The organism is Dokdonella sp. GW821-FHT11D02 (assembly GCF_058808595.1).
In genome coordinates, this window is sequence record NZ_CM179520.1 from 4,754,363 (window position 1) to 4,868,146 (window position 113,784).

The 113,784-nt window shown below is 67.6% G+C and carries 100 protein-coding genes and 2 tRNA genes (2 of these 102 only partly in view); 57 read left to right on the forward strand and 45 right to left on the reverse strand.

Annotated elements, in window-relative coordinates:
• The 7 genes from AC3QL3_RS20100 to AC3QL3_RS20130 form a co-directional block, all read left to right on the forward strand.
• Positions 1-1,483: the 3' portion of a tetratricopeptide repeat protein gene (locus AC3QL3_RS20100; protein ID WP_492895890.1), read on the forward strand. It extends 599 nt beyond the left edge of the window; the window shows 1,483 of its 2,082 coding nt (coding positions 600-2,082); its start codon lies beyond the left edge, outside the window; it ends in the stop codon at positions 1,481-1,483.
• Positions 1,484-1,491: 8 nt separating this feature from the next.
• Positions 1,492-2,595 carry a PQQ-dependent sugar dehydrogenase gene (locus AC3QL3_RS20105; RefSeq protein WP_492895891.1) on the forward strand — a complete coding sequence of 368 codons (1,104 nt, stop codon included), beginning with the start codon at positions 1,492-1,494 and terminating at the stop codon, positions 2,593-2,595.
• 3 nt (positions 2,596-2,598) lie between these two features.
• On the forward strand, positions 2,599-3,231 hold the full coding sequence (locus AC3QL3_RS20110) for a YbhB/YbcL family Raf kinase inhibitor-like protein (protein ID WP_492895892.1): 633 nt from the start codon (positions 2,599-2,601) through the stop codon (positions 3,229-3,231).
• A gap of 28 nt (positions 3,232-3,259) precedes the next feature.
• On the forward strand, positions 3,260-4,558 hold the full coding sequence (locus tag AC3QL3_RS20115; RefSeq protein WP_492895893.1) for an aspartyl/asparaginyl beta-hydroxylase domain-containing protein: 1,299 nt from the start codon (positions 3,260-3,262) through the stop codon (positions 4,556-4,558).
• Positions 4,559-4,706: 148 nt separating this feature from the next.
• Entirely contained in the window at positions 4,707-5,687 is a 981-nt protein-coding gene (locus tag AC3QL3_RS20120; protein WP_492895894.1) for a WD40/YVTN/BNR-like repeat-containing protein, read from the forward strand.
• 106 nt (positions 5,688-5,793) lie between these two features.
• Positions 5,794-6,273, forward strand: coding sequence for a YiiD C-terminal domain-containing protein (locus AC3QL3_RS20125; RefSeq protein WP_492895895.1), 480 nt, complete (start codon positions 5,794-5,796; stop codon positions 6,271-6,273).
• A gap of 46 nt (positions 6,274-6,319) precedes the next feature.
• Positions 6,320-6,751 (forward strand): hypothetical protein, encoded by a 432-nt coding sequence (locus AC3QL3_RS20130; RefSeq protein WP_492895896.1) that lies wholly within the window; start codon positions 6,320-6,322, stop codon positions 6,749-6,751.
• A 32-nt stretch (positions 6,752-6,783) separates the two neighbouring features.
• On the opposite strand, the gene AC3QL3_RS20135 is transcribed toward AC3QL3_RS20130, so the two are convergent.
• From AC3QL3_RS20135 to AC3QL3_RS20145, 3 genes are all read right to left on the reverse strand, one after another.
• Positions 6,784-7,164 (reverse strand): VOC family protein, encoded by a 381-nt coding sequence (locus AC3QL3_RS20135; protein ID WP_492895897.1) that lies wholly within the window; start codon positions 7,162-7,164, stop codon positions 6,784-6,786.
• Between the two features lie 42 nt (positions 7,165-7,206).
• Positions 7,207-7,743, reverse strand: coding sequence for a DUF4199 domain-containing protein (locus AC3QL3_RS20140; protein WP_492895898.1), 537 nt, complete (start codon positions 7,741-7,743; stop codon positions 7,207-7,209).
• Positions 7,744-7,857: 114 nt separating this feature from the next.
• Positions 7,858-8,313 carry a helix-turn-helix transcriptional regulator gene (locus tag AC3QL3_RS20145; RefSeq protein WP_492895899.1) on the reverse strand — a complete coding sequence of 152 codons (456 nt, stop codon included), beginning with the start codon at positions 8,311-8,313 and terminating at the stop codon, positions 7,858-7,860.
• A gap of 106 nt (positions 8,314-8,419) precedes the next feature.
• Here AC3QL3_RS20145 and AC3QL3_RS20150 point away from each other — a divergent pair, with 106 nt between their 5' ends.
• From AC3QL3_RS20150 to AC3QL3_RS20170, 5 genes are all read left to right on the forward strand, one after another.
• A complete protein-coding gene (locus AC3QL3_RS20150) occupies positions 8,420-8,863 on the forward strand; it encodes a rhodanese-like domain-containing protein (RefSeq protein WP_492895900.1) in 444 nt (147 codons plus the stop codon).
• Positions 8,864-8,934: 71 nt separating this feature from the next.
• Complete coding sequence (locus tag AC3QL3_RS20155; protein ID WP_492895901.1) at positions 8,935-10,743, forward strand: peptide-N4-asparagine amidase; 1,809 nt, start codon at positions 8,935-8,937, stop codon at positions 10,741-10,743.
• A gap of 100 nt (positions 10,744-10,843) precedes the next feature.
• Positions 10,844-11,347, forward strand: a complete 504-nt coding sequence (gene secB, locus AC3QL3_RS20160; protein WP_492895902.1) for a protein-export chaperone SecB — start codon at positions 10,844-10,846, stop codon at positions 11,345-11,347.
• Between the two features lie 191 nt (positions 11,348-11,538).
• Positions 11,539-12,540, forward strand: a complete 1,002-nt coding sequence (locus AC3QL3_RS20165; RefSeq protein ID WP_492895903.1) for an NAD(P)H-dependent glycerol-3-phosphate dehydrogenase — start codon at positions 11,539-11,541, stop codon at positions 12,538-12,540.
• A gap of 17 nt (positions 12,541-12,557) precedes the next feature.
• Positions 12,558-12,878, forward strand: coding sequence for a hypothetical protein (locus tag AC3QL3_RS20170; protein ID WP_492895904.1), 321 nt, complete (start codon positions 12,558-12,560; stop codon positions 12,876-12,878).
• A gap of 27 nt (positions 12,879-12,905) precedes the next feature.
• Here AC3QL3_RS20170 and trmL read toward each other — a convergent pair whose 3' ends face one another.
• The 6 genes from trmL to AC3QL3_RS20200 form a co-directional block, all read right to left on the reverse strand.
• Positions 12,906-13,373, reverse strand: coding sequence for a tRNA (uridine(34)/cytosine(34)/5-carboxymethylaminomethyluridine(34)-2'-O)-methyltransferase TrmL (gene trmL, locus AC3QL3_RS20175; RefSeq protein WP_492895905.1), 468 nt, complete (start codon positions 13,371-13,373; stop codon positions 12,906-12,908).
• Between the two features lie 64 nt (positions 13,374-13,437).
• The gene (locus tag AC3QL3_RS20180) at positions 13,438-13,845 is read right to left on the reverse strand and encodes a hypothetical protein (protein WP_492895906.1); all 408 of its coding nucleotides are present in this window, start codon (positions 13,843-13,845) and stop codon (positions 13,438-13,440) included.
• A gap of 209 nt (positions 13,846-14,054) precedes the next feature.
• On the reverse strand, positions 14,055-14,798 hold the full coding sequence (locus AC3QL3_RS20185) for a copper homeostasis protein CutC (RefSeq protein WP_492895907.1): 744 nt from the start codon (positions 14,796-14,798) through the stop codon (positions 14,055-14,057).
• Positions 14,799-14,813: 15 nt separating this feature from the next.
• Positions 14,814-15,824 (reverse strand): glycosylasparaginase, encoded by a 1,011-nt coding sequence (locus AC3QL3_RS20190; RefSeq protein ID WP_492895908.1) that lies wholly within the window; start codon positions 15,822-15,824, stop codon positions 14,814-14,816.
• Positions 15,825-15,872: 48 nt separating this feature from the next.
• Positions 15,873-16,616 carry a hypothetical protein gene (locus AC3QL3_RS20195; protein ID WP_492895909.1) on the reverse strand — a complete coding sequence of 248 codons (744 nt, stop codon included), beginning with the start codon at positions 16,614-16,616 and terminating at the stop codon, positions 15,873-15,875.
• Positions 16,617-16,853: 237 nt separating this feature from the next.
• Entirely contained in the window at positions 16,854-17,546 is a 693-nt protein-coding gene (locus AC3QL3_RS20200) for an SDR family oxidoreductase (RefSeq protein ID WP_492895910.1), read from the reverse strand.
• 319 nt (positions 17,547-17,865) lie between these two features.
• On the opposite strand from AC3QL3_RS20200, the gene AC3QL3_RS20205 reads away from it, so the two are divergent.
• Positions 17,866-21,174, forward strand: coding sequence for an SNF2-related protein (locus tag AC3QL3_RS20205; protein ID WP_492895911.1), 3,309 nt, complete (start codon positions 17,866-17,868; stop codon positions 21,172-21,174).
• A gap of 234 nt (positions 21,175-21,408) precedes the next feature.
• On the opposite strand, the gene AC3QL3_RS20210 is transcribed toward AC3QL3_RS20205, so the two are convergent.
• From AC3QL3_RS20210 to AC3QL3_RS20225, 4 genes are read right to left on the reverse strand one after another with little or no spacing between them, the layout of a single operon-like run.
• A complete protein-coding gene (locus tag AC3QL3_RS20210; RefSeq protein WP_492895912.1) occupies positions 21,409-22,092 on the reverse strand; it encodes a Dph6-related ATP pyrophosphatase in 684 nt (227 codons plus the stop codon).
• The gene (locus tag AC3QL3_RS20215; RefSeq protein ID WP_492895913.1) at positions 22,089-22,685 is read right to left on the reverse strand and encodes a DUF938 domain-containing protein; all 597 of its coding nucleotides are present in this window, start codon (positions 22,683-22,685) and stop codon (positions 22,089-22,091) included. Before AC3QL3_RS20215 ends, AC3QL3_RS20210 begins: the two co-directional genes overlap by 4 nt.
• A gap of 4 nt (positions 22,686-22,689) precedes the next feature.
• Positions 22,690-23,334, reverse strand: coding sequence for a hypothetical protein (locus AC3QL3_RS20220; protein WP_492895914.1), 645 nt, complete (start codon positions 23,332-23,334; stop codon positions 22,690-22,692).
• A gap of 25 nt (positions 23,335-23,359) precedes the next feature.
• A complete protein-coding gene (locus tag AC3QL3_RS20225; RefSeq protein ID WP_492895915.1) occupies positions 23,360-24,889 on the reverse strand; it encodes a M91 family zinc metallopeptidase in 1,530 nt (509 codons plus the stop codon).
• 229 nt (positions 24,890-25,118) lie between these two features.
• Here AC3QL3_RS20225 and AC3QL3_RS20230 point away from each other — a divergent pair, with 229 nt between their 5' ends.
• Entirely contained in the window at positions 25,119-26,348 is a 1,230-nt protein-coding gene (locus AC3QL3_RS20230; protein ID WP_492895916.1) for a nucleoside recognition domain-containing protein, read from the forward strand.
• 10 nt (positions 26,349-26,358) lie between these two features.
• On the opposite strand, the gene AC3QL3_RS20235 is transcribed toward AC3QL3_RS20230, so the two are convergent.
• Genes AC3QL3_RS20235 through AC3QL3_RS20245 form a run of 3 tightly spaced genes read right to left on the reverse strand, consistent with a single transcriptional unit; the run spans position 26,359 to position 27,576 of the window.
• Positions 26,359-26,721, reverse strand: a complete 363-nt coding sequence (locus AC3QL3_RS20235) for a hypothetical protein (RefSeq protein ID WP_492895917.1) — start codon at positions 26,719-26,721, stop codon at positions 26,359-26,361.
• A gap of 25 nt (positions 26,722-26,746) precedes the next feature.
• Positions 26,747-27,361, reverse strand: coding sequence for a DUF924 family protein (locus AC3QL3_RS20240; protein WP_492895918.1), 615 nt, complete (start codon positions 27,359-27,361; stop codon positions 26,747-26,749).
• A gap of 11 nt (positions 27,362-27,372) precedes the next feature.
• Entirely contained in the window at positions 27,373-27,576 is a 204-nt protein-coding gene (locus AC3QL3_RS20245; protein ID WP_492895919.1) for a hypothetical protein, read from the reverse strand.
• Positions 27,577-27,733: 157 nt separating this feature from the next.
• On the opposite strand from AC3QL3_RS20245, the gene AC3QL3_RS20250 reads away from it, so the two are divergent.
• Positions 27,734-28,573 (forward strand): protein-disulfide reductase DsbD domain-containing protein, encoded by an 840-nt coding sequence (locus tag AC3QL3_RS20250; protein ID WP_492895920.1) that lies wholly within the window; start codon positions 27,734-27,736, stop codon positions 28,571-28,573.
• Positions 28,574-28,598: 25 nt separating this feature from the next.
• On the forward strand, positions 28,599-29,207 hold the full coding sequence (locus tag AC3QL3_RS20255; RefSeq protein ID WP_492895921.1) for a thioredoxin family protein: 609 nt from the start codon (positions 28,599-28,601) through the stop codon (positions 29,205-29,207).
• 10 nt (positions 29,208-29,217) lie between these two features.
• Here the strand turns inward: AC3QL3_RS20255 and AC3QL3_RS20260 are convergent, their stop codons facing one another.
• The 5 genes from AC3QL3_RS20260 to AC3QL3_RS20280 form a co-directional block, all read right to left on the reverse strand.
• Positions 29,218-30,501, reverse strand: coding sequence for an MFS transporter (locus AC3QL3_RS20260; protein ID WP_492895922.1), 1,284 nt, complete (start codon positions 30,499-30,501; stop codon positions 29,218-29,220).
• 16 nt (positions 30,502-30,517) lie between these two features.
• Positions 30,518-31,051 (reverse strand): PadR family transcriptional regulator, encoded by a 534-nt coding sequence (locus tag AC3QL3_RS20265; protein ID WP_492895923.1) that lies wholly within the window; start codon positions 31,049-31,051, stop codon positions 30,518-30,520.
• A gap of 165 nt (positions 31,052-31,216) precedes the next feature.
• On the reverse strand, positions 31,217-32,344 hold the full coding sequence (locus tag AC3QL3_RS20270) for a slipin family protein (RefSeq protein WP_492895924.1): 1,128 nt from the start codon (positions 32,342-32,344) through the stop codon (positions 31,217-31,219).
• A 417-nt stretch (positions 32,345-32,761) separates the two neighbouring features.
• A tRNA-His gene (locus AC3QL3_RS20275) sits at positions 32,762-32,835 on the reverse strand.
• Positions 32,836-33,328: 493 nt separating this feature from the next.
• Complete coding sequence (locus AC3QL3_RS20280) at positions 33,329-34,666, reverse strand: TCR/Tet family MFS transporter (RefSeq protein WP_492899001.1); 1,338 nt, start codon at positions 34,664-34,666, stop codon at positions 33,329-33,331.
• A 222-nt stretch (positions 34,667-34,888) separates the two neighbouring features.
• On the opposite strand from AC3QL3_RS20280, the gene AC3QL3_RS20285 reads away from it, so the two are divergent.
• The gene (locus AC3QL3_RS20285) at positions 34,889-35,992 is read left to right on the forward strand and encodes a helix-turn-helix domain-containing protein (protein WP_492895925.1); all 1,104 of its coding nucleotides are present in this window, start codon (positions 34,889-34,891) and stop codon (positions 35,990-35,992) included.
• Between the two features lie 81 nt (positions 35,993-36,073).
• Positions 36,074-37,948, forward strand: coding sequence for a retropepsin-like aspartic protease (locus AC3QL3_RS20290; RefSeq protein ID WP_492895926.1), 1,875 nt, complete (start codon positions 36,074-36,076; stop codon positions 37,946-37,948).
• Positions 37,949-38,019: 71 nt separating this feature from the next.
• Here AC3QL3_RS20290 and folE read toward each other — a convergent pair whose 3' ends face one another.
• Both folE and AC3QL3_RS20300 read right to left on the reverse strand, forming a co-directional pair.
• Positions 38,020-38,634, reverse strand: a complete 615-nt coding sequence (gene folE / locus AC3QL3_RS20295) for a GTP cyclohydrolase I FolE (protein WP_492895927.1) — start codon at positions 38,632-38,634, stop codon at positions 38,020-38,022.
• Between the two features lie 50 nt (positions 38,635-38,684).
• The gene (locus tag AC3QL3_RS20300; RefSeq protein WP_492895928.1) at positions 38,685-39,296 is read right to left on the reverse strand and encodes a helix-turn-helix domain-containing protein; all 612 of its coding nucleotides are present in this window, start codon (positions 39,294-39,296) and stop codon (positions 38,685-38,687) included.
• Between the two features lie 90 nt (positions 39,297-39,386).
• Here AC3QL3_RS20300 and AC3QL3_RS20305 point away from each other — a divergent pair, with 90 nt between their 5' ends.
• A complete protein-coding gene (locus AC3QL3_RS20305; RefSeq protein WP_492895929.1) occupies positions 39,387-41,255 on the forward strand; it encodes an aspartyl protease family protein in 1,869 nt (622 codons plus the stop codon).
• A gap of 37 nt (positions 41,256-41,292) precedes the next feature.
• Here AC3QL3_RS20305 and AC3QL3_RS20310 read toward each other — a convergent pair whose 3' ends face one another.
• Positions 41,293-42,468 carry a class I SAM-dependent rRNA methyltransferase gene (locus AC3QL3_RS20310; RefSeq protein ID WP_492895930.1) on the reverse strand — a complete coding sequence of 392 codons (1,176 nt, stop codon included), beginning with the start codon at positions 42,466-42,468 and terminating at the stop codon, positions 41,293-41,295.
• A 220-nt stretch (positions 42,469-42,688) separates the two neighbouring features.
• Here AC3QL3_RS20310 and AC3QL3_RS20315 point away from each other — a divergent pair, with 220 nt between their 5' ends.
• From AC3QL3_RS20315 to phhA, 5 genes are all read left to right on the forward strand, one after another.
• Positions 42,689-43,897 (forward strand): hypothetical protein, encoded by a 1,209-nt coding sequence (locus tag AC3QL3_RS20315; RefSeq protein WP_492895931.1) that lies wholly within the window; start codon positions 42,689-42,691, stop codon positions 43,895-43,897.
• Between the two features lie 223 nt (positions 43,898-44,120).
• The gene (locus AC3QL3_RS20320; protein WP_492895932.1) at positions 44,121-45,794 is read left to right on the forward strand and encodes a hypothetical protein; all 1,674 of its coding nucleotides are present in this window, start codon (positions 44,121-44,123) and stop codon (positions 45,792-45,794) included.
• 240 nt (positions 45,795-46,034) lie between these two features.
• A complete protein-coding gene (locus tag AC3QL3_RS20325) occupies positions 46,035-46,991 on the forward strand; it encodes a TerC family protein (RefSeq protein ID WP_492895933.1) in 957 nt (318 codons plus the stop codon).
• 31 nt (positions 46,992-47,022) lie between these two features.
• Entirely contained in the window at positions 47,023-47,811 is a 789-nt protein-coding gene (locus AC3QL3_RS20330) for a rhomboid family intramembrane serine protease (RefSeq protein WP_492895934.1), read from the forward strand.
• A 117-nt stretch (positions 47,812-47,928) separates the two neighbouring features.
• Positions 47,929-48,822 (forward strand): phenylalanine 4-monooxygenase, encoded by an 894-nt coding sequence (gene phhA, locus AC3QL3_RS20335; protein WP_492895935.1) that lies wholly within the window; start codon positions 47,929-47,931, stop codon positions 48,820-48,822.
• 21 nt (positions 48,823-48,843) lie between these two features.
• On the opposite strand, the gene AC3QL3_RS20340 is transcribed toward phhA, so the two are convergent.
• Positions 48,844-49,638, reverse strand: coding sequence for an undecaprenyl-diphosphate phosphatase (locus tag AC3QL3_RS20340; protein WP_492895936.1), 795 nt, complete (start codon positions 49,636-49,638; stop codon positions 48,844-48,846).
• Between the two features lie 202 nt (positions 49,639-49,840).
• Between AC3QL3_RS20340 and glnA the strand changes: the two genes are divergently transcribed.
• The 8 genes from glnA (at position 49,841) to AC3QL3_RS20380 (ending at position 58,620) form a co-directional block, all read left to right on the forward strand.
• Complete coding sequence (gene glnA, locus AC3QL3_RS20345; RefSeq protein ID WP_492895937.1) at positions 49,841-51,250, forward strand: type I glutamate--ammonia ligase; 1,410 nt, start codon at positions 49,841-49,843, stop codon at positions 51,248-51,250.
• 372 nt (positions 51,251-51,622) lie between these two features.
• Positions 51,623-52,369 (forward strand): TorF family putative porin, encoded by a 747-nt coding sequence (locus tag AC3QL3_RS20350; protein ID WP_492895938.1) that lies wholly within the window; start codon positions 51,623-51,625, stop codon positions 52,367-52,369.
• 76 nt (positions 52,370-52,445) lie between these two features.
• The gene (locus tag AC3QL3_RS20355; RefSeq protein WP_492895939.1) at positions 52,446-52,784 is read left to right on the forward strand and encodes a P-II family nitrogen regulator; all 339 of its coding nucleotides are present in this window, start codon (positions 52,446-52,448) and stop codon (positions 52,782-52,784) included.
• Positions 52,785-52,796: 12 nt separating this feature from the next.
• The gene (locus tag AC3QL3_RS20360; RefSeq protein WP_492895940.1) at positions 52,797-54,209 is read left to right on the forward strand and encodes an ammonium transporter; all 1,413 of its coding nucleotides are present in this window, start codon (positions 52,797-52,799) and stop codon (positions 54,207-54,209) included.
• A gap of 76 nt (positions 54,210-54,285) precedes the next feature.
• On the forward strand, positions 54,286-55,890 hold the full coding sequence (locus AC3QL3_RS20365; protein ID WP_492895941.1) for a sulfotransferase: 1,605 nt from the start codon (positions 54,286-54,288) through the stop codon (positions 55,888-55,890).
• A gap of 298 nt (positions 55,891-56,188) precedes the next feature.
• Entirely contained in the window at positions 56,189-56,383 is a 195-nt protein-coding gene (locus AC3QL3_RS20370) for a PepSY domain-containing protein (RefSeq protein ID WP_492895942.1), read from the forward strand.
• Between the two features lie 105 nt (positions 56,384-56,488).
• Positions 56,489-57,220: a response regulator transcription factor gene (locus AC3QL3_RS20375; RefSeq protein WP_492895943.1), complete on the forward strand. Its 732-nt coding sequence runs from the start codon at positions 56,489-56,491 to the stop codon at positions 57,218-57,220.
• 14 nt (positions 57,221-57,234) lie between these two features.
• Entirely contained in the window at positions 57,235-58,620 is a 1,386-nt protein-coding gene (locus AC3QL3_RS20380) for an ATP-binding protein (RefSeq protein ID WP_492895944.1), read from the forward strand.
• A gap of 48 nt (positions 58,621-58,668) precedes the next feature.
• On the opposite strand, the gene AC3QL3_RS20385 is transcribed toward AC3QL3_RS20380, so the two are convergent.
• From AC3QL3_RS20385 to AC3QL3_RS20400, 4 genes are read right to left on the reverse strand one after another with little or no spacing between them, the layout of a single operon-like run.
• On the reverse strand, positions 58,669-59,844 hold the full coding sequence (locus tag AC3QL3_RS20385) for a glycosyltransferase family 4 protein (RefSeq protein ID WP_492895945.1): 1,176 nt from the start codon (positions 59,842-59,844) through the stop codon (positions 58,669-58,671).
• Positions 59,841-60,926, reverse strand: a complete 1,086-nt coding sequence (locus tag AC3QL3_RS20390) for a glycosyltransferase (RefSeq protein WP_492895946.1) — start codon at positions 60,924-60,926, stop codon at positions 59,841-59,843. The genes AC3QL3_RS20385 and AC3QL3_RS20390 overlap by 4 nt, the downstream gene beginning before the upstream one ends.
• Positions 60,923-62,005 carry a glycosyltransferase family 4 protein gene (locus AC3QL3_RS20395; RefSeq protein ID WP_492895947.1) on the reverse strand — a complete coding sequence of 361 codons (1,083 nt, stop codon included), beginning with the start codon at positions 62,003-62,005 and terminating at the stop codon, positions 60,923-60,925. The genes AC3QL3_RS20390 and AC3QL3_RS20395 overlap by 4 nt, the downstream gene beginning before the upstream one ends.
• Positions 62,002-63,411 (reverse strand): class I SAM-dependent methyltransferase, encoded by a 1,410-nt coding sequence (locus tag AC3QL3_RS20400; RefSeq protein WP_492895948.1) that lies wholly within the window; start codon positions 63,409-63,411, stop codon positions 62,002-62,004. Before AC3QL3_RS20400 ends, AC3QL3_RS20395 begins: the two co-directional genes overlap by 4 nt.
• Before the next feature lie 168 nt (positions 63,412-63,579).
• Here AC3QL3_RS20400 and AC3QL3_RS20405 point away from each other — a divergent pair, with 168 nt between their 5' ends.
• The 8 genes from AC3QL3_RS20405 to AC3QL3_RS20440 are packed head-to-tail and all read left to right on the forward strand — an operon-like array spanning position 63,580 to position 72,505.
• A complete protein-coding gene (locus AC3QL3_RS20405) occupies positions 63,580-64,113 on the forward strand; it encodes a hypothetical protein (RefSeq protein WP_492895949.1) in 534 nt (177 codons plus the stop codon).
• Between the two features lie 19 nt (positions 64,114-64,132).
• The gene (locus AC3QL3_RS20410; RefSeq protein WP_492895950.1) at positions 64,133-65,494 is read left to right on the forward strand and encodes a glycosyltransferase family 39 protein; all 1,362 of its coding nucleotides are present in this window, start codon (positions 64,133-64,135) and stop codon (positions 65,492-65,494) included.
• A 47-nt stretch (positions 65,495-65,541) separates the two neighbouring features.
• Positions 65,542-66,303 (forward strand): ABC transporter permease, encoded by a 762-nt coding sequence (locus AC3QL3_RS20415; protein WP_492895951.1) that lies wholly within the window; start codon positions 65,542-65,544, stop codon positions 66,301-66,303.
• On the forward strand, positions 66,300-67,010 hold the full coding sequence (locus AC3QL3_RS20420; RefSeq protein WP_492895952.1) for an ABC transporter ATP-binding protein: 711 nt from the start codon (positions 66,300-66,302) through the stop codon (positions 67,008-67,010). Before AC3QL3_RS20415 ends, AC3QL3_RS20420 begins: the two co-directional genes overlap by 4 nt.
• Complete coding sequence (locus AC3QL3_RS20425; protein ID WP_492895953.1) at positions 67,007-67,270, forward strand: hypothetical protein; 264 nt, start codon at positions 67,007-67,009, stop codon at positions 67,268-67,270. The genes AC3QL3_RS20420 and AC3QL3_RS20425 overlap by 4 nt, the downstream gene beginning before the upstream one ends.
• Positions 67,271-67,272: 2 nt before the next feature.
• Positions 67,273-69,906, forward strand: a complete 2,634-nt coding sequence (locus AC3QL3_RS20430; RefSeq protein WP_492895954.1) for a glycosyltransferase — start codon at positions 67,273-67,275, stop codon at positions 69,904-69,906.
• Positions 69,907-69,908: 2 nt separating this feature from the next.
• Positions 69,909-71,480, forward strand: a complete 1,572-nt coding sequence (locus tag AC3QL3_RS20435) for a glycosyltransferase family 2 protein (protein WP_492895955.1) — start codon at positions 69,909-69,911, stop codon at positions 71,478-71,480.
• Positions 71,477-72,505: a GDP-mannose 4,6-dehydratase gene (locus tag AC3QL3_RS20440; protein WP_492895956.1), complete on the forward strand. Its 1,029-nt coding sequence runs from the start codon at positions 71,477-71,479 to the stop codon at positions 72,503-72,505. Before AC3QL3_RS20435 ends, AC3QL3_RS20440 begins: the two co-directional genes overlap by 4 nt.
• A 7-nt stretch (positions 72,506-72,512) precedes the next feature.
• Here the strand turns inward: AC3QL3_RS20440 and AC3QL3_RS20445 are convergent, their stop codons facing one another.
• A complete protein-coding gene (locus AC3QL3_RS20445) occupies positions 72,513-74,603 on the reverse strand; it encodes a S9 family peptidase (RefSeq protein ID WP_492895957.1) in 2,091 nt (696 codons plus the stop codon).
• 187 nt (positions 74,604-74,790) lie between these two features.
• Between AC3QL3_RS20445 and AC3QL3_RS20450 the strand changes: the two genes are divergently transcribed.
• The 3 genes from AC3QL3_RS20450 to AC3QL3_RS20460 are packed head-to-tail and all read left to right on the forward strand — an operon-like array spanning position 74,791 to position 78,393.
• A complete protein-coding gene (locus tag AC3QL3_RS20450; RefSeq protein ID WP_492895958.1) occupies positions 74,791-75,951 on the forward strand; it encodes a glycosyltransferase family 4 protein in 1,161 nt (386 codons plus the stop codon).
• 49 nt (positions 75,952-76,000) lie between these two features.
• Positions 76,001-77,404 carry a S1 family peptidase gene (locus tag AC3QL3_RS20455; protein ID WP_492895959.1) on the forward strand — a complete coding sequence of 468 codons (1,404 nt, stop codon included), beginning with the start codon at positions 76,001-76,003 and terminating at the stop codon, positions 77,402-77,404.
• On the forward strand, positions 77,392-78,393 hold the full coding sequence (locus AC3QL3_RS20460) for an FHA domain-containing protein (RefSeq protein ID WP_492895960.1): 1,002 nt from the start codon (positions 77,392-77,394) through the stop codon (positions 78,391-78,393). Before AC3QL3_RS20455 ends, AC3QL3_RS20460 begins: the two co-directional genes overlap by 13 nt.
• A gap of 122 nt (positions 78,394-78,515) precedes the next feature.
• Here the strand turns inward: AC3QL3_RS20460 and AC3QL3_RS20465 are convergent, their stop codons facing one another.
• The 3 genes from AC3QL3_RS20465 to AC3QL3_RS20475 all read right to left on the reverse strand — a co-directional run bounded on the left by AC3QL3_RS20465 (position 78,516) and on the right by AC3QL3_RS20475 (position 82,685).
• Positions 78,516-81,302 carry a C25 family cysteine peptidase gene (locus tag AC3QL3_RS20465; RefSeq protein WP_492895961.1) on the reverse strand — a complete coding sequence of 929 codons (2,787 nt, stop codon included), beginning with the start codon at positions 81,300-81,302 and terminating at the stop codon, positions 78,516-78,518.
• A 60-nt stretch (positions 81,303-81,362) separates the two neighbouring features.
• Positions 81,363-82,157, reverse strand: a complete 795-nt coding sequence (locus tag AC3QL3_RS20470; protein ID WP_492895962.1) for a M90 family metallopeptidase — start codon at positions 82,155-82,157, stop codon at positions 81,363-81,365.
• 135 nt (positions 82,158-82,292) lie between these two features.
• Complete coding sequence (locus AC3QL3_RS20475) at positions 82,293-82,685, reverse strand: hypothetical protein (RefSeq protein ID WP_492895963.1); 393 nt, start codon at positions 82,683-82,685, stop codon at positions 82,293-82,295.
• A 256-nt stretch (positions 82,686-82,941) separates the two neighbouring features.
• On the opposite strand from AC3QL3_RS20475, the gene birA reads away from it, so the two are divergent.
• The 4 genes from birA (at position 82,942) to AC3QL3_RS20495 (ending at position 85,693) form a co-directional block, all read left to right on the forward strand.
• Entirely contained in the window at positions 82,942-83,973 is a 1,032-nt protein-coding gene (gene birA / locus AC3QL3_RS20480) for a bifunctional biotin--[acetyl-CoA-carboxylase] ligase/biotin operon repressor BirA (protein WP_492895964.1), read from the forward strand.
• Positions 83,970-84,722: a type III pantothenate kinase gene (locus AC3QL3_RS20485; RefSeq protein WP_492895965.1), complete on the forward strand. Its 753-nt coding sequence runs from the start codon at positions 83,970-83,972 to the stop codon at positions 84,720-84,722. The genes birA and AC3QL3_RS20485 overlap by 4 nt, the downstream gene beginning before the upstream one ends.
• Positions 84,723-84,851: 129 nt before the next feature.
• Positions 84,852-85,517, forward strand: coding sequence for an SPOR domain-containing protein (locus AC3QL3_RS20490; RefSeq protein WP_492895966.1), 666 nt, complete (start codon positions 84,852-84,854; stop codon positions 85,515-85,517).
• Between the two features lie 100 nt (positions 85,518-85,617).
• Positions 85,618-85,693: transfer RNA gene (locus AC3QL3_RS20495), tRNA-Thr, on the forward strand.
• A 57-nt stretch (positions 85,694-85,750) separates the two neighbouring features.
• Here AC3QL3_RS20495 and AC3QL3_RS20500 read toward each other — a convergent pair.
• From AC3QL3_RS20500 to ggt, 8 genes are all read right to left on the reverse strand, one after another.
• Positions 85,751-86,329 (reverse strand): YkvA family protein, encoded by a 579-nt coding sequence (locus AC3QL3_RS20500; protein ID WP_492895967.1) that lies wholly within the window; start codon positions 86,327-86,329, stop codon positions 85,751-85,753.
• Positions 86,330-86,409: 80 nt separating this feature from the next.
• Positions 86,410-88,245 carry a phospholipase D-like domain-containing protein gene (locus AC3QL3_RS20505; RefSeq protein WP_492895968.1) on the reverse strand — a complete coding sequence of 612 codons (1,836 nt, stop codon included), beginning with the start codon at positions 88,243-88,245 and terminating at the stop codon, positions 86,410-86,412.
• A complete protein-coding gene (locus AC3QL3_RS20510) occupies positions 88,242-88,835 on the reverse strand; it encodes a YceI family protein (protein ID WP_492895969.1) in 594 nt (197 codons plus the stop codon). The genes AC3QL3_RS20505 and AC3QL3_RS20510 overlap by 4 nt, the downstream gene beginning before the upstream one ends.
• Before the next feature lie 15 nt (positions 88,836-88,850).
• Positions 88,851-89,327 (reverse strand): SixA phosphatase family protein, encoded by a 477-nt coding sequence (locus tag AC3QL3_RS20515; RefSeq protein ID WP_492899003.1) that lies wholly within the window; start codon positions 89,325-89,327, stop codon positions 88,851-88,853.
• Between the two features lie 245 nt (positions 89,328-89,572).
• Positions 89,573-90,049: an EF-hand domain-containing protein gene (locus AC3QL3_RS20520; protein ID WP_492895970.1), complete on the reverse strand. Its 477-nt coding sequence runs from the start codon at positions 90,047-90,049 to the stop codon at positions 89,573-89,575.
• 138 nt (positions 90,050-90,187) lie between these two features.
• Positions 90,188-90,820, reverse strand: a complete 633-nt coding sequence (locus AC3QL3_RS20525) for a nucleotide-binding protein (protein ID WP_492895971.1) — start codon at positions 90,818-90,820, stop codon at positions 90,188-90,190.
• 65 nt (positions 90,821-90,885) lie between these two features.
• Complete coding sequence (locus AC3QL3_RS20530; RefSeq protein WP_492895972.1) at positions 90,886-91,902, reverse strand: hypothetical protein; 1,017 nt, start codon at positions 91,900-91,902, stop codon at positions 90,886-90,888.
• Positions 91,903-91,942: 40 nt separating this feature from the next.
• A complete protein-coding gene (ggt, locus tag AC3QL3_RS20535) occupies positions 91,943-93,640 on the reverse strand; it encodes a gamma-glutamyltransferase (protein ID WP_492895973.1) in 1,698 nt (565 codons plus the stop codon).
• Positions 93,641-93,721: 81 nt separating this feature from the next.
• On the opposite strand from ggt, the gene AC3QL3_RS20540 reads away from it, so the two are divergent.
• From AC3QL3_RS20540 to AC3QL3_RS20550, 3 genes are all read left to right on the forward strand, one after another.
• A complete protein-coding gene (locus AC3QL3_RS20540; RefSeq protein WP_492895974.1) occupies positions 93,722-94,585 on the forward strand; it encodes an ABC transporter ATP-binding protein in 864 nt (287 codons plus the stop codon).
• A 205-nt stretch (positions 94,586-94,790) separates the two neighbouring features.
• Entirely contained in the window at positions 94,791-94,937 is a 147-nt protein-coding gene (locus AC3QL3_RS20545) for a hypothetical protein (RefSeq protein WP_492899005.1), read from the forward strand.
• Positions 94,938-95,020: 83 nt separating this feature from the next.
• On the forward strand, positions 95,021-97,714 hold the full coding sequence (locus AC3QL3_RS20550) for an outer membrane protein assembly factor BamB family protein (protein ID WP_492895975.1): 2,694 nt from the start codon (positions 95,021-95,023) through the stop codon (positions 97,712-97,714).
• Positions 97,715-97,724: 10 nt separating this feature from the next.
• On the opposite strand, the gene speE is transcribed toward AC3QL3_RS20550, so the two are convergent.
• Positions 97,725-98,597 carry a polyamine aminopropyltransferase gene (speE, locus tag AC3QL3_RS20555; RefSeq protein WP_492895976.1) on the reverse strand — a complete coding sequence of 291 codons (873 nt, stop codon included), beginning with the start codon at positions 98,595-98,597 and terminating at the stop codon, positions 97,725-97,727.
• 142 nt (positions 98,598-98,739) lie between these two features.
• On the opposite strand from speE, the gene speA reads away from it, so the two are divergent.
• Complete coding sequence (gene speA / locus AC3QL3_RS20560; protein ID WP_492895977.1) at positions 98,740-100,629, forward strand: biosynthetic arginine decarboxylase; 1,890 nt, start codon at positions 98,740-98,742, stop codon at positions 100,627-100,629.
• Positions 100,630-100,672: 43 nt separating this feature from the next.
• Complete coding sequence (locus tag AC3QL3_RS20565) at positions 100,673-101,539, forward strand: NAD(P)-dependent oxidoreductase (RefSeq protein ID WP_492895978.1); 867 nt, start codon at positions 100,673-100,675, stop codon at positions 101,537-101,539.
• A 15-nt stretch (positions 101,540-101,554) separates the two neighbouring features.
• Here AC3QL3_RS20565 and AC3QL3_RS20570 read toward each other — a convergent pair whose 3' ends face one another.
• Positions 101,555-103,096 (reverse strand): outer membrane protein assembly factor BamB family protein, encoded by a 1,542-nt coding sequence (locus AC3QL3_RS20570; RefSeq protein WP_492895979.1) that lies wholly within the window; start codon positions 103,094-103,096, stop codon positions 101,555-101,557.
• Between the two features lie 61 nt (positions 103,097-103,157).
• Positions 103,158-105,161 carry an outer membrane protein assembly factor BamB family protein gene (locus AC3QL3_RS20575; RefSeq protein WP_492895980.1) on the reverse strand — a complete coding sequence of 668 codons (2,004 nt, stop codon included), beginning with the start codon at positions 105,159-105,161 and terminating at the stop codon, positions 103,158-103,160.
• Positions 105,162-105,331: 170 nt separating this feature from the next.
• Between AC3QL3_RS20575 and AC3QL3_RS20580 the strand changes: the two genes are divergently transcribed.
• From AC3QL3_RS20580 to AC3QL3_RS20590, 3 genes are all read left to right on the forward strand, one after another.
• Positions 105,332-106,669, forward strand: a complete 1,338-nt coding sequence (locus AC3QL3_RS20580; protein ID WP_492895981.1) for a PQQ-dependent sugar dehydrogenase — start codon at positions 105,332-105,334, stop codon at positions 106,667-106,669.
• 182 nt (positions 106,670-106,851) lie between these two features.
• Complete coding sequence (locus AC3QL3_RS20585) at positions 106,852-109,677, forward strand: M16 family metallopeptidase (protein WP_492895982.1); 2,826 nt, start codon at positions 106,852-106,854, stop codon at positions 109,675-109,677.
• A gap of 93 nt (positions 109,678-109,770) precedes the next feature.
• On the forward strand, positions 109,771-110,172 hold the full coding sequence (locus AC3QL3_RS20590) for a DUF4156 domain-containing protein (RefSeq protein WP_492895983.1): 402 nt from the start codon (positions 109,771-109,773) through the stop codon (positions 110,170-110,172).
• A gap of 56 nt (positions 110,173-110,228) precedes the next feature.
• Here the strand turns inward: AC3QL3_RS20590 and AC3QL3_RS20595 are convergent, their stop codons facing one another.
• Positions 110,229-111,647 carry a hypothetical protein gene (locus AC3QL3_RS20595; protein WP_492895984.1) on the reverse strand — a complete coding sequence of 473 codons (1,419 nt, stop codon included), beginning with the start codon at positions 111,645-111,647 and terminating at the stop codon, positions 110,229-110,231.
• A 95-nt stretch (positions 111,648-111,742) separates the two neighbouring features.
• Here AC3QL3_RS20595 and AC3QL3_RS20600 point away from each other — a divergent pair, with 95 nt between their 5' ends.
• Complete coding sequence (locus tag AC3QL3_RS20600) at positions 111,743-112,405, forward strand: ubiquinone biosynthesis accessory factor UbiJ (RefSeq protein WP_492895985.1); 663 nt, start codon at positions 111,743-111,745, stop codon at positions 112,403-112,405.
• Positions 112,402-113,784 carry the 5' portion of a ubiquinone biosynthesis regulatory protein kinase UbiB gene (gene ubiB / locus AC3QL3_RS20605; RefSeq protein ID WP_492895986.1) on the forward strand. Its footprint extends 294 nt past the window's final position, so the window shows 1,383 of its 1,677 coding nt (coding positions 1-1,383); its start codon is at positions 112,402-112,404; the stop codon falls past the right edge of the window. Before AC3QL3_RS20600 ends, ubiB begins: the two co-directional genes overlap by 4 nt.

Consider the following 113,784-nt stretch of genomic DNA (forward strand, 5'->3'; position numbering starts at 1 on the left):
GCATCAGGTGCGCCCGTGGCTGGCCGAGCATTTGATCCGCGAGGAGCGCGCGGCCGAAGCCGAGCCGCATTACCTGCGCCTGCGCGAAGTGCCGGGCTACGAACGCGTCGTTCAACTCGGCCTGGCCGACGTCGCGCGCGCGGACGGGCGTCTGGAAGAAGCCGTCGCCGGCTATCGCGCCGCGCTTGAGGTCGATCCGACCCTGTCGATGCCGACGCGCGCGCTGGCGATGAGCTTGGCCGAGCTCGGCCGCAACGACGAAGTGGTCGACGCGTACAGCCGCTACCTCGCGCACGTGCCCGACGACGACGACATGCGCGCGCTGCGCGCCGACATTCAGATGCTGACCGGGCAATGGCCGCAAGCCGCGCTCGACCTGCGCATCTTGAGCGACCGCAATCCGCTCGACACCGAGGCGCGCAACCGCCTGGCCATCGTCGAGGAGTATCTCGGCGTGCTCGACAGCGCGCGCGCGAACGCCGCCGCCGTGCTGCGCACGAAACCCGACGATGCCGAGATGCGCCTGATCCAGATTCGCGCGCTGCTGCAGGCGGGCGACAACGCCGGCGCGCGCAGCGCTCTCGAGCAGTTCGGCAAGCTGTCGTTGAGCGAAGGCCAGAACCGCTTGCGCCTGAATTATCTCGGGCGTGTGCACGATCGCGCCGGCGAAGCCGCCGACGCCGTGCGCTGTTTCGCCGAAGCGCAACGCGGCGGATCGGCCGCGATGCCGCCGCTGGACGCGCCACGCCCGGAACTGGCCGCCGCGCTGGAGGAAGCGCCCGGCGAACCGTGGGCGGATGCGCCGGTATTGCTGCTCGGCATGCCCGGCAGCGGCGTCGAACGCATCGCCGAATTGCTCGCCGATCAGCAGCCGGCGATCGGCGTGCTGCGCGATCGCGTCGGCACGACGATGCGCGACGACGATTTCAACCTGCCGCGGTTCCGTCACTACTGCGGCGAGCTCGACGAAGGCGAGCGCGCCGCGCTGCGCGAGCGCTACCTGGCACCGCTGCGCGCACGCGGCATCGGACCGGGGCGACTGCTGGTCGATTGGCTGCCGCGCTGGGATGCGCACCTGCTCGCGCTGGTGCGTCGCGCGATGCCGGGCACGCGCCTGATCGTGGTCGAGCGCGATCCGCGCGACGCCCTGCTGAACTGGCTCGGCATCGGCTTCACCGCCGGTTTCCCGTGCGGCGACGCGCTCGCCGCCGCGCAATGGCTGGCGCGCGCGCGCACGCACCTGCGTCACGGCGCGGAACTGGACCAACCGCAGCGGCTGGTCGTCAATGCCGACGCGGTGCTCGACGATCCGGCCGGCGCCGGCGCTGAACTCGCGCGCTTTCTCGGACTCGAACAACTGCAACCCGGCCCGCGCTTCGCTTTCAACATGCGCGGCCTGGGCGGGTTGCCGATCCGCTTCCCGGCCGGGCATTGGCAGCACTATCGCGAGGCCCTGGCCGAACCGTTCCGATTGCTCGAATAGGAGACCGAATGCGCCGCTACGCTCTGCTCGCACTCGCCTTTCTCGCGGCGCCCTGCGGCGCCGCGGTCAAGTTGGATACGCTGACCCTGCCGCCCGGCTTCAAGATCGAGCGCTACGCCGAGGACGTGCCGAACGCGCGCCAGCTCGCGCTCGGCGCCAAGGGCACGGTGTTCGCCGGCTCGCGCGACGCCGGCAAGGTCTATGCGCTGACCGATACCGACGGCGACGGCCGCGCCGACAAGGTACGTATTCTGGCAAGCGGCTTGCGCATGCCGTCGGGCGTCGCGTTCCACGGCGGTGATCTCTACATCGGCGCGGTCGACCGCATCCTCGTGCTGCGCGGCATCGAGGACAAACTCGACCAGCCGCCTAAACCCGAAATCGTCACCGACAAACTGCCCAGCGACGCGCACCACGGCTGGAAGTTCATCGCCTTCGGTCCCGACGACCGCCTGTACGTGCCGATCGGCGCGCCGTGCAACATCTGCGACAAGGGCAAGGACTACGCCAAGCTGATCAGCATGAAGGCGGACGGCAGCGACTGGCGCGACGAGGCTTACGGCATCCGCAACACGGTCGGCTTCGACTGGCAGCCCGGCACGAAACAACTTTGGTTCACCGACAACGGCCGTGACATGCTCGGCGACGATCTGCCGGCGGACGAATTGAACCGCATTAGCCGGCGCGGCGAACACTTCGGCTATCCGTATTGCCATCAAGGCGATTCGCTCGATCCGGAGTTCGGCGCCGGTAAGTCGTGCAAGGACTACATCGCGCCCGCATTCAAGCTCGGCGCGCACGTCGGCGCGATCGGCATGCGCTTCTACACCGGCTCGATGTTTCCGGCCGCCTGGCGCGGCGCGGCGATCGTCGCCGAACACGGCTCGTGGAACCGCTCGAAGAAATCCGGCTACCGCATCGTCGCGATCGCCACCGACGGCGCCAAGGCGAAGCAACAGGACGTGCTGATCGACGGCTTCCAACGCAACGAAGTCGCGCAAGGCCGGCCCGCCGACGTGCTGGTGATGCCCGACGGCGCGCTCTTGGTTTCCGACGACTACGCCGACGCGGTCTATCGCGTCAGCTATGCGGCCCCGGCCAAAGGGAAGTAAGCCATGCAACTGCGCAGCAACGATTTCAACGATCTGCAGCCGATCCCCGACGCACTCGCCTTCGGCAAGCCCGGCGCGAACGGCGAGCCGTGCGTATTCAGCGCGAATCTGAACCCGCATCTGGCCTGGTCCGAGCCGCCCGCCGGCACGCGCTCGTTCGCCCTCCTGTGCATCGACGACGACGTGCCTACCGTCGGCGACGACGTCAACCAACCCGGCCGCCGCGTGCCCGCTTCGCTGCCGCGTGCGGAGTTCGTGCACTGGCTCTTGGTCGATCTGCCGCCCGAGCTGTGCGAGCTTGCGCGCGGCAGCTGCAGCGACGGCGTCATCGAACGCGGCAAGCGTCAGCCGCGCGGGCCGGCCGGATCGCGCCAAGGCCGCAACGACTACACCGGTTGGTTCGCCGGCGACGCCGCGATGGCCGGCGACTATCTCGGCTACGACGGTCCGTGCCCGCCGTGGAACGACGATCGCCTGCATCACTACCGTTTCGTGCTGCATGCGCTCGATCTCGCCGCGCTCGATCTGCCGACGCCGTTCGGCCTCAGCGACGTGCGCGCCGCGCTGCGCGGCCACGTCCTCGCCGAGACCACGCTGACCGGCACCTACACCTTGAACCCCGCGCTGCGGCGGTGAGTCCGCGTTCCGCGCGAGCAGCCTGCGCATGAGTGCGGCCGACCTCGCCGCGCGCCGTCGCGCCGCGCGCGCCTTGGCCGAGCAAGGTCGCATCGTCGAAGCCGAACGCGAGTTCGGCCTCGTGCTGCAGGAAGCAGCGGACGACCTCGATGCGCTGAATTTCCTCGCGCTGTGCGCGCACGGCCGCGGCCGCTACGAGCAAGCACTCGGATTGCTCGAACAGGCGCGGCGTGCGCATGCGGACGACGCGGTCACGCTCGGCAATCTCGGCGTGTTGTATCGCGAGCGCGGCCGCTTGGGCGAAGCGCACGACGCGCTGTCCGACGCGCTGCGGCGACAACCGGACGCATTCGTCACACGCCTGCGTCTGGGTGAAGTGCTGCAGACGCTCGGCCGCGATGCCGACGCGTTGCCGGCGTACTTCGGCGCGATCGTGACTGCGCAACGGCACGGCGCCTGGCTCGACGAGGCGAGTACGCCGCCGCCGTTGCGCCCGCTGGTGCAGCACGCGATGCGCAGCGTCGCCGGCGGCCGCCGCGCGCTGTTCCGCGCGCTGCTCGATCCTTTGCGCGAGCGTCACGGCGGCGCCGCCTTGGCGCGCGTCGAACGCTGCCTGGCGATGTATCTCGGCGACCAGCCGCTGGTTTATGCGCAAAGCGGACAGCGGCCGAAGTTCTTGTACTTCCCCGACCTGCCCAGTCCGCGCTACTTCGAGCGCGAACGGTTTCCGTGGTACGCCGCGCTGGAAGCGCAAGCGCCGGCGATCCGCGCGGAGATGCTGGCGGTATTGGCCGAGTCGCGCGGCTTCGAGCCGTTCCTCGGCGAGATCGACGATCCGCGCCTGCTGCAAGAACAACTCCGCGGCGAGCGCGGCACGCCGGCGTGGGATGCGTATTTCTTCTATCGCCACGGCGTGCGCCACGAGGACAACGCACGGCGCTGCCCGCGCACCGCGGCAGCACTCGACGCCGCCCCGCTGTGCCGCATCCGCGAGCACGCGCCGGAAGTTTGCTACTCGGTGCTCGCGCCCGGCTCGCACATCCTGCCGCACTACGGCGTCACCAACACGCGCGTGGTCACCCATCTGCCGCTGCTGGTGCCCGACGATTGCGCCCTCGTCGTCGGCGGCGAACGGCGGCTGTGGCAGGAAGGCGTCTGCTTCAGCTTCGACGACACCTACGAGCACGAAGCCTGGAACCGCAGCGCCGACACGCGCGTGGTGATGCTGCTCGACGCCTGGAATCCCTACCTCAGCAAGGTCGAATGCGACGCGCTGACGACGCTGATCGGGGCGATCGGCGACTTCAATCGCGCCGCCGCGATCTGAATCGCACCGCATCGATACACCGGAGCCTCGAACAGCGCCGGCAAGAGCGTGCGCGCCGCCACAAAATGGAAAATTGCGAGCCCCGCGACCAAATCGGACGTACTACCGTCCTTGTTCGACCTCGCTCTTGATTGGAACCGCCAGCCCCATGAGTCCCATTTCGATTTCGCTGCTCGCCATCGCCCTCAACGCCGGCACGCCGGCAGCGCCCAGTAGCTGGGTGCTCGGCCAGGGCAGCGCCGACTGCAGCGGCACCGACGTCGATTTCTCCGACGCGCGCCACGGCTTCGCCTCTTGCGCATTCTCCCAGATCATGACCACCGACGACGGCGGTCTGAACTGGAGCGTGAGCGAGACGTCGCTGCAACAAAGCCTCTTGTTCGCACACGCAGTGAGCGCCGACGAGTTGTACAGCGCGCGGCTCGGGATGTATCACAGCACCGATCGCGGGCATACCTGGACCGAGCTCGGCAATTTGAGCGCCTCGGAGGCCGGCTCGGTGTTCGATGCGTATTTCGCCGCGAGCGGACGCATCGTCGCGATCCGCGGCGGCGACGTGCTCTACAGCGACGACAGCGGCGCGACCTGGCAGACCGGCTTCCCGGCGCAGTTCCCGATCTTCCCCGACGAGCTGCATTTCCCGAGCGACACGGTCGGCTACGCCACCGGCGGCATCACCACCGAACAGGGCAGTTCGGGCACCGTCCTGCGCAGCAGCGACGGCGGTAACAGCTGGAGCATCCTGGAGTTCACCCACGGCGAGATTCAGGCGGCGGACTTCTTCGACGAAGACCACGGCGTAGTCGCGACCCTGACCAGCGAGGTCTATACCACCGCCGACGGCGGCGCCAGCTGGCAGTTGCTGTCGACCTTGCCCGACAACGCGACCGCGATGGACCTGGTCCACCGCGACGCGAAGCATTGGTACATCGCCACGGTGCAGGGCTGCCTGCTCGAGACCTACGACGCCGGCGCCACTTGGCAGACCGGCTACTGCGATCCGGACCAGCGCGCCTTGGTGGCGATCAGCCTGCGCGGCGGCGCGGCAGTGGCGGTCGGCAACGACGGCATCGTGCTGTACGAAGACCGCATCTTCCGCGACGGGTTCGGGGCTGCCGGCGGCGGCTGAGCGGGCGGCGGCCACTGTGATGGAGCGATCGCAATCGTCGGCGTTGAGCGAGGCCGTCGATTGGGGGACACTCGCGCGCCCTGCCGAACCGAACGCACGGACGCCGATGATCGATCTCGCTCACGCCACGCACGCGCTGCACGCCGCCGCGCTCGAACGCGAACTCTTGTCCGACATTCCGCTGGCGCGCGCGATGGCGTTGACGGCGAGCGCCTACGACGGCGACTCGCTGCACTTGGCGGTGCCGCTCGCGCCGAACGTCAACGACAAGGGCTGCGCGTTCGGCGGAAGTCTGGCCAGCCTGATGACCCTGGCTGGCTGGGGCCTGATCCGTCTCGCTCTGGATGCGCGCAATCTGCACTGCGACATCTACGTGCAGGACAGCTCGATCCGCTACCTCGCGCCGGTGTGGCAGGATTTCGAAGCGGTCGCGCGGCTGGCCGAGGGCGAGCGCTTCGAGGACTTCTTCACGACGCTGGCGGCGCGCGGCAAGGCACGTCTGCGCACGCATTGCCTGGTGCCGCTGGCCGACGCGACACCGGCGGCGACACTGGAAGCGCGCTTCGTCGCGATCGCAAAGCGCTGACGGTCGTCAGCGCTTTGCGGCACAATCGAATTTCGGGAGGATCCGCATGCGCCGCTACCGTACTCACTTCCTGCTGCTCGCCGTCGCCAGCGCGCTGCTCGCGTCGTGCGCAACCGACAAGATGCGCTCGAAGGAAACCGTGCTGACCGACACGCTGCGCACCTACGCGGCGACGATCCGCTGGGGCGACGTCACCCAAGCGCAGTCCTTCATCGATCCGAAATTATTGGCCGAGCATCCGCCGAGCGCGCTCGATCTGGCGCGCTTCAAGCAGGTGCGAATCACCGGCTACAACGAGCAGCCGGCGGTACCGGTCGGCGAAGACGAAGTGCGCCAGGTGGTCGAGATCAGCCTGGTCAACGTCTACACCCAGGCCGCGCGCAGCGTGGTCGATCACCAGACCTGGCGCTATGACGAACCGACCAAACGCTGGCTGCTGATGACCGGGCTGCCCGACATCACCACGCCGTCGCAGTAAGGCGCGCCGGGCGGTTCAGCTATCGGCGCGGCTTACGATCCGGCCGGTGGCTGCCACAGTTCGACTTTGTTGCCTTCCGGGTCCATCACCCAGCCGAACTTGCCGTACTCCGACTCGTCGGTCTTATCCAGCACCTCGCAGCCTTCTTCGCGCAGGGCCTGCAGCAAGGCGTGCAGATCGTCGACGCGGTAGTTGACCATGAACCCGGCGCGGCTCGGCGCGAAGTAGGACCCATCGCCGATCGACCAGGCGGTGGTGCCGCCGACCGGCGTGCCGCTGTCGTCGGTCCAGCGGAATGCGGCGCCGCCCCATTCCTGCACGTCGATGCCGAGGTGCTTCTTGTACCAGGCGCACAGCGCAGACGGATCCTTCGCGCTGAGAAACACCCCGCCGATGCCGGTGACTCTTTTCATGTCGTCTCCCTAGATCGTTGAAATCGATGCGTCGCGGTTCGCTCAGGCGCCGGCCAGCGCGGACGCTGCGCGCCGGCGCAGGATCGCTGCGGAAATGAGGCTGATCGCCAGACCGATCAGAAATAGGGTAGCGAACATCACCGCGGCCTGGAACGCGTAGTTGAAGAACAGCGGCCGCATCTGCTCCATCTCGGCCAGCTGGCGCGCGATGCTGGCCGCATCGGCACCGCTGCCCTGGATCTGCGCGACGTAGTGGTCCCACAGCTTCTGCGGAAAGCCGTCACCCATGATCCAATAGAACGCGTACGTGGCCAGACCGAACAAGAGCGAAGCGACCGCGCTCACGCCGACGCCGATGCCCAGAGCGCGCGAGAAGCTCAAGACGCCGCCGCGCCGCTCGCGTTCGCGGCGCATCGCGAAATAGACCGTCGTCATCGTCAGCACCATCGAGCTGTAGCCGACGATCTCGCCGTAGCGGAACCAGTCCGCGCGGCCGCCGAACACGGCGATCGGTCCGAACATCAGCACGTTGACCAGCACACCGGCCAGCAGGCCGTAACGCAGCACCAGCGATTTCATGGCGGAAACCCTCCCTCGAACGGTCGGCGCACGCTAGCTGAGCCGGCGGCCGCGGCCCATCGCCCGAACGGGTGAAGATCGGGTGAGTCGCGGGCGATAACGCCGCCCACCCGCTCAGTGGCGCGCGATGACACCGCTGCGGCGCGCCGCGGCAACCGCTTCGGTGCGCCGGCGCGCGCCGAGTTTGGCGTAGACGTTGGTCAGATGGGTCTTGACCGTGTTGGCCGAGACGCCGAGTTCGCGCGCGATCTCCTTGTTGCTGTGCCCTTCGGCGAGCAGATCGAGCACGTGCCGCTCGCGCGGGCTGAGCAGGGGTGAGTCGGTCTCCGCGGCCGCCTCGCCGAGTGCTGCCGCGGCGGAAGCCGGCGGCACGACCGGTGCCGCCGCCTCGCGCGGGCGCCGCGCGAACCACAGGCCGGCGCCGACGCCGGCGAGCGCGATCGTCGCGGCGAGCAGTTCGCGGCCCCAATCGAAGCGCAGCGGCATCAGGCTGACCAGACGCAGGCAGACCAGCGCGCTCGCGGCGAGCGCGCCGTAGGCGAGGATCAGGCGGAGAGTCGGCCAACGCATGCGCGGATGATCGCCCGCGCCGCGGCGGCCGCCAAGCGCAGCGCCGCTTTGCCTCGCCGCGATCGCTCCGGGATAATGCGCGGCCGCTACGCGCCCTCGCCGCCCAATGTCCGACATCCTGCATCGCTTGCCCGAGTTCTTCGGCAACCATCCCTACCTCTCGCTCGGCTTCCTCGGCGTCCTGATCGCGCTGGTCGCCAACGAGGCGCAGCGGCTCACGCGCAGCTACAAGGCGCTCACGCCGGCCGGACTGACCCAGCTGATCAATCGCGACAACGCGCTGTTGGTCGACGTCTCCAGCCTGGCCGATTTCGAGAAAGGCCATATTCCCGGCGCCAAACACGTCGCGATGAGCCAGTTCGATCCGGAGAGCAAGGAGCTGGCCAAGGTCAAGGATCTGCCGGTGGCGATCGTGTGCAAGAGCGGCCAGACCTCGGCCAGCGCCGCGCAGCGTCTGAAGAAGGCCGGTTTCAGCAAGGTGTTCTGGCTCGAAGGCGGCCTCGGCGCCTGGACCGAGGCGCAGATGCCGCTGGCCAAGGGCCGCGCCTGAGCGATCCGCACCGGCGCCGTGCGCCGGTGCTAGGCTTCGCCTTCGCAGGGGGTCTGCGAGGGAGAAAGACCATGTTGACTCTGCCCAAGCCTTTGCTGGCGTTGGGGTTTGCGTTCGCGAGTGTCGGCGCGCCGTCATTACACGCCGACGAGTTGCCGCCGATCGGATCGCCCAACGTCGCGATCGCCGATCCGTTGATTCCGTCGCCGCTGACAGCACCGTGCACCGTCACGCTGTTCGAGAACCGTCAGTTCGCCGACTTCGACCCGAAGCTGTTCAGCTATACGCCGCCTGCCGATTGCCCCGGACCGTGGCAGAAAGTCGTGTTGAGCCTCGATTACTCGGTCACGATGGGCCGTCAGTTCGATCGCACCTCCACGCTCTGGCTCGGCGGCGCGATCCTCTACTTCGGCACCACGCAGGAACCGTCGGCGACGGTGGCGCCGAGCTGGCACATCGAGCGCGATCTGACCGACTACAGCGCCTTGTTCTCCCAAGCTCAGGAAGGCCGCGCGATCCTCGGCAACTTCGTCGGCACCTCCGACGGCGTCGACTACACCGGCATCATCGTCGGCACCGCGACGCTGCGCTTCTATCCGCTCGCGCTCGGCGTGCCCGACCATCCGCCGCGGCCCGATCGGCTGCTGCCGCTGGCCGGCAGCGCCGACGGCGGCACCGCCGACCTGGTCGGCGACGCGCGTTTGGCGGTCACCTTCGAGAGCTTGCCGACCAACGTCGAGCGCGCTTTTCTCGACGTCTACGCGCAGAGCCAGGGTGGCGGCGAGAACGGCGACGAGTTCTGGTATTTCAACCTGCCCGACGAGATCGCACCGATCTTCGCTGCCGGCAAGGGCAGCGCGTTCCGCGAAACGCAGATCGCGATCGACGACCAGCCGGCTGGTGTTGCGCCGGTGTATCCGTGGATCTACACCGGCGGCGCCGATCCGCTCTTGTGGCGGCCGATCGTCGGCGTGCAGACGCTCGCGTTCGAGCCATATCGCGTCGACCTGACACCGTTTGCGGCTTTGCTCAGCGACGGCCAGCCGCATACCGTTTCGCTCGGCGTGTTCAACGCGCACGATCATTTCTCCACCGCCGCCAATCTGCTGCTGTACCTCGATCACGGCACGACCCAAGTCACCGGTGAAGTGACCGCCAACACGCTGAGCGCCGCGCCGACACCCACCGTGGTGCAAAACATCACCACCGAAAGCGACACCAGCCAAGGCACCGTGACGGTCAGCTCGACGCGCGAGTTCACCATCGCCGGGCGTCTGCAGACCTCGCACGGCACAGTAGTGACCGAGATCGCGCAGAGCATCGCGTTCTCCAACACCGCCGATCTGCTCAGCGTCGGGCAGGGTTATCCGTACCGGCAGAACGTCGTGCAGACGACCACGATCGATTCGACCACGCGACGCACGGACGGCGCGGCGACCAGCCTGGTGCGCGAGCAGCGCAGCTATCCGCTGACCTTCAACTACAGCGACGGCCCGGGCGCGGACGGCAACGAGATCTTCGCCACCGCGGTCGACCAGGCGTTCCGTCAGCAAGTGGACATCGGCTACGTCGGCTACGGCCAGCGCACGGCGCGACGCGAGAGCCATCTCACCACCAGCGCGGCACGCTATTTCGACGCCGACGGCAACAACACCGACCTGCAAGCGGACTCGACCCACAGCTACGCCTACGACGATCCGTTCGGCGCTTGCTATCGCCGCACGATCAGCGCGAGCCGGCGCGGGCTGGCCTTGCCCGGCGCGGTCACCGCCGCCAGCGACGGCGACGGTTGCGCCAACGGCAATACGCTGGCGTGGTTCGACGTCTACTACAACTACGGCTCGTCGGTCACCGACGCGACCATCCAGTTGCTGCCCTGACGGGTGCGGCGGAGCGCGCGCAGGCGCGCTCCGCCGCGGATGCGCCGCCCGCGCGTACGTGGAATAATCCCCACCCTTTCCCTCTCAAACGAGCAGATTCATGGCAGAGAACAGCAACGGCGCGCCGAACGGCCAGACCCCTCCGCAGCAGGCCCAGGCGCAGTTGAATCTGCAGCGCATCTATCTGAAGGACGTTTCCTTCGAGGCGCCGGGCGCGCCGCAGATCTTCCAGCAGCAGGGTCAGCCGAACGTCGAGCTGAACTTGAGCCAGCGCGTCGCGCAGGTGGCCACCGACACCTTCGAAGTCGTGCTCAGCGTGACCGCGACCTGCAAGGTCGAAGACAAGACCGCCTATCTCGCCGAAGTGCACCAGGCCGGCGTGTTCGGCTTGAGCGGCTTCGACACCGCCGCGCGCGAAGCGGTGCTGTCGACCTACTGCCCGAACGTGCTGTTCCCGTACGTGCGCCAGACGGTGTCGGATCTGGTGCAGAACGGCGGCTTCCCGCCCTTCTTCCTGCAGCCGATCAACTTCGATGCGCTCTACGCCGAGCAGCTGCGTCGTCGCGCTGAAGGCGGCACCGGCGAAGTCAGCGCGAACGCCTGAGCATTCCGCAGCCGGCCGAGACGGATCGCGCGCGCAATGAGGGAGATTCGAAGGACCGCCAGCCCGGCGATTTTTCGAACCCGCGGCGGCGACGCGAATCCGAGTTCACCTGCGCGAGCGGACGCTGACGTGTCCGCTCGCGCGCTTCATCTTTCCGTGCCGCGCACGCCGCGACGCGCTTCGAGGTTCGCATGAGCGCAGTCGCGGTACTCGGCGCCGGTTCCTGGGGCACGGCGCTGGCCGTGCAACTCGCACGCAACGGCGTGCCGACGACGTTATGGGGACGCTCGCCGCAGGCGATCGTCGAGATGGCGACGACGCGCCGCAATGCGCGCTACCTGCCCGAACTCGAACTGCCCGACACGCTGCAACTGTCGGCGATGATCGAACCGCTGGCGCGCGATGCCGGCACCATACTGATCGCCGTACCGAGCCACGCCTTCGACGATCTGCTGGCGACGATCGCGCCGTGGGTTGCGCCCGGCGTCGGCATCGCCTGGGCGACCAAAGGCTTCGATCCGGCCTCGGGCCGCTTCCTGCACGAGCTGGTCGCCGAACGCTTGCCTGAGCGCCCGGCCGCCGTCGTCACCGGCCCTTCGTTCGCGCGTGAAGTCGCGCAAGGCTTGCCGACCGCGCTGACGGTGCACTCCAGCGACGCCGCTTTCGCGCAGGAACTCGCACAGAAACTGCATTCGCCGTTCTTCCGCGCCTACACCGGCAGCGACGTGGTCGGCGCCGAACTCGGCGGCGCGATGAAGAACGTGCTCGCCGTTGCCACCGGCGTCGCCGACGGCATGCAGATGGGATTGAACGCGCGCGCCGGCCTGATCACGCGCGGCCTGGCCGAGATGCTGCGCCTGGGCGCCGCGATCGGCTCGCGTCCGGAAACCTTGATGGGGCTGGCGGGACTCGGCGATCTCGTGCTGACCTGCACCGGCGACCTGTCGCGCAACCGCCGCCTCGGCCTCGCACTCGGCCGCGGCATCGGACTTGCGCAAGCCGTGGCCGAAATCGGCCAGGTGGTCGAGAGCGTGCAGACCGTCGACACCGTGATGAAGCTGGCCGACGCGCACGGCGTCGAGTTGCCGATCACGGCGCTGGTGCAGAAAGTCCTGCACGAAGAGCTGACGCCGACTGAAGGCATGCACGCGCTGCTGTCGCGCGAGCAGAAGCCGGAATATCCAGACGCATAACGCCCTGGAGTTCCACTGTGCTCCGCATCGATCGACCGTTGCTTACGGATATCGAAGATCTCATGCTGGCGATGGCGGAAGACGAGTACGTCTGTTTCAAGATCGCTCGTCCGGTGCTAGGAACGTATTGCGAGCGGAACGTCAGCTTTCGAGAGATTTCGTCCATTGTCGGAAGGCTTTCGCGGCTAGGCCTGCTTCGCTGGCGCATCCTTCGCAATGGGCGCTTCCACTTCCGCAGCAACGCTTCGCAAAGCGCGCAACGAAGCGGCACCGCCTGGTTCACTGCGAGCATCTCGGGCAAAGCTCATCTTGCGGAGCAGCCGCGTCGCGTCCGCTAAAGGAAGCGAACGTCAACCGGCACGGCCTCAAGGACCGGCGCCGTCGAACCCGAGCTGGCGCCAAGCCTCGTAGACGACGATCGCGACCGCGTTGGACAGGTTCAGGCTACGATTGCCCGGGCGCATCGGCAGGCGCAAGCGCAAGCTCGGGTCGATGCCGTCGAGTACGTCCTGCGGCAGGCCGCGCGTTTCCGGTCCGAACAACAAAGCATCGCCATCGGCGTAGTCGATCGTGTCGTAGCGCTGGCGGCCGCGCGTGGAGAGCGCGAGCAGGCGTTCGGGCGTGGCGGTGCGGATGAAGGCGGCGAGGTCGTCGTGGACGGCGACGGTCGCGAATTCGTGGTAGTCGAGTCCGGCGCGGCGCAGCTTGGCGTGGTCGAGTTCGAACCCGAGCGGCCGAATCAGATGCAGCGCGGCACCGCTGTTCGCGCAGAGGCGAATCACATTGCCGGTGTTCGGCGGAATCTCGGGTTGGAACAAGACGACGTGCAGCACACGCGCATGATCGCACGCTTCATCGGCATTGCCTGGCCGCCGCAGCGGCGGTTCGTCGAACCGCTCACTGCGGCATCAGGCTGGCGCGGAAACCCGGCGCGTGCGCGGCGGCATCGACGCGCGGCAGCGAGGTAGCGCCGTCGCCGTTGTAGGCGATCGCCGTATCCGTGGTGTCCTCAATCTGCGCGACCACGCGCACGGTCGGCAGCGTCACCGTCGCCAGCTGTTCCTGTCGGCCCGAGTTCACGCGTACGGTCGGCAGCAAGGTCACGCTGAGCGGACGGGTCGCCGCGACGCGCATGGTCGCATCGGCGTCCGGGCGCATGCTGTTGGCGACGACGGTCACCTCCGGCAGCAAGGTCGCTTGGATCGGCGAACCGGCATCGACGCTCATCGTGCTCGCATTCGCTTGCGCGGCCGCCGTGGCGGCGAACGCCAGTATCAGGCTAGTACGCAACAGTTTGTTGTTCATGGCTTTCTCCTGGTTAAGTGGGTGATCTGTCCTACGCAAGCACCGTGCCAGCCTCGGCGCGGTCTCCGTTTGCAGATCAATAGATGCAGGATCAAGCAGTTGCGTTGCTAGGCCGGAAGTCATGGGTGGCCGCGCCGAGCAGCGGTCGGACGTACGCTCGGTGTCCGCGTACGCGATCGCGATGGCTTACACGCACTCTGAACGGACGTTCAGCCGGCGGATGCGTGCTCGCCGTGCAGCGCCGCCAGGATGCGCCGGATCTGCGCCGCGTCGCTGCGCGATTCGCCCTGCTGCATGTCGAGCAGATGCGGCGAACGGTGGCGCATGTGCGAGGCGAGCGTGCGCTTGGCCGAAGCATGGAACTCGCGCGCACCGGTTTGTGCGCGTAACGCGGCGATGTTGTCGGCATCGACGCCGGCACCCGCCATCACGACGAGGCGTTGTCCGGCGAGCGCGACCAGTTCGGCGATGCGTGCGGCGCCTTCGAGCGCGCTGGCGCGGCCGCCGGAGGTCAGGATGCGTTCGCAACCGAGTGCGACGATCGCCTCGAGCGCGGCGGACGCATCGCGCGCGAGATCGAACGCGCGATGAAAGGTCACCCCCAGCGTGCCCGCCGCGGCGACCAGCGCGCGGCAGGTTTCGAGGTCGACGTCGCCGTCAGCATCGAGCGCACCGACGACGACGCCGTCGCAACCGAGACGCGCGCAGGCCTCGACGTCGCGCCGCATCGTCTCGATTTCGAGTTCGTCGTAGAGGAAATCACCAGCGCGCGGCCGGATCAGCACGTAGAGCGGAATGCGCAGCCGTTCGCGCGCGAGCGCGATCGTCGCGTACGACGGCGTCAATCCGCCCTCGCCCAGACTGGCGCAGAGTTCGATGCGCGCGGCGCCGGCCTCCTGCGCGGTCAGCGCGGAGGCGAGCGAGTTCGCGGCGATTTCGAGCAAGGCGGCCATCGTGCGAGGCCCGCTTCAGTAAGAGCTTTGCGCCGCGATCAGCGCATCGCGCCGGTCGGCATCGCAGACCGCGTACTTGAAGCCTTTCTGGATCGCCCAGGCGCCGACTTCGCCGCGCTTGTTCAAAGCGAGAAAGCCGACTTGGATCTCTTTCGCCGCCGGCTTGCGTTTGAGGATGCGCGCGACCGCCTCGCGACAAGCGTCTTGCGGCGAGCGTCCCTGCCGCATCAGCTCGACCACCAGAAAGCTGCCGGCATTGCGAATGACTTCTTCGCCGACGCCGGTCGAGGTCGCCGCGCCGATCTCGTTGTCGACGTACAAGCCGGCGCCGACGATCGGACTGTCGCCGACGCGGCCGTGCAGCTTCCACGCCATGCCGCTGGTGGTGCAGGCGCCGGAGAGATTGCCGCGCGCGTCGATCGCGAGCATGCCGATGGTGTCGTGGTCGTGCGCGTCGCCCGGCTTGCGGCCTTCGCCGTAGCTGCGCACTTCGCTGTTGGCCGCCGGCTGGTAGCGCGAGGTCTTCAGCCATTCGCGCCAGGCGCGCTCGGATTCGGGCGTCAGCAATTTTTCCTTGCTGAAGCCCTGCGCCAGCGCGAACTGCAAGGCGCCGTCGCCGACCAAGAGCACGTGCGGCGTTCGTTCCATCACGCGGCGCGCGACCGAGATCGGATGCGCGATGTGCTCGAGCGCGGCGACCGCACCGCAGTTGCCGTGCTCGTCCATGATGCTGGCGTCGAGCGTGAGACGGCCGTCGCGATCGGGATAGCCGCCGCGGCCGACGCTGTGGTTGTCGAGGTCGGCTTCCGGCACGCGCGCGCCGGCCTCGACCGCATCGAGGGCGCGCCCGTCTTTGGACAGAATCTCCCACGCGGCGCGATTGGCGGCGACGCCGAAATCCCAGGTCGACACGACGCGCGGTACGCGGCCGTCGCCACGCGCCGCCGGCTCGGCCGGCACCTGATTGGCGAGCAGCAGCGAAGACGCCGCCACGGATTGCTGCAGAAAACGACGCCGATCGATCATGCCTAGCCCATGTCTGGTGAGAGTGCCGCGTCCCGCTCGCGCCAGGCCTCAGGGCGAGGCCGGCGTCTGCCGCAGCAAGTACGTCGTATAGAGCATGTAGCCGCCTTCCGACGTGACCTGGGTCGTCATGTCGACGAAACCCGACGCCGACCACCACTCCTGATTGCGCAAGCCGGCGATCGCCTGCTGCCATTCCTGTCCGGCCTCGGCACGCGAGCCTTGGCCGCCGAGGTCGTTGTCGGCGGCGAGCACCTGGCACAGGCTGGCGCGGCATTCGACGTGGACCACGGCGATGTGATCGCCGGTGCCTTCGGGCAACTCGTCGATCCAGCCGTCGAGCGATTCCTGCAGTTTCGGCGTCGCGCTGCCCGACCAGCTGTCGTCCGGCTTTTCCTGCTCGAAGCGCTTCCACAGATCGCGCGCGGGATTGGGCAGACGGTCCTTATCCGGCTCGGCCTCCTGCTTGGCGAGCAGGTCGGCGAAGAGATCGGCGGCACGGTCCGGATCGGCCGGCGGCGTTTTCGGTGCTTCTTCGACGACCGCCTCGGCTTCGGGCGGCGGCGCCTCGTCACCGGGCGGAACCACCGGCGGCGCGATCGGCACGGTCGGCGGCAAGGTCACCGGCGCGGCCGGCGGAGGCGGCGCCGGATGCTTGGCGAGTTCGTGCGGCGCGGGCGCTTCCGCTTTCGCCGCTGCGGGATGCGGCGCCGGCGCGCGCGGCAAGGCGAGATACAGCCAGATCGACGCGGCGGCGATCAGGGCGCAAAGGATGAGCAGACGCTGATGGCGCATGGCGGGCCAGTCTTCCGGCGTGCAGAGCACACGAAGGCACCGGCGAGTGTCCCGCAGTTCGGCGGAAACGAAAAGCCCGGCGTCGCACGAACCCAACGGGGTTCACCGACGCCGCTGCCGGCATTCGATTCCAGGACGGACGAGTCGACGCGAGCGTTGCGCCGGTCGGCCGCTGCACAGACTGCCGCAGCGCGTCCTCAGCCGAACGTCATCGGTGTATCCGTGCGCCGGACACTGCTACCAGGCGATCGTCTCGCCGGTCTGCGCGAGAAAGCGCCCGTTGTCGGCCGGCTTCAAACCGTCGACGACGCGCAACATCGCGGCGATCGATTCGTCCGCGCCGAGCGGCGCATTGGCGCCGCCCATGTCGGTGCGCACCCAGCCTGGGCTCAAGGCGATCACGATCGCGCCGCGCTCGGCCAGGGCGACGGCGAGCAGCTTGCTCGCCATGTTCAACGCCGCCTTGCTGATCGCGTAGCTCGGCGTGTACATGGCGCGCGTGCCGGCGATCGAGCCGAGGCCGCTGGAGAGGTTGACGATCTTGGCGCCGTCCGCCAGTCGCGCCGCCAGCGCTTGCGTCAGCAGCAGCGGACCGGCCGCATTCGCCTCGAACGCCTGACGCAGACCGTCGAGCGCGATCGTGCCGAAGCGCTCGCCGCCGATCGAGAGACCGGCGTTGTTGATCAAGACGCCGATGCGCAGATCGAGCGTTTCCAGCTCGCGCACGAGTTCGGCGATCGAGCGCGCATCGGGCAAGCTCAGCGGCAGCACGACCAGATGTCCCGGATGCTCGCCGGCGAGGCGGTTCAGCGGCAGCGCGCGTCCGGGTTGGCGACAGGTCGCGACGACGCGCTCGCCGCGAGCGAGCAGCTGACGCACGAATTCGAGGCCGAGGCCGCGATTCGCGCCGGTGACGAGGACGTGCGCCATGTCACGCTCCTGTAGCAAGGCAGCGTCGGGCTGCCGGTCGATGCCTCGGCAGGTTAACCCAAACGCGAGCGCGCGATGTGCGGCTGCCGCTGCGGCACTCGTCGATTCACGTCCGCATGGCGTTACGCACCGCCAGTCGCACGCGCAACACGCATCGAAGAAACAGCGCGCGATGGTGCCGATCGCCTCGCCCGCAGTGCGCTACGCCGACGGCGTCGCTCGATCGCGTCGCAGCCGTCGATTTCGCGCCTTCAGGCTGGACGTCGGCGCTGCATGCGCGCAGGATCGGAGGTTTACCCAATCTCGCCGCGCCTCGCGCATGGACGAATCGACCTTCCAACAGCTGCTGTCGCACCACGCGGAATCCGCGTTGGATCGCGACGCGCTGGCGAAAGGTGCCGAGGACTTGCGCCGCGGCCGCGTGCGGCGGCTGTGGTACGACAGCGCGCGCATCGACGCCTGCACGCTGTTCGGCGCAGTGCAAGGCGAGGCGGACGAGGCCTATACCGCGAGCGTGCGCATCGTCTTCAACGGCGACGCGCGCCCGCATCTGCAAACGCAGTGCACCTGTCCGCTCGGCGGCGATTGCCAGCACGTCGCCGCGATCGTGCTGCGCGCGCTGGACGAAGCGGGCACGGCCGCACCGCCGGCGGCGAATCTGGTCGCGCCGCCGCTCGGCGCCTGGGCCAGCTGGCTGGATACGCTGGAAGCGCCGGAAGAAACCTACGCCAAGAAAACGGCCGAACCCGAACGCACGTTCGGCCTGGTGCTGCGTCTGGGTGCCGGCGCGCTGCCGGGTTTGCAGGTGCAGCCGGTTTGGCTCAGCGCGGGCAAGCGCGGCGGCTACCTCGCGCCGCGCCCGATCCAGCCGCACGTCGCCGGCGATCCCTGGGCTGGACTGAGCGCTGCGCAGTTCGAACGCGTGGCGCAACTGCGCATGCGCACGCCGGCTTATGCCGGCGCCTATCTGCTGGCCGAGGCGCGCGACGAGGATTTGCTCGAAACGCTGCTGGCCGATTACCTCTGCTTCATGGACAAGCCGTCGACGCAGCGCGTCGTGCTCGGACCGCAGCGCGATCTGGGCTGGCAATGGCAGAGCTATGAAGACGGCAGCCAGAAGCTGATGCCGGTGTTGGCCGACGCCTCGCCGAAAGCGCGCCTGCTGCGCATCGGTGGTCTTTGGTATTGGGAGCCGGCGCTGCGCGCGCTCGGCCGCATCGACGCCGATGCCGACGTCGCCGAGGCGGCGCTGCGCGCACCGGTGCTGCTGCCCGAGCAAGCCGCCTTGCTCGACGAGCGCTGGCAGCGCAGTCCGCGCCTGAAGTCGCTGCCGGCGCCGGCGACACCGGCGCGGCTGGAGACGCACAAGGTCACGCCGACGCCGGTACTGACCCTGCGCGCAGTGCCGGCGCAGGCCTTGGGCCAGCCGTATCAGGCCGGTTGCGTGCGGCTCAGTTTCGACTACGACGGCCCGCGCCTGAAGTTCGCCGCGGCGGCGACGCGCGAGCGGCGCCTGCACGAGGGCCGCCTGCTCGAAGTGGTGCGCGATCGCGCCAGCGAAATCGCCGCGGTCGAGCGCCTCGACGGCGTCGGCTTCGTCGACGCCGAGCTGTTGCCGCGCATCACCGGCATCGCGCGCGGCGCGCTGCGCGAAGGCGATTTCGTGATCGAGCACGGCCGCGGCCAGCTCGCCGCCGCCGATCAGGTGTTCGCATTCGCCTCGCGCTTGCGCGAACTCGGCTTCCGCGTCGAGTCGGAACCGGAGTTTCCGTTCGAGCTGATCGACGAGCCGGACGACTGGTACGCCGAGATCGAAGAGTCGGGCAATGCCTGGTTCGATCTGCGCCTGGGCATCGACGTCGGCGGCGAACGCGTCGATCTGCTGCCGATCCTGCATCGGCTGCTGGCCGATCCGCAGTTCCCGCTGTCGCCGCGCAAGGGCGAAGCCGAAGACGCGGTGTGGCTGGTGCCGATCGACGCGCGCCGGCGCGTGCCGCTGCCGCTGACGCGGCTGCGCGAACTGATCGCGCCGCTGCTCGAATGGCTGCAGTCGATGGGCAACGAGGTGGCGGAAGGCACGCTGCGCTTGCGCCGTTCGCAAGCCTCCGTACTGCAGGAACTCGCCCCCGACCTGCCGTGGCGCGGCGGCGAGCGCCTGCGCGCGGAACTGGAACGATTGCGCGAAGCGCGCTCGCAGCTGGCCGAACCGGAAGGGTTCCGCGCCAGCCTGCGCGCCTATCAGCGCGACGGCCTCGCCTGGCTCGGCTTCCTCGCCGACGCCGATCTCGGCGGCATCCTGGCCGACGACATGGGTCTGGGCAAGACCGTGCAGCTGCTCGCGCATCTGTTGTCGGAGAAGCAGCGCGGCCGCCTCGACGGTCCGGCGCTGATCGTCGCGCCGACCAGTCTGGTCACCAATTGGCGCGAGGAAGCGCAGCGCTTCGCGCCGGACCTGTCGGTGCTGGTGCTGCACGGTCCGGCCCGTGCGGAATCGTATGCGCGGATTCCCGAGCACGATCTGGTCATCACGACGTACCCGCTGCTCGCGCGCGACGAGGACGCGCTCGCCGCGCACGAGTACGCCCTGCTCGTGCTGGACGAGGCGCAGGCGATCAAGAACGCCAAGAGCCAGACCGCCAAATCCGTGCGCAAGCTGCCGGCGCGGCGGCGTCTGGCGATGACCGGCACGCCGCTGGAGAATCATCTGGGCGAATTGTGGGCGCAGTTCGACGCGGTCGAACCGGGATTGCTCGGCAGCGAGAAGAACTTCACCAAGTTTTATCGCACGCCGATCGAGAAGCACGGCGACGTCGAGCGCCGCGCGCGCCTGCAGCGCCGCATCGCGCCGCTGTTGCTGCGCCGGCGCAAAGAGGATGTGCTCGACGACCTGCCGCCGAAGACCGAGATCGCGCGCAAGGTCGAGCTCGACGGCGCGCAGCGCGAACTGTACGAGACGCTGCGTCTGGCGCAGCACGAACGCGTATTGGCCGAAGTGCGCAAGCGCGGCCTGGCGCAGAGCGGCATCGTCGTGCTCGATGCGCTGCTCAAGCTGCGCCAAGCGTGCTGCGATCCGCGCCTGGTCAAGCTCGAAGGCGCGCGCCGCGTCGACGAATCGGCCAAGTTGGAACTGCTGCTCGACCTGGTCGACAGCCTGGTCGACGAAGGCCGCCGCGTGCTGGTGTTCAGCCAGTTCACCGAAATGCTCGGCCTGATCGGCCAGGCGCTGAGTGCGCGCAAGCTGCGCTGGCAGATCCTGAGCGGCGACACGCCGGCGCGCGAGCGCGGCGAGTTGGTCAAGCGCTTCCAGGAAGGCCGCGTGCCGCTGTTCCTGATCAGCCTCAAGGCCGGCGGCGTCGGCCTCAACCTGACCGCCGCCGATACCGTCATCCACTACGACCCGTGGTGGAATCCGGCGGTGGAGACGCAGGCCACCGACCGCGCCCACCGCATCGGCCAGGACAAAGCGGTGTTCGTCTACAAGCTGATCTGCTCGGGCACGGTCGAAGAGAAGATCCAGGCGTTGCAGCAGCGCAAGGCGGATCTCGCCCAGGCCGTGCTCGAAGGCGGCAGCACGCAGAGCCTGCGCTTCGACGAGGAAGATCTGGCCGAGCTGTTCGCGCCGCTGTAGCGGATACGGTACTGGCCGAGCGCGCGGCCTGGGATTGCATGGCCGAGCATGGCGGGACCGAGCACGCCAGCGCGACCACGCTGACCACGATCCTGCCGAGCGAAATCTTCGGCCAGGCTCTGTCGCTCGACTATCTCGGCTCGGTCCAGCTGATCCAGCGTCAGCTGCGAAATCGTCGATTCACCGATACGAACCGCAGTCCAACTCGTGACACCGGCGAATCGAAGCGCGACGCTAACCGGAATCGCGTTCGAGCAGATCGACGTATTCGAAGCGTCCGTCGCGTCGCACGCGTTCACCGCGCGCCAGCGCGATCGGTGCGGACCATCCGGGAGCTGCGTAGACGCAGGTGTGGAACTCGCCGTTCTCGCCGCAGGGATCGACGCTCGGCGGCAATTGGTCGAGCAAGTCCGCATCGAATTCGCGGCCGCAGAAGTCGGCCGCCAGCTGCGCGGTGTCGACACAGCACAACACGGCGCGAAAGCCGCGTGCGACGAAGTCCTGTGCCAGCCGGCGGGTGTCTTCGCCCCAGAGCGGAAACAACCCGCGCCAGCCGAGGCGCGCGAGCTGCGCTTCGCGCCAGGCGCGCACGTCGGCGAGAAAGAGGTCGCCGAATGCGATCGTTTGCAAGGCTGGCTCGGCGTGGCGTGCCTGCGCGAGCGCACGCGCGAATGCGGCCTCGTACGCGTCGTTGGCGGCCGCGGCCGGAATCTCGGCGACGTAGAGCGGCAAGCGCAGCCGTTCGATCTGGCGTTGCAGGATCGAGCGGCGCACGCCGTGCATGCTGATGCGCTCGTAGTCGGCCGTCACCGTGGTCACCACGCCGACGACGCGATAGCGCGGATCGGCGCGCAGACGATCGAGCGCCATCGCGGCGTCCTTGCCGCCGCTCCAAGACAGCAAAACCGGCTCGCTCAACGCAGACGCCGCCACAAGCGCAAGCGGTTGTTGGCCGGCATCGCGAGGTCGTCGGCGAGTTCGAAGCCGGCGCCGGCGGCGAGCACGTCGACCTCGGCCGCGTCGCGCAGTCCCATGTGCGGGGCTTGCGCCTTCAGCGAGGCATCGAAGGCCGCATTGCTGTCGCTGGTGTGGCGGCCGCCGAAATTGAACGGCCCGTAGATCGCCAGCTTCGCCTCCACCGTCGTCGCCGCGACCAGGGCGGCGAAGAACATTTCGACTTCGCTCCAGCTCATGATGTGCAGCGTGTTCGCGCTGAACACCGCGTCGTAGGCCGCGCGCGGCCAGGCGCCGCCGACGTCGAGTTCGATCGGCGGCGGCGTGTTCGGCAAGTCGGCCTCGTCGAGCCAGCGGCGCAGACCGGGCAGGTTGTCGGCGCGATCGGAACTCTGCCACGACAGCTGCGGCAACGCGGCCGCGAAATGCACCGCATGCTGACCGGTACCGCTGCCGACTTCGAGCACGCGGCGGCGATCGGCGAACCAGTCGCGCAAGACCTCGAGTATCGGTTCGCGGTTGCGTTCGCTGGCGGCGGAGAACGGCTTGGCCGGCATGCGCTCAGCGCGTACGGCCGCGCGCGTCGCCCTGGACTTCGCGCGGTTGGAAATTGAGCGTGGCGACGTCGAACCACGGCGTGCACAGCGCTTTCTGTTTGCCGATCGCCTCGGCCGACGCGCGCCAAAGTTCGACCCCGTCGGCGGTTTGGCGCGCCGAAAACAGCGCCGGCTCGAATGCAGCGACGTTGAGGCAATAGCGCACGCGCGCCGCTGGCCCGACTTCGGCCAGCACGTCGCCGCCGAGTTCGCCGCCGGGCGCGACGCGCGCGACCAGCGGAATCGGCGGCACGGTCGGCGTCGGCTTGCGCAGCGGCACGGCGCGATGGTGTACGACGAGACCATCCTTGACCGTTTCGGTGGTCGGCGCAGCGACCGCGGCCGCCTTCAATCGTCCTTGCGCGACGGCCAGGCTGTCGCCGCGATCGAATAGCACGACCGCCTGCTTGCCGCCGTTGTGCAGCAGATAGCGCACGCGCAGCGCATGCGTGGCGGGGTCGAGCTTGAAGTCCGCACGCAAGCGCAGCCCGTTCTCTTCCACGGTCGCGCTCGGCACGGTGTCGTTGGCCATGGCGCCAGGTTCGGACGCCCGCTGCTGTGCGGCGCCACCGAGCGCCGCAGCCAGCAGCAGCGGAAAGGTCAGGTTCACCCCGACAGCTTAGTCGGGCCGATGTTCAAAGTGCGTAATGCAGGCGCAGATCCAGACCCAGTTCGGCGCGCAGGCCGTTCTCGCTCAGAGCGGCCGGATTGGCGGTCGTCTTCGGCGTGGCCGGATTGCGATCGAAATCGAACTTCACGCCGCTGTTTTCCAGACCCACCGCCTGACGCTCGGAGTTCGGCACGCCGGCGTTGCGGTCCTGCGCGTCGCTGCCGCGGTAATCGCCCGGCTGGAACGTGCCGGTGACCGCGTTGTAGGCGTGCGACATCTCGTGAAACAGCACGCCGACCGGCGCCGGGAAGGCGCTCATGTGGAACGAAGGGTTGTAGGCGATGACCGCGTCGTCGCCCTTGCCGGCGCGGCCGTTGACCAACTCGGTGTCGGCCCAGGTGCCGCCGGCGGCGACGTCGGGCATGGTGTAGCCGTTTTCTTCGTTGGCCAGCTCGCGGATCGTCACGCTGTTGCCGTTGGCGGCGGCGCGATCGAATTCGGCCAGCATCTGGCGGCCGACCGGCGAGGTTTGCAGGAAATCGACGTCGGCCTGCACGCGCTGCACGAACGCGGGCGAACCCTCGATCTTGAGGCCCTTGGAGCCCGGCGTGCCGGTCAGCTCGACGTTGACGATCTGGTTGCTGGCCCCCTTCGCCGCCGCGAACGTGTCGATGCCTTGCTGCGCGTAGACAACGTCCTTGCCGGCCGCGTTGTCGACCGTGTCCTTGCCCGCGCCGGTATAGACGCGGTCGTCGCCGGCGCCGCTGAGTAGCGTGTCGTCGCCGACGCCGCCCGACAGCATGTCCTGGCCCTCGCCGCCCTCGATGCGATCGTTGCCGGCGCCGCCTTCGAGGTAGTCCGCGCCGGCCGCACCGAGCAGGGTGTCATCGCCGTCGCCGCCGTAGACCACGTCGTTGCCGGCACCGGCGTCGATGCGGTCGTTGCCGCTGTTGCCGAACACGTCGTCGCTGCCGGCTCCGGTCGCGATGGTGTCGTTGCCGGCGCCGCCGTCGACGATATCGTCGCCCGCGCCGGTGGTGATGGTGTCGTCGCCCGCGCCGGCGTCGACGATCAAGTTCACTTTGACGTCGGAGGCGACGTCGATGACGTCGTTGCCGTCGCCGCTGCGCAAGGTCAGCGCCTGCGCGTTGGCCATCTCGAACTGGTAGGCCTTGCCGTTGACGTCGACCGCGAGCGAGCCGTCGGGATTGTTCTTCACCGCGATGCGATCGTCGCCGCGGCCGGTAGTGACGACGAGCTGGTCGGAACTGACGTACTGGCCGCCCTGGCCGTCGTCGGCGAGGGTGCGCTCACGCACGATCGAGACGTCGCCGTCCTGCTGCAGCGGATCGACCGCGATGGTCTTGCCGTCGACCGTCTGCCGCGTGGTGCGGCCGCCGTCGTTGGTCGCATTGCCGTCGATGCGCGTGCTGGTGTCGCCGGCCGCGCGCGTGGCGCCGAGATCGAGATCGGCCGCTTTGGCGTATTGCGCCGCACTCGGCTGCACTTCACGGAAGCCGGCATCGTTCGCACGCACGGCGGAAACAGGGGACATGGCGCACCTCGAGCATTCAGGGACGCCATCCGCTGGCGAGGGGAGGTTCACCGTACGACGGCGTACTGGTGACGTCAGCCTCGGGCGTACCCGAGTTCGGGTTTTCCCTAGGCAGCCGCGACGGCGCCGCCGCGTCCTCGCCAAGTTCCAAAGTTACGCCGCAGGTGACGCGCGCGGCGCGACGCGCTTACGATGCCGCGCGGCACCGGGCCGCGCCGTCGCCGCGCCGATGCTCAATCGCCTCTGGCTGGGTTTCTTCCTCACCGCCGCGGTCGCGGCGCTGGCGCAATGGCTGATCGGCGGCCATGCCGGCGTGTTCGCCGCCATCGTCGGCAGCTTGTTCGAGATGGCCAAGCTGTCGGTCGAGGTGATGATCCTCTTGTTCGGCACGCTGACCTTGTGGCTGGGTCTGTTGCGCATCGCCGAGCAGGCCGGCGTGGTCGACCGGCTCGCGCGCTGGCTCGGACCGCTGTTCGCGCGGCTGATGCCCGAAGTGCCGCGCGACCATCCGGCGATCGGCCTGATCACTTTGAACTTCGCCGCCAACGCGCTCGGCCTCGACAACGCGGCGACGCCGATCGGGCTGCGTGCGATGCGCGAATTGCAGACGCTGAATTCGAGCCCCGACACCGCCAGCAATGCGCAAATCCTGTTCCTGGTGCTGAACGCCTCGTCGCTGACCCTGCTGCCGGTGTCGATCTTCATGTACCGCGCGCAACAAGGCGCGGCCGATCCGACCTTGGTGTTCCTGCCGATCCTGCTCGCGACCAGCGCCTCGACCTTGACCGGCTTGTTCGCGGTCGCGTTTATGCAGCGATTGAAGCTGCACGACCCGGTCGTGCTGATCTGGCTGGCCGCCTTCGGTATTTTGCTCGGCGGCTTCATGGCGCTGTTGGCGACCTTGTCGGCGACGGCGCTGGCGGCGCTCTCTTCCCTGCTCGGCAACCTCACGCTGTTCGCGATCGTGCTCGCCTTCCTGCTCGCCGGCGCCTGGCGCAAGGTGCCGGTGTACGAGAGTTTCGTCGACGGCGCCAAGCAAGGCTTCGACGTCGCCAAGAATCTCTTGCCGTACTTGGTCGCGATGCTGTGCGCGGTCGGCGTGCTGCGCGCTTCGGGCGCGCTCGATTTCGCGCTCGACGGAATTCGCTGGCTGGTCGGCGCCTTGCAGCTCGACACGCGCTTCGTCGACGCGCTGCCGACCGCGCTGGTCAAGCCGTTCTCCGGCAGCGCCGCGCGCGCGATGCTGATCGAGACGATGAAGACGCACGGCGTCGACAGTTTTCCGGCGCTGGTCGCGGCGACCGTGCAAGGCAGCACCGAGACGACCTTCTACGTGCTCGCGGTCTACTTCGGTGCGGTCGGCATTCAACGCGCGCGCCACGCGGTCGGCTGCGCCCTGCTGGCCGATCTCGCCGGCGTGCTCGCCTCGATCGCGGTGTGCTACTGGTTCTTCGGCTAGCGACGCCGGCTCAATCGTTGAAGCGGCGCTCGCAGTAGGCGCGCTCGGGCGTCGATTCGAGGTAGCGGCAGAAGTAGAACACCGGCTTGATCTCGCCGCTGTCGTCGCGCTCGATCTTCCATTTCTTGCTCGACAGTTTGCGGCACGCATCGGCGACGTAGGCGTCGCTCGGCGTCAAGCTCAGCGCAGGTCCTTGCGGCGACGATTCGTGCACGCCGTGCAAGGTGCAGAAGCGGACCCAGCCGCCGTCGTCGGGCACCAGCTTCAATACGACCGCGTGGCTGGTGTCTTGCGGCAGCTCTTCGGCGTAGCGCGGCGCCGCCGCCGGCGCGGACGATGCGAACAAGGCGAGCAGAAAGGCCGTGCGTTTCATGCGCGCGTGCTCGGTCGGCGCGGGACTAGAACGACGAACCGGGTTGGCGCAGGAATTCGATCTCTTCGGGGGTGGATTCGCGGCCGAGGATCGCGTTGCGGTGCGGGAAGCGGCCGAAACGCACGATCACATCGCGGTGGCGCACGGCATAGCCGAGGTAGTCGTCAAATTGCGCACGCAACGCCGCCGGCGCTTCGTCGCGCAGCGCGGTGAACAGCGCCACCGAACGCTGCTGATCGGCGACCGACTCGGAATGTTCCAGCGGCAGGTAGAAGAACACGCGTTCGCAGCCGCGCAGCGCGCGATCGGCGCCGCCGTGCAAGCCTCGCTCGACCCAGCTGCGCGCCAGCGCATCGTGCGCGAACGCGCGCGCATCGCCGCGAAACACGTTGCGCGAGAACTGGTCGATCAGGATCACCAGCGCGAGCCGGCCCTGCGGCCGATCGAGCCAGCCGTCGAGGCGGCCGGCGATCGCCTCTTCGCGCAGCGCCGCGAAGCGCGTGCGGATCTCGGCGTCGACCGCTGCATTGGAGCCGAACCAGAGCGCGCCTTTCTCGGCGAATACGTCGGCATCGGCTGCAGCGGTGCCGAACCAGTAGCCGAGTACGTCGGCGGCACGCGGATCGAGGGCAGCGTCCATGCGGAGTTCCTTCAGCGCGCCGCGGGGCGTCCGCCGAGCACGCGCGCCGGCAGCAGGATGATGGCGCGCAAGAGTTCGAACACGCCTTCCAGGGTCAAACCGATCAGGCGAAACGGCAGCAGCAGCAACCATACGATCGGATACAACACCAAGGCGAGCAAGGCCAGCGGCCAGCAGAACACCAACAGCAGCAACCAGAGTACGAAGGTCAGCATCGACGGTTCCGTTCCTGCGCCCCAGGATGGCGCGCGACTAACGATGCCGTAGATGGGGACGCAGCGGGAGTGCCGAAAGGGGCAGCGACGGCGCCGTCGTTACGGAACGCTAACTTTCCATCCTCTAGGTTAGGCACACGATTTGAGGAGAGCGATGATGCGAGCGACGATCCCCCTCTTGTGCGCCTTCGCCAGCTCGGCGGTCATCGCCGCGCCGGCCAAGCCTGCGGCCGAAGCGGAGCCCGTCCAGGTCGAGTTGATCGCCGAACACACTGCGTTAGTGCCCGGCCAGCCCGAGCAGGTCGGCTTGCTGTTGCGCCATCAACCGCACTGGCACACCTATTGGATCAATCCCGGCGATTCGGGCCTGCCGACCACGCTGCAATGGAGCTTGCCGGCCGGTTATCAGGCCGATTCGATCGCTTGGCCGGTGCCGCGGCGTTTCGAGGTCGGCGGTTTGTACAACTTCGGCTACGACGGCGAAGTCGTGTTGCCGGTTTCGATCGCGGTGCCGGCCGAAGCGGCGGCCGGTTCGAACGCACGCTTGGCGGTCACGGTGAAATGGCTGGCCTGTCGCGAGGAGTGCATTCCGGGTAAGACTGAGCTGCAGCTCGAACTGCCGGTCGTGCACGAAGCGGCCAAGCCCGATCCGCGCTGGATTCGTCAGTTCTCCGATGCGCGCCTGGCGCAGCCGCAGGCCACGGCCTGGAAGGCGGCGGTACGTGAGGAAGCGCAGCGCTTCGTCGTCACCCTGAGCGGTCCGGGTCTGCCACCGGCGTCGGCCAAGCTGGATGCGTTCGTGGCGCAGAAGAAATTGTTCGATCACAAACCGCCGACGGTACGCCGCGACGGCGACACGCTGGTGGTCGAAGCGGGAAAAAGCGAGTATTTCACCAGCGCGCCCTCGGAGCTCGAGCTGTGGCTGAGCAGCGACGGTGCGAGCGGGCCGCGTGGCTGGCGCGTGCGCGTACCGTTGGCTGCCGCCGCGCCACCCTGATCCCTACCGAACCGAGGAATCGTTCATGAGATCGATGTGCTGGTTGTTGGCCGCCGCGTTGAGCACGGCGGCGGTGCCCGCGTTCGCGGCCGTCGCCGTCGGCAGCGCCGCGCCGGATTTCTCGCTGCCCGATGCCGGCGGCAAGACGCAGACGTTGTCGCAGTACAAGGGCAAGACCGTGGTGCTCGAATGGAGCAATCCCGGCTGTCCGTTCGTGAAGAAGCACTACGCGAGCGGCAACATTCCCAAACAACAAGCCGACGCGAGCAAGGACGGCGTGGTCTGGCTGACGATCAATTCGGGCGCGCCGGGCAAGCAAGGTCATCTCGACGGCGCCGGCGCGCAGGCCTTCATCGCGCAGTACCACGCGGCACCGAGCGCGTACTTGTTCGACGGCGACGGCAAGGTCGGCCGTCTGTACGGCGCGAAGACCACGCCGCACCTGTACGTGATCGACGCCACCGGCACGCTGCGCTATGTCGGCGGCATCGATTCGATCGCGAGCGCCGATCAAGACGATCTGGCCAAGGCGACGCAATACGTGCCGCAGGCGCTGGCCGAATTGAAGGCCGGCAAGCCGGTGTCGGTGGCGACGTCCGAGCCTTACGGCTGCAGCGTGAAGTACGGCCCCTGATCCGAGCCGCTCAGGACTCCGCTTCGGCAGGCACCGCGGCCGCCGCTACCGGCGGCGCGGATGCGCCGTGGCCGACGCGGGCGATCCAGAACATCGCGAACAGCGTCAGCGCGGCGGCGATCCAACCGTTGCTGCCGTAGCCGACGATGGTGTTGCCCGCGCCGGTGCCGAGCAGAAGGCCGCCGAACCACGAGCCGAGGCCGACGCCGAGTGACTGCACCGCGGTCACCACACTCATGAACGCGCCGCGCTGACGCGGCTCGGGCACCGTGGTCAACAGCGCCTGCATCGGAATGAAGCGGCCCGATGCGGCGACCATGAAGAACGGGAAGAACGCGACGATCGCCGCGAACGACAAGGCCGGCATGTGCGTGACGAACAGCAGCGGCAGGATCGAAAACGCAGCGACTCCGCGGAACACGCGCACCTTGCCGTAAAGGTCGGCGAGGCGGCCGATCGCACGCGCGGTGAACAGCGTGGCGATGCCGCCGGCGACGTAGATCCAGGCGATCTTGTCCGGCGCGATGCCGTGGTTGGCGACCAGCACCGGAGAGATGAACGGAATCACCAGCATGTTCGAGGCGACCACGCTCAAGGTCAGCGCGAACGCGCGCAGGTGCGCCGGCTTGGCGATCAGCTGCAGGAGATTGGGCACCACTTGCGACAGCGGCGGCGGCGACTTCGCCAGATGCGCGGTCAGCGACGGCACGATCCAGCTCGCCGCGAACCAGATCAGAACGCACAGCACGGTGAGCAAGACGAACGCCGCCTGCCAGCCGAAGTGCGCGCCGAGCATGACGCCGGCCGGCACGCCGGCGATCGAGGCCAGCGAGAACGAGGTCATCACCACACCCATCGCCGCGCCGCGCCGCGTTTCGGGAATCACATCGCCGATCACCGCGAGGATCATCGGTCCGAGCACGCCGCCGGTCAGTCCGGCGAACGAGCGCGCGAACAGCAGCAGATGGAAGTTCGAGGCCAGCGCGCAGCCGAGATTGGACAGCGCGAACAGCGCGAATACGACCAGCAGCAGCCGGCGGCGGTCGAAGCGGTCGACGTAGGTGGCGGCGAACAGGCCGGTCAGGCCCGAGCACCAGGCGTAGGCCGAAACCGCGGCGGCGAAGCCGGCCGGGCCGATCGAGAACGCCTGCATGATCTGCGGGCCGAGCGGCATCATCACCATGAAATCCATGATGACGGTGAATTGGATCAAGGCGAGCAACCAAAGCAGGCCGCGCTCGCGCGCAGGCGCGAGCAGGCCGGGCTGCGCGTCCGGAGAAAGGGATGAGTTCATGGGATGTGGGGTCTATTCAGAAGAGTTTGCGGATGTCGGCGGCGGCCTGTTCGAGGATCGTCACGATCTTCTTGGACTGCTCCTCGGAGACGCCGTCGGGCGCGCGTGAGCGCAGGAGATTCTTCAATTCGTGTACGGCCGCGCGGATGGCGACGATGCTGCCGCGCTCCTCGACGCCGCCGGCCTCCATGCGCTCGGACAGCGCGTCGACGAAGGCGCGGTTCTGTTTGAGGAAGGCGCGCCCCTCGGCGGTGATCTTGTGCAGCTTCTTGTTGCCGTCCGGCGTCACCTCGACGTGGCCGAGATCTTCCAGCAGCGCGAGCAGCGGGTAGATCGCGCCGGGACTCGGTGCGTAACCGCCGCCGACCTTGTCTTCGATTTCCTTGATGATCTCGTAGCCGTGGCGCGGGCGCTCGGCGATCAGCTTCAACACGATGTAACGCAGCGCGCCGGCGTCGAACATCTTCGGTCCGCGTGCGTAGCCGCCGCCACGGCGGCGATCGTGCACGGGCGCATACAGGCGATGGCAGAAGCGGCGCAGAAAAAACATGAGGTCATTAAGATGTATCGAATTAAGATATATCTTACTACGATACTCGGGAATTGCAAGCGGTTTGTGCGCGGGTTCGGCCTCGCAAAAAAAAAGCCGCCCGTTGTTCGGGCGGCCTAAGTCGTTACAAAGACCGAGTCTGCGCGTCGATCGCGAGCGCGCATCTCAATCGCTCACCTTGAGGCGAACCAATTGGTTCATGACGCCGTCGAGGCCGTCGAACACGGTGAGCTTGCCGATCTTCTCGGTCACCTTTTCCAGCGACTCGAGTTCCTTCAAACGCAACAGCATCGGGTTGTCGGCGATCAGCTTGGCGGTGTTGAGCGCCGAACGCATCGCGTTGGCCTCTTCACGACGACGGATCACGTTGGCCTGGGCCGACTTCTCCGCCTGCACCACGCCGTTCAAGATCTCGCGCATCTCGCCCGGCAGGATCACATCCTTGACCCCCACGCCGAGTACTTCGACCCCGAACTCGTCGACGCGACCACGCACGTAGGCGTAGATGTCGCCGTCGAGCGCCGCCTTGTCGCCGAGCAACTCGTCGAGCGTGCGCGCGGCGACGACCTTGCGCAGGCCGAACTGCAGCTCGCGATACAGGTACTCGCCGAACTTCGCGACCTTGGTACGCATCGCGACCGCATCGACGACGCGATAGCTCGCCGCCAAGTTGACGCGCAAGCTGACCTTGTCGCGGGTCAACATCTCCTGACCCGACACCTCCAAGCTCTGCACACGCAGGTCGACCACCTCCGCGCTCACGTTCTTGGCGAAGTTCCAGAACGCGTACGCTCCGGCCGCCAGGCTCGCGACGAGCTTGCCGTCGACGAAGACCAGGCCCACGCTTTCGACCGGCACTTCGGCCGTCACCGCATAGCGCGACAAGGTGCCGAGCTGACGCAAGCGCTTGGCCACCTCGTTCGCCAACTGCAGATCCGCACCGAGCGCGACCCGTTCGACCGCCGTCTTCAGCGCGCCGCGCCAGTACAGCTTGCGCGTACCCGGCGCGAGCACGTCGACCAGCTTGCCGTTCTGCGCGACCAGGCCGACTTCGTCGGTGCCGATATCGGCCAGCACGAAGCTGTCGCCGAGCGACGCGCCGAGACGCTCGATCAGCACGTCGACGTCCTTGCCCTCGTACTCGCCCTTGGCGGTGTCGAATACGCGCACCTCACGCTTGCCGAACGTGCCGACCCAGTACACGCCCGGCATCAGCACGCGTTCGAAACGACGGTTCTTGTAGTCGAGGCCGCGCTCGCCGTCACCGATCACGACCCTCTTCATCCACACCATGACACGACTCCTTCTGCATCGGCGGCATTGAACATCCCGCTCGCGCGCAGCCGCCGACTCGCGCGAACGATGAAAGAGGTGGAAACGCCCCTGACGGCGGCGCTGCGGAAATCGGGCGCGTGCGCGGCTTGGAGAGCGAGACGTCGAGCATTCGCCACGGCTACGTCGTGCCGGCCGTGTCTTCTGCTTTCGATCGCGCCTTCGCGCCGGCCTGGGCCGGACTTCGGCATCGTCCCCGCTGCGTTTCGCATCCCGCGACCGGCAAGCCGAGCGCTTCGATGTGGCAACGCACGGGGCGTTTCCGGGTTTGGAACTTGCGTTCCTACGACACTGCTTCAGAGGCAGTTTCAAAGAGCGGGATTCGAACCCGCGACTCGATGTACGGAGACATCTGCTCTCCCTGACTGAGCTACCTTTGTGACCGGGCAGGATTCGAACCTGCGACCTGATGGAACACATCCATCCGCTCTGCCTGGCTGAGCTACCGGCCGGAGGCGAACGACGGCGTACAAGCCTCGGCATACGCAAGGGCAGAGCCCGAGCGCACCGGGCGGGATCGATCCCGCGCCGCTGCGACCTGTCGTTTCATCGTTCGCGCATTGACGCCGCTCGCGCAGCGTCAATTCGTGTGGCGCTTGCCGGCGCCGAATTTCGGTCTCTTCGCGAACGCCGAAAAAGAAAACGCCCCGGGGGCAAGCCTCCCGGGGCGTTCGCGTCGCGCGGGAGGTCGGATTGAACCGACCTCCATCGAAGACGATGTCAGGTCGGAGTCGAACGCGGCGTGCAGCGCCGAGGCATCGCGCAGACGAGCGCACGCGCACCGCGATCGGCGGCGTTGTGCGCAAACTGTCTGCTGGTGGTATCGATTCGTTTCATGACACGTCGTAGAAAAATCGGTTCGCTCGCTGTGCGAGGGGCGCGAACCCTACGCCTCTTGCGGATGTGGCGCAAGAGGGTTTTGCGGAAAACCTGCGGGCCGGTTTCTCAACGCGCTTCGTCCGTCGCCGGCCGCACGTCGAGCGCGACCGCTTCGGCGGTCGGATCGGGCGCAATCGTCGCCACCGGAACCGCAGCGGCGATCGCCGCCGGCAGTCTCGCCGACGAACGCGCGGCGAGCAGCCAGCTGCCGCCGACCATCAGCGCGGCGAGACCGAAGGTGATGCCGGCCCAGGCGTTGTGCAGATGCGCGTCGCTGACGGCCGCGAACGTGCGCGTGAACAAGGTCGGCGCGATGATGCCGGCGACGCTGGCCAGACTCGCGATCGCACCTTGCAGGCGGCCCTGCTCGCTCGCATCGACCTGATGCGAGATCAGCGCCTGCGCAGCGGGTCCGGCCATGCCCCACAGCGCCGCGATCGGCATCGCCACCCAGAACCAGTAGCCGGTCGGCGCAAGTCCGTACAGCGCGAAACCGATCGTGCCGCAAGCGAGACCGAACAGCAGAGTGCGCCGCTCGCCGAAGCGCGCGACGATCCTCTTGACCAAGCCGCCCTGCACGATGATGCCGAGGACGCCGACCAGCCCCAGCGTATAGCCGACCATCTTCGGTCCCCAGCCGAAACGATAGTCGGCGTACAACACGAAAGTGCTCGGATAGACGATGTGCGCCAGCGAGGTCAGAAACAGCACGCCGATCAAACCCCATACCTTCGGATAGCGACGCAGAAGACGCAGCGAGCCGATCGGATTGGCGTGGCTCCAGTCGAAGCGCGGCGAGCGCCGCTCCGGCGGCAGCGATTCGGGCAGCACGATCAAGCCGTACAAGAAATTGGTCAGCGCGAGTCCGACCGCGAGCCAGAACGGCAGGCGCGGGCTGATTTCGCCGAGCACGCCGCCGATCGCCGGCGCGATCACGAAGCCGATGCCGAAGGCCATGCCGATCATGCCGAACGCACCGGCGCGTTTCTCCGGCGGCGTCACGTCGGCGACGTAGGCGTTCGCGGTGCTGAAGCTGGCCGCGGTGAGGCCGGAGATCAGGCGGCCGATGAACAACAGCGGCAGGCTGTTGACCATCGCCATCATCAAGAAGTCGAGGCCGAGGCCGAGATTGGACAAGAGGATCACCGGCCGCCGTCCGAAGCGGTCCGATAAGGCACCCTGCACCGGCGTGAACAGGAATTGCATCGTCATGAACGCGGTCGCGAACCAGCCGTACCAGACCGCTGCCTTGGAGACGTCGCCGTCCAAGAACTTTTCGATCAGGTGCGGCAGCACCGGAATGATCAGGCCGAAGGACATGATGTCGATCAGCACCGTCACGAAAATGAAGATCAACGCAGCGCGGCGCGGCGCGATGGGAGCGGCGTTCAAGCGGATATCCAGGGCTCGGGGCGGCGGCGCGCAGCTTAGCCGATCGTACGGCGCGCGGAGCGCCGCTGCGTTCGAGGCATTCAGCGGGGCGCTTTCGCGGTCGCGCTATACTTTTTAGCAACACGGGCTTTTTCGAGCGATTTTTCAGCCGGCGCTGGCCGTCGACCTGCGCAAGCCCGACACTGCGTTCGCATGACTCCGGCGGATCTTTCCGACTTCGCGGCAGGCGCGGCCATGTTCGGCCTGACCTCGCTGACCGCTGCGCTCGCCTACGGCCGGCGTTCGCGCGCGGCGCGTCTGTTGAGCGCGTTCTTCGCCTGTTTCGCGCTGGCCAGTCTGCTCGGCACGATCCTGCTCGGCGGCAACGCCTGGCTGTCTGCCGACGCCGTACGCTGGTTGCGCGTGCCGGAGGTGCCGGCGGTCTACCTGCTCGGTCCGCTGCTGTACGGCTACGTCGTCGCGCTGACCTCTGATGGACGGACGCTCGAACGTCCGCGCGCGCTTTGGCACCTGCTGCCGAGCGTGCTCGCATTCGTGATCTCGCTCGGCAATGCGCTGACCGCGTTCGACCTCACGCCGCTCGGCCGGATCGTATTTCTGCTCAGCTTTCATCTCTGGGTGCCGCAAGGGGTGCCGTATCTGATCGCCGCCGCGTGGCGTTCGTACCGCGCACGACCGCTGCTCGAACAGCTCAGCGCCGACGAAGCCGCGCTGCACTTGGCTTGGCTGCGCTGGCTGGTCGCAGCGATCGCGGCCTGCTGGATCTTCAGCGCGATCGACCGCGTGATGCAGGCCGGCGGACTGGCGGACTGGAACTGGTTCGGCGTCGCGCTCGGCTGGCTGACGACCTTGGCGCTGTATCTGTTGGCCTGGTTCGGCCTGCGCCAGCGGATATTGGTGCCGAGCGAGCCGACGGCGATACCGATGCCGGAGGCGGCGATCGCCGCGCGCTACGAGCGTTCGGGGCTCGAACCCGCCCAGTGCGCGGAGATCGCCGCCGAACTCGGACGGCTGCTGCTCCACGAGCGCCTCTACACCGATCCCGAGTTCGATCTGCGCCGTCTGAGCGAGCGCAGCGGCTGGCCGCCGAACCACGTGTCACAGGCACTGAACCAGGGCCTGGGGCAGAACTTCTTCGAGTTCGTCAACGGCTTTCGCATCGACGAGGCGAAGGCTTGCTTGGCCGACGCGGCCGACCACCGCAGCGTGCTCGAGATCGCGCTGGCCTGCGGCTTCGGCAGCAAGTCGACCTTCAACACCGTGTTCAAGCGCCTGACCGCGAGTACCCCGCGCGAGTACCGGCGCGAACACGCCAAGGACGTGACGCACCCGCTTTGAACGTTCGATCCGGCCGGTTCGGACGATTTTCGCGCGCATGCCCACTGACACTCCGTCGGTTTCGGCGAAACGGATGGAATCATGAAGTTCAGGTTCGCAATGCTCGGCGTGTTTCTCTTGGCCGCGTCGATCTCGGCGCAGGCTCACGATGCGACCGCCGTACTGGCGCGCGCCAAGGCGGTCAGCGGCGGCACGCAGTGGGATGACGTGCGCATGCTGGGTCTGGAAGGCGAGAAGTCGGCCGGAGGCCTCACGGGAGCCTGGCAGACGACGCAGGATCTCGGCCGCGGCCGCTACGTCGAGTCCGCACGCTTAGGCGCCTTCGACCAGGCCGAAGGCTACGACGGCCGCCTGCCGTGGCGGCGCGACGTCGGCGGCGAAGTCGCCTTGCTCGACGGTGCGATACCGCTGCGGCGGATGCGTTCCCTGGCGTGGTTGACCACTCGCGGGTATTGGTATGCCGAACGCGCAACCGCTCGCTACAGCGCGACGCAGCAGCGTTCGTTCGGCGGCCGCCGCTACGACGTCGTCGGAGTGACGCCGCAAGGCGGCGATGCGGTCGAACTCTGGTTCGACACCGAATCCGGCCTGCTCGCGCGCATCGTGCTGGCCGCTTCCGGCGGGTCGATCGTGTCGTCGTTGCAGGACTACCGCGAGGTCGACGGGCTGCGCCTGCCGCATCGCATCGCCATCGGCACCATCGACGGCGCCGGCCGCGAGGACCCGCGCCAACGCAGCGAACTGCAGGTGCAGCGATACGCCGTGAACCGCGTCGCGGCGGACGCCGATTTCGCGCCGCCGCCGATGCCGACCGATGCACGCGTCGACAACGCCACCGGCGTGACGCGCATTCCGTTCGATCTGGTCAACAACCACATGTACGTCGACGCCACCATCGACGGCAAGCCGGCGCGCTTCCTGGTCGACACCGGCGCGGTCAACCTGCTGACGCCGGCGGCGGCGAAACGGCTGGGCCTGTCCGACGCCGGCCGCTTCAGCGTCAGCGGCGCGGGCGAGAACAACGCCGAATTCGGCTACGCACGCGCGCGCAACCTGCGTGTCGGCGACGCGGTGCTTTCCGATCCGGTCTTCTATGTGCTCGATCTCGGCGAGCAGCCCAATTCGACGGGCGTGCCGTACGACGGCTACATCGGCTACGAAATGTTCCGCCGCTTCGGCACCACCTTCGACTACGCCGCGCGCGTGCTGAGCCTCAGCGAGCCCACGCGCTACCAGCCGCCGGCCGGCGCCACGGCACTTGGCTTCGAGCAGGACGACTACGCGCCGATCCTGGCCGGCGCGCTCGATGGCATTCCGCTGCGGCTGTGGGTCGATACCGGTTCGCGCGGCTCGCTGAGCTTGTTCAGTCCGTTCGTGCGCGCACACGGCTTGATTCGGAAATATCGCGCGGCCGGAGAAACCGTGGTCGGCTGGGGCATCGGCGGACCGGCGCGCGCGCGGCCGGCCCGGCTCGGCACGCTCGCGATCGGCGAGATCAAGGTCGAAGGTTTGGCCGGCGATCTGTCGAGCGCGAGCAAGGGCGCCGAATCCAGTCCCGATCTCGGCGCGATCTTGGGTGGCGGTACATTGCGCCGCTTCACGGTCGGCCTCGACTACGCCGCCAAGCGCATGTATCTCGCGCCGAATGCTGCGAGCGGCAAGCCCAGCGCCTTCGATCGCAGCGGACTGTGGCTGCAAGCGGACGGCGATGCGCTGCGCGTGGGCGACGTCGCCGCCGACAGTGCGGCCGCGCGCGCACGGTTGCGCGAGAACGATCGCATCGTATCGATCGGCGGCGAGGCGGCTTCCGTACGCGGCCTGGGCGAATGGCGAGCACGCTTGCGCGAACTGCCGGTCGGAACGCGTCTAGTCGTCGGCTTCCGCCGCGACGGCAAGGCCGGCGAGGCTGAACTCGTGCTAGCGGATCGCATTCCTTCGCGCTGGCGCGGCGACTGAACGGCGGCCGCTGCGGCGCCTCGCTCCCGCGTGACCATCGCCGCTCGGGCGCTCGCGCCCGGCGGCGACGCTCAATGCGGCGAGTGGATGTCGATGAAGCGCAGGAATTCGCTGCGCGTGCGCGCATCTTCGCGGAAGCTGCCGCGCATCTGGCTGGTGATCATCGACACGCCGCGCTTGTGCACGCCACGCGTCGTCATGCACTGATGCACCGCATCGATCACGACGCCGACGCCGCGCGGCTTGAGCACGTCCTCGATGCAATGGGCGATCTGCGCGGTGAGCTTCTCCTGCACCTGGAAACGCCGCGCGTAGGCGTCGACGACGCGCGCGAGCTTGCTGATGCCGACCACCTTGTCGGTCGGCAGGTAGCCGATGTGCGCGCGGCCGATGATCGGCGCCATGTGGTGTTCGCAGAACGATTCGAACTCGATGTCGCGCAGCACGATCATCTCGTCGTAGCCGGCGACCTCCTCGAAGGTGCGGCGCAAATAGTCGGCCGGATCGATTGCGTAGCCGGAGAACCAGTCGCGATACGCTTCGACGACGCGCTTGGGCGTGTCGAGCAGCCCTTCACGCGAGGGATCCTCACCGGCCCAGCGCAACAGGGTGCGCACTGCGTCCTCGGCCTGGACCTGACTGACCGGCGCGAGCGCCTTCTTCGCTGCGGGTTTGGACTTCTTCATACGGACGCCTTGCGACTTGCGAGAGCGCAGTTTAGCAGCCGCGCTTGCGCTCAACGCGTACGCACTCGCTTCGTCGCGACGTCCGCCTGGCGCCGCGCCGGCTTCGCGTCGAGCGGCGCGAGCACCCACGACAGCGCGACCAGACGGCCGCTGCGACGCTTGCGCGGCTGTTGCAGCAGCTCCATCAGGCGCGTCAAAAGGCGGTTGATTTCAGTCAGGTCGGCCGCGTCGACCCAGCCCTTGCCGCGCGCGGCCCAAAGTTCGCGCCGCGGCCCTTCGACGACCGAGCGGCCGTCGGCCAGCGCGCGCGCGAAGTCGCGCCCGGCCACGCGCAGCACGCTGGCGGCGACGCGCTCGACCGCTTTCGCGTTGGCGGTGGCGCCGGGCCGGTAGCGCAGGCGTAAGCGCTCGCCGGCACGCGTGCGCGTGCGGTAGCGGCGGCCGTCCGCGGTCACCTCCTCGTCGATCAAGCCGCCGGCGACGAGCTGGCGCAGGTGGTAGTAGAGGCCGTCCGCCGGGCGGCCGAGCTGGGTCGCGAGTTCGGCCACCGATGCCGCATCACCGAGCGCTTCCAAGGTGTCGACGATTTCGATACGCGTGGGCGAGGCGAGCAGTTCGATCTGCTCGGCCGCTTCGATCACGGCGCGCTTGTTCCGTGCCATTGGTTGGTTTGCCTCGTTTGAAATTATGATCAATTATTCAAACAACGACGGCGCGGCGCAAGCAGCGCCGAGTCACCACGGAGAACGACGATGTCGAAACACCTATGGGCGAGCCTGCTGCTCGCGGCCGCGCTCGGCGCACCAAACGCGCACGCCGCCGACGACGCAGCCACGCTGTTCGCGCGCTACAAAGAAGCCAGCGGGGGCGTGCGCTGGGACACGGCGAAAACGATCGAGAGCCACGGCAGCGTGCGCGCCGGCGGCCTCGACGGCAGCTACCGCTCAGTCCAGGATCTGGTGCGCGGACGAACGGTCAGCAGCTACAAGCTCGGTCCGATCGAAGGAGCCGACGGCTACGATGGCAACATCGGCTGGTCGCGCGATCCGGGTGGCGAAGTGGCCGTGCTCGATGCGGTCGACGCCAAACGCCGTGCGCGCAGCCAAGCCTGGCTCGACGCGCACGGCTATTGGTATCCCGAGCGCTGGCCGGCGCGCTGGAATCGAGGCGAGAGTCGCGTAGCCGACGGCCGCCGCTACGAGGTGATCACGGCGACGCCCGAAGGAGGCGATCCGCTCGGGCTGTGGTTCGACGCGCAGACCAATCTATTGAGTCGGGTCGTCCAACCGCAGGGGCAGGACACCGCGACGACGGTGTTCGACGACTGGCGCACGGTCGATGGTCTGCGGCTGCCGTTCCAATCGATCACCGACCTCACCGATGCCAGCGGCCGCGTCGAGCCGCGTCAACGTAGCGAGGCGCGCATCGAGCGGGCCGCATTGAACATACCGATCTCGGATGCTGATTTCGCCGCGCCGGCGATGGCCGCGACCGCACGCATCGACAATGCCGCGGGACTCACGCGGATTCGATTCGAGCTGGTCAACAACCACATCTACGTCGACGGCGCGATCGACGGCAAGAAGGCGCGCTTCCTGCTCGACACCGGCGGCGCCAATCTGCTGACGCCGGCTGCGGCGAAGAAGTTCGGCCTCGAAGGCGAAGGCAAGCTGGCGGCGCGCGGCGCCGGCGACGAGAGCGTCGACGTCGCGTTCGCGCACGCCAAGGAAGTTCGCGTCGGCGACGCGAAACTCGCCAATCCCGTTTTCATGATCATGAGCCTGGGCGCACTGCCCGAAGTCGAAGGGTTCGACAGCGACGGCTTGGTCGGCTACGAAATGTTCCGCCGCTTCGGCGTCACCATCGACTACGCCGCCCACGAACTGGTGCTGGCCGAACCAGCCAAGTTCACGCCGCCGCCTTCCGCCACGGCACTGCCGTTCGAACTCGCCGAGCGCATTCCGATCATCGCCGGCAAGCTCGATGGCCGTCCGTTGCGCATCAGTGTCGATACCGGCTCGCGCGCGTCGCTGACCCTGCACTCGCCCTTCGTCAAGGCCAACGGCTTGGTGGCGAAGTATCGAGCCGCGCCGGAAGCGGTGGTCGGCTGGGGCGTCGGCGGACCGGCGCGTGGCCGACCGGCGCGCATGGGGAGGCTCGAACTCGGTGCGCTCGCGGTCGACGGTATCGCCGGCGATCTCTACACCGGCGACAAAAGCGCCTTCGCCGCGCCCGATCCGTCCGCCAATCTCGGCGGCGGCGTGCTGAAACGTTTCACCGTTGCGTTCGACTACGCCAGCAAGCGCATGTATCTGGCACCGAACGCGAGCTACGGCGAAGCGGACTCGTTCGATCGCAGCGGCCTGTGGCTGCTTGGCGCGGGCGATGCGCTCAAGATCGTCGATGTCGCCGCCGACAGCGCCGCGGCACGAGCGCAGCTGCGCAACGAGGACCTGATCACCGCGATCGACGGCGAAGCGATCACGAAACGGTCCTTGTCCGACTGGCGTCAGCGCCTGCGCGAGCTGCCGGCCGGCACTCGCCTGATGCTCGACTACCGTCGCGACGGCCAACCGGCACGGGCCGAACTCGTGCTGGCCAACCGCATCCCAGCACGCTGAAGCGTTCCCGCGTGCCGCGCCCAGGCGCGGTGCGCCTTCACTCGACGCGACAGAGCGCGGCCTTGAGGTAGCGCGATTCGGGCACGTGCGCCTGCCACGGATGATCCGGGCCCGCCCCGCTGACCTTCAGCACCTGCACCGTGCGGCCGGCGTAGAAGGCCGCGCGGCGCAGCATGTCGAGGAACTGCTCTTCGCTGACCAGGCCGGTGCACGAACAGGTCAGGAACATGCCGCCCGGCTTGACCGCGCCGAGCGCGAGCTTGTTCATGTCGAGGTATTTCTTCAGCGCCGGAATCACCTGCTCGCGATCGCGCGTCATCTTGGCCGGATCGAGCACGACCACGTCGAAGGGGTCCTGCTTGCCGTCGCGCAGCCAATGGAAGATGTCGGCCTGCACGAAGCGCACGCGCGCCTTGTTCAGGCGCGCATTCTTTTCCGCGATGCCGAGAATTTCCTCGTCGAGATCAACCCCGACCACCTCGTCCGCAGCACCGACCGTCTTCGCATACAAAGCGAAGCCGCCCGAATTGCAGCACAAATCCAGTACGCGCTTGCCGCTGCAGAATTCCGACAACAGCTTGCGGTTGTCGCGCTGATCGGCGAAGAAGCCGGTCTTGTGCTTGGTGCCCGGCGCGGCGTGAAAGCGCACGCCGTGCTCCTCGATCACGGTCGGCGTCGGCGCCACCGGGATGCCGCAATCGAAACTCTCCTGTTTCTGCACGTGTTCCTCGGCGAACCAGTACAAGTTCGCCGCGGGAAAGTGCTCGAGCAGGCAGCGCCGGATCAGATCGCGCTGACGGAACATGCCGGCCGAGAAGTACTCGATGACCAGGGTATCGGCGAAGCGATCGACGACCAGGCCGGACAAGCCGTCGCCCTCGGAATGGATCAGCCGATACGCGTCGGTGACGGCGTCGAGACCGAGCAGGTCGCGGCGCAGCGACACCGCGGCCGCGATACGGCGCGCGAAGAAGGCCTCGTCGACCGCTTCGTCCGGATCGGCCGTCAGCACGCGCAAGGCGATGCGCGAATGGCCATTGTAGAAACCGCGCCCGGCGAACGTGCCTTCGCGGTCGACGATGTCGACGATGGTGCCGGGCTTGGGTTTGACCGCAGGCTTCTCGACCATCTTCTGGAAAATCCAGGGATGGTTCGAGCGGCGTTCGGTCTTGAGCTGGATCAGGGGCAGCGCGCCCGCGGTGGGGTGATTCATCCGCACATGATAGCGAAGGGCTTGCGACGCCGTGCGCCGCGAGCGCGTCGATAGAGGAGATTGCGCGGACGCGAGTTCTCCCGAGATTGTGCGCCAAGCCCTATTGTCGAGCCCGCACTCGCGCGATCATCGGGATAGCCGCGCTTCGTGGCCTGTCGATTCACTGCGAATTCATCGCAACCGAACCATTCTCGCCCAACCTGACCTTGGGGAAACACCAATGCGAAACCTGACCACTCTGACGCTCGCGCTCGCAGCCGGCGTCGCTGCCGTTCCGGCTGTCGCTGACAGCAATCTGACGCCGCTTTCGCCCGAAGCGATCAAGGCCTACCACGCGAAAGTCGCGGCCGATGCGGTCGAGCGCAACAAGCGCGTGCGCGCGGCGGCGCCCGGCGAAAACGGCGTCGCTACGGCCAAGGCCGAAAAAGCCAGCACGTATCCGGGCACGCCGCACGCTAACGGCTTCCGTACGTATCCGCCGAGTTGCGCGGCCGATCCGCTGCCGGACTCGGTTAGCGGCCCAGTTCTTGCCCAAGCACGCGTGCCGCTGGTGGCAAAGGATGCTAATTCCCTTGAGTTGTTGGGCACGGAAAACGTCACATTGACGGTCTGGCGCTTGGCCTGCAGCAGCAGCGGTCAGTTGACACCGTACAACGGAGACGGCGGCAAGAATTCGCTGACCTTGGTCCGTTTCGAGCGAGACGGCAATGCGAGCCCTAACGTGCTAGTGACGTTCCCGTTCCTGATGGCTTCGCAGTCGGGCAGCGCGTTCGATGCCGCGAGCCGCGTACGTCCCGCGACCGAACCGAACACGGTCATCTCCGATACGGCTTATGACGCACCGATGCCCGACGTCGTGACGTACGCGTTGGAGAACTATCCCTACGTCGGTTCGCGCTCGTTCTTCTTCAATTATCCGTTCACGCTGCGCGTGGACCCGGGCCTCGACACCGTCTCGCCGGTCGATCTCGCGGTCGAAGGCTATCAGCCGATCCAGTCCGAATACCCCGACGCCTTCAATCCGCTGCCGTTCGACGGCTACGCCGCCGCGCAGTGGGTCGCCGACGGGCGGCCGGACGGTCTGCTGGTGCAGGTCAGCGAGCAGTGGACCGGCACGGGCGCCAACGCGACGTATTCGCGCCAGATCGTGTTCGATCTGTTGACGCGCGACCAGAACGGCAATCCGTTCTGGCTGGTCGGCAGCGCGCCGTTCACCGAGAACATGGTCAGCGTGAACTCCGACGTCTACTACCTCGGCAACGGCGGCGCGCAGCCGCGCTGGGGCAGCGCGACGTTCACCTTCCCGCACTGCAACCGCATGGAAATCAATTTCGCGCCGCTGGCGGGCCTGCCCTCGCCGGTGCCGAGCATCAGCGGAACGGTTCGCTACAACCGCCTGTTCGGCGAGAACGGCATGCTCTGCGAGTAAGACTGTGTCGCTGCTTCCCCCGGGGCCTTCCCGGGGGAAGCCTCCCGCCCCGGCGAAAGTGCGGACCCTGCTCCCGCTCAGACCGCCCGCTTCGGCCTTCGCGCATAGTGTGACGGGGTACCAAACCCCGGGTTTTCCCTAGTCCCGGCACCGACCATCCCGCGAGGTACAATCTTTCGGCGTTCGCGTCAAGAGCGCGCCGGAATCGCAGCGGAGTCGGACCATGACTGGGGTCACTAGGGCCGGGGGCGGAACCCCTCCTCCCACCGATTTGAATCGAAACGATCCGCCCACCGGACCAAGCGATCCGACGGGGACGGATACCGACGGCACGCAATCGACCGGAAATACCGAAGGTGGCGAGCCCGGTGCCCGGACTGGCGGCCCCGGCGACAGCGGCAATTTCGTCGTCGGTGGACAAGACCAGAAAGGCGGCAAGGGTGGCAACGGCGAGCATGGTGGCAACGGCGACCATGGCGACAATGGCAACCATGGAGGCGGCAATTGGAATGGCGGCCCGGACCGCGGCGGCTGGGGCAACTCCGACCACGGCGGCCAGAATTGGCCCGGATCGTTCGGTGGCGGCAACAACGTCGGCGGTAATGGCCAGCACGGCGGCGGCTTGATACCGGACTTGATCGGCGGTCTCGGTCAAACGGTGACCAACCTGTTGGGCGCTCTGTCCGGGCGAAACGGCGACGTGTCCCCCAACCCGTGGTCCTCTTCTCCCGATCAGTCACATTCGGGCAACGAAGGTTCCAACCGAACCGGCCAGCCGTTACCGAACGGTGCGGACCGGCCCAACCCCATCTCCGATCCGAACCCGATTCGCGCTCCGGGCGAATCGACGCCGCGGAACACCGAGGGCCTCACGCGCAACGACAGCCCGCAGGGGAACGGCGGCACTTCTTCCGCATCCGGCAATGCACCGGGCGGCTACAGCGGGCGCAGTACGGATGCGCCAACCGCAGCACAAGGTCAGGCTTATTCGGCCGCAGACCGGGCTGCGGATGCCGGGCGCAACGCCCCTCCAGGAAGCTCCGGCACCCCGACGACACAAATCGCAACGCCGCAGTCGACTCAATCGGCGCCGACTGCGCAAACTGCACAAGCAGCGCAGACTGCCCAGGCGGCGGCATTGCCTTCCGCGATGCAGGCACTGGTCGCGCAGACTCTGCTCGGCGGTCTCAGCAATCTGGCTGCCGGCCTCTCCTCGCCGCTGCAGAACGCGCAAGCACAGCTCGCCGCGGGTCTGCCGCTGACGCCGGAACAGAAAGCCTTGTTGCAGGGCTCGCTGTTTGCGCAGGCCGCCACCACGACGCAGCAGACGACCGCGCAAGACAAGCAGTTGCCGCTGCCGTCGCAGCAGCAGCAAACCGCGCGCTCGGAAGCCGAACTGCGCAATCTGCCGCAGCAGCTTCCGGCCGACGCGAAGCGCCAAGCGGAAACCCTCGACCGTTCACTGGCCAAACAGACCGCCGAAGCGCAACAGCAGCAGCAACCGGGCAAGACCTTGGCCGAAGCCAAGGCGGCCGCGGCTGAGGCCAAAGCTGCCGAAGCGCAGGCGCGCGCGGAGGCTAAGGCCTTGCGCGACGGCGCCGACAGCAAGGCGCGCGCGAACCTGACCGAGACGACCCGCCCAGTGATCGGCGAGAACAGCAAGCAGAACTCGCAGCTGAGCAACTCCGAACGGCGTCCGCTCGGCACGGCCGAGTCGCTGCGCAACGCACTGGATTGGGTCGGCCAGCAGGTGCGCGGTCTCGGCGCCGACGCCAAGACCGATTCGGAAGGCGTCACCGCGATGCGGGTCGTCGCCGGTTTGGTCGTCGCGGCCACGGTGGTGGGTGTTGCGATCGCCGTGCTGTATGCGATCCGGGTCGCGTTCGTCGTTCCCTGACGAGGGCGAGGGTCGGCGCGCTTGCCACGGCGCCTCCGCCCCGTTATCGTCGGTCGCATAGAAGGGGAGTAGCTCCCGCCGCCGCGATCGTCAGCACGAGCCGTAAGGCTCCGGTCCGGTGGGCAAGCTCTAGGGCTTGCGAGCGAGACCTTCGCCGATTACGGCGAAGGTGCGCCCTGCGAAAACGCAAAGGCCCCGTGCGCCGTCGGCTCACGGGGTTTTTTCTTTTCGGATGCCAGCATGAATACCATCGGAACTACCGGCTTGTGGACCGCCTTCGCGCTGATCGTCTTCGCCGCGCTGGTGGTCGATTTCCTGGTGCTGCGCAGCGGCGGCCCGCATCGAGTCTCTTTTCGCGAAGCGCTGATCTGGAGCCTGGCCTGGGTCGGCCTCGCGCTCGCGTTCAATCTCGGTCTTTGGTGGTGGCTCGACGGCCACGCCGGCCGCGCCGTGGCGAACGAGATCGGTCTCGAGTTTCTCACCGGCTACGTGGTGGAGAAATCGCTCGCGGTCGACAACATCTTCGTGTTCCTGATGATCTTCAACTACTTCGCGGTACCGCCCGAACAGCGCCAGCGCGCGTTGATGATCGGCGTGCTCGGCGCGATCGTGCTGCGCGCGATCCTGATCTTCATCGGCGCCGCGCTGGTCGCCAAGTTCCACTGGATCCTCTATCTCTTCGGCCTGTTCCTGATCGTCACCGGCATTAAGATGCTGCTCGCCGCGAACCAGGAACCGGATCTGGAATCCAATCCGATGCTGCGCTGGATGCGCAACCATCTGCCGCTGACCAAGGAATTCCGCGGCAGCGCGCTGCGCGTACTGGAGGGCGGCAAACGCCTGTACACGCCGCTGTTCGTGGTGATGGTGCTGATCGCGGTCACCGACGTGATCTTCGCCGTCGATTCGATTCCGGCCATCTTCGCCGTCACCGAAGACCCGTTCGTCGTGCTGACCTCGAACGTGTTCGCGGTGCTCGGCTTGCGCGCGATGTTCTTCCTGCTCGCCGGCGCCGCCGAGCGCTTCCATCTGCTCAGCTATGGCCTCGCGTCGGTGCTGCTGTTCATCGGCACGAAGATGCTGATCGCCGACCTCTACAAAATCCCGATCGGCATCGCGCTCGGCATCGTCGCGCTGCTGATCGGCGCCTCGATCGTCGCCAGCCTGCGCCTGCCGCCGCGGCGCGGCGCGCCTTGAGGCGGCGCACAGCGGGCCCCATGATGGCGGCATGGACTTCGCGCGCCCCGTACCGGAACCGACCGCCCTCGCCGTCGCCAACGATCGCGAGCGCGTGCGCTACGCCGTGCTCGGCGCGATGGCCCTGCTCGCCGGAATCTGGGTCGCCTGGCTGCTCGCTTGGCTGCTGGGCTGGTCGCTCGACGACCTCGGCGTACGGCCGCGCCATTTCGGCGGCTTGATCGGGATACTGACCGCGCCGTTCGCGCACGCGTCGTTCGATCATCTGATGTCCAACACCCTGCCGTTGGCCTTGATGGCGACGCTGACGCTGTATTGCTATCCGCGCGCCGCGCGGCTTGCGCTGCCGCTGATCTGGCTCGCCTCCGGCCTCGCCGTCTGGTTGTTCGCGCGCCCGTCCACGCACGTGGGCGCCAGCGGCATCGCGCACGGGCTGATGTTCTTCTTGTTCGTGATGGGCTTGTTGCGGCGCGACCGGCTCGCGGTGGTGGTGTCGCTGGTGGTGTTCTTCCTCTACGGCGGCATGTTGATGACGGTACTGCCGCGCGAGGCGAACATCAGCTTCGAGTACCACCTCGCCGGCGCAGTCGCCGGCGTGCTTGCGGCCGTGCTGCTGCGCGCGCGCGATCCGCTGCCGCCGCGCAAGCGCTATTCGTGGGAAGACGAAGACGTCGAACCGCTGCCGGATCAGGAATTGGAACCGCCGCGCGCGCACAACGTGCCGGTGCTGTGGCAGCGCGCGGCGCCTGAGGAAGAGCGCGGCCGCGTGATCGTGTTCCAGCCGCGGCCACGCGAAGATCGGCCGCCGACTCTGCATTGACGAGCCGCAGCGCGGCAGCGGCCGAACCGCGCTAAGCTTTGCGTCTGTCCATGAGCTGCAGCCGGGAATGGCCGCACTCGATACTCGCGATCAAGGACGAGCGCAAAGGAAAATTCGATGAACGCTACCGCTCCCCGCCGCGTCGAACACCAGCAGACCGACAAGGGCTACGTGCCGGTGTATACGACCGCCGTGGTCGAGCAGCCGTGGTCGAGCTATTCGCCGGCCGACCACACTACTTGGGCGACGTTGTTCGAGCGTCAGCGCGAAGTGTTGAAGGGCCGCGCTTGTCGCGAATTCCTCGACAACCAGCAGCGCTTCGGCATGACGCCGGACGCGATTCCTCGCTTCGAGGAACTCAACGCGGTGCTGGCCAAGGCCACCGGCTGGGAGCTGATCGGCGTCGAAGGCCTGTTGCCGGAGCTGACCTTCTTCGATCATCTCGCCAACCGCCGCTTCCCGGTGACTTGGTGGATTCGCAAGCCCGAGCAGATCGACTACATCGCCGAACCGGATCTCTTCCACGACCTGTTCGGTCATGTGCCGCTGCTGCTCAATCCGGTCTTCGCCGACTACATGCAGGCCTACGGGCGCGGCGGCGTCAAAGCGCACGGCATCGGCGCCGAGGCGCTGGTCAATCTGACCCGGCTGTACTGGTACACGGTCGAGTTCGGCCTGATCCGCCAGGACGGTGCGCTGCGCATCTACGGCTCGGGCATCGTGTCCTCCAAGGGCGAGTCGATCCATTGCCTCGAATCGGCCGCACCCAACCGCATCGGTTTCGATCTCGCGCGCATCATGCGCACGCGCTATCGCATCGATACGTATCAGAAGACCTATTTCGTGATCGACAGCTTCGATCAGCTGATCGAAGCGACGCGCCCCGACTTCACTCCGATCTACGCCGAACTTGCCGCGCAGGAATCGATCCCGGCGGGCGAAGTGCTCGCGAGTGACGGCGTATTCCAGCGCGGCAACGGCGAAGGCTGGTCGCGCGAAGGCGACGTCTGAGGCAGCGCCTCGGCCGCCCGCTCAATCGGCGCTCGGCAGCACCATCAACAGACCGATGCCGAGCACGATGCGATAGATCGCGAACGGCGTGAAGCGATGCGCGCGGATGTAGCCGAGCAGCCACTTCACCGCGACGAAAGCGGTCACCAGCGAAACGACGAAGGCGAGGCCGATCGCGCTCCAGTCTTCGTGCGCGCCGCCGCCGTTCTTGAACGACTTCAATAGCTCGTAGGCGCTCGCCGCGAACATGGTCGGGATGCCGACCAGGAACGCGAATTCGGTCGCCGCCGCGCGATTGCTGGCGCCGGCCAACAAGGCGACGAAGATCGTCGCCGCCGAGCGCGAGGTGCCGGGGAAGATCGCCGCCACCACCTGAGCGAGTCCGACCAGGATCGCGACGCGCCAGGTGATGACGCTGCGCTCGGGCTGCTTCGCGGCGAACCATTCGGCGACGATCATCCAGACGCCGCCGATGATCAGCGCCCACGCCACCGGCGCCACCGATTCGGGCAATTTGAACCCAAGCCGAGTGGCCAGAAATCCGAGCACCGCGGTGATCAGGAACGCGAGCGTGAGCTTCAGCGCGTAGTCGCGGTTGTCGGCCTGCCCCAAGCCGGTCGCGAGACGCCAAAGCCGTTCGCGATAGATCAGCACCACTGCCAGGATCGCGCCGGCCTGGATCACGACGTTGAACAGATCGGAGCGGCGTCCGAGCCAGTGTTCGGCGATCAATAAATGGCCGGTGCTGGAGATCGGCAGGAATTCGGTGATGCCTTCGATCAGGCCGAGCAGGATCGGAATCAGGATGTCGTTCATCGGGAAAGTCGAAAGCAGGAAGTGGGCGGGCGAGCGGAGGGTTCGCTCCGAGTTTGTGCAAAACACGAAGTGATTTGCACCATTCTTGTGCTTGCGTGAGCCAAGCGTCGATCCTAAGAGGCTGATTTATCGTGGGATGCGCTTGAAAAGCGCTTGGCACATACCTTGCTCAAACTGCCGTACCACACTCTTCGAGATCGTCATGTCCGCAACGAAAGTCCTGCAACTGATCAAGGAAAACGACGTCGAGTTCGTCGACCTGCGCTTCGCCGACATGCTCGGCAAGCAGCATCACGTGACTTTCCCGGCGCATGCGATCGACGAATCGGTATTCGAAGACGGCAAGATGTTCGACGGCTCCTCGATCGCCGGCTGGAAAGGCATCAACGAGTCCGACATGGTGCTCTTGCCCGATCCGGACACCGCGATCATCGACCCGTTCATGGCCGACAAGACCGTACTCCTGCAATGCGACGTGCTCGAGCCGAGCACGATGCAGGCTTACGCCCGCGATCCGCGCTCGGTCGCCAAACGCGCCGAAGCGTACCTGAAGTCGACCGGCATCGCCGACACCGCGTTCTTCGGCCCGGAACCGGAATTCTTCATCTTCGACTCGGTGCGTTTCCGCAACGACATGGGCCACGTGTTCTACGAAATCGGCTCTGAAGAAGCGGCGTGGTCTTCGGGCAAGTCGTTCGAAGGCGGCAACTCCGGCCATCGCGGCGGCATCAAGGGCGGCTACTTCCCGGTGCCACCGGTGGACACCTTCCAGGACCTGCGTAGCGAAATGTGCAAGGTGCTCGAAGCAGTCGGCCAAGTCGTCGAAGTGCACCATCACGAGGTCGCCAACGCCGGCCAGTGCGAAATCGGCACGCGCTTCAATACGCTGGTGAAGAAGGCCGACGAGCTGATCACGATGAAGTACGTGGTCAAGAACGTCGCGCACCAGAACGGCAAGACCGTGACCTTCATGCCCAAGCCGATCGTCGGCGACAACGGCTCGGGCATGCACGTGCATCAGTCGTTGGCGAAGAACGGCCAGAACCTGTTCGCCGGCGATCTCTACGGCGGCCTGTCGCAGACCGCGCTGTACTACATCGGCGGCATCTTCAAGCACGCGCGCGCGATCAACGCGTTCGCCAATTCGGCGACCAACAGCTACAAGCGCCTGGTGCCGGGCTTCGAAGCGCCGGTCATGCTCGCCTACTCGGCGCGCAACCGTTCGGCCAGCTGCCGCATTCCGTTCGTGCACAGCCCCAAGGGTCGTCGCATCGAAGTGCGCTTCCCGGATCCGGTCAACACCGGCTACCTGACCTTCAGCGCGCTGATGATGGCCGGCCTCGACGGCATCTTGAACAAGATCGATCCCGGCGCGCCGGCCGACAAGGATCTGTACGACCTGCCGCCGGAAGAAGAGAAGAACATCCCGACCGTCTGCCACTCGCTCGATCAGGCGCTCGAAGCGCTGGACAAGGATCGCGGCTTCCTCAAGGCGGGCGGCGTGTTCAGCGACGACTTCATCGACGGTTACATCGATCTGAAGATGCAGGAAGTCACGCGTTTCCGCGCGGCGACGCATCCGCTCGAGTACCAGATGTACTACGCGGTCTGAATCAAGGCGCCGCCCTCCGTGACGGAGGGCGGCGCACGATGCGGGGGCGGTGCCGACGGGACGCCGCCACAAGCCGCATCGAGCTGGCATCGTTCGAATAACCAACTAACGCATTAGTTGGATGGACCACTGCGGCCGCGACACCTGGCGCGGCGAACGTCACAGAGAGGAAACGAGGCGGCACGATCGATCGAACATCCGGACATCCGTCGCGAACGATTCGCGATGCACGGGAGGGGCGCCGGTTGCGGGCGCCGACCGCGGGAAGCGGCGATGAAGGGGCGGTACAGCCCCAGGAAGCATCGCGCAGGAGCATTCGTCCGCGCCGCGGCAGCGGCGGCGCGGCCATCCGCCCCGATCCGGAGATCCCGCATGAAAGGCAGGCTTGTCATGTTCGCCATCGCAATCGCGCTATCCGCTCACGCCCAGGCCGAGGACGACCCTGGCCCGGTCCTGAGCGGCAACATCGGTCTGGTCAGCGATTACTTGTTCCGCGGCTTGTCGCAGACCGGCCAAGAGCCGGCCCTGCAAGGCGGCGTCGAATACGGCCGCGCCGACGGCTGGTACGTCGGCGCGTGGGGTAGCAACGTCAGTTGGCTGTCGGACTATTCCAAACTCGGCCTCGACGTCTCCAACAGCCTCGAAATCGATCTCTACGCCGGCTGGCGCGTGCCTTTGGATGCCGATTGGAAGCTCGATCTCGGCGTCTACACCTACTACTACCCCGGCGACTATCCGCGCGGATTCACCCGCCCCTATACGACCGAAGGCTACGTCGGCATCGGCTGGCGCTTCGTCTCGCTGAAGTACTCGCACTCCTTCACCAATCTGTTCGGCTTCTACGATTCCAAGCAGAGCGGCTACCTCGACCTCTCCGCCAACTGGGAATTCACGCCGGGCTGGCTGCTCAACGCGCACGTCGGCCGCCAGCGTGTGCGCAACAACGGCGCCGCCGACTACACCGATTGGAAGCTCGGCGTGACGCGCAACTTCGCCAACGGCATCGCCGTGGCGCTCGGCTACTACGACACCAATGCGGACGAGTTCGCCTACACCAACGGGTACGACGAATTCCTCGGCCGCCGCACCGGCGTACTCAGCGTATCGAAAACCTTCTAGTCGAAATGGCAGCCATGGACGGCTGCTCGTTGATTCTCGCGGTCGCCACGAACGCACAAATCTCAGGAGGATTCGCATGAAACTGATCACCGCCATCATCCGGCCGTTCAAACTCGACGACGTACGCGACGCGCTGTCGCAAGCGGGCGTCACCGGCATCACCGTCACGGAAGTGAAGGGCTACGGCCGGCAGAAGGGCCACACCGAGCTGTATCGCGGCGCCGAATACGTCGTCGATTTCGTACCGAAGATCAAGATCGAAACCGCCGTGCCCGACGATCGCGTCGAGGTCATCGTCGAAGCGATCACCGAATCCGCGCGCACCGACAAGGTCGGCGACGGCAAGATTTTCGTGACCCAGCTCGATCACACCGTGCGCATCCGTACCGGTGAGATCGGCGACGACGCGCTCTGAAGGGGACCGCCGATGAAAAACCGACTCTTTCTTCTCACTGTCTTCGCCTCCCACGCCCTCTTTCCCACGCTCGCTTTGGCGCAAGCCGCGGCCGCGCCGATTCCGAACAAGGGTGACACCGCCTGGATGCTGACCTCGACCGCGCTGGTGCTCTTGATGAGCGTGCCGGCGCTCGCGTTGTTCTACGGCGGCCTAGTTCGCAGTAAGAACATGCTGTCGGTGCTGATGCAGGTGTTCGTGGTGTTCTCCCTGATCAGCGTGCTCTGGTGCGTGTACGGCTACAGCATCGCGTTCACCGAGGGCAATGCGTTCTTCGGCGGCTTCTCGCGTTTGTTCCTGCACGGCGCGGTCGATCCGGCCAGCGGCAGCTTCGCTCTCGCGGCGACGTTCTCCAAGGGCACGCCGATGTACGAGATCGTCTTCGTCGCATTCCAGGCCACCTTCGCCGCGATCACCTGCTGCCTGATCCTCGGTTCGCTGGTCGAGCGCATCCGCTTCTCCGCCGTTCTGGTGTTCATGCTGATCTGGTTCACCTTCAGCTACCTGCCGATCGCGCACATGGTCTGGTTCTGGTCCGGGCCCGACGCCTATGTCGACGCCTCGAAGGTCGACGCGCTGAATGCGACCGCCGGTCTGATCTGGCAATGGGGCGCGCTCGATTTCGCCGGCGGCACCGTCGTGCACATCAACGCCGGCGTCGCCGGTCTGGTCGGCGCGTTTCTGGTCGGCAAGCGCATCGGCTACGGCCGCGAGGCGCTGCGTCCGCACAGCCTGACGATGACGATGATCGGCGCTTCATTGCTTTGGTTCGGCTGGTTCGGATTCAACGCGGGTTCCGCGCTGGAAGCGAACGCATCGGCTGCGCTGGCCTTCCTCAACACCTATCTCGCCACCGCCTGCGCCGTGCTGTCGTGGATCTTGGCCGAGTGGATCTTCAAGGGTAAACCGTCCATGCTCGGCGCCGCTTCCGGTGCAGTCGCCGGCCTCGTCGCGATCACGCCGGCAGCCGGCAACGTCGGCATTCCCGGCGCGTTCGCGATCGGTCTCGCCGCCGGCGTGATCTGCTTGTGGGGCGTGACCGGCTTGAAGCGCTTGCTCAAGGCCGACGATTCGCTCGACGTGTTCGGCGTGCATGCGGTCGGCGGCATCAGCGGCGCGCTGTTGACCGGCGTGTTCAATTCGCCCGCGCTCGGCGGTCCTGGCATGACCGTCGATTGGGTCGCCGGCACGATCGGCTATCCCGGCATCGCCACGCAGTTGCTGGTCCAAGCCAAGGCGGTCGGCCTCACCATCGTGTGGAGCGCCGTCGTCGCCTTCGTCGCCTACAAGGTCGCCGATGTCCTGGTCGGCCTGCGCGTCGGCGAGGAGCAGGAGCGCGAGGGTTTGGACATCACCTCTCACGGCGAATCGGCTTACGACCACTGAAACGCGGACGCCGGCGAGGCCGTTCGGCTCGCCGGCGCTTTGCTAAGCTCGCGCGTTCCGAACCGGTCCGCGCGAGATGAAGCCCAGCCGCAGTCCTCAACCCGCCGCGTCGAACGCGCGCTTGCGCGGATTGCCGCCGGCGGCCATCGCGATGCTGCGCGATACCGCGCACGCGCTCGATCGCGGCGATCTCGACGGCGCCGAACGCGCGCTCACCGGCGCCCTGGTGCTGGCGCCCGCGCACGCGCAAACCTTGCGCCTGCACGGGCTGCTCGAACAGCGGCGTGCGCGTCCGCAGCAAGCCGCAGCGCTTTATCGACTTGCGCTGCAGGCGCAACCCGATGACACGTCGATCGTGGTTTCTTTGGCCGAAGTCGAGGCCGATCTCGGCGCGACCGACACGGCGCTCGATCTGTTGCGCCGCGCGACGGCCCTCGAATCGGACGAACCCGACACCGTCTTCCGCCTCGGCGTGCAATTCGACCGCCACGGCCTGCACGACGAAGCGCTGGCCTGCGCGCGCCAGACGCTGCAACGACAGCCGGTGCATCCGCTCGCTCGTCTGCTGGCCGCACGCACGCTGCAAGCGCTCGGCCGCATCGACGACACCGCTGCCGAATATCGCCGCCTGATCGCGCAAGGCGGTGCACGCGCGTATCAGGCCTGGTTCAGCCTGGTCGACCTGAAAACGACTCGACTGGAGCCAAAGGAGACCGCCGCGCTCGAACGGCTCGCCGCCGACTCGAAACTCGCCGACGATGCGCGCGCCGCGCTCGGCTTCGCGCTCGGCAAGGTCTACGAAGACGATGCGCGCTACGACGAGGCCTTCGCTGCGTTCGAACGCGCCAACCGGCTCGCGCGGCGCGGCCTGGCCTGGGACGCGCCGCGTTTCAGCACGGAAATCGACACGATCCACGCCGCTTTCTCGGCCGAACGCGAGTCGGCGCCGGCCACGCTCGGCGCCGAAGTCGTATTCGTGCTCGGTATGCCGCGCTCGAGCACCACTTTGATCGAACAGATTCTCGCCGCGCATAGCGAGGTCGAAGGCGCCAGCGAGCTGCCGGATCTGCCGCAGGTGATCGCACAGGAATCGCAACGCCACGGCCAGCCGTTTCCGCAATGGGTGGCGCAGGCGAACGCGGCCGACTGGGAGCGGCTCGGCCGCGAATACCTCGCACGCACGGCGCGCTGGCGCGTGCAGCGTCCACGCTCGACCGACAAGCTGCCGAGCAACTGGCCGCTGATCGGCGCAATCCGCGCAATGCTGCCGGCGGCGCGCATCGTCGACTGCCGGCGCGACGCGCTCGAAACCTGCTGGTCCTGCTACAAGCAGATGTTCGCCCCCGGCCGCGCCAACTACACCTACGACTTGGCGGAACTGGGCGCCTATTGGCGCGACTACGACCGCCTCGCGCGATTCTGGCGCGAGCGGTATCCCGCGCATGTGCGCGCGCAGGACTATGCGGCGCTCTTGCAGGAGCCCGAGCGAGAAATTCGCGCCCTGCTCGAATTCTGCGGCCTGCCGTTCGAGCCGACTTGCCTGCAATTTCATGCCGCCGCGCGCAACGTGCGCACGCCCAGCGCCGCACAGGTGAGGCAGCCCTTGCGCCGCGACACCGCGCGCGCGGCGAACTACGGCGAACGCCTGGCGCCGCTGCGTATCGCACTCGCCGGCGCGTAGGCGCAAACGCGAAGTTCAGCCAGAATTCAATGGCCGCTACTGAGACTTCCGCGCGTCGCCGCTTGCGGACCGACGTATCGGTAGCCTGGCGGCGACGCCCGTCGCGCGATCCACGGACGGTGCGCTTGCGGGTCGGCGGGAAGATCGCCGATCCCGCGCAGGCGAGTACGAACGGAGTGTCGTGCTCGCCCAGTCGAGATGGCGCGGCAAGCGCCGTTTCGATGCCCTGTTAAGATTGAGGATGATGCAAGCCCGACGCGGAACTACCCTGCTGGCGTCTTTTCTGATGATGGCGAGCGTGGCTTCGATGCCAACGCCCGCGGTCGCGCGCGAACTCAGCGTGCAGGAAGCGGTGTCGCAGGCGCAGAGTCAGGTCGACGGCAAGGTGCTGTCGGTACAAACCTTGAACGTCGGCAAGCGTAAGGTGTATCGCATCAAGATCCTGACGCGCGACGGCCAAGTCCGCGTGGTCCAGATCCCCGCGGAGCAGTGACGCCAGCCGACACGAACGGAAACGAGATTCAACCCCTGGGAAACGCGGCCGCGGACGGCCGCTCTCGATGCTAGCCGTCACGGACGAACGCAAAGGAGAACGTACATGCGCGTATTGCTGGTGGAAGACGAGGCGCCGTTGCGCGAGACGCTGGCGGCGCGATTGAAGCGCGACGGCTTTGCGGTCGATGCCGCCGGCGACGGCGAGGAAGGCCTCTATCTCGGCCGCGAAGTGCCGTTCGACGTCGCGATCATCGATCTCGGCCTGCCCAAGCTGTCGGGCATGGACCTGGTCAAGCAATTGCGCGAAGCCGGCCAGCGCTATCCGATCCTGATCCTGACCGCGCGCTCGAGCTGGCAGGACAAAGTCCAGGGCCTGAAAAACGGCGCCGACGACTACTTGGTCAAGCCGTTCCACGTCGAAGAACTCCTCGCCCGCCTCAATGCGCTGGTGCGCCGCGCCAGCGGCTGGTCGCGGCCGACGCTCGAATGCGGTCCGGTCGTGCTCGACACCACCGCGCAGACCGTCGCCGTCAACGGCAGCACGGTCGATCTGACCAGCTACGAGTACAAAGTGCTCGAGTACCTCATGCTGCACGCCGGCGAATTGGTGTCGAAGGCGGATCTGACCGAGCACATCTACCAGCAGGATTTCGATCGCGATTCGAACGTGCTGGAAGTGTTCATCGGCCGCCTGCGCCGCAAGCTCGATCCGGATAACGCGATCAAGCCGATCGAAACCGTGCGCGGCCGCGGCTACCGCTTCGCCCTCGAGCGCACCGACACGCCGCCCGAGGAAGCCAAGGTCGAAGAAGCCGCCAAGGCCGACAACGCCTAAGGGGGCCGGCGCTTATGGCGCGTCCGCTGTCGTTGCAGGCGCGCTCGCTGGCCGCAGCCGGCCTGGTGTTGGCCGGCTTTCTCGCACTGGCCTTCTTCGCGCTCGACAATGCGTTCTACCAGGCCGCCGAAAGCGGCCTGCGCGAACGTCTGCAAGGCTATCTCTACACCTATCTCGCCAGCTCCGACCCGAACCGCGCCGGCGCGCTGATCCCGCCGGATGTCGGGCCCGACTCGCGCTTCGACCAGCCGACCGCGACCGGTCTGTATGCCGGCATCGTCGGCAAAGTGGTCGGCATCAAGGACAAGGAGTGGCGCTCGGCCTCGGCCGCCGGGCGCGAACTGCCGTTCTCCGAACAACTCGCGCCCGGCGCCAGCCGCTTCACCGGCCCGGTGGAAACCTCCGAGGGCGAATTGTTCGTGCTGTCGCAAGGCGTGGTCTGGAATGCCGATGCGAAGAACGAACTGCACGTGACCTTCCACATCGCCGAAGACAGCCGCGCGCTGCGCCGGCAGGTCGAGGTCTACCGCCGCACGCTGGCGATCTGGCTCGGTTCGCTCGGCGTGCTGCTGCTGTTGCTCCTGCTCGGCGTGCTGCGCTGGAGCTTGGCGCCGCTGCGCAAGGTCGCCACCGATCTGCGCCGGGTCGAGCACGGCGCGCAGGAGCAACTCGATCGCAACTATCCGGTCGAACTGGCCGGCCTCACCGCGAACATCAATAACTTCATCGAAGCCGAGCGCGACCGCGTCAAGCGCTACCGCAACACGCTGTCGGATCTCGCGCACAGCTTGAAGACGCCGCTCGCGGTCATGCGCAGCCAGCTGGAAACCGGCGCCGACGGCAAGGACCTGCGCTGGACCGTGCTCGAGCAAGTCGGCCGCATGGACGAGATCGTCGCCTATCAGCTCTCGCGTGCGGCCACTTCCGGACATCAGACCTTCGCCGCGCCGCTGCCGCTGGAGCCGTACGCGGAAGAAATCGTGCGCAGCCTGGAAAAGGTGTACGCCTCCAAATCGATCCTGTGCGAATTCGAGGTCGATCCGGGCGCGCGTTTCCACGGCGACCAGGGCGACTTGCTCGAGCTGCTCGGCAACCTGCTCGAAAACGCATTCAAGTGGGCGCGGCGGCGCGTGCTGCTGACCGCGCAAGCGCAACCGGCCGCGAGCGGCAAGCGTGCCGGCCTGCTGGTCGTGGTCGAGGACGACGGTCCCGGCATTCCGAACGACAAGATCGATCACCTGCTGCAACGCGGCGTGCGCGGCGACGAGCGCGTGCAAGGCCACGGCATCGGCTTGGCCATCGTGCAGGACATCCTGAAAGCCTACCGCGGTGAACTGGTGGTCGACCGTTCGCCGCACCTGGGCGGCGCGCGCTTCGCGATGCGGATGGCGACGCGCTGATGCGCGCCTCCCTCTCCCGCTTGCGGGAGAGGTGAGCTGTAGGTCAACTCAACCGGCGGCGAGCGCCTCGACCTCGGCGAGCAGACGCGCACGCACTTTCTCGCGACCGTAGTTCTCGATCACGTAGCCGCGCGCGCGGCGCGACTGCTCGGCGCGCGCAGCGTCATCGAACGCTTGCACGGCATCGATCGCGGCGTGCAACTCGCTTTCGCCGCGAAACACCAAACCGCTGCCGCTGGCGGCGACGTGATCGGCGAGGATTTCGCATTCGCCGTTGACCACGATCGGCGTGCCCTGCGCCATCGCTTCGAGCGCGACGATGCTGAGGCTCTCGTACGGCGAGGGATGCACGAAGGCGAGCGCGCCGGCCATCAGCGCGAGTTTGCGCTCCTCGCTGACGAATCCGAGATAGCGCACATGCTCCGATTCGCGCACGCCGAGCTTGTCCGCGCCGGTCAGGAGCAGACGCAGGTTCGAGGTATGCGTAGCGCGGTAGTTCTCGAACGCCTCGATCAGCATCGCGCAGCCCTTGTGCGTGTCGATGCGGCCGCAGTAGAGCAGATACGGCGTGCTCTCCCGCGCCGGCGCAACTGTCTCGGTCGCCACCGTCATCGCGATCAGATTGCCGCTATCGCGATTCCACAGCCGCTTGCCCAGGCGCCGCTCCGCCGCGGTATTCCACAAGATCCGCGGCACGCGGCGCGCCATTTGCGCATAGGCGCTGAAGTACGCCGGCGGCTCGTCGTGCAGGGTCGGCACCAGGCCCCAGCGGCGGTGCCTCAGCGTGCGCGTGCCGTCGTAGGTGGTCGGATACAGATAGGTCAGGAAGATCACCGCGGCGTAGTCGTCACCGTGGCGATCCAGATGCTCGATCAAGCCGGGGCAGACCGGCCCCTGCGCGCGAATGAATTCTTCCTGCAGCGCTTCGGGCCAATCCACGCGCGCGCCATTCGTCTCGAAATGCGCGAGCAGGCGGCGATGCAGGTCGTGGAAATACACGCCGCGTTCGCGCGCGACGCGGAAGCGGTGGATCGCGACACCGTCGCGACGCTCGACGCCTTCGCGCAGATCGTTGGCCCAGCGCACGTAGTCGCTGGCCGTGGTGGTCAAGACGTCGACCGCATAGTCGTCCGCGAGCAGGGTCGCGTATTGCCACGCATGCGCTTCGGCACCGCCGGTGATCGACTCGTGGCAGCGCGGCACGACGATCGCGAGACGCTTCACGACGCACGCTCCAGCAGTTCGAAGAACCGTTCGCGCAACACGTTCGGCGCGTACTCGCGCTGGTAGCGGAGGCGCGCGGCCTCACGCAGGTCGTTGCGGAAATCCGTATCGCTGCCGAGGCGCGCAAGGCTGGCGGCATACAGCCAGCTATCTTGTTCGGCCCAGACCAAGCCGCCGTCGCCGACCGTTTCCGGAATCGCGCTGGAGGCATGCGCCAGCACCGGCACGCCGAGCGCCATCGCTTCGATCACCGGCACGCAAAAGCCTTCATGCCGGCTCAGGGTCAGGAACGCATGCGCGGACAAGTAGGCCGACTTCAGCTGCGCTTCGCTCAAGGAATCGAGCCACCAGACGCGTTCGCCCAAACGGTGCTCGGCGATGCGCGCACGGATCGCCTGGTTGTAGGCGTCCAAGCCCGGATCGGACTTGCCCACGATCAGCAGACGCGCCGGATCGCCGTAGCCGTCGACCCAGGCGGCGAACGCGTCGACCAGGGCGAGGTGATCTTTGTTCGGCGCGATGCGGCCGACCATCAGCACGTTGCGCGTGCCGTCGCCGAGTTCGTCGAGCAGGCCGAGATCGGCTTCGGCGTCGAGCAACTGTTGTACGCGATGAAACGGCGCGAGCACGGCGCCGCGCGCAGCCGGCGCACCGGCCGCGATCAGTTCCTCGAGGTTGTAGCGCGAGGCGCCGAGATACAGCTCGCAGCCGAGCTGGGCGACGGCAGGAATTTCCTCGCGCCCCTTGGCGCAGGCCGTTTCGTACAGCTTCGAGCTGCCGGCGAAGAATTCCGGCGGGGTGATGTTGTGGTAGCGCACCACACGGAAGCCGCGCGCGCGCGCGAGCAGCGCCAGCGCGGCCGGCCAACCGGTAGAGAAGTGATAGATGATCAGATCGTCGGCGCCGCCGGCGAAATCGAGCAGCGTATCGGGCGCGTAGGTGGTTTCGGCGACGCCGTGCGCGACGTCGCAGAACACGCGCGTCTCGATGCCGCGCTCGCGCAACAGCGCAGCCATCGCCAGCGTGTCGTTGCCGACCGCATCCTTGCCCGCAAGCACCGGCAGCAGCAGCGCGGCCTTCATCGCCGCGCCACCTGATTCATCGCGACGGCGAGCTCGCGTTCGAGTACGGCCGGCGCGAACGCCGCCGCATAGCGTGCGCGTCCGGCGGCGCGCAGATGTTCGCGCAAGTCCGCATCGCGCAGCACGCGCAAGGCCGCTGCCGCGATCGTGTGCGGATCGACTGCATCCCACAGAAGACCGGCGTCGCCCAGCGTCCACGGAATCGCGCTGCTCGCGTGCGCGATCACCGGCGTGCCGAGCGCCATCGCTTCGATCAGCGGCACGCAGAACCCTTCGTGGCGGCTCAGCATCACCAGCGCGTCGGCGCGTTCGTAGGCCGCGCGCAGTTCGGCGCCGTTCGCATCCTGCATCAAGGTCACCGCGTGCTCGACGCCGCGCGTGTGGATGTGTTCTTCCAGCGCCGCGCCGTAGCGGGCGAGATTCGGATCGAGCTTGCCGGCCGAGAGCAGATGCGCCGAACTCGCGCCCATCGCGTGTAACGCGGCGAGCGTATCGACGAGATCGAAGTGCGCCTTGTTCGGCGCCAGGCGGCCGACCATCAAGAGCAGCGGCTCGCCCTTGGGCAAGCGCGACGCCGCGGGCGCGAGACTGCGCAGCTGCTCGACTTCGTGGAACGGCGCCAGCTGTGTGCAGCGACGCGGATCGACGCCGCGCGCGAAGAAGTCTTCGAGGTTGTAGGGCGAACAGCCGAGATACAACTCGCAGTTCAGCGCCGCGTAGGCGTCGAGTTGGCCGCGGCCTTCGGCGCAGGCGGCGACATAACCGTCGGACCACGGCACGAAGAATTCCGGCGGCGTGATGTTGTGATAGCGCAGCACGCGGCGCGCGCGCGTGCGCTGGAACAGCGCGAGTGCGAAATCCCAGCCGACGCAATAGTGATAGACGATCACGTCATCGGGCGAACGCAGCCAGGCTTCGAGTTCGGCCGGCGCCTGCACCGGCTCGTCGACGCCGCGCGCATGCGGTGCGAACAGCACCACCTCGTGGCCTTGCGCGCGCAGCGCACGCGTCATGCCGAGCGTGTCGTTGCTGACCGCATCGTGCGGCGCCAGCCCCGGCACCAGCATCGCGATCCTCATGCGGAGGTGCGCTCGCCGCTGCCGCGCCGCGCGAGGACGATCGCGGCGTCGCCGTCACGCAGGACGGACGAGGCCTCGAATCCGCCCGCGGCCAGCGCAGCGGTCCATTGCGCGACATCGACGCTGCCGCTTTGCACGAAACGATACGGCGCGCGTTCGCAACGCAGCGCCAGCCAGCCGTCGGGCTTGAGCGTGCGACGCGCCTGCCGCAGCAGCTCGATCGGCGCCGCACGCCCGCTCGCCAGCGCGGCGACGTCGACGCTGAGCGCATCGACCGAGGCATCGGCGCAGCGCGCCAGCACGGCCGACGGGTCGCCTTGCGCGATACGCTGGCGATGCGCATCCGTCAGCAGATGCGCATTCGGCTCGACGCCGCTGACTTCAAAGCCGAAGCTGGACAATGCAGCCAGCCAGGCGCCGTCGCCGCTGCCCAAATCGAACAGCTGCGCGGCGGCCGGCAAGCGTTCGGCCAAAGCGGCGCTCCAGTGGCGATAGCGCTCGCGCCGCGCGGCCGCGGCGGTATCGTCCGCCGGCAGCGCGGCAGCGAACGCGTCGATGCGCTCGCGCTCGGCCGCGTCGGCGTCTTCGAGTTCGGTCAGGCTGCGCTGCAACGAGGCGACCCAGTGGTTCGCCGCGTGCACGTAATGGCGCAGTTCGCCGAGCTCATGCGCGACCGCGCCGGCACGGCCTTCGAGCGAATCGGAACGCAATTCGAGCGCACGCGCACGATCTTCGAGCGTGGCCGCGCGCTGTTCGAGGTCGTCGACGCGCTGTTGCAGCCGCCGGATCTCGCCGCGCAGCTCGTCGCTGCGGCGGTCGTGTTCGGTTACGAGCGCGGCGTGCGCCGCGTTCGATTCGTCCAATCGCCGGTTGGCCTCGCGCTGGCCGTCGGCCGCCGCGTTGAAGCCGGCGGCGGTCCAGTTGTCGGCCGCGCGCTGATGCCGCAGCAGCAGCGGCAGGCCGGCGAAGGCGAGTCCCCATTGCAGCGCATAACCGAGCACCGGCACGCGCGCGAACTTGGCCAGCGCGTAGCGCGGCAGCAGGCCGCGCACGCGCGTGCCGACGCGGCGGCCTTCCGGCGACCAGCGCAGGTTGCCGATCACTTCGGCCTTCGGCGCGCCGCCGGCGAGCAAGCGCAGCTGCATCGACGCGCCGGCGTCGTCCGGCGGCCGCTTGAGCAGGGCGCGGAAGACGTGGTCGACGAAGGCGATGTAGTGCGGGCCGGTCAGATCGGCGAGGCTGTAGTCGAGCCGTTCGCGCTCGATGCCGTCGCTGTGCGCCGGCTTCGCCGCGCGCGGCGGCGGATCTCGGCGCGGCAGCGGCGCGCGCGCGCGTGCGGCGTCCGCTTCGTCGCGGATCTCGGCCTTGACGCGTTCGAGATAGTCGTCCTGCAGGTCCCCGCTCACACGCTTTGATCCCGTCGTCGAACAGCGCCCCGTGGGCGGTCGCGCATTATGGCGGGCGGCGGCGCACGAGTCTAAGAACCGCAGCATGCTGCGGCGACTCCATCGCCGGTTGCCGCCGTCGCAGCGGGCGACTATCGTTGCCGGCCAATCGAATGTCGTGGAGTCCGTATGCGCCGCCTGGTCCTGACCGCCCTGATCGCCGCCACGCTGGCCGCTTGCAGCCCGTCGACACCACCGGAATCCACCGCCGCGAAAACGACGCCGGCCGCTGCGCCGAGCGCGCCCGCCGCGCCCGCGCCCAAGCCCGCCGAGGCGCCTGCGCCGGCGAAGGAGATTCCGGAAGGCGAGTGCGGCGATCAGTCCAAGGTCGCGCCGGATCAGCGCGTGGTCAACACCGCACGCTGGAGTACGGCCAGCGAACAGAACAACTTCGGCTTCGACATCTGGCGCAGCGACACCGAGAAGGGCGAATTCACCAAGCTGACGAAGGAGTCGATCCTCGGCGCCGGCACCTCGGACGAGACGCACAAGTACGAGTATCGCGACGACAGCATCGATCCGTGCAAGGAATACTGGTACTACATCGAGCAGACCAATACGGACGGCTCGAAAGAGAAGATCTCGCCGGTGTTCCGCGCACCGCCCAAGCGCCGCGCGGTCGGCAGCCCGGCGCCGCAGCCGGTCGAAGCGGCGAAGGAGTGAGCGAGCGCGCCGCGCCGCGATGAGCGCCGCGGCGCCCGTGCGCGTGCGCCGCCTCGCTGCGGCGGCGTTTCTCGTGCTGTTCGCGCTGTCGCAGGCGCTGGTGTGGAGCGCCTACTACGGCTGGGGCGCGAAGCGCCTGATCGGCGACGAGATCGCCTACCAGACCTTCGCGCTCGCCATCCTCGACGGCGGCGCCTGGATGCCCAGCACGATCTGGCCGCCCTTGCAGCCGCTGCTGCTGGCGGCGGTCTACGCGCTGGCCGGCACGCACATTCTGGCCGTGCAGCTGCTACAGACTTTGTTGTTCGTCCTCTGCGGCGCGCTGCTGCGTGATCTCTGGCGGCGTTTGAGCGGCAGCGTGGCCGCGGCGAACACAGCCGCGGCGCTGTTCCTGCTGAGCCCGGCTACCGCCGCCTACGCGCACTGGCTGTGGCCGGAAATCCCCCATCTGACCTTGCTGCTGGCGGCGCTGTGTCTGCTCGCGCGCGCCGGCGAGCGTTCGTCCGGCGGGCGCGCTGCGTTTGCGGCCGGCGCCTGCGTCGGCCTCGCCATCCTGGCCAAGAGCCTGCTGTCGCCGTTCTGGCCGGCTTTCCTGTTGGTGTTCGTCGAACGCCGGCGGCCATGGCTGCGCTGGCGCCCGGCGGCGGCCTTCGTGCTCGCGCTGGGCCTGGTCACCGGACCCGCTCTGCTGCACGGCTGGCGCGAATACGGTCGGCCGATGATCGCCGACAGCTCGATCTACAACCTCTGGGTCGGCCTGACCGATCGCTGGCGCAGCGACTACGTGCTGGATCTCGGCGGCAAGACCTTGCCCGACTTCCTCGCCAGCGGCGCGACGCCGGCCGAGCGCAATGCCGTCTATCTGGACAAGCTGCGCGCGCTGGTCGCCGAACGCGGCCCGGTCTCCCTGCTCAGCGACCAGTTCGGACGCCAGTACTTCCGCCTGTTCAGCGCGAAGACCCCGCTGCTCTCGCAGCTGCCGGGGCCGGCCTGCGCCGGGCATCTGTCGGTGTACGCGACACCGCCGTGGCTGACCCGCGCGCTGACTAACGCGAGCGATCTGTTGCATGCGCTGGTTCTGGCCGCCGCCGCCTTCGGTCTCGCCTGCTGGCGCCGCCGTCCCGATCGCATCGCGCTGGTGGCCGCGCTGTTTCTCGCCTATCAGCTCGCCTTGTTCGCGCTGATCCACGTCAAGGCGCGCTTCTTGCTGCCGATGCTGCCGTTCCTGTGCGGCTTGGCCGGCAGTTTCCTCACCGCGCGGCGGCACGGCGAGGCCCTGGCGATGACGCCGGCGCGGCTCGCGCTCGGCACCGCGCTCGCCGCGCTCCTGCTGTTCCTCGCCTTCGCCGGACCCGCGCTCGATCGCCTGTGCACGGGCTGAGCGGTCAATTCCGGTATCCTCGCGAGGTTTTCCTGCCCGTTTCGCCCATGCGTCAACACCTGATCGAACTGGTTCTCTTCAGTACCTATGCGGAATTGCGCGCCGAGCGCGCGCGCAGCTATCTCGGCCTCGCCTGGTGGGTGCTCGACCCCGCCATGCAGATGGCGGTGTGGTGGCTGCTCATCCACGTGATCCTGCGTGCCGGCGGCCCGGACTACCTGCCGTCCCTGCTGATCGGCGTGACCCTGTGGCAGTGGATGAAGTCGTGCATGATCCACGGCGGCTACGCGATCTGGAGCAATCTGAACCTGGTGCGCCAGGTGCACCTGCCGCCCTTGGTATTTCCGATCGTCGCGGTGCTGTCGGACACGGTGAAGTTCTTCTACATCTTCGCCGTGCTGCTGCTGATTCTGTGGGTGTCGGGCTATCCGCCGACTCTCGCCTACTTCGGATTGCTGCCGCTGTTCGTCGCGATCCTGCTGCTGTCGGCCGGCGTCGGCTTCATCATCGCAGCGCTGGTGCCGCTGCTGCCGGATCTGCGTTTCGTCATCGAGCAGGTGCTGAACGTGGTGATGTATTTGTCCGGCGTCGTGTTCATGCTGTCGAACATCCCTTCGCCGCTGCGCGAAATCCTCGCGCTCAATCCGATCGCCGTGATCATGGACGCCGCGCGCGGAATCCTGATGTACGGGCTGTGGCCGAACTGGGTCGGCCTGACCAAGGCCAGCCTGATCGCCGTGGTCGCCTGCACGGTCGGCACCGTCGTGGTCCGGCGCTTGGCGCCGCGCTATCCGAAGCTCGCCGCATGAGCGGGGAAATCCTGGTCGAACTGCGTCACGTCGGCGTCGCCTTCAGCTCGCAGCGGCGCATGAACGACAACCGCTTCTGGGCGCTGGAAGACGTCGATCTGACCTTGCGCCGCGGCCAGCGCCTCGGCGTGATCGGCCGCAACGGCGCCGGCAAGAGCACCTTGCTGCGCGTGATCGCCGGCATCCTCGCGCCCGATCGCGGCAGCGTGAAGCGCGGGCCGGTGTCGTGCCAGCTGCTCTCGCTCGCACTCGGCTTCGTGCCGCATCTGTCCGGCCGCGACAACGCGGTGCTGTCGGGCCTCATGCTCGGCCTGCGCCGGCGCGAGATCATGGCGCGGCTGGCGGCGATCCACGAATTTTCCGAACTGGGCGACTTCTTCGAGCAGCCGATCGCGTCGTATTCGTCCGGCATGATGATGCGCCTCGCCTTCTCGGTCGCGATCCAGGTCGAGCCGGACGTGCTCTTGATCGACGAAGTGCTGGCGGTGGGCGATGCCGAATTCCAGCAGAAGTCCGGCGCCGCGCTGCGCGCACGCATGGGCGAGGGCCACACGGTCGTGCTGGTCAGCCACGACGAGAAGCAGATCGCCTCGCTGTGCGATCGCGTGCTCTGGGTCGAACACGGCAAGAGCGTGCTCGAAGGCGATCGCGATGCGGTGTTCGAGGCCTATCACCGCGACCTGCACCTGAGCGGAGCGCCGGCGTGAGCGCGTTCGACCCGCTCCGCTTGGATGCGCTCGCACGCAGGCTGGAACTCGCTCCGCGCCAGCTCGCGCTGGCCGCGGCGCGCCTGGCGCGGGATAAGGTCGGCGCCGACGCGCAACGCCGCGATGCGGTGCTCGCCGCGGCACGTGCGCCTTCCACTGCGGCCGAACACGCGGCCGCGCTACTGACGACGCCGATCGCCGGTTTCGCGCTCGACGATCTCGACCGTGCGCTGGCGGCGCTGTGGCCGCCGGAGCGCTAGCCGTGCGCGGCACCACCCTGATCGTCCTCGCCTGGAATCAGTGGCCGCTGACGCAGCGCTGCCTCGATTCCCTGCTCGCCAGCGAACTCGATTTCGCCGAAGTGCTGGTGGTCGACAACGGCAGCAGCGACGAGACGCCGCGTGCGCTCGCCGACTACGCCGGACGCGTGCGCGTGCTGCGCCTGCCGGAGAATCTCGGTTTCGTGCGCGGCATGAACGCCGGCATCGCCGCGGCGCGTGCCGACGACGACGTCGTGCTGCTCAACAACGATCTACTGTTCACGCAAACCGACTGGCTCGGCCGTCTGCGCGATGCGGCTTACGCGGATCCTGCGACCGGCATCGTCGGCTGCCGCCTGCTCGGTCCGGAAGCGGAAGGGCGCGTCTATCACGTCGGCGGCTACATCGAACCGGACGACCTGCACGGCCAGCAGACCGAGTCCGCCCACGTCGAGCGCGAGGTGGCGCAGTATCCGCACACGCGCCGCGTGCAGGCGGTCGCCTTCGCGCTGGCCTACCTGCGCCGCGACGCGCTCGCCCGCCTCGGCGGGCTCGACACCGCCTTCCACAGCTATTTCGAAGACACCGACTGCTGCCTGCGCGCGGCCGACCTCGGTATCGCCAGCGTGGTCGCCGGCGCAGTCACGCTGCGCCACGATCAGCACGGCTCGACCCAGGACGACGGCGGCTTCCGCGCGCGCCTGTTCGCGCAGAGCCGCCGCGCGTTCGCCGCGCGCTGGCAGGAAAGCCTGCGCGCGGGCTATCGCGGCGACGTGCTCTGGCACGGCGCTACGCGCTATCCGGCTGCGCAGGCGCAGCTCGCGCGCCTGTTCGTGCGCCGGCTCGATGCGCGCGGCCTGCGCATGGGCTACGCGGCGGCGGCATCCGAACTCGGCGACACGCAAGACGGCCGCCTCGATCTGGCCGCGCGACGCCGACTGCCGGCCTTGCCCGACGCCGCACTCGCCTGCGGCGTCGAGGCGTTCGCACAGGCGCGCGGACGCTGGCGCGTCGGCCTGGGCTTCAGCGAATGGGACATCGCCGCGCCGCAGGCCGCGCAAGCCGCGCGCGCGCTCGATCTCTTGCTGGTTCCCGATGCGTTCCAGCGCGCAGCGTTCGAGCGCGCCGGCGTGCGGACGCCGATCGAGATCCTGCCGCTCGGCGTCGATCGCGACTATTGCCATCCGCACGTGCCGGCGCCGCGCCATCCGCGCGGCGACTTCGTCTTTCTCGCGATCGTCGAAGATCTCGCGCGCGACGCGCCGGAGCTTCTGGTCGACAGCTTCCGCGTCAACTTCCGCGCCGACGAGCCGGTCGAACTCCTGCTGCAAATCGCGCCCGGCCGCGACGCGCTGGCCATCCGCACGGCGCTGGCCGCGTTGCCGGCATCGGCCGCGGCGGGCCGCGTGCGCGTACTCGACGGCTGGGGTTTCCCGTGGCACCAGCGCGCGCAGCTCTTGAGCGCCTGCGATGCCTACATCAGCGTGCGCCGAGGCGGCGGCTGGGATCCGCGCGCGGCCGAGGCGCTCGCTTGCGGCCGACTCCTGCTCGCCGGCGATTTCGGCAGCCAAGCAGGGCTTGCGCGCGACTACGGTCTGGCGGTGGCGACGCGGAGCGTCGAAGCGGGCGACGGTCGGTACTGGGCCGAACCGCAGCGCGAAGCGTTCGCGGCCTGCCTGCGCGACGCGTTCGAGCATCGCGAAACCTTGCTCGCGGCCGCCGGCGCACGTGCCGCGGCATTCGCGCGCGAACACGATATCGACACCAGCGCCGACCGCCTGCTCGAAGCGCTCGCGCGCGGCGGCATGCTGGCGCCGCCGCGCGCTGTACCCACCGCGCATCGCCCTCGCCTCGAGAGCGCACCGGCGAGCGGGCAGATTCTGGTGCTGGGCATGCATCGCTCCGGCACCTCCAGCGTGGCCGGCCTGTTGGCGCGGCTCGGCGTCTACGCCGGCGAAGCCGCCGAGCTGATGATCGGCCCGGACAATCCGAAAGGTCACTACGAACTCGCCCGTCTGCACGGCGCCTGCCTGCGCCGGCTCGAAGTGGCCGGCGGCGACTGGAAACAGCCTCCCGACGACGCGCCCGGCGCAGCCGTCGACGCGTTCCGCCGCGACGTGGCCGATCTGCTGCGCCCGCTCGAATCGCAGCGTCCGTGGCTGATCAAGGAGCCGCGCTTGTGCCTGCTCGCGCGCGAACTGCTGCCGCTGCTGACGCGGCCGCTGTTCGTGCTGGTCGTGCGCGAACCGAACGCGGTGGCCGAATCCTTGGCCGCGCGCAACGGACTCGATCGCGAACACGCGCTCGCCTTGTGGCGCCGCTATACGCTGGACTCGTTCGAAGCAAGCCGCGGCTGGCCGCGTGTGGTGGTCGACTACGACGATGTGCTGGCCGACCCGCTCGCGCTTGCGCAGCGTCTATACGAAGCGCTGCGTGCATTCGGCATGGAAGGCTTGCAGCCGCCGCAGGCCGACGCCTTGCGCAGCTGGATCGATCCGGCGCTTGCGCATGCGGCGCCGTCGGCGCGTCTCGAACTCGACGCGTCGACGCAAGCCGTGTGGGATGCGATCCGCAACGGCAACTTGCTCGACGAAGGCACCGAACCGACACGATTCCGTCGCGAGCACGCGCACTAGCCGTGCTCTCCTTCATTCGCCACGCGTTTCGTCCGCGCCCGCAGTGGCTGCCGCCGTTGCGCGCGGCCTCGTGGAACGGCGAAACGCTGCGTTTGGAATTCGAAGCGCAGCGCCTCGACCGCGTCGCGCTGGACGTCGACGGCTGCTATTTCACCGAACTTTCGCTCGAGGAAGGCGCGCAAGCGCGCTACACGTTCGCGTTCTCGCCGTCCGGGCGCGCGTGGATCGATGTGATGCCGCGCCACGGCCGCGACGGCGTCGCGCTGGCCGCGCGGCCGCTGCGACTGCATCTCGGCGCGGCCGGCATCGCGGCGCACGACGCCGAAGCGCCGCCGCTGCAGTCGCTGATCGAAGCGGCACAAACGGTGCCTTTCGGCGTCGACGTCGGCGCGGCCGAGGTCGCCGTCGTCGTGCCGGTTTACGACGCGCCGGAACTGGTCGAGCGCTGCCTCGATTCGGTGTTGGCGCACAGCAGCGGTCGCGCACGCCTGATCGTCGTCGACGACGCCAGCCCCGATCCGCGCATTGCGCCGCTGCTCGCGCGCTATGCCGAGCACGCCGGCATCGAGGTTTTGCGCAACGATAACAATCGCGGCTTCACCGCGACCGCGAACCGCGGCATCGCGGCCGCCGGCCGGGCCGACGTCGTGCTGCTGAATGCCGACACCGAAGTCGCGCCGAACTGGCTCGCCGGTCTGCGCCGCGCCGCGTATTCGGCGGACGAGGTCGGCAGCGCGACCGCGGTATCCGACAATGCGGGCGCATTCTCGGTGCCCGAACTCGAACGCGCCAACGAACTGCCGGCGGCGTGGACGTTCGAGCAGGCCGCGCGTGCGCTGTGGCAGGAAGCGGGCCTGTGCTACCCGGAGTTGCCGACCGGGAATGGCTTTTGCCTCTACCTCCGTCGCACCATGCTCGATCGCGTCGGCGTGCTCGATGAAGCCGCCTTTCCGCAAGGCTACGGCGAGGAAAACGACCTTTGCCAACGCGCCGCGCAGGCCGGTTTGCGCCACCGCATCGCCGGCAACGTGCTGGTGCGGCACGCGCGCAGCGCGAGCTTCGGCGAAGAGCGGCGGCGCCGGCTCGGCGAAGCCGGCATGGCGGTGCTGCGCCAACGTTGGCCGCAGTACGAGGCCGAGGTCGGTCGCACATTGTTTTCCTTCGAGCGCCGCGTGCTCGATTGGCGCGTGCGGCGCACGTTCGCACAAGCAGGAAATATGGCGGCACCGCGAGCGCGACTGTTATGGGTCGGCGCCGGTGCGCCGGTATGGCGTGAGGCGGAGATCTGGAACTTGCGCGCGAACGGCGATCGCAACGAACTCGTTTTCGACGAGCGCGTGGTCATCGCCGACATCTGGCGCGCGCACGATGCGGAAAGCTCCTACCGCGCGCTGTGGAACTGGCTGCAGCTGTACGCGATCGAGGGTTTGTTGATCGCCCAGCGCAAGGAATCGGCCGCCGAAATCCTGTGCCGGCTGCTCGACATTCCGATTCTCGAGATCGATCCGACGCGCGTGGAAACGCTGGATGAAGCACGCGAGCGCGTGCGCAGTTTTGCGAAGATGCCGTCATGACACCGACGCGTGCCCTGATCACCGGTCTTGCCGGCCAAGACGGCGCCTTGCTCGCGGCACATCTCTTGCGCGAGGGTTTCGAAGTCGTCGGCACGCATCGACCGCAGGCGGCGCCGGATTTTTGGCGCCTGCGCGAGCTCGGCATCGCCGAGCATCCGCATCTGCGCGCGCTCGCGTTCGATCCCACCGACAGCGCGGCCGGCGCCGAACTGATCGCTGCGGTGCAGCCGCAGGCGGTGTTTCATCTGGCCGGGCAATCGCGCGTGGCCGAATCGTTTCGCGATCCGCAGCAAAGCCTCGCCGCCAATGGGCTTAGTACGGTGGGTTTGCTGGAAGCCTTGCGTGCGCACGCGCCCGCGGCGCATTTCGTGCTCGCCGCCAGCGCGGAAATCTTCGGTCTGCCGACACGAGCACCGCAGGACGAGACCACCGCGCCGGCGCCGCGCTCGCCGTACGGGCTGTCGAAATTGCTCGCGCATGCGGCGGTCGGCAGCTGGCGCGCGAGCTACGGCCTGCGCGCCTCGAGTGCGATTCTGTTCAATCACGAATCGGAATGGCGCGACGAGGCATTTGTCACGCGCAAGCTCAGCCGCGCGGCCGCGCGCATCGTGCTCGGCCGCGCCGACAGCGTCGCGCTCGGCAATCTCGACGCGCAGCGCGACTTCGGCTACGCGCCCGATTACGTCGCCGCACTGGCCGCGATGGCCGCGCGCGAGCGCGGCGAGGACTACGTGCTGGCGACCGGCAACAGCGCCAGCGTGCGCGATTTCGCCGGCGCGATGTTCGCCGCCGCCGGCATGCCGCTGGACTGGTTCGGCGAAGGCGCCGAAGAAGTCGGCGTCGAACACGGCAGCGACCGCGTGCGCGTGCGCGTCGACGCGGCGCTGTTCCGTCCGCTCGACGCGCCGCTGTTGGTGGGCGATGCGAGCAAGGCGCGGCGCGAACTCGGCCTCGCGCCCAGCCTCGATCTCGCCGGCCTGGCGCGACGCATGCTCGAGGCCGATCTCGCGCGCGAACGCGCCTGAGCGGGCCTCAGTGCTGCGCCTCGAGCAGGTGGCGGCGGAAGAAGTCGGCCGAACGGCGATACACCTCCAGCCAGCTCGCGTGGCGCAGGAACATGTGCTCCTCGCCCGGAATCACCAGCGTTTCGACCGCCACGCCGCGCTCGCGCAGGCGTGTGGCGAGGTCGGTGCTCTGCGCGAACTTGACCGCGCTGTCGTCGTCGCCGTGCACCAGCAACACCGGTGCGCGCCAGCCGTCGAGCTTGGATACCGGCGAGGACTGCCAGGCCAGTTCCAATTCGTCAGGCTTTAGTCCCCACAAGCCGCTGTTGTCGCCGCCCTTGGCGCTTTCGCGCCAGTCGTGCACGCCGTGGCGATCGACGCCGGCGGCGAAACGATCGGAGTTGCGCGACAGCGCTTGCGCGGTCAGATAGCCGCCGTAGGAACCGCCGTAGATGCCGATGCGCGCAGCGTCGACGTCGGCTCGCGCAGTCAGATAATCGTGCGCGGCGAGCACGTCCTGGTATTCGCTCATGCCGCGCGGCCCCTGTTTGGCGGCGCGGCGGAAAGCTTGGCCGTAGCCGGTGCCGGCGCGGTAGTTCAACGACAGCACGAGATAGCCTTGCGCGGCCAGCCATTGGTTGTTGGCGTAGTCGTGCGTGTAATAGTCCATCGGCATCCAGCCGGGCAGCATCTGGCGGATCGGGCCGCCGTGCGCGTAGATGATCGCGGGACGGCGACCGCGCGCGCTCGGCGGCGGCTCGAACAGCTGCGCGTGCGACACCACGCCGTCCGCAGCACGCAAGGTCAAGGTCTTGGGCACCACCAAGGCGCTCTGCGGAAAATCCTGCGGCAGGCGTTCGGGGAAGATGCGACGCGCCTCGCCGCCGCGTCGCGGCAGCACCGCGATCGCGGTCGGTAGACGTGCGTCGGCCTGGCGCAGGGCCAGCCATTCGCCGCCGCCGAGCACGACCGGGTCGCTCTCGATCACGTCTTTCGCATGCGTCAGACGCTGCTGCGCTTTCGCCGTCGCCGCGAACAGCTGCGGCCGCTCGATGTCGGCGCAGTTGCCGCTGAACAGCAGCGCGCCGTCCGCGGCCATCGCCACACCGGCGACCTCGCACTCGCCGCGGCTCTGCGCGCGCGCGGCGCCGCCGTCCGATGACAGTGCGTACCACTGCAGCCAGCCGCTTTCTTCGGAGGCGAACAAGAGCCCGTCGCGCTCCCAGCGCAGCGGCCGGTCGGCCACCAGCTGCATGAAGCTGCCGGCGTTCGGGCCGGACTCGAACAGGCGCTTGGTCACGCCGCTGGCGGCATCGGCGCGCCAGATCTCGAAGCGATTTGCCGCGGTCAGGTCGAACTTGTCGTCGTAGCGCTGACCGGCGCTGCGCAGGAAGGCGATCTGCTTGCCGTCCGGCGACCAGACTGGCGCGGAGTCGCGATTGAAGTCGGGTGCGATCCAGCGCACCTCGCGCGTGGTCAGGTCGAGCACGCCGACGTAGGCGCGATCGCCGCGGTCGCTGGTGAACAGGAGCCGCCCGCCGTCGGGCGAAAAGGCCACCGCGCTATTGCTGCCGGGCAGCTTGAGCAGGCTCTCGACGCAGCCCTTCGGCGCCGGATCGACGATCGGATGGCAGCCGACGACGCCGGCGCGATTGAACAGCAGCATCTCGCCGTTCGGCGAGAACAACGGCGCGCGCGCGCCGGGCAAGCTGGTCGGCTTGCCGCTGCCGTCGGTGGCGATCAGCCACAGCGCACGTTCCGCACCGCCCGCGTCGTTGGCCGGATTGAGCGCCTGTCCGGCGGCGCTGCTGCTCGGCGCGCCGCGCACGTAGGCGAGCCAGCGGCCGTCGGCACTGAGCTGCAAGGAGGTCAGCGACTGGCCGTCGTCGCGGTCGTAAGCGGTCAATTTGCGCGGCGCGAAATCGGGCGCGCGCGCGATCCAGAGATTGCGCACGCCGCGCTCGTTCGCGCTCCAGGCGATCAGCGGCGCGCGTTCGGCGGCGACCGGCGCGTCCGGATACGGCGCGCTGAGCACGGCGTCGATGTCGAACGTCGGCGCGGCCGCCGCCGACAGCCAGGCGAACGACGCCAGCAAGCCCATCCCTGCGATCTTCTTCATGCCTGCGGTCTCCGGTACGGAACCCGGAGGGTAGCGGCAAGGTCGGATCGGAAACACGGGCCTGGGTCGAATTTCCGCATCGCCGACACGAACCGCACACAGGGCGCGCAAGAAACGGCTTCTGTACTCTTCGTGTTGTTCGCGTGGTTCGTGCTTCAATCGTCGTTTCCCCTCATTCAAGGCCCGCATGCGCGTCATCTTCAACGTCGATGCGATCACCGCACCGCTGACCGGCATCGGCCGCTACGCGCTCGAACTTGCGCGCGGCCTGGCGCGGCACGACGAGGTCGAGGCGCTCAAGCTGTATTCGGCCTATCGCTGGGTCGACGATCCCGAGCAGGCGCTGCACGCGAATGCGACCATCGCGGCGGTGCGCCGCAACGTGCCGTTCAAGACGCTGGCGCTGGAGGCGTATACGCAACTGCGCGGCGGCTTGTTCCGCCTGCACACGCGCCGCCTCGACGGCTGGCTGCTGCATACGCCGAACTACGTCTTGATGCCGTTCGCGGGGCCTGCGCTGACCACCGTGCACGACCTGTCATGGCTGAATCATCCCGAGACGCATCCGATCGAACGCGTACGCTTTCTCGACCGCCATTTGCCGCGCAGTCTGGAGAAGGCCGCCGCCGTGCTGACCGATTCCCAGTTCATCGCCGACGAGATCGAAACCAAGCTCGGCGTAGCGCGCGCGAAGCTGCGCGTGGTGCCGCTCGGCGTGGACGCTGCGTACCGGCCGCGCGCGGCGGACGAACTGCAGGAGACTTTGCGCAAACACGCGCTCGAAGGTCAGGCCTATCTGTTGGCGGTCGCCACCCAAGAGCCGCGCAAGAATCTGGCGCGGCTGGCGCGCGCCTACGCGGCGTTGCCGGCGGCTCTGCGCGCGCGCCATCCGCTGATCGTGGTCGGCGCGCGCGGCTGGCTGCAGGCGGAACTCGAACGCGCACTCGGTCCGCTGGAAGCGCGCGGCGAGGCGCGGCGGCTCGGTTACGTCGACGAACAGGAGCTGCCGCTGCTGTACGCCGGCGCGCACGCGTTCGCGTTCCCGTCGCTGTACGAGGGATTCGGCCTGCCCCTGCTCGAAGCGATGGCGAGCGGCGTGCCGGCACTGACCTCCGATCGCTCCTCGATGCCCGAAGTGGCTCGCGACGCCGACGGCGCCATCGCGCTGACGGTCGATCCGCTCGACGAAGACGCGCTGCGCGCGGGACTCGAACGCCTGCTCGAAGACACGACTTGGCGCACCGAGGCCGCGCACCGCGGCGCGCGGCACGCGCGCAGCTATCCCTGGTCACGCTGCGTCGAGGAAACCGTCGCGGTCTATCGCGAAACAATGGGAACTGGACGTTGAAGCGGATGCGACGCAGACGCTAGGCTCGACCCACGCTACGGAGATTTCGATGAAGGAATGGATCAGCACGCGGAGCCTGGGCTGCCTGCTCGCGACCGCGCTCGCCGCGGCTACGGTGCACGCGCAAGACACCGCGGCGCCAACGCCTGCGCCGGTGCCGACACCAGCACCGATACTGGCGCCCGCACCGGTACCGGCGGCTCCGGCCGCACCGGTTTCGGCCGCGGCCGAGGGCATCTATGCAGGCACGCGGCCGAGCCTCTTGCAGATCCGCACCCTGGTCGAAGCGGCCGGGCGGCAATCGTCGATCGGCTCGGGCTTCCTGGTCGGCGCCGACGGCCTGGCGGTGACCAACTATCACGTCGTCTCGCAGTACGCGCTGGAACCGAAGACCTATCGCCTCGAATTCGCGCGCCCTGACGGCACGCAAGGCGCTTTGACCCTGCTCGCGATCGACGTCGCCAACGACCTCGCCGTGGTGCGGCTGGAAGGCGCCGGCCTGCCGTTTCTGCAGTTCGATCCGGTCGCGCTGGCCGGCGAACTGCCGCGCGGCGAGCGCGTCTACGCGATGGGCAATCCGCTCGACATCGGCTTCACCATCGTCGAAGGCACCTACAACGGCCTGGTCGAACGCAGCTACAACGAGCGCGTGCATTTCACCGGCGCGATCAATCCGGGCATGAGCGGCGGGCCGGCCCTGACCGCAGCCGGCAAGGTGGTCGGCATCAACGTGGCCAAGCGGCTCGACGGCGAGCTGGTCAGTTTTCTGGTGCCGGCAAGCAAGGCCGCCGCGCTGCTCGCGCGCGCCCGCGCATCGGCGCCGCTGGATCCGGCGCAAACGCGCGAGGAGATCGACCGCCAGCTGCTGGCCTGGCAGGAAGGCTTCTATCACAAGCTCGACGAGCAAGGACTGCGCACCACCGCGTTCGGGCCGTACCGCGCACCGGAAAGTTCGGCGCCGTGGTTCAACTGCTGGGCGCGCACCAATGCCGAACAAACGCCCAAGCCGCGCGCGCAGATGGACAGCTCCAGCTGCACGTCGCAGAGTTCGTTGTTCGTCGCCGAAGACATCGAGAGCGGCCGCACCGAGCTCACGCATGCCTATGTACGCAGTACCGACCTCAACGCGTTCCAGTTCGCCGCCTTCCTGTCGCAGTACTACGCCTCCGCGTCGATGAGCCGTTCGTGGTCGCGCAAGCGCCTGACCGAGCCGGAGTGCCGCGAGGAGTTCGTCGCGCCACCCGACGCGGCCACCGCCCCGGTCTTGCGCGCGGTGTGGTGCGCGCGCGCGTATCGCGACTTCGCCGGGCTCTACGACGTCGCCCTGACCACGGTCACGCAGGACCGCGACCGCGAGGCACTGGTATCGCGCTTGGCCATGCAGGGGGTCAGTTACACCAACGCGCTGGCCTTGGGGCAGCGCTTCCTCGGAGCGATCGCATGGACGAAATGAACGCTCTCGCGCCAGAAGCGGTTTGGATCGAGATCTCCGGCCGCCATCGCGAAGCCACGCTGCGCCAGCGCGTCAGCGGTAGCGTGGTCACACTCGGTCGCGCTTACGACAACGACGTCGTGCTCGACGATCCGCACGTGGCCGCACACCACCTGCGCATCGCACGCGCAGCCGACGGCCGCTGGATCGCCGAAGACCTCGGCAGCATCAACGGCCTCTTTTTAGAAGGCGCGAAGAATCGGCGCGAGCAAGTCACCCTCGACGGCAGCAGCGCGCTGCGTATCGGTCACACCATCGTGCGCGTGCGCTTCTCCGGCGAAGCGGTGCCGGCCGAGCTGCCGCTGCTCAGCCAGCGCTCGCCGTGGCCGCTCGCGCTGGTCGCGATCGCGCTGATGCTCGGACTCGAACTGCTCGGCCTGTGGCTGAACGAAACCGCCGAGCCGAAGCTGATTCGCTATCTGACACCGGTGCTCACCGTCACCGCGGCGGTCGCCGTGTGGACGACGCTGTGGAGCGTGCTCTCGCGCGTGTTCAGCGGCCACGCGCGGTTCGGCCTGCATCTTTTGATCTTCGGCGGCGGCCTGCTCTTGTATTCGCTGTACGACCAGCTGGCCGAATTCGGTGCGTTCGCGCTGTCGTGGACGGCACTTGCTCGCTACCAGTACGTCGTCGCCTGGCTGATCTTCGGCGCGGTGTGCTTTCTGCATCTGCGCGCGGTCAATCGTCTGCGGCTGCCGCTGAAAGCGCTCGCCGCCGTGGTGCTGGCCGCGCTCGGCATCACCATGCAGACCCTGAAAATGTCGGATTTGCGCTCCACCTACGGTCAGGCGTCGATCCTGCAGCGGCTGCAGCCGCCATCGATCCGCATCGCATCGGCGCAAGCGGAAGCGGCGTTCTTCACCGAAGCACAGACGCTGCAAGCGCGCCTGGACAAGGCGCGCAGCGAGGAACCGAGCGACGGCGAGACGACTGCCGACGAAGGCGACTGAGCGCGAAGCCGCGGCCGGTAGAAGATTTCACTATCTATCGCACCGCGACGAGATCTCGCCGCAGCAATGGGTAACAGGTAGCAACAACGGCCGCGCCCGAGCATGGGTGCGGCCAGGCAGGATCAGGGCGACGCGCCGGCACCAGCGGATCCTTTCGACGCCGACGCACTCTCGGCCTGCCGCTTCTGCGCACGTGCCGCCGCGGTGGCCGCGGCATTGGGGTCGTCGAAATCCCCCTGCATGATTGTGTCGGCATGCCACTTCGGCGGCTGATACGGTGGGCGGCGCCATTCGCGCCACCAGTCGGCCAACTCGACATACAGCGGCTTGCTTGGCTTGCTCGCTACGAAGTCGACGCCGCCGACGGCGTCGCGGCCGGTCGTCGGCGAAGCGGCGTACACGCGCACCTGCGCGAGGCTCGCACGCGCGGCAGCCGGCACCGGCAGCCGGAAGCGCGACTCGCTGACGCGATAGTCGGCGGAGCTGAGCTTGATGCCCTTGGCGTCGAGCCAGTCGACGCGCACGTTGCCGTCGAAACTCGGCTGCCGCAGGTCGACCGCGATGCCGTCGTTCCAACGTCCGCCGTCGCGGGCGACGCGTGCGCTGTCGCGCGGCCGCTCGAGCACGACGGCGGGGTCGCCGAGCAGGTTGTACATCTCCACCAGCACGCGATCCTTCGATTGTTTCTTGGCGCGCACGATCGCCTCGCCGATGGTCGCGCCCGACTCCAACAGTTCGCTGACGACGCTCTTGCTGAAGGCGGGCGAGGGCGAGTTGCGCCAGGACGCGGCGAATACGGCCACGGCGCCTTTTCCAGGCTCGCGCAGGAACTTTTCGCCGATCGAATCCTCGGTCGGATTGTCGAACGGCGCCGAGTAGCAGGTCATCGACAGCACCATCGGTAGGCGTTCGGAGTTTTTCAGCGCGCCGACGTCGTCGAGCGTGAACAGGTCGTTGTTCTTGCGCAGGTCCGGCGGTCCGGTACGCCAGATGTAGCGACCGCCGTGGCCGATGAAGTGCACCAGCAAGCGGCCGTCGTCGATGCCGTCGCGGATCGCGGTTTGGTGTGCGGCGTTGTCCGACTCCTTCGGACTGGCGTAGACCTTGTCGGCGAGGAAGCCTTCCTTGCCGAGTGCGCTCGCGATTTCGTCGGATGCCTGTTTGAAGGCGTCGATCTCGTCGGTGATGAACATCACGTCGCGCCGCCAGGCGCCGAGCTGCGGCTTGGACAGGTAGTCGATGGTCTTGTCGACGATCGCCTTGACCTCTTCCGGCTTGACCACCGGAAAGCGTCCGACCGCGACGACCGGATGCCAGTCGTCGCCGTCGACCGCGGCGAACCAGTTGTCGCTGGCGGACTGGCCTTCCGGTGAAGGGAATTGCCAGGTCGGAATCAGATTGCGCTCGCCGAGATTCTTCGGCACTTCCTTGTAGTGCGCGCTGGCGATGGTGCCGAACGCGTTGGGATAGAGCAGCTCCTGATCGACCCACTTCGCGTACTTGCCGTCGCTGTAGCCGTCGCTGCGGATGTCGAAGCTCGCATCGCCCACCAGCAACAGGAAGCGCGGCCGCGGCGTCGGCCAGGTGTGATAGGCGACGTCGACCAGGTTGCGCACCGCCTGCGGATGGGTGATGCCGTGGTTGAACTCGTCGTAGACCGCGTTGATGTCGAGCACCGCGACCTTGAGGCCGCGGCGGCGATGGAACTCGGCCAGCGGCTCGATCGACGCCATCAGGCTCGGATGGCTGACGATCAGATAGTCGTATGGCTGGTCCGGCCGGTGCCAGTCGCCGTCGGCGACTGCACGCAGAGCGACCGGTTTGGCCAGACCTTCGCCGAGCACCGGAAACAGCTCGGTGCCGGCCGGCGCCGGCGCGAACGCATAGCGGCCGGCGCCCTGCGCATGACCGAGGCGGCGTACGCCGTCGCTGCCGTACAAGATCGGCGCGCCATTGCCGCGCCAGGCGAGTTGCAGCGGCGCATCGGCCGCGGCGCGCACGCGCAAAGGCAAGGCGCCGGCATCGAGATCGCCGCTGAGCGGAAAGCGCGTCTCGAACCAGTTGAACATCACCACGTCGACGGCGTTTTGCTTCTCGTCCCACGGCAGCCCGCGTTTGGGCACGCGCAGGCTGAGCGTGTTTTCGTGCGCTTTCAGCCACGCCGCAGGGATTTCCAGCTCGCGCTGGATCTCGTCGCGCCCGCTCCATTGCAGCGAAGTCGCCGGTTTGCCGTTGACCAGTACCTCGACGGCGTGATCCTCCGGCTTGTCGCCTTTGTGCTTGAACGGCGGCGTCAATTCGGACAGGCCGCGGAAGTTCAAGGTGAGCTTAACGCTCCCGCCGCGCGCATCGAGATCGGGCAGATCGAAGCGCGTCTCGAACGGCTTCGCATCGATCTGGGTCAGCTTGGCCCATTGCCAGACGTCCGATTCCTGCCCCGGCTTCTGCTGCGACTGATCGAGCCGGATCATCAAGTTTTCCTGCTCCAGATGCAGCCGGCGTTCCAGCGCGGCGCGACCGTTGCCGCTGACGGCTTCGGCGTCACGCAGGCGCGCGTGCCGACCCGGCGCGGCGCCGAGCAGATAGACGTTGTTGACGCTGAAGGGGTCGTACCAGCTTTCCGGGCCGTGCAGCGGCTGGCCGATCCATTCGATGCGATCGCCCGCGGCGAAACGCGCAGCGGCCGCGACGACGCGGATCGGCACCTCTTTGCCGGCCTGGGTCAGCACCAGCTCGTCGGCTGCGCAGTCGGCCAGACCCGGCTGCGCAGCGGCGATCGCGGCGTGGTCGAGCGTGTAGACGCCGGCGTGTTCGAGCTCGATGTGCAGGCGGCCGCTGCAGGCCAGGACGGGCAAGGGCGCGGCCAACAAAGCCAGCGCCAAGACGCGGATCGAAAAGACGAAAGACATGTCGGAGGGCAACTCGCGGAAACGGGTCCGCGCGGCGGCAATGGAAAGGAACCGCGCAGGCTAGCGGTCTGACCGCGCTGCCGCAACCGAAGTTGCATTCGCGGCGGCCCCATAGAACCGCGCCAACAGGTCGGCCACGGCGGGCGCCGCGCGCGCCAGCGTGACCGGGTCGGAGAAGTGCAACTCGCTGACCACGGCGAAGTATTCGTCCGGCGATTCGGCCGCGTACGGATCGATCAACGTGTCGCGGCCGCGCTCGACCGCGCGCAGCAAGGCGTCGTAGGCCGGCTGCATCGTGTCGATCCATTCGCGCCGCGCGATCGACGGCGGCAGACGCGGCATGCCGTTCATCGCGCCGTCGAGCGCATCGAGCTTGTGCGCGATCTCGTGCGCGACCACGTTGAAGCCGTCGAAGGGACGCTCGAGATCGGTCGCGACGTCGGCCCAGGACAGAATCACCGGACCGTGCTCCCAGGCCTCGCCGATCAACTCGTCCTCGCCTTCGGTGACGACGCCGCTGTGTTCGTCGTGATGCTCTCGCCGCACGCGGAATTCGCCCGGGTAGACGATGACTTCGCGCCAGCCGGCCAGATGATCGAAGCCGAGCCGCAGCACCGGCAGGCAGGCCAAGGCGGCGATCGCGAGGCAATCGGCATCGTTCAGCTCGTGACCGCCGGCGGCGCTGAAGGTCTTGCGCGCGAGGAAGCGCTCGCACAAGGCGCGCAGCGCCGTACGCTCGGCCGCCGAGCGCCGCCCGAACAGGGCCGAGCGTGCGAGCAGGGCGCTCCAGTCGGCGTCGTCGATGCGCGGCGCCGGCGCGAAGCGTGCGCGCAGACGGCGCAGCCAGTGGATCATCGGAATTCCGCGTCGAAAGCCTTCGCGATTAGAACGGCAGGGCGCGCCGTTAGACAACCCCACGCACGGGCTTGGGTCGACCGACCGACGATCGGTGTCCGTCCAGAGATGGCTCCGGGATAGGCCTGCTTCGCCTTACTTGATCGCGCCGGGCACCAACGACTGCCAGCGATAGTTCGGGCGCTTGGGCATGGCTGCCGCCGGCGTGGTCGGGCCGGTCGCATGCGGAATCGCGCTCGGCGGCAGTTCGTCGGGGACTTTCGTGGTGGTCTCGCTGCGCGTCGACGCGGCGCCGACGTCGCCACTGCCGCGCAGCTGGCGCGGATCGCCGCCGCCGCCCTCATCGGGCGATTCGACCATCACGTGGCGCCCGCTTTGCGGACTCGCATTGCCGAGCCCGCTGTCCGCGTCGCCGGCCGTATTCAAGGCGAGCAGACCGACCCCGCGCAGCGGTGCCGCCTGCGCGAACGCAGTCGTCCAGCAGGCCACGGCCACGATGAACGCCAAAGCGAAGAGGGGCTTACTCATGAGGGGATCCCCGGCAAGGGAAGCAACAATGCTCGCACGATCCATAGATCGACTCCAGTGCTTGCCTCTAGCATGCTTCGTGCCACCCCGCCAAGGGCCTTCGGTCGCGTTTCGGCACGCGACCGCGGTGTCCGCCGGACACCGACGGACAGTCGCGGACGTTCGTCGCGGACAGCCACTCTGGATGGGATCTGCGTCTTCAGATGCAGGTCAAGGCCGATTGGTTGCAGCGCGCCGGGCTGGCTACACTGCATCGATGCTGCCGCCGCCCGCCTTCCCATCGCCCGCACCGCCGCTCTTGGCCGAGCTGGCGCACGGCGAGGCGGTGTCGGGCAGCGAGCTGGCCGCGCGCCTGGGGATCAGCCGCGCCGCGATCTGGAAGCAGATCGAACGGCTGCGCGAACTCGGCCTGAAAGTGTCGGCCCAGGCCGGCCGCGGCTACCGCCTCGCGGCGCCGATCGAGGCGCTCGATCCCGCACGCATTCGCGCCTCGCTGACGCCGGTCGAAAGTGCGCGTCTGGGCGACCTCGCCGTGCACTGGCAGCTGGATTCGACCAGCAGCGAGCTGCTGCGCCGCGCCGCGCAGGACCCGCGCGACGGCCTGGTCTGCCTGGCTGAGCTGCAGAGTGCCGGCCGCGGTCGGCGCGGCCGCGCCTGGCGCACGCCGCTCGGCGGCGGCATCGCGCTGTCGCTTTTGAAGCGCTTCGACGACGGCATGGCCGCGCTCGGCGGGCTCAGCCTGGTCGCCGGTGTCGCCGCGGCACGCGCGCTGGCCGATTGCGGCATCGCCGAGGTCGGCCTGAAATGGCCCAACGACCTGCTCGCGCGCGGGCGCAAGCTCGGCGGCATCCTGGTCGAACTCGGCGGCGACGCCAGCGGCCCCTGCCATGCGGTGATCGGGATTGGCCTGAACCTGCGCCTGGACGCCCACAGCGCGGCCACGATCGATCAGCCCTGGATCGACCTGTCGAGCCTGACCGACGGCGCGCCGCCGTCGCGCAATGGGCTTGCCGCACGTCTGATCGCCCAGCTCGGCGCTGCGCTGGAACGATTCACCCAAGCCGGCTTCGCCGCGTTCGCCGACGACTACGCGCAGCTCGATCTCTTGCGCGGCCGCGACGTACGCGTGCTGCGCGCCGGCGCGAGCGAAGACGGCCGCGCGCTCGGCATCGATGCACGCGGTGCGCTGCGCGTCGCCTTCGCCGACGGCGAGCGCTGCATCGACGGCGGCGAGGTCAGCATCCGCACGACGACCACCGATTCCTCCCCCTCCGACCGTCCGGCATGAAACTCCTGATCGATCTCGGCAATACACGGCTGAAATGGGCGACGCTGGCCGCCGGCACGCTGCGCGCCGGCGGCGTGTTCACGCACAGCCGCGAACCGCTCGAACCGGCTTTGCGCAGCGAGTGGGCGGAGCTGCGCGGAATCGAGGCGGTGGTGGTCGCTAGCGTCGTTGCACCGGCACGCGAAGACGAACTGGAAAGCTGCGTGCGCGAACGCTTCGGCCGCCCGACCGAGTTCGTGCGCACACCGGCAACGGCGCTCGGCATACGCAATGCGTACGCGGAGCCGGTACGGCTCGGCATCGACCGCTTCCTGGCTCTCGCGGCGCTGCATGCCGAGCAGGCGCGCGCGCAAGTTCTGCTCAGCGTCGGCACCGCGCTGACGCTCGATGCACTCGGCGCCGATGGCACCCATCACGGCGGCTTGATCATCGCCAGCCCGCGCCTGATGCGCGAGGCGGTGCTCGGCAGCACCGCACGCGTCGACGCGCTCGGCGGCCGCTGGCAGGAACTGCCGGACAACACCGCCGATGCGGTCGTCGCCGGCTCGCTGTATGCCGCGCTCGGTGCGGTCGACCGCTTCACGGCGGCAGCGGCGCGCCGGCTCGGCACGCCGCCGGCGCTGATCCTGACCGGCGGGGGCGGCGAGGAGCTGGCGCCGCTGCTGCCGGCCGCCGAGCGCGCGCACGATCTGGTGCTGCGCGGACTTGCGCGCTGGGCTGAGCAGCGCGACGCGCACGATCGTGCGTGATCGCCGCGGCGTCGGACGTTCATAGCGAGTCGGCGCGGCGGCGACGTCGGAAGCTCTACCCGTGCCCATCCGTGACCGCACTTCTCACATAGAATTCGGCGCAGGTTCCGCACCGGATTTACCCGACCGATGTTCGTCCGCGCCCTGTTCCTGTTGCTGCTCGCCTTGAACATCGGCGGCGCCTGCTGGCTCGCGCTCGCGCGGCGCGCACCGGCGACACCGGCAGCGACCGATCCGGGCGTGCCGAAACTGGTGCTGTTGTCCGAACGCGACGGCAACGACCTGCTCGCCAATGCGGAACTGGCTGAAGCACCGGAGACCAAGACCGATCTCGCCAGCGACCAGTGTCGTTCGATCGGCCCGTTTCCGACCCAGGCCGACCTGCGCGGCGCGATGAACGCGCTGACGCCGCTGACCAAACGCATCCAGTTCCGCGAAACGCGCGCGACGCAGACGCGCGGCTACTGGGTCTATCTGCCGGCGATGGCGACGCGCGAACAGGCGCTGACGACGGCACGTGCGCTGTCGGCCAAGGGCGTGCGCGACTACTACGTCGTCACCGCCGGCGATCAGCAGAATACGATTTCGCTCGGCCTGTTCCGCGAGCCGGCCAATGCCGAGAAGCGCCGTACCGAAATCAGCGCGCTCGGCTTCAAGCCGCAGACCAACACGCGCACCGAAGACCTGCCGCAATACTGGATCGACCTCGCCCTGCTCGGCGACCAGGCACTCGATTGGCGCGCGCGCGTGCCCGCCCCGCGCGATCTCCACGAAGAAACGATCGATTGTTTCTGATGACCGCTGCGGCCGCGAATGGCCGCCGGTGGATCGACGGCGGCGCAACGACACGCCCCGATTGCAGCGATCCGCGGCGGATCGCATACAATTCGCGCGCGCCGCTTTAGCTCAGTTGGTAGAGCAACCGCCTTGTAAGCGGTAGGTCATCCGTTCGAGTCGGATAAGCGGCACCAGCGTCTGCAAAAAAAGGCCGCCTTTCGGCGGCCTTTTTCGTATGCAGTTCGATCGGCTCAACCCTTGAAGGTGAACAGCACCGGCTTCCAGCCGCCGCTGGACTGATAGCTCTGCCCGCGGCGCTTGCGCATGCGCTCGATCAGCTCGACGCGGCGCGCCTCGGCCCACTCGACGCGCTGGGTCTTCAGGGTGGAAGGATCGACGCCGCGGCGCGACGCCTCTTCCTTGCGATAGAGCACGAAGTCCTCGTAGGCCTCGATCTCGTGTTGCAGCTCGCGCACGCACAGCTCGATCATGATCGCGTCGTCGAGGAAGCCGAGCACCGGCACGCCGTCGGGAATGATGTCCTGCGGATTGGCGAAATAGGTCAGGCACGCGAGCACGTGCTGGCGGTCTTCTTCCGGCAGCGCGAAGCCTTCGTCGTTGGCCATCGCGATCATGCTGTCGAGCTTGCCCAGGCGCTCGGCGATGAACTGCGGCAGCTTGACTTTGTGGCCGTCGACCAGCAGCCGCGAGGCGGCTTCGGTGATCTCTTTCGGCGACAGGTTCTTCGCCTCGCCCTGCGCGCGCTGCATCGCGCCGATGAAGTGCTGAAGGTCGGCATCGCCGAGCTCGATGGTGATCGCGAGCGACATGGACGGAACTCCGCGGGAAACGACGCGGGAGACTAGCCAGCGGGGCGGGTGGCGTCAATGGACGGCCTTCGGGGCGGGCCTCAGAGGATGCCGACCAGGCCGGCGCCGAATGCGGTGACGATGCGCGTGTAGATCGTCTTCAGCGGCAGGTCGACCTCGGGGAAATCGCCGACGTCCTCGTAGCAGGCCTGAAAACCGGGGTCGCGCGGCGGCAGCGGCTCGCAGCCGGGCTTGAGTTCGTAGCTGGTCGCGTAGCGGAACGGCCACAGGTCGAACAAGGGCAGCGCGGTCGATGCGCTCGCGATGACATTGTTGAGCTTGCGCAGCAGCTTGGGCCCGCGCGGCGGCCGCTGCGCGACGACCCAGGCGTTCTGCGGCGCCGCGTTGCGCAGCACGGCCGCGCGCACGCGCTCGGCCACCGCGCGGTCGTAGATGATGAAGCCCGATTCGGTGTTGACGTTGTCCGAGCGCGGATCGAAGTTGTGCGAGCCGATCAGGCTGACGCGATCGTCGATGACGATCGATTTGGCGTGCAAACCCAGGCGCACGCCGCCGCGCTTGAGCGGCGTGCGGCCGTAGCGCTGGAATTTACCCGCGTTGCCGCCGCCGGCGAGCTGGTCGTAGTTGCGCACGAACTCGGCCGCATCGGCCGGAAACGGCTTGAACTCGTGGATCTGGAAGCCGTAACGCTTGAGGTAGCGCTTTTTGTACTTGTAGGAAAGCGCATACACATAGAACGCATCGGTCGCGGCGAGCGAATTGGTCGAGACGACGATCGGCACGCGCGGCGTGCGTTTGTAGAGCGTGCGGAACACCTCGCGCGCGCGATCGCTGAGCACCAGATACGGCGTTTCGAACACCACCTGGGCGCGCGCGGCGAGCAGCAGATCGCTGATGCGCCCGGTCAGTTCGGCGCCGTCCGGATCGTCCGGCCGCTCGGCCTTGTCCGGTGCGTCGGAGAAGTAGTCGACGCGGCCGACGCGCAGCGCGTCGGCGACGAAATGCGCACGCACGTAATCGGCGTCCGCTGCGCGCGCGCGCAGCGACTCGATGCGCGCGCGATTCGCGTCGGCGGGCGGCGCGAAGGCGCCGGCGTCATCGCCGGCGACCAGATCCTGGTTGACGTCGTTGAGCCGGGTCAGCGGCGTGCTGCGCCGATGATTCCAGAACTGCTCGAACGAGGCGCGCATTTCGCCACCTGCGGCCGGGCCGAGCACGAGCACGTCGCGGTCGCGATAGTCGAACTCGGGGTCCCAGTCGAAATAGCGGTTCTCGATGTTGCGCCCACCGGCGATGCCGATCTCGCCGTCGACCAGCATCAGCTTGTTGTGCATGCGCTGGTTGAACTTGGAGAAGCAACAGAGCACGCCGGCGGCGAATTCGAGCGGCTGGGTGACCGCCTCGTCGAAGGTCGGGTTGTACAGGCGGAACTCGAGGTTGGCGTGCACGCGTGCGAGGCGTGAGAGCCATTCGACGTTGTCGAGCGAGAACAGCTGATCGGCCAGCACGCGCACTTTCACGCCGCGGCGCGCGGCCGCGATCAGCTCGTCGAGCACGAGCCAGCCGGCGTCGTCGCCGGCCCAGATGAAGGTCTGCACGTCGATGCTGCGGCGCGCCGCACGAATCAAGTGCACGCGCAGCAGCAGCGAGTCCTCGCCGATTTCGAGCACGTTGACGTAGTGCGCCGGCGCGCCCGGGCGACTTTGCGCGCGCGCGCGTTCGACCAGCTCCCGATACGGCGAGGCGATCGCGCAATGATCGGCCTGGGCGCAATCGAGCGCACTCGGCCGCTCGGCCGCGACGACCGCATCGGCCTGACGTGCGAGTTCGCGATTGAGGCCGCAGCCCGACAGCAGCACGACGGCGAGGCCGAGCAAGACGCGCGCGCCGCTGCGGCGCGGCCGGCCGCCACTCACTGCGCAGCTCGCGCGTAGACGCTGAAGGAAAGCTCGACCTTGTCGCTGAGGGTGCCGCGGCGCGAGCGCATCTCGAAATCGGAGCGCCGGATCGCGCCCTCGACCTCGATCGCGCAATCGTAGGCCGGCCGCTCACAGGTCGACGGCAACATGTGGAACACGACCGGCTTGCGGATGCCGCGCACGCTCAGCAAACCCGGCAGGTCGCCGCCTTTGCGCAGACGTTCCTGCGGGATGGAATCGGAGGTGAATTCGATCTGCGGGTACTTCTCCGCGTCGAAGAACTCGGGCGATTTGACCCAGCTCTCGTAGTTCTTGCTGTCCATGCGGATCGCATCGACGTCGATGCGCGCCTCGACGCCGATCTGGCTGCGGAAGCGATCGACGCGCACAACGCCGCGCACCTTGCCGAAGCGACCCTCGACGCCGACCAGCCACAGCACCCTGACTTCGAACTCGACGTGCGAACGTGCTTCGTCGAGAAGCACGGCGTCATCCTCAGCGGCGGCGACGCTCGGCAGTGCGAGCGTGAAGATCAGCGCTGCGTTCAGCACGAAGGCCAGCGGCGCGCGCGACGACGAACGCGGCATGACACGAAGACGCGCTCAAGGCCACCAGAAGTGGCGAACGGCGGCGCTGCCCGGCTCCAAACTCGCGTTCTCCGACAACCGCAGCCAGACGACACCGCCGGGCGGAATGCCGCGACCGGAATCGGACGCGCCTTCGGTCAACAAGGCGACCAGATTCTCCAGGCCCGGGTTGTGCCCGACCACAAGCAGGGTCTGCGCGTCGGCGTGATCGTCGAGCACACGCAGCAGGGTCGCCGGCGTCGCTTCGTAGATGCGCGCCTCGCTGCGCAGGTCGGCGTAGCCGAGGATCGCGAGCACGCGCTCGCAGGTTTCGCGCGTCCGCGCCGCGGGCGAATACAGCACGCGATCGGGCGTGGCCCGGTGATCCTTCAGCCATACGCCCGCCGCATCGGCTTCCGCTTCGCCGCGCAAGCTGAGCACGCGTGCGATGTCGTCTTGGCCGGGGGCTGCCGCGTCGGCGTGTGCGTGGCGCAGCAGAATGATCTCGCGAATGGCCATGACCGCCTCCTCTCTCCGATACGCGATGATGCCCGATTCGATGCGTCCGTGGTCAAGCATCGATCGACCCGAGCGAAAGGCACGCGGCGGATGGCCTAGGTTCCATCCGCCGCGTGCCGGGGCAATCGTCGATACGGAAAAACGCCGGAACGGTCGTTTTGCGGCGACACGAATCGATCGATTCGTGCCGCGCGTCCGCACGGGCCGCGACGCGGACCGTACGGACTCCTGCGTCGTCGTTACTGCTCGGACGTGCCGCGCATGCCGGCATGACGCTGCTTGCCCGCCGCAGCGAACTGCTCGGCCGTCAGCGCATCGGTGCCGCCGCTGAGCTTGTCGAAGCGCGCCATTTCCTTGGCGTCGAAATCGGACTTGCTGACCTTGCCGCTGCCGCTGGCATCGTAGCGGCCGACGAAATGTTCGGCGCGTTTCTGCGCGCGTTCGGCGGCGACCTTCGAATTGGTGATCTCGTTCGCGTCGACCACGCCGTCGTGGTTCGCGTCGAGCTTGTCGAAGCGGCCGTCGACCCAGGCTTGGTATTCGGCGCGGCTGATCTTGCCGTCGTGATTGGTGTCGATGCGGTCGAAGAAGCGCTGTTTGAACTCGGCGCGCTTGGTCGACTTCGCGAGATCGGCATCGGTGACCGGCGCCGCGACGACCGCGCCGGCCGCGCACAGCGCGCTGGCGGCGAACAGGGTGGGAAGGAAGTTGCGCATGATCGGAATCTCGTGCCGCGGCCACGACGGCCGCAGCGCTATTGAACGCCTCCGATGCCGCGACGTTCGCCGTCGGCGTGCAAAGATCGCGCAAATTCTTGTGAAGCGGCGAGCGCGCGCAAGCGCGCCGCCGCGCGTTCAGGAATGCTTCTTCAGCCAGCGCAGCAGCTTGGCCCAGTCTTCCTGGTGCGAGCGCACCAGCTCGGAGTGGTAATCGAAGATGCTCTTGCCGAGCGCGTTGGCCAGCACGTAGCCCTGCGTATCGCGCAGTTCGCCGACCAGCGGAAACGGAAAGCGCCCGATTTCCTCGACCGCCAGCTGCGAAGCGTTGGTCCACGGTTTGAGCCGATTCGCGACCAGACCGACCGCGACCTTGCCGCGCTTGATGCGTGCGAGTGCGGCGAGATCGTTCAGGAACGGCTCGGTCGCTTCGAGGTCGATCGCCGAGGGCAGCACCGGCACCACGATCGCATCGACGTGATCGAGATAGGCGTCGACATCGCTGGCGCGAATGCCGGCCGCGGTGTCGATGACGACGCGTTGTGCGTCGGCCGGCACCTGCTTTTCCCAGTCGCGCCGCAGGCCCGACAGTCCCAGCACCGCCTGTCCGTGCGAGGCGCGCTTTTCGCACCAGCGCAGACTGGAGCCCTGACGGTCGGCGTCGACCAGCACGGTGTTCTTGCCGTCGACCGCGTAATACGCCGCCAGATTCGTCGCCAGCGTGCTCTTGCCCGCGCCGCCTTTCGAACTCGCCACCAGGACCTTCAGCATCGATGCCTCCGCCGGTACGCAGTGCGGCGAAGCGTACACCGCGGCGCCAGCGGGAAAAAGCGGGCCTAACGCGACTGTGCCGGCGGCGGAATCGTGTCGTTTCCGTCACGTGGACGGGTCCATCCTTCGGGCGCGGTCGCCGGCAGGCCGCGGCGGCGTAAAGCACGGCGCACGATTTCGCTCTCGTCGCCGAGTTCAAGCCAGTCGTTAAATGCGTCCGACATCCGGCTGGTCGACGAACCGTCCAGCGCAGACGTCGAGGGCAGGTTATAGACCAGCCAATCGACGTCGAGCCGAGCTTTGGCATCGGCCGGCCGCACGCTTTGCAGGTTGCGCAGCAGTGCGAAACCGAGTCCGCGTGACAGCAAACTCGAACCGCGCTCCAGCATCAGGCGTCCGATCGTCTCGCAGTCGATTCGCCGGCGCGCAGTCGATGGCGCAGACGCTTCCGATTTGCACACGGAAACCAGTCCTTGTGCAGGCGGCAATGCACCGGTTCCGGTTCGTCCCATCGCGGAAACGAGCGCCTGCGTGGCGAGGTCAGCGGCATCTGCCGATGGCTCGGAGAAGAGTTCGTTCAGACCTGGGTAGCGCCGATAGACGTCGAGCCACACGCGCATCATGCCGACGTAGCGATCGTCGTAGCGGCGGCTCGCGGCGATGCCGGCGAGTGCGGCGTCGAGCTGCGCGGCATCACCCTGCCGCTGTGCGCGCGTCAAGGCCGGCAGCCAGGAGGCGCCGTTGTCGGGATCGATGCGCGTCAGGCTTCGCTCGCTCGATTCCTGCAAGCGCGTCCACTTTTCATCCGCCTCTTGCGCGCTCAAGGCGATGAGCCAATGCACCAGCACATCGTCCGGCGCCGCCGCCGCGGCGCGCCCGAACAGTTCGACTCGACGCAGGTGCCCCGCATCGTCTGTGGCGGCATTCAAAACGACCGCGGCGAGCGCCCAGTCGCGCGGCCGCTCGCTCGCTGCCAGCGCGTCGGCCAATGCCGACGAGCCCTGTGCCGGAGCTTGCGCCGAGGCCATGCCGGTGGCGATGGCGATCAGGCAAATCAGCGTCCAAACCCATGCGTTCTTCATCGTTCCTGCTTCCGCTCGGAGTTCGCGAGCCCGACGTGCCTCAGTACCCTGCCGCCTGCCCATCCTTACGCCCTTCCGAAGCGCCTACGTAGACCTTGTTCTTGGCGTCCCAGCCGATCGCCTGGTAGCCGCCGTAGGGGCCGTTGGCGAAACGCACGGAATGGCCTTTCTGCATCAGGCCGCGCACGGTGTCGTAGGAATAGCCCGATTCGAGGTCGATCCAGCCGCCGTCGCTCATCGGCTCGGCCTGGGCTTCGGGCGAGGTCGAGCCCTCGTGCTGGATGCGCGGCGCGTCGCCGGCTTCCTGCAGGTTCATGCCGAAATCGACCAGGTTCATCACGATCTCGACGTGGCCTTGTGGCTGCATGTCGCCGCCCATCACACCGAAGCTCAGCCACGGCTCGCCGCCCTTGGTGACGAAGGCCGGAATGATGGTGTGGAACGGGCGCTTGCCCGGCGCGTAGGTGTTGGCGTGACCTTCCTTCAGCACGAACATCTCGCCGCGATCCTGCAAGATGAAGCCGAGCCCGGGCGGTGCCATGCCCGAACCCATGCCGCGATAGTTCGACTGGATCAGCGAAACCATGTTGCCGTCCTTGTCCGCCGTGGTCATGTAGATCGTGTCGGCACCCGGTTTCGGCGCGCCGGGCTCGACCGCTTTCATCGCCTTGTCGGGCGAGATCAATTTGCGCCGTTCGGCGGCATATTCCTTGGACACCAGCCATTGGATCGGCGCTTTCTGGAACGCCGGATCGGCGTAGAACTTCGCGCGATCCTCGAACGCGAGCTTCTTCGCCTCGACGAACAGATGCACGTGCTCGGCGCTGCCGAACGGGATTTTGGAGAAGTCGTAGCCTTCGAGGATGTTGAGCATCTGCAGCGCCGCGATGCCCTGGCCGTTGGGCGGCAGTTCCCACACTTCGTAACCGCGATAGTTGGCCGAGACCGGCTCGACCCATTCGCCCCGGTGCGCGGCGAGGTCTTCGTAGGAAAGGAAACCGCCGTTCGCCTTGAAGTAGTCGCCGATCACGTGCGCGATGCGGCCTTTGTAGAACGCATCGCGGCCGCCGTCGGCGATCGCCTGCAGCGTGTTCGCGAGATTGGCGTTCTTCCAGATCTCGCCCTTGGCCGGCGCCTTGCCGTTCGTGGTGAACTGCTCGCTGAAGCCGGGGTACTTCGACAGCCGCGGCACCGACAGATTCCAGTAGTAGGCGATCAGCTCGCTCAGCGGAAACCCCTCGCGCGCGTAACCGATCGCCGGCGCCAGCACGCGCTTCATCGGCAGCTTGCCGAAGCGGTCGTGCAGCGCGAACCAACCATCGACCGCACCCGGCACGCTGACCGGCAACGGCCCGGTCGGCGGAATCGCGCTGTAGCCGTGCTGCTTGAACCATTCCAGGCTGAGCGATTTGGGCGAGCGGCCCGAGCCGTTGTAGCCGTAGAGCTTCTTCGTCTTCGCATCCCACACCAGGGCGAACAGATCGCCGCCGACGCCGCTGCCGGTCGGCTCCATCAGACCGAGCGTGGCGTTCGCGGCGATCGCGGCGTCGACCGCGCTGCCGCCGCTCTTCAAGACGTCGAGTCCGACCTGGGTCGCCAGCGGCTGCGAGGTGGCGACCATGCCGTGCTGCGCGAGTACTTCCGAGCGCGTCGCAAACGCCTGGCCGGTGACGCGATCGCCGGCCTCGGCGGAACAAACGGCGAGCGCGCTGATCAGCGCGACGACGATACGTTTCATGGTGGCCCCTGACATGTGGCAAAGGAAAAGCATACGCCGGCCGCGATGGCGCCGAACAGGCCGCTCGGCCATGATCGAGACATGCACGAAGAAATCCGAACGCGTCCCGACCGACCAACCGATGCGGCCCTGATCGAACTCGATCGCGCGACTGTCTGCCGCGGCGTCGTGCCTGTACTGCACGAACTCAGTCTGCGCATCGAGAGCGGCCAGCACACGGCGATCCTCGGGCCGAACGGCTGCGGCAAGTCGAGTTTCGTGAAGCTGATCGCGCGCGAGCTGTATCCGCTCGCGCGCCCAGGCGCGGCGCCCGTGCGCGTGCGCGGACGCGAGCGTTGGGACGTGTTCGAACTGCGCGCGCAACTCGGCCTGGTCGCACCGGATCTGCAACGCGATCTGCTGCGCGCGCCCGGCATGAGCGCCATCGATGCGGTGCTGTCGGGCTTCTTCGCCAGCCAGCGCGTGCCGGTCGAAGCGGTCACGACAGCTATGCGCGAACGCGCGGCGGCGGCCTTGGCCGAATGCGATGCGGCGCACCTGGCCACACGCCCGTTGGCGGAGCTGTCCACCGGTGAAGCCAGGCGCGTTCTGATCGCGCGCGCAATCGCGCACCGCCCGCAGGCGTTGTTGCTGGACGAACCGACCACCGGACTCGACATCGCCGCGCAGCGGCACTTCCTCGTCACCTTGCGCCGGCTCGCGCGGGCCGGCACGACCTTGGTGCTGGTCACGCACCACATCGAGGAAATCGTGCCCGAGGTCGAGCGCGTGATCCTGTTGCGCGCCGGCCGCGTCTTCGCCGATGGCGTACCGTCATCGGTGCTGACCTCGGAACGGCTGTCCGCGCTGTATGCGCTGCCGCTCTGCGTCGAGCGCGACGACGACGGCTACCGCTGGGTCGCGGCCGCCCCGAACGTTTCGTTCAGCAGCGCGCGGCGAGACTAGATCGACAGGCCGGCGCCCGAGCCGGCTTCGTGGAAGGGATCGTATGTTCGAGACTCTCAACCGACATTGGCGCGCATTCCGTGCAGAGCCGGCCGGCACACGGTTTCAGCGCCGCTATCGGCGCCGCGCCGAACGCCCAAGCGGCTGGTTGCGCAAGCTCGGCGTGATGGCGGCCGCCGTCGGCCTGTTCTTCGCAGGTCTGGCGATGCTGGTCCTGCCCGGCCCCGGCCTGCTCGTGCTGCTGCTGGCCGCGGTGCTGGTCGCGGAGGAGTCGCTGCTGGCGGCGCGGCTGCTCGATCGGGTGGACTTTGTGATCAGCCGGCGCTTGGCGAGCCGGAGCGACGCGCGATAGGCGCAGCGTGTAGCGCGTCCTTGCGCCGAAGGCTTGGCCGCTGGCTAGAATGCCCTTCCTCGCATCGAGGAAGGGGATTTCCTATGCGCAAGCTCCTACGCCGCGGCGTCGTGTGCGTCGCGTGTTCGTTGGCATGGTGCGTTCCTGCCGCGGCACAAGAAATCCTCTGGCAAACCCCGATCTACGCTGAAGTCGCTTCCGCGGCGGATTTCGGCGGCCAGGTCTTGAGCCGCTCCGACGACGGCAGGACTCGCCTGATCGTCGCAACGGCGTGGCAAGGCGTGTCCGCCGACGGCAGCGAGACCGGTCGCGCGCGTGTCATCGCCTACGATCCCGTCAGCGGAGAGCGGCTGTGGCAACGCGACCTCGATGCCGATTGCACCGGCGCGACATTCGGTTCCACCAACGCGCTGGCGATCTTCGCGAATGGCGACATCGCCGTCGTAGCCTCGCAGCCGCCCAAACCGGGGTTTCAGCAGCCGGAGGCTGCCTGCTACGCGCGCCTGGACGCGGGTAACGGCCACATCGTCTGGAGTGCGGCCGACGCGCCGCAATCGTCCGGTACCGCATGGCTGTGGAACACGGCCATTGCCGTGGACGTGCGCGACGATGTGATCGCAACCGGCCGCCACGGACAGGACGTGCGCACGATCCGGCTTTCTGGTGCCGACGGATCGCAACGGTGGCAGAGCGAGCGTACGCGGCCGAGTTGGTTGCTCAATGCCCGCGCCATTGAAACCGGAGCGAGCGACCTCGTTCTGGTATTGAGCAACGAGTACAAGGATTTCGAGCGCGAGGGCCGTATCGACGCGCTCGATGTCCACACCGGCGCGCTGCGCTGGCAGTTTTCCACCTGCGAAAGCTTCGGCCGTGCCCCGCGACTGCAGTCAGACGACAGCGTCGCGTTCGTCTCTCAGTGTGCCGACAAAGCGACTATCGGCCGTCTCGCCGGCAGCGACGGACACGTGCTGTGGCAGCGCGACATTCCGGCGACGGTGTCGGACTATCAGTTCGACGACAGCGGCAACATCGTGCTCATCGGTACGCTGAGCGTCGACGGCGTCGCCGTCGAGGCCGCACGTTTCGCAGCTTCCGACGGGCGCACGTTGTGGGCCACCCCGGGTGCTCTCGGTCACATCGCGACGAATTCTCAAGACACCAGCATCGGCTTGAAAACAGCCGTCGGCGACGAGCATTTGCTGGTGTGGGAAATCATCGGACCGGCGGCGATGCAACTGGTTATGCAGACCGGCCGTCTGTCGCGCTACGACCTGGCAACAGGACGGCTGCTGCAGCGCCAGGATTTCACCGCCGCCGATCGCGACTACCTCTACAAAGGCAACGCTTCCCTCTTGTCGCTGCCGAACGGCGACGCGTTGCTCGGCGATCTCACCAGCTACCGGCAGATTTGGCTAGGGCGTATGAACACGTCGCTGGAAGTCGCCTGGTATGCGCGCGAACAGGTCGCGGCGCCGCAAGTTTTGTGGATGCATCCCGACACCGGCTCTTCGCCTCCTCTACTGCTTGCCACCGAGATCGGAGCGCCGGGCCTCATCGCCGGCGGGCGCGCAGTGACAGACCCCGAAGGCCCCTCTTCGCGCGACGGTATCCCTTATCTCGCCAAGCTGGCGCAAAGCGATGGCCGATCGCTGTGGCGCTGGCAGCCCTCTTCACCGGTGCAAAGCCGTTCGCCGCGCGTCGATAGCATCGCAGCCGACGCCGACGGCGCGCTGTATGCGATTGGCTCCGCCGTCGACGCCGACTATGAAGACTCCCCCTTCGTCGCGCGCATCGACGCGTCGAACGGGCGCACACTATGGGAGCGTTTCGGAGATCGCCAGCTGCAGGAATTCGACCAGCCACGCGCACTCGCAATCGGCGCTGCGGGCGAGGTCTTCGTCGGCTCGGCGCAAATCGTACGACGCTACGCCGCAGCCGACGGCGCTCCGCTCTGGACGACGGCGTTGCCGGACGCCGACGGCACTGCCGATGATGCGCAGCTCGCCGTCGACGCAGCCGGTGACGTCGTGGCGGCAGTGTCCTACCGAGTCGGCGACGAAGACGGCATCCAATTCGTCAAGCTGCGCGGCGACGACGGCCGCCAAATCTGGATGCGCCGCGTCGTTGTGACCTCGCCGACGTTCGCGATCGGCCATCTGGCGCTGTTGCCGCAGGGCGACGTCGTCGGCCTCAGCGATGAATTGGGGCTGCTGCGCTTGTCCGGCACGGACGGCGGCGTTCGCTGGCAGCAGACGACTTTGTCCGCACGCAATGTGATCGTCGACCGCGGCGGCAACCTGGTGCTGATCGACGTGCCGACGAACGACAACGGCCGCCACGGGATGGCCCGCATCGACGCGTCGAACGGGCAGGCCCTTTGGAGTCTTCGCATTCCGGTCAGCGCCACACACAGCGACGACGAGGATTCGCGCGGCACCGTGGTGGCTTTCGACCAAGACGGGGGATTGCTGATCGCTCACCCCGACGAAGGCACCGATTACCTCTTGGCCAAGCTCGCGCTCGGCGACGGCACCCTTTCCTGGCGCAAGAGCGTCGCCTTGAGCAGCCGAAGCGACCCCGAAGGGTTGGTGCGCGGCAGAGACGGCAAACTGTTCCTGGCCGTGAACAAGGCGGCGCGGACTACGGCCACCGCTACGGTGTTGGGCATCGCGCCGCCGGGGGGCTCGACGCCGCTGCCGACACGCCGTCATTCCGCGCGACCGCTGCCCGACCCGCTGTGGCAACTGCCGCCGCGTTCACCGACCTTGCCGCGCTGAAACGCGCGGCTCAGTCGCCCAACGCCTCGCGCATGAACTCCGGCGCCGCCAGCGCGGCGCGGTGGATGTCGACGTTGTAGTAACGGGTCGGGAATTGCTTGGTGGCGGCGCCGCGCTCGCGGAAGCCGGACAAATCGGCGCCTTTGCGCGCCATCGTGCAGCTCCACCAGCCGGTCGGATAGAGCGGCTGCGGGAAGGTCAGCGTGCGCACCGCTTGGAAGTCGGCGAAACGCATGGCCGAGCGCATCGCCTTGATCAGGTCCAGGTGCACCAGCGGCGATTCGCTCTGCTGCACGAGGATGCCGCTCGGGCGCAGGGCCTTGTAGCAGCTGGCGTAGAACGCGGCGCCGAACAGGCCTTCGGCCGGGCCGACCGGATCGGTCGAGTCGACGATGATGAGGTCGAGCGATTCGGGCTCCTGCTCGGCCATGTACTTGATGCCGTCGATGAACAGGAGTTCGGCGCGCGGGTCGCCGTTGGACTCGCACAATTCCGGGAAGTACTTCTCCGCGAGGCGCGTGACGCGCTCGTCGATGTCGACCTGCACGGCGTGTTCGACTTCCTCGTGCTTGAGCACTTCGCGCAAGGTGCCGCAGTCGCCGCCGCCGATGATGACGACGCGCTTGGCGCGCGCATGCGTGAACAGCGCCGGGTGCGACATCATCTCGTGGTACAGAAAATTGTCGCGCGTGGAGACCATCGTGCAGCCGTCGATGATCATCAGCTTGCCCCAGTCGGTCGTGTCGTAGATCTCGATCGTCTGGAACGGCGTCTTCTCGGCGTGCAGCCGCTCTTTGATGCGCAGGCCGAACGACGAGCCGGAGCGCTCGTGCCATTCGGTGAACCAGCTTTGTTCGGAGGTCGGCTGTTCGGACGCGGACATCGGGCTTCCTGCGGAGGTGGGGGCGGTATTTTCGGGTGGCGGATTGTAGCGGTTCCGCATGACGCCGACATACGCACCGACACACGCGCGACGCGAGCTCTCGTTACACTACGTCGTTCATCCTGGCGATTGGAGCATCGAGGTGAGCGAGCAGGGTTGGAGCGTCGACGAGGCGCGGCGGACCTACGCCGTACCGCACTGGAGCGAGGGTTACTTCGACGTCGACGCCGGCGGCGATCTGTTGGTGCGCCCGCGCGGCGCCGACGGCCCGTCGCTGTCGCTGCCGGCGATCGTCGAGGCGGCACGCGCGCAAGGCTCGCGCCTGCCGCTCTTGGTGCGCTTCGCCGACATCCTGAACGATCGCCGCGAACGCCTGCAGCGTGCGTTCGCCCACGCGATGCGCGACTGGGACTACGCCGGGGGCTACACCGCGATCTATCCGATCAAGGTCAACCAGCAGAAAAACGTCGCCGGCGAACTGGCCGCCAACGGCGGCGACGGTTTCGGCCTGGAAGCGGGCTCCAAGCCCGAGCTGATGGCGGTGCTCGCACTCGCGCGTGCCGGCAGCACGGTGATCTGCAACGGCTACAAGGATCGCGAGTACATCCGTCTGGCGCTGATCGGGCGCCGCCTCGGCCTCGACGTCTTCATCGTGATCGAGAAGCCGTCCGAGCTGCGCTACGTGATCGAGGAATCGCGCGCGCTGCAGGTCGAACCGCTGCTCGGCGTGCGCATGCGCCTCAAGAGCCTGGGTGCCGGCAAGTGGCAGAACTCGGGCGGCGACAAGGCCAAGTTCGGCCTGACCCCGCGCCAATTGTTGACCCTGCTCGACGAACTGAAGGCGGCGCAGCTGTCGCACACGCTCAAGCTCCTGCATTTCCACATGGGCTCGCAGATGTCGAACGTGCGCGACATCGCCAACGGCATGCGCGAGGCGGTGCGCTATTTCGTCGAGCTCTCGCGCATGGGCTTGCCGATCACCCACATGGACGTCGGCGGCGGCCTCGGCGTCGACTACGAAGGCACGCGCTCGCGCTCGGACTGCTCGATCAACTACGGCCTCGACGAATACGCCTCAGCCGTGGTCGGCGCGCTGGCCGAAGCCTGCACTACGAACGGCTTGAAGCCCCCGCACGTGCTGACCGAATCGGGCCGCGCGTTGACCGCGCATCACGCCGTGATGGTGGTCAACGTCAGCGAAGTCGAACAGGCGCCGGTGGGCGCGGTGCCGCCGCCGCGCCCGGACGAGCCGGCCGTGCTGCGGCGCCTGCGCGAAACGCACGAGGAGATCGATCGCCGCCCGCCGACCGAGCTCTACCACGAAGCGCAATATCAGCTCGCCGAAGGCTATTCGCTGTACGCGCTCGGCCAGATCACCTTGGCCGACCGCGCCGAACTCGACGATCTCTACTACGCCATCGTCAACGCGGTGCGCTCGCGCCTGAAGCCGGACGAGCGCGTGCATCGGCAAGTGCTGGACGATCTCAACCAGACCCTGGTCGACAAGTACTTCGTCAACTTCTCGGTATTCGAGTCGGCGCCGGACGTGTGGGCGATCGACCAGATCTTTCCGATCGCGCCGATTGCCGGACTCGATCGCGCCCCCGATCGGCGCGGCGTGCTCGCCGATCTCACCTGCGATTCGGACGGCCGCATCGATCAGTACGTCGAGGCGGACGGCGTCGACGTCAGCCTGCCCTTGCACAGCTTGCGCGAAGGACAGCCCTATCGCCTCGGCCTGTTCATGGTCGGCGCCTATCAAGAGACGCTCGGCGACATCCACAACCTGTTCGGCGACACCGACGCGGTCAACGTGCGGCTGACCGCGGATGGCTACGAATTCACCCACCTGCGCCGCGGCGACAGCACCGATCTGATGCTCGATTACGTCGGCTACGATCTGGCCGCGTTGCGCGCGGCCTATCGTGCCAAGATCGCCGCCGCCGGACTCGCCGGCGACTCGGCGCAGAAGCTCGAAGCGGCGCTCGAACAGGGACTGACCGGATACACCTACCTGGCCGAATCGGAATGAGCGGCACGCCGCGCGATCGGACATAGAGAAGGAAAAATGACGCATGAGTGAACCGAACGTCGGCTTCGTCGGACTCGGCGCGATGGGCCTGCCGATGGCGGGTCACCTCGCGCGCGCCGGGCTCTTGCGTGCAGCGTGGAACCGTTCGCACGACAAAGCCGCCGCATTGGCGGCGGAATTCGGCGTGGCCGCGCCGGCCGAACTGACCGAACTGCTGCAGAGCTGCGAAATCATCGCGCTGTGCGTGCCGGCCGATGCCGACGTGCTGCACCTCGCGCAGGAGGTCGCCACGCACGCGCGCATCGGCACCGTGGTGATCGATCACTCGACGGTGTCGTCGGTGACCGCGAAAGCGGCGCACGCGATCCTCGCCGAAAGCGGCTGCGAATTCGTCGACGCGCCGGTTTCCGGCGGCGTCGAAGGTGCCAAGAACGGCAAGCTGTCGATCATGGTCGGCGGCGACGCCGACGTGCTCGAACGCGCGCGGCCTGCACTCGAGTGTTATGCGGCGAAGATCAGCCACATGGGCGAGGTCGGCGCAGGACAGAACACCAAGGCGGTCAATCAGGTGCTGGTCGCCGGCATCGCGCAGGCCGTGTGCGAAGGGCTGGCGCTGTCGGAAAAACTCGGCCTCGATGCGGATCGCCTACTGCCCACGCTGGCCGCCGGTGCCGCCGGCAACTGGTTCCTCGACAAGCGCGGCGCGACCATGCTGAAGGACCAGTTCGCGGTCGGCTTCAAACTCGCGCTGCTGCATAAGGATCTGAAGATCGTGCGCGAACTCGCGCTGGCCGCCGGCACCGACCGCTCGGTGATCGAGCAGTCGCTGGCCGACTACGCCGTGCTGCTCGCACAAGGCCGCGGCGAAGAAGACATCTCGGCGCTGATCCGGCTCAAGCGCAAGCGCTGAAGCCGGAGCCGCGCGTCAGCCGTCGAAGCCGTTGGCGAAGATCGTGTCGCCGAGCGGCGGCGCGAACTTCCAAAGTTTCGAGCTGTTGTCGGTGATGTAGACCGCGCCGTCGACCACGATCGGACTTTGCCAGTGGATGCTGCCGATGGTGGGCGAACTCCACAGCACCTCGCCGCTGAACGGGTCGCGCGCGTTCACGCAAACGCCCGAACCAGAGCCGCAGGCGCCGGCGTTGAACAGCACGCCGTTGGCGACGGCAGGCGAACTCGACGCGTTCGCCGCGCCGCCCTTGGTCCAGCGTGTCGTCAACATCGGCCGATGGTTCGCGTCGAGACCGAGCTGCAGGCCGGACATGCCGCTGCCGTTGCCGACGAACACCCAGGTCGAATGATCGGCAGGATTGACCCACACCGCCGGCTGTTCGCGCATGCGGTCGCCCGGATAGCCGTCGCTGCCTTGCGGCGCGTCGAGCGCCTGCAGCTCGCCGCCGACGTGACCGGCACCGCCCTGGCCGCTGAGGTCGTCGAGATTGAGCAGACGCAGCACGCCGTCTTTGCCCGCTTGCAAACCCAGATGCGCGATCGCGCTGCCGGCCGGTACCGGCAGGATCGCCGGCGATACCGAGCCGAGGTCGATGTCGGCATCCTCGAGATGTTGGTAGGTCGACGGCGTGTAGCTGTCGCGCGGACCGCCGCCGCTGCCGCTGCCGTCGGGCGCCACGGCGAGCACGCTGTCGCCCCAGTTGCGGCCGCCGGTGTTCGCGTTGAACTGGGCGTTGCCGGTGGCGAGATAGAGCCGGTTGGTGGCCGCATCGAAAGTCGCACCGCCGCGCCCCCAGATGCCGCCGCGGTGCGTAGCGCAGTCGTTGTTGTTGTCGAAGTGCACGGTCTGGTCGCTGCACACCGCGTTGAACACCTTCTGCGTGCCGGTGGCGAGATTGATCGAGACCAGATGGCCTTGGTAGTTGCCGCCGTCGCCAATGTAGCCGTCGGTGACTACGGCGAGATACTGCGCACCGCCGCTGCTCGCGATGGTGAAACCGCCGGCGCCTTTCTCGACGTTGGTCTTCAACGTGATCGTCTGCGGCCAGCCGCCGCTGGTGACCTCGACGCCGTCGCCGATGCGGTATTTGTGCGCTTTGCCGTCGAGGCCGTAGCTGTAGACGTACTGGCGGTTCGGATCGATCGCCGGCGACGCCGTGGTCGGCTGGTTGCCGCTGTTCGTATTCGACCAGACGGTGCTGCCGTTGGCCGCATCGACCGCCATCAGGCGGCCGTTCTTGCTGAGCAGAAACAGGAGATTCTTGATCCCGTTCGGGGTAGTGACGCCGCTTTGGTAGACCGGCGCGCTGTCGACCGACGACGCCAGCGCGGCGCCGTTCGGATAGACCGATTGCATCTGCGCCACGTTGGCGACGCTGATCGCGTTCTCGAGCGGATTGAAGCCGCTGTGCGCGGCGTCGTAGCCGAACTGCGGCCAGTCGGCCGCCTGTGCCGGCGCCAGCAAGGCCGCCAGGCCGAGCGACAGGCCGGTGCGGATGAAGGGAATTTGGGACATCGACGATCTCCTTTGCAGCCGCCGCCGCGCGTTCGCGGCGGCGGGTGGAGATTGCATCAATTCAATGCGACAGGTGTGTGAGCAAATCGAAACCGTCGCGGAAGATCCAGTCGTCGGCGGAGAACGTCACCGTGACCGTGCAGTCGGAGCTGATCGCCGCCGTCGTGTAGACGTTGCCGGTCAAGCTGCCGCCGCAGCCGCTGGCCTCGAACGCAATGCCGGGGCTGTCGGGCGTGATGGTGAAGCTGGCGCTGGCGCCGTCGTCGATCGTCTGCGCGGTCGCCGGCACCACGCTGCCGCCGGCCGTGAACGCCGGCGTGACGGTATGGGTGAGGATCGCGAAGCTCGCCGTGACCGTGCAGTCGGCCGTGATCGCGGCGGTTGTATAAGTGCTGACGTTCAGACTTCCGCCGCAGCCGCTGACGGTGTCGATGCGATAGTGCGCATCCGGCGTCACTTCGAAGCTCGTCGTGGCGCCTTCCTCGACCGTCTGCGGGGTGGACGGAGCGAGGCTGCCGTGTGTGCCAGCACTCGGCGTCACCACATGAGCGGCGGCGACTTCGCCGCGGTCGAAGCGGTTCAGCTTGTTACCCGCCGCGATGTAGAGCGCGCCGTTGACCAGGATCGGGCTCTGCCATTTCAGGTTTCCGACCGTCGGCGACGTCCACAGCACATCGCCCGTGCGCGGATTGCGTGCGAACAGGCAGTCGCCGCCCGAGCAGGAGCCGGCGTGGTAGACGACGTCGTTGGCGATGATCGCCGAGGTCGCGTCCGCGCTCTTGGTCCAGGTCGATTGCAGGAACGGCCGATTGGATGCGTCGAGTACGAGCTTGAGGCCGGACAATCCGGAACCGTTGGCCATGAACACCCAAGTCGTACCGTCGCCGTGGCGGTCGACCCACACCGCCGGCTGCGTCTTCATCCAGAACTCGCTCAGCGGCACGTCGATCAGCTGGATCTCGCCGCCGACACCGCCGGGTGCGCCGGTGCCGCTCATGTCGTCGAGGTCGATCAGGCGCAGCTTGGAATCCTTGCCGGTCTGCAAGCCCAGGTGTTGCACGCTGCTGGCCGCCGGCACCGGCAGAATCGCGATCGAGGCCGAGCCGAGGTCGATGTCTTGGCCGTCGAGCTGGCTGTAGTTGGTCGGCGTGTAGCTGTCCATCGGCAAGCCGGCGCCGCGCCCGCTGCCGTCCGGCTTGAGCGCGAGCACGCTGTCGCCCCAGTGCATGCCGCCGGTGTGCGCATTGAACAGGCCGTTACCGGTGGTGATGTAGATGCGGTCGGTGGCCGCATCGTAGGTCGCGCCGGGGCGACTCCACATGCCGTTCTGCCGCTCGTCGCAATCGTTGGTGCCGGGATTGCCGTTCAACACCATGTGAATCTCGATGTCGCTGCACAGCGTGTTGAACACTTTCTGCGTGCCGCTGGCGAGATTGATCGCGGTCAGATGTCCCTGATAGTCGCCGGCATCGCCGACGTAGCCGCTGTTGATGGCGTACAGATACGTATTGCCGCCGCTGCTCGCGAACGACAGCGCGGACGCGCCCTTCTCGACACTCGGCTTGAGCGTCGCGATCTGCGGCCAACCGCCGCCGGTGACTTCGACGCCGTCGCCGATACCGTACTTGTGCACCTTGCCGTCGGTGCCGTAGCTGTAGACGAACTGACGGTTCGGATCGATCGCGGGCGAGCTGTCGGTGATGATCGGAGACGTCGTGGTGGTGCCGGCGGTCCAGACCACCGTTCCATCGAGTGCGTTGTAGGCAGTCAGGCGGCCGTTCTGCGCGGTGACGAAGAGCAGGTCCTTGCTGCCGCTCGGTGTCTGAATCGCACGCGCCAACACCGGCGCGACGTTCGCGTTCGAACTCATCGTGATCTGGTAGCGGCGCGTCAGCTGCGTGACGTTCGCCGCGCTGATCGTCGTCTCGTCCGGATTGTTCGCGCTGTGCGCGGGGTCGTAACCCCATTGCAGCCAGTCGACCGCGTATGCGCTGGTGGAGAACAGACTGGAGGAAACAGAGCAGGCGGCAAGCACGCCTACCTGGAACAGCGTCTTCGTGCGCATGCGAGGCTCCGAGCGGATGGCGGCGCCGTGGGAGTTCGGCGCATCGTTCGCGGAGCCGACATCGTACGCCCATTGCCACGTCTTGCGGCTGGACAAGAGTGAGCACTCGAACAATACAAATCTACATGGCCGCGTGCTAAAAGACCCGTTCGCCGAACGGGAGAACGACTATGCGCAGCGCACACTGGCTGGGCCTGCTTTTGACCAGCGCCGCGGCGCCCGCAATAGCCGCGATCACGCCGGCCGATCTCGAACTGGTGCGCTGGCCGAATGCGACGACCGCATTCGTGCAGCCGATCGCGATGCGCGGCGCCGGCGACGGCAGCGGCCGCGTGTTCGTGATCGAGCGCTGCGGCGATATCCGCATCGTCAAGAACGGCACTCTGCTGGCCACCCCGTTCCTCGCCGTGAATGCGAGCTGCGGCGGCGAGCAAGGCATCCTCGGCCTCGCCTTCGATCCGAACTACGCCACCAACGGCACCTTCTACGTCAGCTATTCGGCACCGGGGAGCGACTCGATGCTGGGCACCAGCCCCGATCACGTGCTCGCGCGCTACACCGTGTCGGCCGGCGATCCGGATGTCGCCAATCCGACCGGCGAAGTGATCCTGCGCGTGCCCGACCTCGCCAGCAACCACAACGGCGGCGATCTGCACTTCGATTCCCAGGGTTATTTGAACTGGTCGATCGGTGACGGCGGCCCGCAAGGCAATCCGCACGGCTTCGCGCAATGCACCGGACGCAAGAAGGCCGATAACAATCCCAACAGCTGCCACCAAACCAGCGGCAACGGGCCGAACTATTATCTGCTCGGCAAGATCGTGCGCCTCGACGTGCACCGCAGCACCGCCTCCGCGCCGGCGAACTTCTGCGGCGCGACGCCGGGCCAGCCGGCGCCGTATGCGATCCCGCCGGGCAATCCGTTCGTCGACGTCGGCACGCATCCGCAGGAATGCGCCGAAATTTTCAATTGGGGTTTCCGCAATCCGTTCCGCTTCAGTTTCGACCGCCAGACCGGCGACATGCTGATCGGCGATGTCGGCCAGAACGTGTACGAAGAAATCTCCTTCCAAGCGGCTGGCAGCCCGGGCCAGAACTTCCAGTGGAGCCAGTGCGAAGGCCTGCACAGCTATCCGAGCGGTACGGCCGGTTGCACCGGGCCGGCCGGCAGCGTGTCGCCGAAGCTCGACTATTCGCACGAAGCGACCAATGGCTGCGCCGTCACCGGCGGCTACATCTACCGCGGTCCGATCGCACCGCTGCGCGGGCAATACATCTTCAGCGACTACTGCAGCGCGGACATCTATGTGGTCGCCAATGCCGGTGCCAACGTCGCGCCGTGGACCTATGAAATTCTCGGCGGCGCGCCGTCGATCGCGGCCTACAGCTTCGGCGAGGACGACGACGGCAACCTCTACGTCGCCAATGGCAACAACGGCAACATCTACCGCTTCCATTCCGCCAGCTCGACCGACGTGATCTTCGAAGACGGCTTCGACGGCGGCTGAGGTTCGCCGCTCGATCGCGTCGCGATCGGCGACACGGTTTTTTTCATTGCCCCCGCCTGGTTCACGCCGGGCTCGTGACGTCCGTCCGTTGCGGCTAGCCGGCGGCGCGGTTAGCCTGCGGCGCGTTCTTTTCCGTCCCAACCCGGCCTCGATGGACTCGCCGGACCTCTCAAGGAGCCCCCATGCGCAAGCAGATCGCCGCCGTCGCTTTGTCGTTCGGCCTGGCCCAGGGTGCGGCCGCCGCCGCGCCGGACAGCATCGACATCCCATTCACGCGCTTCACGCTGCCCAATGGCCTGACCGTCATCGTCAGCGAGGATCACAAGGCACCGGTGGTCGCGGTCAGCGTCTGGTATCGCGTCGGCTCGGCCGACGAACCGAAGGGCAAGACCGGCTTCGCGCATCTGTTCGAGCATCTGATGTTCCAGGGCTCGGAGAACCACAAGGACGAATTCTTCCGCCCGTTCGAACTGGCCGGCGCGACCGATCAGAACGGCACCACCTGGTTCGACCGCACCAACTACTACGAGACCGTGCCGACCACCGCGCTCGACATGACCTTGTGGATGGAATCGGATCGCATGGGCCATCTGCTCGGCGCGATCGGTACGAAGGAACTCGACGAGCAGCGCGGCGTGGTGCAGAACGAGAAGCGCCAGGGCGAGAACCAGCCCTACGGACGTGTCGATCAGCGCATCAGCGCGAACGCGTATCCGGCCAATCATCCCTACCACCACGACACCATCGGCTCGATGAAGGATCTCAACGCCGCGTCGCTGGAGGACGTCAAGCAATGGTTCGGCGCCTATTACGGCGCGGCCAACGTGACTGTTGCGCTGGTCGGCGACATCACGCCGGAAGTCGCCAAGCAGAAGATGACGCAGTACTTCGGTGATATCCCGGCCGGGCCGCCGGTGCCGCGGCAGCAGCCGTGGACCGCGGAACGCAGCGAGTCCACGCGCGACACGATGCAGGATCACGTCGCGCAGACGCGCATCTATCGCCAGTGGAATGTGCCGGCGCTCGGCGATCAGGACGAACTCCGGCTCGAGCTGGCCGCGGCCGTGCTCGGCGGCGGCAAGACCTCGCGCTTGTACGAGCGTCTCGTCTACAAAGACAAGCTGGCCGACAGCGTCGCGGTCGGCTTGCAGTCGTTCGCGCTGGCGTCACAAGTCCAGCTGCAAGTCGACGTCAAGAACGGCGCCGATCCGGCCAAGGTCGAGGCCGCCGTCGCCGACGAATGGAACAAGTTCCTCAAGGAAGGTCCGAACGCGGACGAATTGACCCGCGTCAAAGTCGGTACGCGCGCGAACTTCATCCGCTCGCTCGAGAAGGTCAACGGTAAGGCCTCGATCCTGGCCGAGGGCCAGATCTATCGCAACGATCCGGCCGCGTACAAGACCGATCTGACGCGTATCGAAGCGTCGACGCCGGACGAAGTGCTGGCCGCGGCGAAGAAGTGGCTGGCCAAGGGCGACTACACGTTGACGGTGACGCCGGCGCCCAAGGACGCCGATTTCTCCAACGAAGACGAGATGGAGAAACCCGGTCGCGCCGAACTCGATGGCCGGCCGCAGGCGAAGTTGCCGGAGAAGCAGGAATTCCGCGCGGTCAAATCCGATGTCGACCGCAGCAAGGGCGTGCCGACGGTAGCTAGCTTCCCCGACCTGACCTTCCCGAAGTTGCAGCGCGGTAAATTGAAGAACGGCATCGAGGTCGTACTGGCCGAACGCCACGCGATTCCGGCCGTGCAGATGCAGATGCTGTTCGATGCGGGCTACGCCTCCGACCAGGGCCGCAAGCTCGGCGCTTCGGCATTCACGATGGCGATGCTCGATGAAGGCACGGCCGAGCTCGACTCGCTCGAGATCGCTCGGCGCGCCGAGCGTCTCGGTGCCGAGATCGGTTCCGGCTCCGGCCTCGACACCTCCAGCGTCAGCTTGAACGCGCTCAGCTCGCAGCTCGAGCCGTCGCTGAAGCTGTACGCCGACATCGTCCGCAACGCCGCTTTCCGCGACGCCGACATCACGCGCGTGCGTGGCCAGTGGCTGGCGCGCATCGCGCAGGAGAAGACCCAGCCGACCGGCCTCGCCCTGCGCACGCTGCCGCCGCTGTTGTACGGCGAGGGTCATGCGTACGCGATTCCGTTCACCGGCTCCGGCACCGAGGCCTCGATCCAATCGTTGAAGCAAGACGACCTGCGCGCCTATGTGCGCGACTTCGTGCGGCCGGACAACGCCAAGATCCTGGTCGCCGGCGATACCACGCTGGAAGCGATCGTGGCCAAGCTCGACGCAGTGTTCGGGGACTGGAAACCGGCCGCTTCCGCGCGGCCGAAGAAGAACATCGCCGACGTCGCCGCGCCGACCAAGCCGCGCGTGTTCCTGATGGATCGCCCCGGCGCGCTGCAGTCGCTGATCCTCGCCGGCGTCGTCGCGCCGTCGACCAAGGCCAAGAACAATCTCGAAATCCAGACCATGAACGGCGCTTTCGGCGGCAGCTTCACCTCGCGCCTCAACATGAATCTGCGTGAGGACAAGCACTGGGCCTACGGCGCCTTCAGCTTCCTGCAGAATGCGCTCGGCCAGCGTCCCTATCTCATGTATGCGCCGGTGCAGACCGACAAGACCGGCGAATCGGTGGCCGAGATCTTGCGCGAAGCGAAGGACGTCATCGGAGCGAAGCCGCTGACACACGAGGAGATCGACAAGATCAAGGTCGGCGACGTGCGCAGCATGCCGGGCGAGTACCAGACCACCGCCGCCGTGCTCGGCGCGCTCAGCAGCATCGTGCTGTACGATCGTCCCGACGATTACGTGCAGACATTGAAGCCGCGCATCGAAGCGCAGACCGACGCCGCCGTGCAGGCCGCCGCGGTCGAGATCGTCAAGCCGGATGCATTGACCTGGGTCGTGGTCGGCGATTTGAAGAAGATCGAAAAGCCGATTCGCGATCTCAAGCTCGGCGAGGTCAAGATCATCGATGCCGAAGGCAAGACGCTGCGCTAGCGATAGCGAATCAGGGATGATGGCGTGCGCGGTGCCGCGCACGCCGACCTCTTCCGCCAACGGGAGAGGCGAATATCGAGGCCGGAGGATGAAATGACGCGTTCGCTACTGACTTTGCTCCTGGCCGCACCGCTGGCTGCCTGCAGCTGGGGCATCAAGCTCGATTCGGGCGGTGAAAAGGTGCGCACGGCCTGGAACCAGGACGTCGGCACCGGTTGCAAGGAGGTCGGCAAGGTCACCGTGTCGGTGGCCGATCATGTCGGCCCGATCAATCGCGGCGACCTCAAGGTGCGCGACGAACTGGAAGTGATGGCGCGCAACGAAGCAGCGCGCTTGGGCGCCGACACCGTGCAGCCGGTCGGCGATCCGCAAGACGGCGAACAGTCTTGGCGCGCGTTCCATTGCGGACCGGCCGCTCGCGACAAACCCGCGATGCGAATCGAACAACGCGGCAAGGACGGCGCGGTCGAAACCTTCCCGGTCAAAAGCCACTGAGCCCCGGCGAGCGCGTCGCGCGCTCGCCGGTTGCCAAGTCCACGCGTAGTGCGCGTTTAGGGCATGGCGCGCACGCCGTGCACCGGTAGCCGCGGCGGCAGCGGACGATTCGAACGTGTCGGCGGCTGCAGCGTCGGCGCTCCGCGTGCACGCACGATGCTGTCGAACTCGGCGACTTCCGAAGCCGGATCGAAGCGGCACTCGCCGCTGGCCTGGCCGCCGGCGATGATCTGCTCACACAACTGCTGCAGCGACACCGGGCTCGGCTGCGCGGCGCCGTCGCGCCAGGCACGCAGCGCTTCCCAGCCGGCGATGCCTTCGGGTGTACTGAAACCGCAATGCGACGGCTGCGCCTCGTCGACGATCACGCTGGTCAGCTGATCGGCCGGCAGGACTTTGCGCACGAACTCCTGATTGGACGGAATCACCAGCTGGTCGCGGCTGGTGTGCATCGACAGCACCTTCGCATCGCCCACCTCACCGCGGAAATCGGACACCTCGCGCAAGCGTGCCGCGGCGCGCGGTTCGGCACGGATGCGCGCGATCTCGGCCTGAATCTTCACGTCGCTGCCGTAGTCGACGCCGTCGGTGGTGAAAGGGTTGTGTCCGCCGAGTTTGTCCGGCGCACGCACCAGATCGCTCATCACGTAGATCGAATAGCCGATGTTGGTGATGAAGAATTTCTCGTCGGTGATCTGCGTGAACGCCATCAATTCCTGCAGCCGGCGGTCCATCGCATCGTTACGCAGCGCATCGGGCAGGCCGATGCCGGTGCAGCGGACCACGTCGACCAAGGTCGGCAACACCTGTGCCTGATCTTGCAGGTCGCCCAGGTCCTCGGGAATGTCGTCCAGATCGAGCGCCCACGGCAGCGGCGGCGAGCCGCGCTCGAGTTCGCCGGCGTCCTTGCAGACCACGTCGTACGCGAGGCGCGCGTCGATCGCGGTATCCCAGATGCGCGAGCCGGCGGCGGCCGGACACAGCGAGTAGGTCGCGTGCACCGGCGGGAAGCCCGGCGCTTCGGCCAGCTTCAGTGCGATCAGGCCGCCGAGCGAGCCGCCGAACGGAACGATCTCACCCGGCCGGCCAAGTTGATTTTCGAACACGGCGAGCAGTTCGCGGTTGTCATCGATCGCCGTGAACATCGCCCAGCCGCGTTGATTGAATGCGCTGGCGGCGATGGCATAGCCTTCCGACAGCATCAAGGATTTCAACGGCCCCAGGCTCGGCGGGCCGGTCGGCTGATCGAAATCCAAGCCGTGCTGGAACAGCACCAGCGCATCGCCCGGCTTCCAGCCGTCCGGTGCCTCGATGCGATACCACGCGCCCGATGGCGCCTGGCCGCTGAATTGCTGTGAAGCATGCAGCTCGCCGCCGAAGACGAGCGCGAGCGCACCGAGCGCCAACCATGTGCGGATCATCGGACACCTCTGCTGCGGCGAGAGAGCGCAGCCATTCTGCCGCGCCGACGGCATCGTTACGTGAATGCACCGCGACCGTATGGTGTGGCGCGACGAGTCGAGGCGGCGAATCGGCCGTTCGCCGGAGCGGGCGGGTAGAATCGCGCCTCATGCCCGAACCTGCCGCCAGCGGCGCCGCGCGCGCGCCCAATCCCATCCTCGCCGTGCTCGGCCGCGCGCTCGAAGCCGCGTTGAACCGGCTGGTCGCGCTCGATGCCGAAACCACGGCGCAATTGTCCACGCTCGACGGGCGGGCGCTGACGGTCGACTTCAAGGGTGCGCTGCCGTCTCTGCGCCTCGCCGTCGGCGGCGCGCGCCTGCGCGTCGGACCTGCGTTCGAAGGCGACAGCGCGTTGCGCGTCGCGGCCACGCCGGGCGCCTTGCTCGCATTGGCGCTCGCACGCGGCGGCGAAGGCGCGCTCGCGCCTGGCCGCGTCGAGATCGCCGGCGACGCCGAACTCGCGCGCCGGCTCGAACGCATCGCGACACGGTTCACACCGGATTTCGACGAAGCCTTCGCGCGCGCATTCGGCGACGTGTTCGGTTTCCAACTCGCGCGCGCGCTGCGCACTGCGCTTACGCGCGCGCGCGCGGCGGCGCGCGGCTTCGCGCAGGACACCGCCGAATTCTTGAGCGAAGAGGGACGCGACCTGGTCGCACGGGCCGAGCTCGAGTCGTTCCTCGACGAAGTCGACTCGCTGCGCGAGCGCACGGACCGCCTCGACGCCCGTATGCGCCGACTCGCCCTGGCCGCGGGGAACTCCGCGCGATGACCAGCTGGCGGCAGATTCCGCGCTTGCTGCGCATCGCCCGTGTGCTGGTGCGCTACCGGCTCGACGAACTGGTCGACGCGAGCCACCGTTTCCGTCCGCTGAATTTTGCTCGCGCCTTGCTGCCGAAAGCGCGCGCGGACATAGCGGCGCTGCCGCGCGGCGAGCGGCTGACCCTCGCCTTGACCGAGCTCGGCCCGATCTTCGTGAAGTTCGGCCAGATTCTGTCCACCCGCCGCGACCTCATCCCAGCCGACATCGCCGACGCGCTGACTCGCCTGCAAGACCAGGTCGCACCGTTCGATTCCGCGCTCGCCCGCGCCGCGGTCGAGCGCGGACTCGGCGCGCCGATCGCGCAGCGTTACGCCAGTTTCGACGAGCGGCCACTGGCGTCCGCCTCGATCGCTCAGGTGCACGCGGCGACCTTGCCGGCGACGGCGGCCTCGCCACCGCGCGAAGTCGTGGTGAAGATCCTGCGTCCGGATATCCACGCACGTATCGCCGACGACGTCGCACTGCTGCACGCGCTGGCCAGCCTGGTGCAACGCTTCCACCCGAATGCGGACAAGGTGCGCCCGCGCGAGGTGGTGGCGGAGATCGAAACGACGCTGACCAACGAACTCGACCTGCAACGCGAAGGCGCCAACGCCTCGCTGCTGCGCCGCCATTTCGCCGGCTCCGACGACCTCTACGTACCCGAGGTGATCTGGTCCCACACCAGCGCCGGCATCCTGACCTTGGAACGCGTACGCGGCATCCCGGTCGACGACCTCGCCGCGCTCGACGCCGCCGGTATCGACCGCGTCGCGCTGGCCGAGAAGGGGGTGCGGTTGTTCTACACGCAAGTGTTTCGCGACAACTTCTTCCACGCCGATGCGCACGCCGGCAACATCTGGGTCGACGCCACGCGCACGCACGATCCGCGTTTCATCGCGCTCGACTTCGGCATCATGGGTTCGCTGCCCGAGCGCGACCAATACTGGCTGGCGGAGAATTTCCTCGCGCTCTTCAATCAGGATTACGCACGCATCGCCGAGCTGCACATCCGCGCCGGATGGATGCCGGCGCACGCGCGTCTGGACGAACTCGAGGCCGCCGTGCGCACGGTGTGCGAGCCGTATTTCACGCGGCCCTTGTCGGAAATCTCGCTGGCCGAGGTGGTGGTCAAGCTGTTCCAGGTCGCTCGCCGGCACGAGCTGACCCTGCAGCCGCAACTGATCCTGCTGCAGAAGACCCTGCTGAACATCGAAGGCGTCGGGCGCCTGCTGCATCCCCAGATCGACATCTGGGCGACCGCCAAACCGGTGCTGGAGCAGATCTGGCGCCGTCGCAGCGGTCCGCGCGCCGCGCTCAAGGCGCTGCGCCGGCGCCTGCCCGAGTGG

Bases quoted from the DNA above. Each gene is read 5' to 3' on its own strand.
- glnA (WP_492895937.1), top strand. From the start codon at position 49,841: ATGTCCGCAACGAAAGTCCTGCAACTGATCAAGGAAAACGACGTCGAG.
- AC3QL3_RS20575 (WP_492895980.1), bottom strand. From the start codon at position 105,161: ATGCGCACGAAGACGCTGTTCCAGGTAGGCGTGCTTGCCGCCTGCTCT.
- secB (WP_492895902.1), top strand. From the start codon at position 10,844: ATGGCAGAGAACAGCAACGGCGCGCCGAACGGCCAGACCCCTCCGCAG.
- AC3QL3_RS20265 (WP_492895923.1), bottom strand. From the start codon at position 31,051: ATGTTTTTTCTGCGCCGCTTCTGCCATCGCCTGTATGCGCCCGTGCAC.
- AC3QL3_RS20570 (WP_492895979.1), bottom strand. From the start codon at position 103,096: ATGTCCCAAATTCCCTTCATCCGCACCGGCCTGTCGCTCGGCCTGGCG.
- AC3QL3_RS20255 (WP_492895921.1), top strand. From the start codon at position 28,599: ATGAGATCGATGTGCTGGTTGTTGGCCGCCGCGTTGAGCACGGCGGCG.
- AC3QL3_RS20465 (WP_492895961.1), bottom strand. From the start codon at position 81,302: ATGTCTTTCGTCTTTTCGATCCGCGTCTTGGCGCTGGCTTTGTTGGCC.
- AC3QL3_RS20500 (WP_492895967.1), bottom strand. From the start codon at position 86,329: ATGTCGCTCGCGATCACCATCGAGCTCGGCGATGCCGACCTTCAGCAC.
- AC3QL3_RS20510 (WP_492895969.1), bottom strand. From the start codon at position 88,835: ATGCCGCGTTCGTCGTCGCGCGCGCCGCTGGCCTTCGTGCTGAACGCA.
- AC3QL3_RS20305 (WP_492895929.1), top strand. From the start codon at position 39,387: ATGTCGAAACACCTATGGGCGAGCCTGCTGCTCGCGGCCGCGCTCGGC.
- AC3QL3_RS20330 (WP_492895934.1), top strand. From the start codon at position 47,023: ATGGACTTCGCGCGCCCCGTACCGGAACCGACCGCCCTCGCCGTCGCC.
- AC3QL3_RS20315 (WP_492895931.1), top strand. From the start codon at position 42,689: ATGCGAAACCTGACCACTCTGACGCTCGCGCTCGCAGCCGGCGTCGCT.
- AC3QL3_RS20110 (WP_492895892.1), top strand. From the start codon at position 2,599: ATGCAACTGCGCAGCAACGATTTCAACGATCTGCAGCCGATCCCCGAC.
- AC3QL3_RS20390 (WP_492895946.1), bottom strand. From the start codon at position 60,926: ATGAAGGCCGCGCTGCTGCTGCCGGTGCTTGCGGGCAAGGATGCGGTC.
- AC3QL3_RS20350 (WP_492895938.1), top strand. From the start codon at position 51,623: ATGAAAGGCAGGCTTGTCATGTTCGCCATCGCAATCGCGCTATCCGCT.
- AC3QL3_RS20205 (WP_492895911.1), top strand. From the start codon at position 17,866: ATGGACGAATCGACCTTCCAACAGCTGCTGTCGCACCACGCGGAATCC.
- AC3QL3_RS20600 (WP_492895985.1), top strand. From the start codon at position 111,743: ATGCCCGAACCTGCCGCCAGCGGCGCCGCGCGCGCGCCCAATCCCATC.
- AC3QL3_RS20130 (WP_492895896.1), top strand. From the start codon at position 6,320: ATGCGCCGCTACCGTACTCACTTCCTGCTGCTCGCCGTCGCCAGCGCG.
- AC3QL3_RS20365 (WP_492895941.1), top strand. From the start codon at position 54,286: ATGAAGCCCAGCCGCAGTCCTCAACCCGCCGCGTCGAACGCGCGCTTG.
- AC3QL3_RS20250 (WP_492895920.1), top strand. From the start codon at position 27,734: ATGCGAGCGACGATCCCCCTCTTGTGCGCCTTCGCCAGCTCGGCGGTC.
- AC3QL3_RS20460 (WP_492895960.1), top strand. From the start codon at position 77,392: ATGGACGAAATGAACGCTCTCGCGCCAGAAGCGGTTTGGATCGAGATC.
- AC3QL3_RS20445 (WP_492895957.1), bottom strand. From the start codon at position 74,603: ATGAAGAAGATCGCAGGGATGGGCTTGCTGGCGTCGTTCGCCTGGCTG.
- AC3QL3_RS20115 (WP_492895893.1), top strand. From the start codon at position 3,260: ATGAGTGCGGCCGACCTCGCCGCGCGCCGTCGCGCCGCGCGCGCCTTG.
- AC3QL3_RS20260 (WP_492895922.1), bottom strand. From the start codon at position 30,501: ATGAACTCATCCCTTTCTCCGGACGCGCAGCCCGGCCTGCTCGCGCCT.
- AC3QL3_RS20155 (WP_492895901.1), top strand. From the start codon at position 8,935: ATGTTGACTCTGCCCAAGCCTTTGCTGGCGTTGGGGTTTGCGTTCGCG.
- AC3QL3_RS20135 (WP_492895897.1), bottom strand. From the start codon at position 7,164: ATGAAAAGAGTCACCGGCATCGGCGGGGTGTTTCTCAGCGCGAAGGAT.
- AC3QL3_RS20450 (WP_492895958.1), top strand. From the start codon at position 74,791: ATGCGCGTCATCTTCAACGTCGATGCGATCACCGCACCGCTGACCGGC.
- AC3QL3_RS20530 (WP_492895972.1), bottom strand. From the start codon at position 91,902: ATGAAGAACGCATGGGTTTGGACGCTGATTTGCCTGATCGCCATCGCC.
- AC3QL3_RS20290 (WP_492895926.1), top strand. From the start codon at position 36,074: ATGAAGTTCAGGTTCGCAATGCTCGGCGTGTTTCTCTTGGCCGCGTCG.
- folE (WP_492895927.1), bottom strand. From the start codon at position 38,634: ATGAAGAAGTCCAAACCCGCAGCGAAGAAGGCGCTCGCGCCGGTCAGT.
- AC3QL3_RS20195 (WP_492895909.1), bottom strand. From the start codon at position 16,616: ATGCGCCATCAGCGTCTGCTCATCCTTTGCGCCCTGATCGCCGCCGCG.
- AC3QL3_RS20415 (WP_492895951.1), top strand. From the start codon at position 65,542: ATGCGTCAACACCTGATCGAACTGGTTCTCTTCAGTACCTATGCGGAA.
- AC3QL3_RS20240 (WP_492895918.1), bottom strand. From the start codon at position 27,361: ATGGACGCTGCCCTCGATCCGCGTGCCGCCGACGTACTCGGCTACTGG.
- AC3QL3_RS20395 (WP_492895947.1), bottom strand. From the start codon at position 62,005: ATGAGGATCGCGATGCTGGTGCCGGGGCTGGCGCCGCACGATGCGGTC.
- AC3QL3_RS20440 (WP_492895956.1), top strand. From the start codon at position 71,477: ATGACACCGACGCGTGCCCTGATCACCGGTCTTGCCGGCCAAGACGGC.
- AC3QL3_RS20540 (WP_492895974.1), top strand. From the start codon at position 93,722: ATGCACGAAGAAATCCGAACGCGTCCCGACCGACCAACCGATGCGGCC.
- AC3QL3_RS20300 (WP_492895928.1), bottom strand. From the start codon at position 39,296: ATGGCACGGAACAAGCGCGCCGTGATCGAAGCGGCCGAGCAGATCGAA.
- AC3QL3_RS20470 (WP_492895962.1), bottom strand. From the start codon at position 82,157: ATGATCCACTGGCTGCGCCGTCTGCGCGCACGCTTCGCGCCGGCGCCG.
- AC3QL3_RS20140 (WP_492895898.1), bottom strand. From the start codon at position 7,743: ATGAAATCGCTGGTGCTGCGTTACGGCCTGCTGGCCGGTGTGCTGGTC.
- AC3QL3_RS20595 (WP_492895984.1), bottom strand. From the start codon at position 111,647: ATGCCGTCGGCGCGGCAGAATGGCTGCGCTCTCTCGCCGCAGCAGAGG.
- AC3QL3_RS20355 (WP_492895939.1), top strand. From the start codon at position 52,446: ATGAAACTGATCACCGCCATCATCCGGCCGTTCAAACTCGACGACGTA.
- AC3QL3_RS20235 (WP_492895917.1), bottom strand. From the start codon at position 26,721: ATGAAACGCACGGCCTTTCTGCTCGCCTTGTTCGCATCGTCCGCGCCG.
- AC3QL3_RS20310 (WP_492895930.1), bottom strand. From the start codon at position 42,468: ATGAATCACCCCACCGCGGGCGCGCTGCCCCTGATCCAGCTCAAGACC.
- AC3QL3_RS20120 (WP_492895894.1), top strand. From the start codon at position 4,707: ATGAGTCCCATTTCGATTTCGCTGCTCGCCATCGCCCTCAACGCCGGC.
- speE (WP_492895976.1), bottom strand. From the start codon at position 98,597: ATGTCCGCGTCCGAACAGCCGACCTCCGAACAAAGCTGGTTCACCGAA.
- AC3QL3_RS20565 (WP_492895978.1), top strand. From the start codon at position 100,673: ATGAGTGAACCGAACGTCGGCTTCGTCGGACTCGGCGCGATGGGCCTG.
- AC3QL3_RS20215 (WP_492895913.1), bottom strand. From the start codon at position 22,685: ATGCCGGCCAAGCCGTTCTCCGCCGCCAGCGAACGCAACCGCGAACCG.
- phhA (WP_492895935.1), top strand. From the start codon at position 47,929: ATGAACGCTACCGCTCCCCGCCGCGTCGAACACCAGCAGACCGACAAG.
- AC3QL3_RS20475 (WP_492895963.1), bottom strand. From the start codon at position 82,685: ATGAGTAAGCCCCTCTTCGCTTTGGCGTTCATCGTGGCCGTGGCCTGC.
- AC3QL3_RS20455 (WP_492895959.1), top strand. From the start codon at position 76,001: ATGAAGGAATGGATCAGCACGCGGAGCCTGGGCTGCCTGCTCGCGACC.
- AC3QL3_RS20485 (WP_492895965.1), top strand. From the start codon at position 83,970: ATGAAACTCCTGATCGATCTCGGCAATACACGGCTGAAATGGGCGACG.
- AC3QL3_RS20380 (WP_492895944.1), top strand. From the start codon at position 57,235: ATGGCGCGTCCGCTGTCGTTGCAGGCGCGCTCGCTGGCCGCAGCCGGC.
- AC3QL3_RS20150 (WP_492895900.1), top strand. From the start codon at position 8,420: ATGTCCGACATCCTGCATCGCTTGCCCGAGTTCTTCGGCAACCATCCC.
- AC3QL3_RS20585 (WP_492895982.1), top strand. From the start codon at position 106,852: ATGCGCAAGCAGATCGCCGCCGTCGCTTTGTCGTTCGGCCTGGCCCAG.
- AC3QL3_RS20520 (WP_492895970.1), bottom strand. From the start codon at position 90,049: ATGCGCAACTTCCTTCCCACCCTGTTCGCCGCCAGCGCGCTGTGCGCG.
- AC3QL3_RS20375 (WP_492895943.1), top strand. From the start codon at position 56,489: ATGCGCGTATTGCTGGTGGAAGACGAGGCGCCGTTGCGCGAGACGCTG.
- AC3QL3_RS20580 (WP_492895981.1), top strand. From the start codon at position 105,332: ATGCGCAGCGCACACTGGCTGGGCCTGCTTTTGACCAGCGCCGCGGCG.
- AC3QL3_RS20125 (WP_492895895.1), top strand. From the start codon at position 5,794: ATGATCGATCTCGCTCACGCCACGCACGCGCTGCACGCCGCCGCGCTC.
- AC3QL3_RS20105 (WP_492895891.1), top strand. From the start codon at position 1,492: ATGCGCCGCTACGCTCTGCTCGCACTCGCCTTTCTCGCGGCGCCCTGC.
- AC3QL3_RS20410 (WP_492895950.1), top strand. From the start codon at position 64,133: ATGAGCGCCGCGGCGCCCGTGCGCGTGCGCCGCCTCGCTGCGGCGGCG.
- AC3QL3_RS20200 (WP_492895910.1), bottom strand. From the start codon at position 17,546: ATGGCGCACGTCCTCGTCACCGGCGCGAATCGCGGCCTCGGCCTCGAA.
- AC3QL3_RS20340 (WP_492895936.1), bottom strand. From the start codon at position 49,638: ATGAACGACATCCTGATTCCGATCCTGCTCGGCCTGATCGAAGGCATC.
- AC3QL3_RS20270 (WP_492895924.1), bottom strand. From the start codon at position 32,344: ATGGTGTGGATGAAGAGGGTCGTGATCGGTGACGGCGAGCGCGGCCTC.
- AC3QL3_RS20360 (WP_492895940.1), top strand. From the start codon at position 52,797: ATGAAAAACCGACTCTTTCTTCTCACTGTCTTCGCCTCCCACGCCCTC.
- AC3QL3_RS20245 (WP_492895919.1), bottom strand. From the start codon at position 27,576: ATGCTGACCTTCGTACTCTGGTTGCTGCTGTTGGTGTTCTGCTGGCCG.
- AC3QL3_RS20545 (WP_492899005.1), top strand. From the start codon at position 94,791: ATGCTGGTCCTGCCCGGCCCCGGCCTGCTCGTGCTGCTGCTGGCCGCG.
- AC3QL3_RS20230 (WP_492895916.1), top strand. From the start codon at position 25,119: ATGCTCAATCGCCTCTGGCTGGGTTTCTTCCTCACCGCCGCGGTCGCG.
- AC3QL3_RS20525 (WP_492895971.1), bottom strand. From the start codon at position 90,820: ATGCTGAAGGTCCTGGTGGCGAGTTCGAAAGGCGGCGCGGGCAAGAGC.
- AC3QL3_RS20420 (WP_492895952.1), top strand. From the start codon at position 66,300: ATGAGCGGGGAAATCCTGGTCGAACTGCGTCACGTCGGCGTCGCCTTC.
- AC3QL3_RS20285 (WP_492895925.1), top strand. From the start codon at position 34,889: ATGTTCGGCCTGACCTCGCTGACCGCTGCGCTCGCCTACGGCCGGCGT.
- AC3QL3_RS20550 (WP_492895975.1), top strand. From the start codon at position 95,021: ATGCGCAAGCTCCTACGCCGCGGCGTCGTGTGCGTCGCGTGTTCGTTG.
- AC3QL3_RS20185 (WP_492895907.1), bottom strand. From the start codon at position 14,798: ATGGCCGCCTTGCTCGAAATCGCCGCGAACTCGCTCGCCTCCGCGCTG.
- AC3QL3_RS20190 (WP_492895908.1), bottom strand. From the start codon at position 15,824: ATGATCGATCGGCGTCGTTTTCTGCAGCAATCCGTGGCGGCGTCTTCG.
- AC3QL3_RS20165 (WP_492895903.1), top strand. From the start codon at position 11,539: ATGAGCGCAGTCGCGGTACTCGGCGCCGGTTCCTGGGGCACGGCGCTG.
- AC3QL3_RS20325 (WP_492895933.1), top strand. From the start codon at position 46,035: ATGAATACCATCGGAACTACCGGCTTGTGGACCGCCTTCGCGCTGATC.
- AC3QL3_RS20405 (WP_492895949.1), top strand. From the start codon at position 63,580: ATGCGCCGCCTGGTCCTGACCGCCCTGATCGCCGCCACGCTGGCCGCT.
- AC3QL3_RS20590 (WP_492895983.1), top strand. From the start codon at position 109,771: ATGACGCGTTCGCTACTGACTTTGCTCCTGGCCGCACCGCTGGCTGCC.
- AC3QL3_RS20180 (WP_492895906.1), bottom strand. From the start codon at position 13,845: ATGAACAACAAACTGTTGCGTACTAGCCTGATACTGGCGTTCGCCGCC.
- AC3QL3_RS20225 (WP_492895915.1), bottom strand. From the start codon at position 24,889: ATGTCCCCTGTTTCCGCCGTGCGTGCGAACGATGCCGGCTTCCGTGAA.
- AC3QL3_RS20490 (WP_492895966.1), top strand. From the start codon at position 84,852: ATGTTCGTCCGCGCCCTGTTCCTGTTGCTGCTCGCCTTGAACATCGGC.
- ggt (WP_492895973.1), bottom strand. From the start codon at position 93,640: ATGAAACGTATCGTCGTCGCGCTGATCAGCGCGCTCGCCGTTTGTTCC.
- AC3QL3_RS20145 (WP_492895899.1), bottom strand. From the start codon at position 8,313: ATGCGTTGGCCGACTCTCCGCCTGATCCTCGCCTACGGCGCGCTCGCC.
- AC3QL3_RS20320 (WP_492895932.1), top strand. From the start codon at position 44,121: ATGACTGGGGTCACTAGGGCCGGGGGCGGAACCCCTCCTCCCACCGAT.
- birA (WP_492895964.1), top strand. From the start codon at position 82,942: ATGCTGCCGCCGCCCGCCTTCCCATCGCCCGCACCGCCGCTCTTGGCC.